We start from the raw sequence: 106,437 nt of genomic DNA on the forward strand, positions 1-106,437 counted from the left end.
TTCGGGGTGCTGCACCACATTTTCCTGAAGCAGCAGCTTGGCCGCTTTGCGTTCGATATTTTGAGTTTCGTTGCGTGAGTTGTTTTCGATAAAAAGGTAGTAGATAAAAAAGTTGACCCCCAGAAGAATCAGAAAGAGCAGGGAGGTCTGAAGGAGAGCGAACCGCAGCTTAAGACTCATCGGGGCCACTTCCTTTAATGAGATAACCGACGCCCCGGATCGTATGGATCAGCTTGCCGGGAAAATTTTTTTCAAGTTTTTGCCGCAAGTAACGGATGTACACGTCCACAATGTTCGTATCGCCTACGAAATCGTAGCCCCATACGTCGGAGATGATATCTTCCCGGGATTTCACTTCCCCTTTGTGCTGGATCAGATACTGGAGCAGATCGAATTCCTTGGGCGTAAGCTCGACGGATTTGCCCGTGCGTGTAACCTCGCGGCTCTTCAGATTCATGACGATGTCATCCGCCTGAAGAATCTGCTCGTTCTCTGGCTGGCTCTGCTGGGTCGTCAGCCGGAGCAGATTGCGGATGCGGGCGAGCAGCTCTTCGATGGCGAACGGCTTCGTCACGTAGTCGTTCGCCCCCTGGTCGAGGCCGCTTACCCGGTCGGGCACCGCGTCCCTGGCCGTCAGGAGGATGACGGGGACCGCGGATTGCTGCCGCAGGCGGCGCAGCACTTCCAGCCCGCTCAGCTCAGGAAGCATGATATCGAGCAGGATGAGATCCCACGGCTCCGCCAGCGCCATATCCAGACCTTCGCGCCCGTCCTCGGCGAGACTGACCTCGTAGCCCTCATGCTGCAGCTCCAGCTGCAGGACGCGTGCAATTTTACTTTCGTCTTCCACCAACAAAATTTTGCTGCTCATCCCGCACCTCCGCTTTTACAGATAGTGTTTGTGGAGGGGGCGGTTTCCATACGGAAGTGAGGAAAATTAAAGGAGAATCCAGCAAATTATTGCAAGAAGAGCCCCGCTTTTAGACAAAAGGGCAAAATTGTATAGCTGTTTTGCTGCCGCGACCCGTTGATTTTGCAAATTAAAGATGATATTGTTTTGACTACAGAACTAAAATAGGATTTTGGTCAAAACGGAGGTGCCGAATGGATCAGCGGCGCGATAACATTCTCGATGCGGCGAAAAAATCGTTTGCTTTGTTCGGATACAAAGGAACGACGGTGGATCAGATCGCCAAAATCGCCAGCGTAGGGAAGGGAACGCTGTACCTGTATTTTGAGACAAAAGAAGATTTGTTAAACGAGATCGTCAAATCCCTGATCGCCGAGATGAGAAAACTGGCCGATGCCAGCATTTCCAAGGGCGGTACAATTATGGAGAAGCTGCATTCCGCTACATACAGCATTCTGGTTTACCGCAAGGAGCACGAACTACTGCTGAAATTGTCGCAGGAAGTGGCCCAGTTCGGTACACCGGCGGCGCAGCATGCTCTCCGTGAGATCGAGGAAGGTGTCATCGGCTATATCAAGCAGCATCTGGAAATTGCCGTCGCGGACGGAAGCATCAAGCCGTGCGATCCCGAAATTACCGCGTTCGTCCTGGTGCGCATGTACCTGGTCCTGCTCGTCGACTGGGAAAGAAAGCATCCGCCTCTTACCAACGAGCAGATTTCGGATCTAATCCAGCTTTATATGATGGACGGAATCGCCCTCTAAGGGCGGTTTGTCCGTTTACACCCTAAATTATGAACTAGAGAAAGCATCCTGGGAGGGAAATGTTAGATGAAGTTTGTTAGACCTGTTGTATACGTAGTGATGGCCGGATTGATCGGCGGGGGAACTTTCCTGCTGTCTTCCAAAGAGGCCCTGAGCAGCACCCAGAACCGTCCGGCGAATTTGCCGACCGCTTATATTGAAGCGAATCAGGTGGCCGCGAGCTTTAAAGCCGGCGGCCGCGTGACCGAAATTCTCGTCAAAGAAGGGGACACCGTGAAGAAAGGCCAGGTGCTGGCCCGGATTCAAAGTCAGGAAATCGAGGCGAAGGTAGCCCAGGCCAAAGCGGCCGTAGCGCTTTCCCAAGGAAAAATCGCCGAAGCGAAGGGCGCGGAAGCGACGGCCCAAGCGAAAAAACAGCAGGGTCAGGAAGCGGTGACGCTGACCGCGGAAACGGCCGCGAAACAAGTGAAACAGGCCGAAGCGGTAGTGAAAGCCGCTCAGACGAAGGTGGACGCGCTCAAGAACGGGGCGAGACCGGAAGAGAAAAAGCAGGCTGAAATTCAGCTGAATGCCACCAAAGAGGTTTTCCAGACAGCGGAAGAAAGCTACAACCGGGTGAAAAAAATGAAGGAAGAGGGTCTTGTCGCCCAGACGGACGTGGATAAAGCGAAAGTCAGCTACGAGGAAGCCAAAGCCAAGTACGAAGTGGCGCAGCAGCAGTACGCGCTTGCCCAGCAGGGACCGCGCGCGGAGGAAATCCAGGCCGCGGAAGCGCAGGTGGAACAGGCCAAAGCGGCCGTCGAACTGGCTAAGGCGAACATGGATCAGGTGAAAATCCGCCAAGGCGACGTGAACGCCGCTCAGGCGTCCATCCAGCAGGCGCAGGGAGCCGTCAAATCCGCCCAGTCCGGACAGCAGCAGGCCCAGGCGGCCCAAAGCGAAGCCGAGACATACTTGAGCTACACCGAGCTGCTTGCTCCTTCGGACGGGATCATCCTTTCCCAATCCGCTCAACTGGGCGAAATGGTAGGCTCCGGCTTCCCGGTGTTCACGATGGAAACTTCCGCGGATACGAAATGGGCGCGTTTCTATCTGCAGGAAACGGACGCGGCCGGTCTGAAAGCGGGCGATACCGTGACCGTAAAAGTGACGGCTAACGGCGCCTCCGTGACCGGCAAAGTCAGCACGGTCGCACCGGCTGCGGACTTCGCCGTGAAGAAAGCGACGCAAAACGCGTCCGATACCGATATCCGCTCGTTCGGCGTGAAAATCGAGCTGCCTCAGCTGCCGGAAACGGTTCTGACGGGAATGACCGTACAATGGGAAGGAAAAGCGGGTGATACCGTTGCCCCTTAAAGTCGGAAGCGTGATCGCCGAGGAATGGCGGCAAATTTTCAAGGACCGCCGCTTGATGGCAATTTTGTTCCTCGTGCCGATTCTTTACACAACCTTATTCGGATCGATTTATATCCAGCATAAAGTAACCGAAATGCAGACCGTCGTCTTCGACGAGGACAACAGTCAACTGAGCCGCCAGATCGTGCAGGCGTTCGACCAGAGCGAAACGTTCCAGGTCGTAAACGCCTACCATTCGGAGGCGGAGGTGACGGAAGCCATCTCCCGCGGAGAAGCGAAGGTCGGGGTCATTATCCCGAAGGAGTTCGAAGCCCGCATCAAGCACGGCGATGTGCAGCCGGTCATGACGCTTATCGACGGTGCCAACATGATGATCTCCAACTCCGCGACGCGCGCGGCCAATGAGATCGTCACGACATACAGCTACGGCGTCAGCGGCAAGAAGCTCCAGCAGCAGGGCCTTCAGGATGAACAGGTCAGCTCGACGTTCTCCGCCGTCCCGTTCCGCTACCGGGTGCTTTACAACCCGACGTTCAACTACAGCGATTTTATGATTTTCGGCCTGGCGGGCGCGATTTTGCAGCAGGTTCTTCTGCTCGGTATCGCCCTGACCATTACCCGCGATAAGGAAAGAGGGCTCTGGAACCGCTTTGCCGAGTGGAAAAAGATGCCTTGGCGGCTCGCCTACGCGAAATCGGTCCCGTATTTTATCATCGGCATGCTGAATGCGGTCGTGGTGTTCACGATCATGCTGTTCGGCTTCGATCTTCCGATGCGCGGACAGATTCTGATGGCTATGCTGCTCTCGGCCTGCTTCAACTTTGCGGTGCTAGGCATCGGGTATTTCATCTCCCTGTTCTCAAGCGCTCAGCTCGGCTCCACCCAGATCGCGATGCTGATTGCGGTGCCGTCGTTCATGCTGTCCGGCTACACATGGCCGTTTGAAGCGATGCCGAAGGCGCTGAGCATCCTCGGACATATGCTGCCGCTCACCTACTTCCTGGAGGGTGTCCGCCATGTGTTCGTCAAAGGCAACGGCTACGACGTGATCGTCAAGGACTGCATCGCGCTCGCTTTAACGGGATTCATCACTTATTTTGCCGCCTTCCTGCTCACCCGGTTCGCGATGTTCCGCAAGCAGACGGATGAGCCGGTTCAGGCCGGGCTGCCCGCTGTCCAGCAGGAGAGCACCTCTCTTACGGTGTAAAAGCCCTATTTTGCGACCGGCACGAATGTCAAACAACGTTTCTCCGGCGCGCGCAAGCTGTTCTTTTATAGTGCAGGCGCGCCGTTTACATAAGTTTCAGTCATCAGCGTTTTCGGTCCCATGTCCCTCAGCCTGCGTTTAGTTCTTATCATACCTTGGAAAAGAAGGGATTTTCGATGAAAAAAATCATAGCTACGCTGACCGCGTCCGCTTTTGTATTCGGCATGATGCCGGCCGCATGGGCGGCGGATACCCATTCGCCCTACTACGAAATCAAAGACGGCAACCTTGTACAGCTTCACGCGACAACCGATAAGCCTCTCAATAAGGACGAGGTACGCCTCCCCGCGCTGGAGAAAGTCAGCAAACTGACCCTCGACAGCGTGCTGGAACGGACGCTTAATAACTCCTACAATATGAAACTGCTCTATCTGAAAACGGCCGCGCTAGGGAACAAAAGCAGCGACCTTAAGGATCAGAGCGCCAACCTGTACGGCGGCAGCTTCGAAGGCTACAAGCTTCCGGCATCCCCGCAGGATTACATGACGCCCGAGGCGATGAAGAAGTATCAGATCGACCCGACCAAAGCGACTCCGGACAGCTTCTTCTGGATCGGTCCGGTTGTCGAAACCAACACGGTGCTGAACAAGGTCATCGAAGGCCAGGGCCAAATGGTTAATGGCATTAACCAGATTTTGCAGGCCCAGCGCGAACAGATGAAAACAACCTCGCATCAGCTCGATACGGATATGTGGAACAACCTGCTCCAGACCGATGAAGCGATTGAGGGCATCAAGCTTCAAGTGACGGCGCAGTACGTGCAGCTTCTCGGCTCCAAGAAGCAGATCGCCCTCATGCATGAGTACAAAGGCGTGGCGGAGAAAGAGATGAGACGCGCCCAGGTGCTGAGCGACGCGGGTCTCGCTTCTCCCGAGGACGTCGAAACCGCCCGCAAAGCGGTGAACAAAATCGGCGACGATATTCAGACGCTGGAGAGCAACTACCGCCTGGGTCTCGTGCAGCTTTGCTTCGATATCGGCGTGGAGTACACCCCGGATCTGCTGCTTGAAGAGCCGGCCGCCGTATCCGGAAACGTGCAGCCGGTTGTGAAGAAAGAAACCGAGACGCTGCTCGCCAATTCTTTTAAGCTGAAAATGGATCACAACGGCATCGACGAAGCCATCTGGCAGCAGCAGAATACCGTGACCAAGAATACGTATGGCGGCCAGTATCAGAGCATCAACACGGGAATCGCTTACCAGAAGCAGGAACAGACGAAAGCCGAGCTGGTCAAAAAGATTTACGCGACTTACAGCGATGCCGATAACGCCTATCAGACCGTGCTGAACGAGGAGCGCAACCTCAAAGACGCGCAGGCCGACGTCGCCAAAATGAAAATCCGCTACGAGAACGGATTTGTCTCCAAGCATGATTACGATAAATTTTCGTTCAAGCTTCAGCAGGCTCAAACTACGCTGGAGGGTGCCCGGCTGAAATACTTCGCGCTGGTGCGTAAAGCCGAAGCGATGGATAGAGGATTTATTTCGTAAAAGGCGCCTATTCAGAAAGTATGCGGCCGAACAGATAGCGGAACTTTATGCAGTTAAATGTATAGGAGCTTTACTATGGCTGCCATGAACGGAAGGGACCGATCCTTGGGATCGGTCTCTTTTTGTATCTATGGAAAGGTTGACCGCCGAAAACCGGATGACACCAACCAAGGTAAGGTGAGGAATCACCGGTATGGGGCGGCTGTATGCATGGCTTCGCATGCGGCCGTACGCCGATACCGGCGAGCGCCCGATCTGGCAGCCCCGCAGCCGAACGCAAAAAAGACGTACAAAATTGTTTCCAATTTTGTACGTCTTTTTCGTATACCCGGCCGATTGCGTATCCGTCCGGGCCTTGAAGGGCAGCGCCGGAGCGGTTTACAGCCCTTCGAAGCTGAAATCGTCGTCGCTAAGCGGCTCGACACGAAGGGCGCGGACGTAGCCGTTGCCTTTTTTCGAGAAAAAGTCATGCTGCTTCGTCTGCGTCCGGATTCCGTTCAGAACGACCGGATGAACCGGTTCTTCCGGGAAATAAGGATCGCGTCCGAGGTTCATCAGCGCTTTGTTGGCGTTGTAACGCACATAGCGCAGCACGTCGTCCTGGAGGCCGAGCGGAGTGTAGAGCTCTTCGGTGTAAAGCTTCTCGATCTCGTACAGCTCCAGGAGCAGCTTGATCTGCTCTTCGGCGGCTTCCTGCTGCTCGGTTTCGCTCAGAGTCGCGAATAGCTCCTGCGCTAGCGTACCGACGTACAGGCCGTGGATGCTTTCGTCGCGCAAAATGAGGTCGATGATCTCGCCGCTGTTCGTCATTTTGCCTTGTCCGGCCAGGTAGAGCGGATAGAAGAAGCCGCTGTAGAACAGGTAGCTTTCGAGATAAACGGAAGCCGTCATCGCCAGATACAGGTCTTTGTCGGACTGGATGCTGTTGTAGTAGCGGTTGATGAGATCCGCTTTCTGCTGCAGGCGTCCGTTCTCTTCGACCCAGCGGAAAATGCCGTCGATCTCCTCGTTGCTCGCCAGCGTCGTGAAAATGCTGCTGTAGGACTTCGCATGAATCTGCTCCATCATGCCCATGAACGACAGCACCGCTTTGCGCTGGAGGCCGTCCATGTGCTCGACGAGTCTCGGCATGCCGACTCCGCCTTGAAGGGTGTCCAGCAGCGTCAGGCCGCCCAGAACCTTCTTGTAGACGTCCTGCTCGTCGGGGTTCATCTCGATCCAGACCATTTTATCGTCGGAAAGGGGAATTTCTTCTTCGGTCCAGAACTGCATCACGTTCTGCTGCCAAAACGACCAGGTGTAATCGTCGTCGGGTTTATTCCAATTGACGGCTTTCATCGTTTTCTCTCCTTTGGATGGGGCGCGCTGCAATCCGGCATCAGTCGTTGCCGTGCATAACCATAGGCAGCTTTATACGGGGCTGACAAGTTCGGGCCCTGCATAAAGCTGCTTATAGGGAAAGCGCCATACGGATGTTTGCGGCCTGCCTGGAGCGTTTTTTACGTTCCTGTCGCGCAGCCGGCTTCTTTGTTAAACGAATCTATTCTTATCCCGGCTCTCGCTTAAACGGAGCAGCTCAGGCATTCTTCCATGGTCAGCCGCTTCGTGCGGGTGTAGTAGAGCGATTTGAGGCCTTTTTTGGCGGCGTACAGGTAGTTGCGGGCAAGCTCGCGGGTCGAGATGTCGCTGTTTACGTGCAGCACCGTTGAAATGCCCTGATCCACATGCTCCTGGATTTCCGCGATAAGATCGATGATCTTGAACGGGTCCATCCGGTAAGCCGACTTGTAGAAGAACATGTTTTCCTTGGACAGATACGGCATCGGATAGTAAGTGGTCGAGTTCGCATACGTACGCGTTTCGATCTGATCGACGATCGGCATGACGCTGGAAGTCGCGTTTTGCACGTACGAGATGCTCTGTGTCGGCGCGATGGCCAGACGGTAAGCATGGTACAGGCCGTGCTTCATGACTTGCTCTTTCAGAGCTTTCCAGTCTTCCGGCGACGGAAGATCCATGCCTTCGAAAAGAGCTTTGATTTTATCGGATTCGGGACGGTAATCTTTCACTTCATACTTGGCAAAATAGGTGCCCTTCGCATATTCGGAGCGTTCGAAATCGGCGAAAGTGACACCGCGGTCGCGTGCGATTTCCATGCTTTTCTCCAGCGAGTAGAAGTTGATGGCCATGAAGAAGGCGCGCGCGAATTCTTTCGCTTCCGGGCTTTCGTAAGCGATCCGGTTTTTGGACAGATAGCCGTGCAGGTTCATCGCGCCGAGACCGACGGAATGAAGCTCCTTGTTCGCTTTCACAACGCCCGGAGCGTTCGCGACCGTCGTGTTGTCGCTGACGGAAGTCAGCGCTTCGATGCCGCTGTGGACGGAGTCGCGGATGCTTTTCGTTTCCATCACGTTCACGATATTAAGCGAAGCGAGGTTGCAGGAAATGTCCCGGCGGATAATATCGCCTTGGCCGTAATCGCCGATCTCCGTCGTTTCCTGGAGCTGGAAAATTTCCGTGCACAGGTTGGACATTTTCACTTTACCGATGTCTTTCAGAGCATGTCCGCGGTTCGCGTTGGAACGGTTCATGATGTACGGATAGCCGGATTCCAGCTGGATAACGGCAATCTTGGTCAGCATGTCTCGGGCGCTCATGACGACTTTCTTCTTCACGTTCGGGTTGGCGAGCAGCTCTTCATACATCTCGTCGATATTCATATCGTCGAGGTGACGGCCGTACTCCTTGTAGACGGAGAACGGGGCGAACACGTGCAGCGGCTTGTTCTGCTCGGCCAGCTCGTAAAACTTCTGCGGCACGATCAGACCGATGGAAAGCGTTTGGATACGGGATTTCTCGTCCGCGTTGATCTTTTTGCAGTCGAGGAATTCGATGATGTCCCAGCCGAACACGGAGTAGTAGACCGCTCCGGAGCCCCGGCGCTGACCCATCTGATCGGCATAGGAGAAGGCATCCTCAAGCAGCTTCATGACGGGCATGATGCCTTTGGCGGCGCCTTCGACGCCTTTGATCGGCTCGCCGCGTCCGCGCAGCTTGGACATGTTCACGGCTACGCCGCCGCCGATTTTGGACAGCTGCATGCAGGTGCCGATGACGTACTGAATGGAATTCAGGGAGTCGTCCATCTCCAGCAGGAAGCAGGAGACCATTTCGCCCCGGCGGCTGCGTCCGGCGTTCAGGAACGTCGGCGTAGCCGGCTGGACGCGCTGCTCGATGATCGCCTTGGCGATCCGCTGGGCTTTGCCGAAGTCGCCTTCACCGAGGTGAAGGGCGACGATGGCGGCGCGGTCCTCGTACGATTCGAGGACTTGCTTTTTATCGTTGGTACGCAGGGCGTAATCTTTATAAAATTTCGAAGCGGCCATGTAGGACTGGAACTTAAAGCCGCTTTTGCGGATCGTTTCGTGGATGGCTTCGATCTGCTCCAGCGTGTACTGCTCGTACACGTTTTCGTAGAAATCCTCGCCGATCAGATAATCGTAGCGTTCTTTGATGCTGCCGAAAGGGACGGTCTGCCCCTGGACTTCTTCAAGGAAGGCGTCCAGCGCTTCGCGGTCTTTCTCCAGGCGGTAAAAACCGTCTTCCCCCGGTATCATGAGTTCGTTGTTCAGTTCAATATGCTTCAAGATGGCGCACCCCTTTATGGAATCGTTCCACGTCGCTAGACGTGCCGGATAGTTCGAATTTGGCAAGCACCGGAACACCGTATGCCGATGAAATGCGGTCGGCGCTCAGGGCAAAAGATTGTCCCCAGTTCTGGTTGCCGCTTGCGGCGACACCGCGCAGAAGGGAAGAGTGATGTTTCAGGAAGTCCAGCACTTTGCCGGGAATTTGACCGAATCCGGTCGTATAGGTAACAAGGACGAACGGCTCCTGGATCGTCAAATCCTCTTCGATCCGTACGGCCTTCAAATTGAGCTTGTTAATGAAACGTTGAACATTTCCCGTACGGGAATCGTAAACTACCAGCATGGAAGCATCTTCCTTTCCACTCTATCAAAAATACGGGGCGCGCCGGCTACGGGAAGTAGTCGGCGCGCCCGGATGAAAGCCGCCCCTTGTGACAAAGAGCGGCTCTGGATTCACAGTCAGCTCCCGGCCTTTTCGCGTGCCTCTGACGGCACGGCGAAAAGGCCGGCTGAAGCCGCGCGTACAAGCCGGCTGCCCGGCTCCCCGCCCGAAGGCGGTGGAGGGACGGCCGTGTGCTATGCGGCTGCAATGTGAAAAACGTCCGGACACCTCCCTATCTCCCGTAGGTTCAGCGGTGTCTTTCAGACAGGCAGGTCTCCTGGCTCCAGGTTCATTGCGCCCCTCCGCGGCCTTCCCGACGGCATTCGTCAGTGGCGGTATGGGTGGGGCGCTCCCCGTTGACAGTGGCGGGACCGCGCCGGATTCGCACCGGACTTCCCTTTTGATTCCCGCCTCCGGGGCGGGAAACCTGTCTAATCCATATATAGTCTATATATAGTGAATATGTAGGTGATAGATATGAATTTACCTCAATATATTGTGGTTTGTCAACTGTGCGTAAGGACTCAACAAGGGGAGAAAAACCGAGATAAAAGGCGAAAAAGGTGTGATAACCTGCCCATAAACGGGCGAGATTTTATTTCCGTTTCTTTTTATTTCGACAAAGTTTGCGGGCGACGGCGGGACGTGCGGCCAAGCGGGTTTTCACGCGCGGAGCGGGGTATTTTTCACGTGAGCCAATTAAAAAAGATCAAGCTCCTTGGATGGAGCTTGATCCCTTTTTACATGTTTACATTCTTTTTGTTGTTCTTTTTATAAAGATTCATTATGCCTGCAAGTATCCATTCAATCACGTGCAGAGCGACAGACAAAGTGAGAGCGGACAAAAGATCCTTGATGTAAACACCGGGAATTAGATGGGCAAAAACATAAATCAGAAGACTGTCTGCGATTATGGTGATGATTTGTCTGCCGTAAACGGAAGGGGGCCTTTTGAGCCCGTAACGGATCATGGCATGGAGGAGGGGATGAATAAAGGTCTCGAAGAACAGAAAGCTCAGCAAGATGACCAGAGAGAAAGTGAAGAGATCCGCTTTGCCGGAAAAACTGATCAGTGTGCTGGTATGCTCAATGCCACGAAAGAAGGTCATATATAAGAAAGCAAAACCGGTTACCGGCCCGATGATGAGCAAGGACAAAACCGGAATCGCCCAAATTTTCGTCTTTAAGGACGGCGCAGGTTCGTGGTCTCGGCGCGCTAAATAATTCAGCAGGATGTTTAAACCGAAAAACAAAAGCAGCAGCATGCCGATAAGCCAAGCGTAACTAACCATATAGGTTTTCCTCCGGGAAAATTTTCGCATCAAACGCGCAGCTCCCCGCGTGATATTTCGCTGCGTGCCGGCGGTCGATCGGTCACATAATAATTAAAACAGTATATGTAACTATTTTGCTTTTTTGAATTTATTTAGTCAAACGATTTTGTGCAGCGAAAGCAGCAGGCTCCCAAACAAAAAAGGCACAGGGAAATTTCCCGGTGCCTTTTTATAACGCCTGAGCGGCTTCTGTACCGCAAGCGGACTTACAAAGGCCCCAGCCCTCTGACCGAGCTTGCGGAAGCGGTATAACAGCCTCTTGAAGCCGCAGCAGCCGAAAGCAAGAGACGGCGTCCTAAACCGTGCCCGCCAGATTGGCGGGAAAATTTATCCGGCCGCCTTACTCGCCGCTGCCCTGCTTAACAAGCTCATCCACGGACCACGCCACGCACCAGGGATACTGGTTTTTCGTTGTTTCCGGAATCCAGTAGCAGCGGTCCGTTTTGTTTTTATCGGGGTAAAACACATACATGAGCAGCTTCACTTCGCTGATATCGTCCGGTTCATCCGTACGAGGATTCGGGTAACGGACCGTACAGCCCATTTGCGATGAAAATTGGGTGGATACGTTCACTTCATACGTGTACATGAAGCTGGACCCTACACCGATGGAAAACACGTCGCCGGGAGCTTTGCCCGCAGGCTTGCATTCGACGGATACGCTGTTGGAGACGGAGGTGACGGTTTTGCTGATTTTAATAAAATTTTCTTCGATTTTCATGGATTCCGACCAGTTGACCGGCATACTGAACGAAAGCTGCCTATCCGTATAATCGGGCAGATCCGTAAACCGCTGCACATAGTTCTCGATACGGTTCGGATCGGGCTGCTTCGGGAACGTGCTCAAGGATTTGCCTTTGCGGGCCTCAATGCTCAGATCCGAGACGGAGAAAAGACTGAGCTGCACGCCCAGGTCCTGGTTTTGCCAATCCGCCAGCTTGTAGGTGTGCCGGGTAATGTTGGGACGGATGTACAAATGCGTAGCCGTTTTTTTTGTGGAGGACGGATACAGCTCAATCGAAAATTCTTTGATGCTCTTAATTTCCGAAGTGACGGACCGCGCCCGCTCATAAGCGATTTTCAGCTCGCCGCCGAGACCTACGACCGGAACTTTGCCGCTAAAGTTGAGAGAAGCGCCGAATTTGTACTTCGCGGATACCGCCGCCTGCTCCTCCTTCGACCACTTGAACCGGAAGGAACAGATGGAATCTTTAAGCTCGGAGCCGTTCAGCACGTGGGGAGGCGGGCTTTCGACAACGCCCAGAAACGTCAGATGGTCATCGTTGGCCCAGTTCGTCAGCGTGTCTGTCAAGATAAGCCGGTCGGAATGGTACCGGCCTATGCCGAGATGTTTTTTCCGGCCGGAGCCGTCGAACGTCTGGGTAAACCAGATTTCGGACCGGATATGACCTTCATCCTCGGGTATAAAAAACTGGAAGGCGTCGACATGGTGTCCGTTAGGCGTCGACATGTGTCCCCAGCCTCGGACGATGGGGGCCGACCAGACTCCCGTGGAGACGGAGTATTCGTATCTTCTCGCTTTGATGTCGCAAGCGGTTTTGCCGCTGACGAACAGCTGCAGGACGCTGCCTGCAGAGCCCTTTTCGATGGAGCCCGGAGCGAGCGCGAAGTGGCTGACACTTTCACCTTCCGCTATGGCGTGCGGCTCATTTACTTTCCGGGGCGGCGCCTGCTCTTCGTGGTGGAGGAGCACCGTTTTCAACGTTTCTTTTTTGCGGGAAACGACCGACTTCGTATCTTGGCTCCGCTGAATATAGCCGACCATGATCCGCACGTCGCCGCCGGGATCCCGGTAGCTGCACGCCGCCGTATGAGTGACGTCCGCGATGCGGATTTCCTCCGCCCTGCCGTCTTTTCCGGGACGCTGTTCACGGGCTTCGGTCCGTTCCCACGTCTGCCCTCCGTTGTCCGTCCAGTTCAGCGCGAGCTTGCCGTTCGCATCGGAGCCGATGAGATACAAGCGGGTTCCGGCCGATACGGCCGCGAACCGGCTGTCCGTCCGCATGCGCATGCGCTCGTCCAAGGTAAGAGCCGCTGACCATTCGGTCCCGTCCTGAGAGGTCATTCCGTGCAGCGTCCCCCTCTGGTCCGCGTAAAACAGATACAGGACGCCCTCATGCACGCACGCCGCCAGAGCGGGTATCCGGCCTCCGCCGACTCCGTCGCCCCCATAGGCCACTTTGGTTAAATATTCGATCCCGAGCGGCCCTTTCTTTTTGTTAGGGCTGTTAACGACTCTCACTTTTTCACGTTTATCGTCGCCGAGGTAAGTTTCCATGCAAATGAGATCCAGCAGATTCCCGTTCGTATAAAAAAGATAAGCTTTATCGTTGAAAAACGTACCGGCAGCCGGTCCGGTATTGGATGCCCTCGTATAAAATTCCTCAAAAGCATCGTGTTTGGTTTTGGCAGACATGGTCTCACTCCAGTAGTTAATAAGATGGGGTAGTTTTCCATGAGTCACTATACCAAACCGGAATTAGGAAGGATATTAACGAAAGTTAATGAAAGATGCAGGAATTCCACTAGACGGAAAAACAAAAAAAGATCTCTTCCCGGAGGAAAAGATCTTTTTAAGGGGATTAATTATTCGCGATGGTTTCAGGCGTCGTCAGCTTGTCGTAGAACTCGACGTATTTGTCCTTGTCCGCGGTGTTCCGGACAGCCATGGCTACGCGCGGATGCTCGTTGAGCGTTCCGGCGATCATGTAAGGAATGATGTAGCCCCACTCCACTTTCTCGCGCATGGCGACCATGTGGCGTTCGATCAGGTCCAGAACGGGACGCACATCGTAACGGGGGTTTTTCAGGTAGCTGACGAGCAGCTCGGTGGTGCAGTTGCCTGCCGCGCGTCCCATACCGAAGACGGAGGTGTCGAGGAACTCGACGCCTTTCTCGGCACCGACGACGGTGTTGGAGAACGCGAGCTGCATATTGTTATGCATATGAAGGCCCAGCTTCTTCTCCGGCAGAAGGCGCTGGAATTTATTGACCATGTAATCGATGTCCTTGTGATTCATGCTGCCGTACGAATCGACGACGTATACCACGTCGACCGGACTTCTGTTGATGAGCTCGAACGCTTCGTTGAGCTCGTTCTCCATCACGTGGGAGAGCGCCATGATGTTCAGCGTCGTTTCGTAGCCCATGTCGTGGAACTTCTGTACGAGCTGAAGACCCTTGTCCACATCCTTGATGTAAGAAGCTACGCGGATCAGATCCAGCTGGCTCTGCTCGCGGGGGAGAATGTCGTTCTCGTCGACGCGGCCGATATCCACGAGCGCGGAAAGCTTCGTATCGTTCTTGGTAGGGATGACCTCACGCAGGAAATCCTCATTCAGAAAACGCCACGGACCCGCATTGTCGCTTTTCAGGAGCTTAGCCGAATTTTTGTAACCGATCTCCATATATTCAACGCCGGCCGCATTCAAGCCGCGATACATATCCTGAACAAATTCCACGCTAAAATCCCAATTGTTGACGAGCCCTCCGTCGCGTATCGTACAATCGAGAATTTTATGCTGATCGTGTTTCATTTTCGGTACCCTCCAAAAGCCGCATACCGGCTCATATTTTGCTATATTATCACGCATCTGATAAGGGATGTCAATCAATCGGCGCAATTGTCGGACAAATGACAGAACTGACAAACGGTCAAATAAAAAAGCGGGTCCCCTTAAGGAATTCCGCCTTTTTGTACGTTCCGGCCCCGCATATCGCCTTTTGTAAGTCCGGATTTACCGGACAAGGACAAACTTACCAATGAGTGGCAGCGGTCTCATTCTGCCGTCATGAGCGTTCCGGATCCCGATAAATGCCAGCGCGAAGACGGAGATGTCCAGGGGAGGCATAAGCAGGTCCTCTACACCCGGAAGCAGCCCGAGCATCAGATGCGCGAAAACGGCGTAGAGCAGGAGCAGCAGCCCCTGGTTCGCATGATACATCGCGAATCTGGAATGTCTGGCAACCATCAGCGGCAGGCAAAAAATGAGATAAGCGGACATGGCGGCAGATTTGTTGCTGTCGATATCAGAGGAATTGTGATTGTGCATACGCGGACACCTCACACTCAGAATCGAAAACATGAAGCCGGATAAATTTCTGCTATACTTCTACTATAGAATATGCATACCCCGTTTGAAAAGGGATAGACGCAGGCTGGACGCGGAAATGGAGGAATTTATTTGGAAAAAGCTTCGATTCATATAAAAAAGGCGGGATACGGCGATTCGGGGGCGATTTTGCAGGATATCGACTTTCGTATTCCGGAGGGGCAGCTGATCGGTCTGATCGGGCCCAACGGCGCCGGGAAGAGCACGACCATCAAAAGCATGCTCGGCCTGCTGAAGGATGTCGAGGGGAGCATCGAGTTTGCCGACGGACGGGCTTCGGTGGCGTATGTGCCGGAGCAGCCGGTTCTGTACGAAGAACTCACGCTGTGGGAGCATATGGAACTCGCGGCGGCGGCCTACGGGCTGGAGCGTCCCGTATTCGAAGAGAGGGCGGCAGCGCTGCTGGCCCAGTTCAGGCTGTCGGATGCCCGGCACCGGCTGCCGGTCGCTTTCTCCAAGGGCATGCAGCAGAAAGTGATGCTTATCATCGGCTTCCTTAACCGGCCTTCGGTGTATATCGTCGACGAGCCGTTCATCGGACTGGACCCGAGGGCGACGAAGGACTTCCTGGAGCTGCTGCGGAAGGAGCGGGAGAGGGGAGCGGGCATTCTGATGAGCACTCACGTGCTCGACACCGCGGAGCGCATCTGCGACTCGTTCCTGCTGCTCAGCGAAGGGCGGATCGTGGCGCAGGGAACGCTGGACGATGTGCGCCGCAAGTCGGGACTGCCGGACGGCACATTATTCGACTGCTTCCATGCGCTGGTCTGAGGCGGAGGAGGGAATGAATATGACACCGGCAAAACTATTCAAGCGGAGGCTGCTCGACGACTGGATCTACCAGTACCGCATTCTGCGTACGGCTGTAGACTGGACGGTGGCCGTCTATCTGATCGTTCCGGCCCTGATCTTCGCCTTCATTTATTATTCGGCGTGGTGGCGGACGCCGCCCGGGTGGTTCGGCTATATCCCGGTATCGCTGGTTGCCGTTCTCCTGTATCTGTTCGCCTGGTCCGGCACCATCCGCTTCTTCATCGAGGAAGCGGACCAGCTCTTCCTCGTCCGCAGCAAAGGCTGGATGCCCGCGATCAAGCGCCGCGGGCTTCTGTACTCGCTCGGGCTGCAGGCACTGACGACGGCCCTGCTGGCCGGCGCTTTGCTGCCCCTGCTGCGGGCGGAAGACCCCACCGGCGGCGCGCTGAAGCTCGCGGCCCTGTTCCTGGCCGTCTACGCGGCCAAGGTGAACCTGGGCCTGCTGCGCCAGCTTGCGGCGCTCGCCTGGTCCGGATGGAAGCGCGTGGCGGCTTCCATCGTGCTGTTCGCGGCGGGCTTTCTCATCTACTGGGCCTGCGTCCAGTTGATTCTCGCGGGTGCCGCCGCAGGGTACCTCGCCGGGCCGCTGCTGCTTGCGGCCGCGGCAGTGCTTGCCCGCCGCCGTCTGCGGGCGGCGGGAGCGTTCTACCCCGACGTGCAGCGGGAGAGGGAGGCGAGGCTGAAGCTCGCCTCCCTGATGCTCCGCGGCATTGTCGAGGGGAAGAAGCCGCGCCAGCGCCGGGCTCCGCTGCTGCTGGGCCGCTCGCAGCGGGTGGTCCGCGGGACGGGCGCTTCGGCGGTTCTGGCCGATTCGCTCGTCAAATCGGTCCTCCGCCGGCCCGGCCAGTGGAAGCTGTACGCCCAGCTGACGGCCGTGCTCGCGTTCGCCGCGTGGCGGCTGCCGGGTCCGATGCACGTCGTCCTGTGGGCCGTCGCCGCTTTCGTGCTGGCCTACTGGATGAAATCGGTCTCGCGGGAAACGCTGGGCGCTTCCTTCTTCCGCATGTTCGCGTGGAGCGAAATCAGCAAGCAGGAGGCGCTCCGCAAAGCGTCGTTCGCTCTGGCGGTGCCCGGACTTGCGCTGGTCGGTCTTGTCGCGGGCGCCAGCATCTCGCTGCCGCTGGGGATCGCCGCTCTTGTTCTCTCTGTGCCCGCCGCGTATGCGGCAGCCTTTCTGGTGACCATCTGGTATTAAACGCCAGGGTTTGGCGAACACTAAGGGCGACCGGCAAGCGTGCGTGCTATGAATACGAAGAGCGCACGGCGGATCTGACAGCACCGGAAAGGATGCCTTATGAGCGATACACCGATATTTTTCCAATTTCCGCAGGAACGGGATATGCGGCTTGCTTATGATACGTTGTTTGAGCTGGGCTACCGGCCGGGCGTTAACGCTTCGGAAGGGCAGCCAACCCTGCATATCCATGTGGAAGGGCAGGACCTCGCTTCCGCCATGCAGATCGCCCAGGCCCATGCGGGAGAACTGATCGACGCGCCCCCGACAGCCGAGGCAAGCTACAGCGAACCGGAAGCTTACGCGGCGGCGTACGATCTCGACACGATCCGGATCCCGGCTCACTTGATCCAGGATCCGGAAGAAGACGCGCCGGAGGGGACTCTGGCCGCTGTTCGCGGCGGGGACGGGCCCGGCAGCATTGCGGACGCTTACTCCGGCACGGCGGGTGCCGGGGCCGGCGGCTCGTACGAGGAGCCGCAGCGGCAGTTTGACCCGTCCGACGACGATCTCGATCGGTTTTCGGCCGGGATTCATTTGTGAGACGGAGCTGCCCGGCGGTTTCTTGTCCGCCGGACAGCCTGCGAGTTCTCGGAGCATGGCAGAGGGAGAGTGCCGCATGGCGTGGGTCAACTACATGATCTACTTGTGTGATCCTCCGCATGGTCACGTCATTCGGCTGTTTTCGGCGCATACCGGCAGGATCAGGCCGAACCGCGGCAGCCTGAACCACCTTCACCCCATCGACAAAAAACCAGCCCTTCCGAAGGAGGAGCTGGTTTTTTTCTCGTTCTCTTTTTTACACAGTCATCTTCGTCCCTTTAGACCCTTGCTTCCTCCGCCCGCATGGCCGCATGCTTGCCGGCCGTATATCCCGTGGCGAAAGCCGCCGTAATGTTGTAGCCGCCCGTGTACCCGTGAATATCGAGAACCTCTCCGCAAAAAAACAGGCCCTCCGTCATCTTGGATTCCATCGTTTTGGGATCGATTTCTTTCAAGTTCACGCCTCCGCCAGTGACGAAGGCCTCCTCGATCGAAAGAGTCCCGTTCACGCGCAGGGGGAAAGCTTTCAGGAGCTTGCTCAGCTCCATCCAGTTCTGCTTGGGCAGGTTCGCATAGGTGAGCGACTCGTCCAGCTCCGCTTTACGGAGCAGCAGGGGAACGAGCCGTTCGGAGACGGCGCCCTTCAGCACGTTCTTGATCGCCCGTTTCGGCTCTGCAGCGGCGAGCGCCAAGGTCTGTTCGTACACTTCCTCCGTACTCTGGTCGGGAAACAAGTCGATGGTCAGCTCCACGCTGTCCTTATGCGACTTGCGGAGTTCCTTGACGACGAACTGGCTGCAGCGCAGCGAGATGGGGCCGGAGATCCCGAAATGCGTAAAAATCATATCGCCTTGATGGGTAATCAGCTTCTTGCCCTTGGCGTTCCATACGGTCAGCGCCGCATTGCGCAGCGACAAGCCCTGGAGCTCCCGGCTTTTGATAAAAGGCTCGGCCGAGGTAAGAGGCACTTCCGTGGGAAACAGCTCGGTAATGGTATGTCCGGCCGCTTCCGCCCATGCGTATCCGTCGCCCGTCGAACCCGTGTGAGGCACGGACTTGCCGCCGGAAGCGACGATCACGCATTTGCCGCGCAGCGTCTCGCCGGATTGCAGCCGCACGCCGGTTGTCCGTCCGTCCTCGTACAGCACGCGGTCTACGGAGCAGTTGGTCCGGATAGACACGCCTTGGCTGCGCACTTGGCGGATCAGCGTGTCTACGACGGTTTTGGCCTTATCGGAGACGGGAAACATGCGCCCGTTGTCTTCCTCTTTCAGCCGGATGCCGAGATTTTCAAAAAAAGCGATAATATCCTGGTTGTTGAAATGCGAGAAGGCGCTGTATAAAAAACGGCCGTTGCCGGGAATGTGCCGGATCAGCTCGTCCATTTCCTTGTTGTTCGTGACATTGCAGCGTCCGCCGCCCGAAATTCCGAGCTTCCGGCCCAATTTGTCGCCTTTGTCCAGCAGAAGCACATTGGCTCCGTCCGCGCTTGCGGCAACCCCGGCCATAAGGCCCGCCGATCCGCCGCCGATTATGATGACATCGTAAATCATGTAGTGTAAACTCCCTGAACCTTCAAATTTTATTCGATCATATCACGGATCGTCCGCTTTTCAAACCGGAAAGGGGCCTCCCTTTTACAGAAAAGTCAGGCCGGTTCACGCGGGGATTTCGGGCTCCGGAACATTTTTTGAACCGCGGAACCCCCAAGCAGCAGCAGAGGAAGGCCGAATCCCCATAAGAACGAGATATAGGTCCAGATTCTCGAAAAGTTGTTCAGCTCGGTAATGTTCGGGTACCACAGGAGCGACAAGGCGCCTGAAATAACGGCCACCGGAAACGTAATGACGCGGTAATCGTGAAGCCTGAGCAGGTAAGAAAGGCCCGTCACCATCGTATAGAGAAGGAACGATACCCGGAAAAAGATCGTAAAAAACCAGATGAAAGCGACGATAACTTCGATGCGGCGCACGAATTGCCCGAATTCGATCATTTTGCCGAGTTCATAGGTCGGAAACACGTAAGCGGCCGTCTGGCCGGGGTTCAGCACAAGCAGGCACATAAAGACGACGAGCACGATAAGCAGGCCGGACACGAGCGATCCTTTACCCAGCTGCAGAGCGAGGGAGGCGCTTCCTTTTACTTTCGCAAAAACCATCATGAACAGGTTGTGCTCCAGAAAAGGAAAGCCGGCCAAAGTCAAGGAGGCGAGCATAACCGGCTGCCATCCGGAGGCGAGCACGGGCTGAATGTTCTCGATATCGGCTTTGGGCGAAACGAACACGATGAGCAGGATGATGAGGAGGAGTACCCAAGGGAAGAAAAGCTCCGCTGTCCGGCTTATCGTGCCGATGCCGAGGCGTACCGCGATGCTGATCACGACAAGCGTAAATAAAATGAGAACTTCGAGGGGCGTGTCCCGGAGGAGGGAAGTGGTCAGAAAATCTCCGATATCCCTCAGGGAAAGCGTGATGATGCCTAACGGGTACGTCAGAAAGAACGCAAACCCCGTGACTTTCCCCAGTATTTTGCCGAGAGCGGATTCGAGAATTTCGCCCAGGTGTTTGCCGGGGTATGTTTTCTCTAGGGCGTAGATCAGGATAAGGGGGAGAAAGCCGATCATCAAACCGAGCAGGCCCGAGATCCATGCGTCGTTTCCGGCCTTATCCGCAAGATACGCCGGTATAACGAGAATGGCGCTTCCTATATAGTACATAGTGGCGAGCACGGTCAGTTGTCTGGGATTCAGCTGGTCCAACAGGCACACCTCCCTCGGTTGTCAGCCGTGCCGCAGGCTGGGTTTTGCAAGAACGATAAGAAGCAGGGTTAGAGCCGTAAAAAAGCGGAGCCGGCTGCCGGGGATCTTAGGAGAACCGGTTATTTGCGTCCGATCAGAAAATTAACCATATCCAGCGGCTTCGGAAAAGGGATGAAGAGGGCCAGCAGGGTGGATAGGATCATTCCCGCCAAGAGGAGGACGGCGAACGCGGTCAAGTCCTTCAGCATCCTGCGCTTCCAAAGAGACGGAATCTGAAACGCCCCGAGAACGATACCCGTCAGCCATATCATCGTAACGGTCAGCATACGTTAATCCTCCAGCCGGTTGATGAACGAATTGTTGGAACGTCCGAGCTGGCGGATATTCACCTGGATATCGTACTCGATCTCAAGCTCCCGGAAGGCCGATGTCCAGTCCCCTTTAACTTTTTTCCAGTAAGCCGGGTATTTCTGATACATCTTTTTGCCGAAGCCGAAAACGTCGCTGCCCAGTTCTTGGGCTTTTTCAATGGATTCCTGCATCCTGCTGCGGATATCTCCCGCAACGGATTTCTCCAGGAACTGAATGTTTTCTCTTTTACCCAGATCCATGACACATCTCATTTCCCCTATATTTTCTTCGGAACGGAGCGAGATCGTGACGAGAGGCTTCCCGTTCTTCATGCCGGCCTTAACGGTGGTCTTGCTGCGGATAAGATCGAGCACGGCGATGCCGCCGTCGGGACAAGCCGCTTGATGGACGGTGCTGTGTATGTTATCTGTTATGTAATTATATCCTTTGCTCTCCGACTCATTCATCCACCCCAGCAGCTTGTCCTTTTTGAACACGCTTAAGCCGGCGTACTGCATGTAGGTTTCGGGTTTGATCTGATCGATATTGCTCCGTTCCTCGCCTTTGTCGGAAGGGCCTTTCAGTATAACGGCCGACAGGACGCTTTCCTTGCCCTTCGCCGTCATGTTGTTGATCAGCATATCCAGGGTAACGACCGACACGGGGGCCCACTTCTTCTCCGCTGTTTCCAGTGAACTGTACAGTTCGTTGGCCGGAATTTTATCCAGTGGGGTGAGGACTTTCAAGACTTCGCTGGCTGAGCTTCCTTTGGATACCAGGGCGATGAAATCGGACCGGTGCTCCCAATCTCTTGTGAAAATGTCGAGAATATCCGAGAGGCCTTCCTTCGCGACCGATTCTCCGATCACAAGCACACGCAGATGGGAGGGATACATCTGGCGGGGACTCTTGGTTGTGATCCTTCTCATGGCTTCCAGGTACGTATCTCCCATCGATTCGTAGACGGTAATGGGGGAGCGGCCTCCGGAGCTCTTCTTGGGCGCCACTTCCCCGGGATCGACGACCTGGAAGGTGACTTTAATCTGCGAGCCGATCTTATCCACACCGATGCCGACCACGATGGCCAGCTCGTTCATTTCTCTTTTGCTCCAGCAGCCGGTAAGGAGCGATAAAGCCAGAATCAGCGCAAGCAAGCCGGCCGGCCGTTTAAGCATAGGAAGCAGCCTCCTTTATTTTCGGGGTGCCGGATTTTTACCGGGAGGCGGCTGCCGCCACGTATTGCGGCTGAGCAGTCTCGGCCGCTTGTTAAGCAGCCACTGCGGCAGCCGGATCAGCGTATCTTTTTGCTCGTTCAGCTGAAAAGGCGCAAACGGGGCCATATAAGGAATTCCGAAGGAGGACATATGGCACAGATGCAGGGCTAGCAGGATGAGTCCCGTCGAAACGCCGAACAGCCCGAAGGTGGCGGCCAGCAGCATGAACAGAAAGCGCAAAATCCGCACCGAAATAGATAAATTGTATGCCGGAATAACGAAGCTTGAGATCGCCGTGATGGAGACCACGATAACCATGGCCGCCGACACAATGCCCGCATCAACGGCAGCCTGGCCGATAACGAGCGTTCCCACGATGGATACGGCCTGCCCGATTGCCCGGGGCATGCGGATACCGGCCTCGCGGATGATCTCAAATGTGATTTCCATTAAATAAGCTTCCAATAGAGCGGGGAACGGCACACCCTCCCGCTGGGAAGCCAGACTGAACAGCAGATCCGTCGGCAGCATTTCCTGATGAAACGTAGTAATGGCAATATAAATGGAGGGGCCCAGCAGGGCGATCAGAAAGCTGACGAACCGCAGCAGCCTCAGCAGCGAGCTGATATCCGCACGGTTATAGTAATCTTCGGGGGAATGAAAAAATTCCCCGAACAGGGCGGGCGCCACCAGCACAAAGGGGGTGCCGTCGACAAATACGGCTACCCGGCCTTCAAGCAGCTGCGCGGCGACCACGTCCGGGCGCTCGCTTGAATACAAGGTAGGAAACGGGCTCCAGGCGGTTTCCTGGATGAATTCCTCCACATACCCGCTTTCGAGAATGGAGTCCGTCTCGATCAGGCTCAGCCGCCGCTTCAGCTCCGCCAGCACATCTTCGTTCACGATCCCGCTGATATAAGCGACGACTACGTTCGTCTTGGTTACATCGCCGATTTTCTGCCCGTCGAAACGCAGGCTCGCGTCGTTGATTCTCCGGCGTACCAGCGACAGGTTCGTCTTGATGGACTCCGTGAAGCCGGCTTTCGGTCCGCGGATGACTCCCTGGCTGGACGGTTCCTCGATGGCGCGTTCCTTCCAGCCGGTAAGATCGACCGCCAGCGCCGTATCTATACCGTCCAGGTACAGAATGGCGCTGCCGCTGTTGAGCAGCTCGATGATAAGTCCCATATTTTCGGCGCGCTGCACGCCGGATGCGGTGATATAGTAATCCTCCAGCAGCGTCATCAGCTCCAGCGTATGGCCCGGTTCGATGTTCATGTTTTTCATCTGCGTCATAATCGGCTGAAGAATGAACTGGTCTACTCCCTGGTTCTCCACAAGCCCTTCCGTATAGAAAAGAGCGGCTTTGACCCCGTTTTCTCCGGCTGCCCCTACCCGGAATTCACGATGCTGGATATCCACGCTGTCTCCGGTAACCTGACGGGTGCGAAGAATGTTGAACGGAAGGCTGCGGCTTAATCTTTCCTGGTACAGCTCCGAATAGCCGGGGCGGGGAAACGGAATGAACGAAGAAACCACGCGGCTTGTCTCCTTTCTTATTAGATGGACGGCTTGGATGAACGGAGCGTGAGATCAAGAGACGGCAGGTGTAAAAAGCAAGGCGCCGGAACCGGCGTTTTCGAAAACGGATCCTTAGCGCAGCCTGTGAACGTAAGAGCCGATCCACGACCGGCTGTAATGTTCCCGGACCCGGATGACCAGCTTGTCGGGATATACCCGTACAAGAAGACTCTCGCTCTTCGGCGGATGTACCTGCTTCTCATCGAAATCAAGCACTTTCCGTATCGAGGAAGAGCCGACGGAGAGAAAGCCGGTCCGGACCGCCTGGCCGCCGAGACTCCAGTCATAATGGGAATGGCCGGAGAAAAGAACGGCCTGCGGATAATCTTCTAAGACCCTGCGGAACGCCTTATAGTCCGTAACCCCCCGTTCCTGCCCGGAGCCTTTCAGCGTATGGACAAGCGGCTGGTGCAGGAAGACGAACACCGGCTTGCCGGGATGCGTCCGGGAAGCTTCGGACAAGCGGCCGGCGAACCAGTTCATCTGCTCGGCTGACAAGTAAGCGTCTTCCCGGGCATCTTTATCGACGTCCCGGTAGCCTTCCCCGCTAAGGAAGATGAACGTGTATCCGGCCGCTTCGGCCTCGTGATAGGGCTTCTCGTAGCCGAAGGAGCGGGTGAACAGCTCCACCGCCTGGCGAGTGGACCAGAACGGATTAAGTTTTGACGTATCGGCAGAGCCGAAAGGCGTGCGCCACATCCGGTAATACTCGTGATTGCCCATCGTCGCATGAAGAGGCGGGTGGGGCATGGCGTTCAGCGCCTTTGCCAGCGCGTCGTAATCCGCCGGATTGCCGCCCGTCAAGTCGCCGTTAAGCACCATCATGCCGCTTTCCGGCGCAATAGCGGCATGATCCAGCAAGGCCGTCCGCAGGAGTTCCTGCGACAGCTTGTCGTGCGCCTCGATATGAATATCGCTCAGCACGGAAAACGTCAGCAGCGGCGGCGTCTCTTCCGGAGCGGACGGACGTCCGCCGTCCGCTCCGGCCTTCTGCCCGGGCCGCTGCGCAGCCGCTGCGGCAGGCAGCGCTTTTGCCGCAGGCGCCTCTTGCCGGCGCTGCGGAGGCAGGCAGACGACTGCGCAGCAGAGCAGAAAAACCGCGGCGGCGTAATGAAAACACTTCACGGAGCAACCCCTCCGTTTCCATCGTCAGGATCATTTGGATTAGTGTTCCTTGCCGCCTGTTTTCTATGCGTAAGCCCCGGGCCGGAGCGCGGTTATCCTCAGGTCTGATACCGGCCCCGACTTAGGTCCAGGACCAAAAACCGCCGCGAGTCCGTTTTGGCGAATGCCGCTGTCGACTAGAATAAAGACATAAGATAACGACAACGAAAGGCGGTGACGCAAAAAGATGAAACGCAATCCTAACATGGGCCTCGCGATCGTGCTGATCGCATTCGGAGCCTGGCTGATTCTCGGCAAACTGGGCATTCACCTGGGGCCGATTATGAGTTACCTGATTCCGATCGGAATGATCGTGGTCGGCTACTTCGGGATTCAAAGAGGCAGCAAGCTGGGCTGGGTAATCGCCCTCCTCGGGATCTTCGCCCTTCTAGGCAAAATGACGACATTGTTCATTATCCTGATCGCTGTCGCCATGATCGCGTTCGGTGTATCGATGCTGAAAGGCACATCCAATTCATAAGGCCAAGACGCTGATAAAAGAAGGTGGTAAAAACAATGAGCATTCTGAAACGAATTCGTGATATAACGGTAGCAACGCTGAACGAGCGGCTGGAGGAAAGCGAAGATCCTATCCGCCTGATCGACCAATATCTCTCGGCCAAGAGAGAACAGCTCATGCAAAGCGAGCGGCTGCATCAGCAGTGTTCGGCACACGCCTCCTCGCTGAGACAACAATACTTAAGTGCACTGGAAACGAAAGAGAAACGCGAGCAGCAGGCCGCACTCGCCCTGAAAGCGGGCGAAGAGAACATGGCCCGCATGATCCTTCACGAGAAGCTTCAAGCCGAAGAGCGCAGCGACCAGTACCGCGGCCTCTACGAGCAGGCGAGACAGTCGGCCGCCGAGCTGGAAGAAGAGCTTCAGGCCATGCGCGCCGATTACCAGGAAGTGCTCGATAAGCGCGGCTACTACATGGCCCGCATGGAGTCGGCAAGGCTGCAGCAGCGGCTGAACGCCCGCCTGGGCTACGGAGACGGTTCCTCGTCGCCCCGCATGTTTTACCGGATGGAAGAGCACGTATCCGATATGGAGATGCAGGCACACGTCCTTCGCGACCTGCGCCGTGCAACCCGGGAAGGCGGCTCCGAGAACCCGAATCCGGCTTTAGAGAAGGAGCTTGAGGCGCTGCGCCGCAAGATTAACCGGGAGGAGTCATAATACATGAGAAAACTATACCGCTCGCGCACCGACAAGAAAGTAACGGGACTTTGCGGCGGACTTGCGGATGTGTTGAACGTCGATGCAACCCTGCTGCGGCTGCTCACAGTCGTCGCGGTATTCATCACCAGCGGTTCGCTGATCCTGCTTTACTTCATCGCCAGCTTTATCGTGCCTAAGGAACCGGGCTTCGACCCACCGCGCGGCCCTTACGGACCGGGCCCGTACGGCGGAGACTCCTACGGTCCTTACGGCAACCCCAACAACAATAACTATGGCGGCTCTTACGGCGGCAACCAGGCTTACAACGGCTGGAACGGCAAAGAAGCCAGAAACGGCAGACAGCAGTCCGCCGCCGGGTCCTCTTTCGGAGCGCCTAAGGCCGATAATATCGATGAAATGATGAAAGATATCGAGAAAAAAGCGATGCAGCGCGAAATCGAGGAGCTCAGAGGCAAACTCGACCGCCTGGAAAAGCACCAAAAACCAACCAATAACGATTCCAAAGGAGATGTATAAACATGGGAGTTTTTTCGAGAATTAAAGATATGACGAAGGCGTCTATTCACGAGGTATTGGATAAGGTCGAAGATCCGGTCGTTATGCTCAACCAGTATATCCGCGACATGGAAGAAGAAATCGCGAAAGCGGAAGTTACCGTGGCGAAGCAAATCGCCAACGAGCGCAAGCTGAAACAGCGCCTGGAAGAAAGCGTACGCCTGTCCGCCGACCGTGAAGGCAGAGCGGCAGCCGCGCTGAAAGACGGCGAAGAGCAAGCGGCACGCCAAGCGCTTGAAGAGAAGTTGTACCACGACGAGAAAATCGCCGAGTATACCGATCTCCACGAAGCTTCCAAAGGTCAAGCTTCCGAGCTGACCCAGCAGCTTCACGACATGAAAGACGAGTATTACAAGCTGCGCAACAAGCGCAACGAGCTGGCGGCCCGCACGCAGCTGGCCAAAGCGAAAAAGCAGATGGCGCAAGTGAGCTACAACGGTGTGATCGAAAGCGGCAATGCCTCCAGAGGCTTCCAGCGCATCGAGGAGAAAATCATCCAGCTGGAAGTGGAAGCGGAAATCGCCCGCAAGCCTTACGTACCGGCATCCGGCTACAGCAGCGCGTCCAGCTACAACCCGTCCGACTCCGCCAAACAGGCTAAAGTCGACGAGCAGCTCCAGCAGCTGAAGAACAAAATCGGCGGCGGAACGAAAGCCGAGAAGTAATCGGCTGAAGCACGCAGCTTTATGGCTGACCGGCGGACCCCGGAATTCAGAGCAGGAATTCCGCGGACCCCGGCCGGTTCAACCCTGCAATAAGCGGTACCTCTTGCACAGCTATACCTGTTCTGGCCTTCGGAGATCGGACTCCGGAGGCTTTTTTTCGTCTTCCCGGTTCCGGTTGATGGACCCGTCGACGACGCGCCGCCGCACGGACGGCAAGAGCGAATTGCACCCGGACGCGGAGCGCATACTACGGAAAAGAAAGGAGATGAACCCCGAATGACTAAATCCAACAATTCCAAAGAGCAGGATATTCACGAAAAAGAAAACAAGCAGCGCAAAAGCACCCCGTCCGAATCCGGCGGTGTCGACAAAAAACTGAGCGGGCCGAATTTTCCCGCGACGTAGCAGCATTCAGGGCCTTGCGGACGCGAGAGATCTTATCCAGCCCCTTTGCTTTCTTTTCCCTCAATTGTATAATGGAATGGAAAAGAAAATGTCCATGACATTGATCACAGGGGAGTGAACCGATTATGGTGATGTCTTTTGACTCATATATGAGAGACATGGTACAACCAATGCGTGAGGATCTGACCCGCATCGGCGTGAAGGAACTTCTGACGCCCGAGCAGGTAGCCGAGACGCTGGAGAATGCGGAAGGAACGCTGCTGCTCGTTATCAACTCCGTTTGCGGCTGTGCGGCGGGCCAATGCCGTCCCGGCGTTGCCAAAGCTCTGCAGAACGAAGTGAAGCCGGATCACCTGTATACCGTTTTCGCCGGTCAGGAGAAAGAAGCGACGGCTAAAGCCCGTGAATATCTGGCGCCTTACCCGCCTTCGTCGCCTTCGATCGCGCTGTTCAAAGACGGCCAGCTGGTGCATTTTATCCAGCGCCACCAAATCGAAGACCGTTCCGCCGACATGATTGCCGGCGATCTGACGGATGCCTTCGAAAAGTACTGCAAATAAGAACGAGGCCGTTAACCGGGTCCGTTCTCGATAAAGCAAGCTCCTGCGGCCGTCTTTTGACGGAAGCGGGGGCTTTTTTCTTGCGGGGAGGGGCGCTTTTCCGGCGAGCTGCGGCTTAAATTAGGCATGTGGCCCTAACACGTTGAGCACATCAGACTATAGCCCATCCCGGAGGAATTGAGTAAAGTTTTAATATAAAGAGAGGTTTCCAAAAGCTGGAGGAAAGGAGCCAAGGCTTTAAGCCGGGCTGCGATTTTTTCCGGTACCGGAAACGTCCGTGGACGTGAGTGTACATTGAACGGCTGAATCCGGAGACGGCATGGGTTTCTCATGCGACCGGAGGAGGTGGTTGTGCGGATAATGATCGGAATGAGCGGCGCGGGGTACAAACGGCGGCAGGATGCTGATTACAAAGCGGTGAACGAAGCAGGCAAAGGAGGTTTTTTGAAAGCGTTTACTATCGGTGAAAAGATTGTCCACTTTAACGAGAAAGAAGGGAAATGAATGAAAAGTAACAAAAAAATAAAAATGACCTGGCTGAGCTTCTTTGCGCTCCTGCTGGCACTGCTTCCTCTGTTCAACACGGGCGCTGGCAGGGTCTCGGCAGCCGAACCGTCCAAAATCGTCGGGTATTTTACTTCCTGGGGAATTTACGGCCGCAATTATCAAGTTAAAGATATCGACGGCTCCAAAATCACTCATTTGAATTATGCCTTTGCGGATATTTGCTGGGGCGGGGTGCACGGCAACAATTCGACCGACAGCCCTAACAAGCAGACGTGGTCTTGTACGGATTCTCACGTGCCTCTTCAGTCTAAATCCGTTCCGAACGGAACCATCGTACTCGGGGAACCGTGGGCGGACGTAAATACGCCGTACGCCGGCTACTCGTACGAGGAGTGCGACCAGAAGGCGCTTTGCGGCAACTTCGCGGGTCTGCGCGACCTTAAGAAAAAGAATCCGTCGCTCAAAACGCTTATCTCCGTGGGCGGCTGGACTTGGTCCAACCGTTTCTCGGAAACGGCTGCGAGTGCGGCGACGCGCGAAACTTTCGCCAATTCCGCGGTCGAATTTATCCGCACGTACGGTTTCGACGGCGTGGATCTGGACTGGGAGTATCCGGTAGCCGGCGGTCTGTCCGGCAACACTTACAGCCCTGCGGATAAGCAGAACTACACGCTTCTGCTCAAGAAGGTCCGCGAGAAACTGGACGCGGCCGGAACCGCGGACGGCAAGAAATATCTCTTGACCATCGCGTCCGGCGCCAGCCAGAAGTATGCGAACAACACAGAGCTTTCCGAGATCGCCAAAACCGTCGACTGGATCAACATCATGACATATGATTTCCACGGCGGCTGGGAGAAGTCGACCAACCATAACGCGGCGCTCTACCCGGACCCGAACGATCCGTCCACGGGCGAAATCAAGAAGTTCAACACAAGTGACGCGATCGACATTTACTTCCAGTCAGGCGTTCCGGCCAACAAGCTGGTGCTCGGTCTTCCTTTCTACGGCAAGGGCTGGAAGGGCTGCCCTCCCGGACCGAACAATGACGGCCAGTACCAGACCTGCGTAGGGGGCTGGGACGGCAACGTTCTGCCGACCGGCACATGGGACGACTGGGCGTCCGGTAACAGCGGTACGTTCGATTACGGCGATATCATGGCCAACTACGTAAACAAGAACGGCTTCACCCGCTACTGGAACGACACGACCAAAACGCCGTATCTGTTCAACCCGACGAGCGGCACGTTCATCTCTTATGAAGACACGCAATCCATTGCCGCCAAAACGGCTTATATCAAAAGCAAGGGCCTGGCCGGAGCGATGTTCTGGGAAACCAGCTCCGATTGCCGTACCAGCCCGAAATTCTCCTGCACCGTCAAGCTGCTCGATAAAGTAGCCGCGGACCTTCAGACTCCGGCAACTCCGGATACTCAGGCACCGACGGCGGTTACGAATCTGATCTCTACCGGCAAAACAGCGACCAGCGTAGCGTTGAGCTGGACGGCCGCAACGGATAACGTCGGCGTAGCCGGTTACGAAGTGTCCTACGGCACGACGAAAGTCAATGCGACGGGAACGACGGCCAATATTACGGGACTGACAGCCGAGACTGCCTATACGTTCACGGTAAAAGCGAAGGACGCGGCGGGCAACGTCTCCGCGCCGGCTTCCGTGACCGTTACGACGGCGAGCGGAACGACAACTCCGGATACTCAGGCGCCGACAGCGGTAACGAATCTTGTCTCTACCGGAAAAACATCCACCAGCGCGGCTCTGAGCTGGACAGCGGCGACGGATAACGTAGGCGTTACGGGCTATGACGTCACTTACGGCACGAAAACCGTCTCCACGACGGCTACAAGCCTCAACGTGACCGACCTTACGCCGAACACGGCTTATACGTTCACGGTAAAAGCGAAGGACGCGGCGGGCAACGTCTCCGCCCCTGCAGCCGTATCCGTTACGACGGACCCTGCGACGAACCCCGGATCTCCGGTTCAGCCGACTTTCACGGTAACGAGCGATTGGGGTACCGGCTACAACTTCAGCTTTTCCATCAAAAATACGGGTACGACCCCGATTACGAACTGGAAGCTGGAATTCGACTACACGGGCAGCATCACATCCGTTTGGGATGCGTCCATCGTCAGCTCCGCCAACAACCATTTCGTAATTAAAGGCGCCGGCTGGAACAACACGCTTCAGCCCGGAGCAACCGTTACTTTCGGAGGCGCCGGACTTGTTAAAGCCCAGCCGACGAACATTGTCGTAACGGGCAGCTAAGACGCTGCGCGGATTTTTGAGTAAGGTAATCTGACATGATAAACCGTCCCGGCCATCCTTTTGGTGGTTGGGGCGGTTTTCTTTGTGGTAATATAAGTTCAAACCTTAGGTGTGGAGAAGGAGGATTTTTTTAATGAGCCTGCAGCAGGAGATTATCCAGGAACTTGGCGTTAAACCGCAGATAGACGTTCAGGAAGAAATCCGTAAACGTGTGGATTTTTTGAAGCAGTATGTAAAAACGGCGGGCGTATCCGGTCTGCTCATCGCCATCAGCGGGGGCATCGACAGCGCGGTAGCCGCCGGTCTGTGTAAAATAGCGACGGACGAGCTGACGCAGGAGAGCGGTAAAGAGTATAAGACGGTCGGCGTTTTCCAGCCGTACGGGACCCAAGAAGATATTCATGACAGCTACGCGACGGCGGATGCTTTTAACCTTAAGTACCGCATGGAAACCAACATCGAAGAAGCGGTGAACGAAATTGCGCTCGAAGTCGAATTCGGCTTGAAAAATGCGGGAGACTCCCGCCATATGAGCAAAGAGGGCAAGGGGAACGTGAAAGCGAGAACACGGATGGTCGTCCAGTACGCCATCGCTTTCGAAATGAACCTGCTCGTCGTCGGTACGGACCATGCTTCCGAGGCGATCACGGGCTTCTTTACGAAGTGGGGCGACGGCGCGGTCGATATCACTCCGCTCAGCTCCCTCAACAAGCGTCAAGTACGCGCGCTGGCGGCCGGGCTGGGCGTTCCGGACAGCGTCCTTCATAAAGCGCCGACTGCCGGACTATGGGAAGGACAGACGGATGAGAAGGAGCTCGGAGTGAGCTACGAGGATAACAGCGACTATCTGGAAGGCAAGGAGATTAATCCCGAAGCCGCGCAGAAGCTTGAGAAGCATTATATGAAGACGAGACATAAGCGCAACAGCATTCCCGGCATCTAGATCAGGATTCGGACAGAGCCTGCGCGGCCGGTGCATATCGGAGCGGAGATAACGTTCTTTTCGGTAAAAAGAGAATGAAGAAGCGGAGGAGCCGGGCTCTTCCGCTTCTTTGGCATATGCACGCGGCTCACAAAGGAACGGAAGAGAGTGATTCCGTTACTCTTTTAGCGGAGGGGAACAAGTTGCGGCGGAGATCGACACAAGCGAAGCCATTGCGGCCTCCCTGCGAGTCCGGGAGCAGCAGCGGGAGCGAATCACTTCTATACCGCGCGAAGCTCCCAGCGTGCGGTGTCCGGCGTCACATGGCGATGGTCAGCATGATGCCGGCCGGACAGCAACGCCGGTTGTCTTGAAAGGCTTTCTCATTCTTGCGCAGGGCAGGACGTCCCGGCTTGACCTTGCGGAATGGCCGTGCCACAATCAGGCAAGGTGAACGAACCGAAATAACGATGAGTGACGGAGGCGTGCGGATGATTATCGGGGTCGGAATGGACATGGTTGACATCGCCCGTGTAGCGGGGCTTCTGCGGGAAGAGAGCGGCGAGCGCTTCATGCGGAGAATTTTAACGGAAGAGGAACAGCGGCTTGCGGCCGGAAAAAGGGGCAGGCTGGCCGAGTTTACGGCAGGGCGTTTTGCCGCGAAAGAGGCTGTGGTGAAGGCGCTGGGGTGCGGAATCGGCCGTCAGGCGGGTTTTCATGACGTCAGCGTCCTTCCGGACGAAGCGGGCAAGCCCCATTGCTTCTTATCCGAGGGGGCCAGGCAGCGTCTGGGGCTCGGACAGGACGTTGTCGTTCATTTGAGCATCACGCACACGGAAACGATGGCGGCGGCTTATGCGGTTGTCGAGCGGATCTAGCCGGGAAGAGGACGAGCTATAGCCGGACGGCTCTCCTGATTGCAGTCCGTGCGCCAAAGCCGGCCGGCTGCGCGCTGTACAAGGGGCGGGGGGCGTGTAACTTTCAGACGCAAAAAAAAGACAGCCCGTTACCGGAAGCTGTCCGTGCTGTGCGCGCTGCCTGAGTCTTTGCCCGGAGGGCTGCATAACATGCGGCTTGCGGCCGCAAACGAGGTGAGCGCCGCACTACGCTCCGTGTTCCTTTCCCCAATGATGAAACACCGGTCTGAGCCGGGCCGGCGGCCAAGCGGAATGCTTGGCACGCGAAGCAGGGCTTACGCGACACACGGTTGCAAGAACCTGCGGCGCTATCCCGTTACAGGTGCCGGCGGCCTTGTCAGGGACCAGGCGCATACAAGCAGGCTGAGCCCGCTCATCCCCTGCAAAATAACGCCCGAGTAGCCCAGATACCAGAGGGCCATCACGATCGTAAGCGCGAAGAGCCACAGGCCGAGCCAGAAGAGACGGCGGTCGGCGGCCGCTCCGAGCAGGACGAATACGACCGAGAGCAGGAACGCTCTCAGCAGAGCGACGAAATAAGGGCCGACAGCCTGCACGTATTCGAGCACGGCCACGGCGCCGATCAGCATAACGGCGGGGAAGGCAAGCATAACCAGAGTGATGGAGCTTTCCCGTGCGGCGCCGGATTTGCGGCGCGTTTTTACCCAAACCGCGATGCTGGCAAGCACGGCCGCCGCGAATACTCCCTGAGCGAGCCAGTCCAAATCGATCCAGTCCTGAAAGAAATCGACCGCCGCCGCGACGACTCCCTGAATGCCCCATACAGCCAGATAAGGCGCGAGCCAGCGGAAACCGGAAGGAATCACGGCCGGTCTGCCGGGTGCCGTTCGGGCTTCTTTCATTTGTACAACCTCCGTTCTCGAATCCAATCATCCGAAAAAGTCCGAATACGACAAGAATACCCAATTCGGCGTGCAAAAACAAGCAAAGGCCGGGCGGTTCCATCCTCCCTTCATTTGCTTTATAATAAAAGGTTGTGGGTGTTCAAAACGTGAGCCCCGGAGAGGAGAGGGAATCCAGGTGGCAGAGCTTGAACGGCAGCAGGAACTCAATGAGCCGGCATCGGCTGAAGAAGGAGGAGTTCCGGTAAAGCCGAAGAAAACGAAAACGGCATCCAAAACGGAAAAAACACCGCCGGTGGAATATCCGATGGAACAAAAACAATTTTTCTCCGCCAATTTGTTGGCGTGGTATTTGATACATCGCCGCGATCTCCCTTGGAGACGCAGCCGCAACCCGTACTATATATGGATTTCGGAAGTGATGCTCCAGCAGACGAGAGTGGATACGGTGATTCCGTATTTTCACCGCTTCGTCGATTTGTTTCCGACGGTAGAGGCATTGGCCGAAGCTCCGGAGGATGAGGTTCTGAAAGCGTGGGAGGGGCTTGGCTACTATTCCCGCGCGAGGAACCTCCAGCAGGCCGTACGCGAGGTCCACGAGCGCTACGGGGGTATCGTGCCGGACACGAAGGAGGACATCTCCTCCCTCAGAGGGGTAGGCCCGTATACGTCGGGCGCGATACTCAGCATCGCGTACAACAAGCCGGAGCCCGCCGTCGACGGCAACGTCATGCGGGTGCTTTCGCGTTACTTCCTCATCGAGGAAGATATCGCGAAGCCTGCCGCAAGAGTGGGGATGGAGCGGCTGGCCCGCGAGCTCATCCCCGAAGGCTCCGCGGGGGACTTCAACCAGGCGCTGATGGAGCTCGGCGCCATGGTTTGCACCCCGCGCTCGCCGCAGTGCCTGACCTGCCCGGTCATGGACCACTGCTCGGGCAGGCTTGCCGGCAGGGAAGAGACCCTGCCGGTGAAGAGCAAGGCCAAGCCGCCTAAGCCGGAGCGGCGGCTTGTGGCCCTGATCGAGGGCGAGGGAGAGAACGCCGGGCGGATTCTTATCCGCCAGCGGCCCCAGGAGGGCCTCCTCGCCTGCATGTGGGAGCTGCCGCACGTAGAGCTGCGGACGCCCGCCCAAGGCGGCGTCCACGGCGCTCTAGCGGCAGCGGAACCTCCCGGCCCCGCTGGCGGGCCGGAGCCGCTTCTCGCTGCGGCGGATGAAGCCGCAGCAGCTTCCGCCGGCGCGGACAGCCCGGCGAAGCGGGGCCGCCGCGGCAAAGCCGCCGCTGCGGGGAGCGAGGCTCCCGCAGCCTGGCCGGGCGACGCGTACAGCATGGAGCAGCTGCGCGCCGCGCTGGCCGAGGAGGAGCACGTGGACGTGCTCCCGCAGGGCTGGATCGCCGATACGAACCACACCTTCAGCCATCTGTACTGGGACATGAAGGTGTACCGGTGCCGGCTCGGCGGCGAGGGAGGCGCTCCCGCGGGACAGCTGCCTTACCGCTACCGCTGGATGTCGCCGGAGGAGCTGGAGCGCTACGCGTTCCCGAACGTGTTCCTGCGCGTCTTGAAGATGTACGCGGAGGAACAGGGCATTTGGGGGAAGTAAACCCGGCCTTTCCGGCCGCTGCCGTCTGAATGCGCATCACAGGGAAGTAAAGCGGGAACAATGGCGCTAACCGTGCCTTCGCAGCTCCTTCGGTGCATCGATCGTTAGCCGTGGCGTCCCGAACGCTTCCGGATCTGTTCGGAAGCGTCACGCCCGACGGCAGCCGGTTCTTCTTTGCACTGCTTGTCCGCTCCGGCTCTGCTGCGCAAGGTGCGAAGAACGCGCCGCCCGGAAAGGCAGACAGCCTTTATGCCTTGCAGGCGAAATTTCATAAACAACATACAGCCGCCTATAAAAAAAGACGCCCTCCCAGGCTTATCGCCTGAGGAGGGCGTCTTGCGTATACCGGAATTATTTCTTAGCTGCTTCGTAACGCTTGTTAACGGCATCCCAGTTAACAACGTTCCAGAAAGCGGAGATGTAGTCCGGACGTTTGTTTTGGTATTTCAGGTAGTAAGCGTGCTCCCATACGTCCAGTCCGAGAAGCGGAGTGTCGCCTTCGAAGAGCGGGCTGTCCTGGTTAGGCAGGCTGTATACTTTCAGCTGGCCGTCTTTGCCCAGAGCAAGCCAAGCCCAGCCGCTGCCGAAACGGGTAGTCGCCGCTTTGGCGAAGTCTTCTTTGAATTTATCAAAACCGCCCAGCTCGCTGTCGATAGCTTGAGCCAAAGCGCCGGTAGGCTGACCGCCGGCGTTAGGAGCGATAGTTTCCCAGAAGAGGGAGTGGTTGGCGTGTCCGCCGCCGTTGTTGCGTACTGCAGTGCGGATCGCTTCCGGAATGCTGTTCAGATCGCTGATCAGGTCTTCCAGGGATTTGTTTTGAAGGTCGGCATGGCCTTCAAGTGCCGCGTTCAGGTTCGTTACGTATGTGTTGTGATGACGGTCGTGGTGAATTTCCATCGTTGTTGCGTCGATGTGCGGTTCCAGTGCGTTATTCGGGTAAGGTAGAGCCGGTAATTGATGTGCCATGATTTAAATACCTCCTAAGCGATATGTTAACACTTACCTGTTTATTATAAGACGATTTTTGATAGTAAATCAACATTTATGTATATTAAGTCGGTTAGACCATACTCTCCCGCCTTCTTTCGATCTCCCGGATGACCTGCGCATGTATAGCCGTACCCTGTGCGTTGAGCCAGGGAGACAGCTCGCTCATCACCGAGTGGTGATAAGATAATTCATCTTCATCCCAGGCGGAAGCGTCCAGTGAACTCAATTCGTGCAGATGCCGTCTTTCCTGCTGTGCCATTTTTTTCACCTCCTTTTATTAAGAATGACCGGAAACCGGAGTTATTATCAGAAATTTTCTGCAAGAAGGGGTCTGGAAGATGTAAAGAAGACATAGGTGTCATATAGAAGAGCCGGTAAGCACAAAGTTTTACATAAAATTTGACTTGTAAGCGCTGTACATTTTTGCTTGTGAAAGCAAATAGGGGATTGACACCCCGCATGAAAGCGTTTATCTTAAAACTATAAAAGTTAAACCCTTTTAATTTTGATGAACAAGCTGACACGGATGACAGAAGATGAATTTGAAGTGGTTTAAGAGGTTTTAGGCTGAAAAATGGGCATAATATCCAGAAATCCGAATCGGTTTATATGGAAATCATGTCTTTTATTTTTAGGCTAAAATTAAAGCGTTTTAACTTTCGAAAGGAAGGATGCCATGAGAACCAAAACGGCAAGGCACCAAACGCTCTGGTTTTACATCTTCATTTCACCTTGGCTGATCGGAGCTGTTCTGTTTGCCCTGTATCCCATCGTATCATCAGCTTATTACAGTTTTACCGAGTACGACATCGTGAATCCTCCGAAATGGGTCGGCTTCCAGAACTACGTCGATTTGTTCCACGATGATATCTTCTGGATTTCCATTTGGGCTACCGTAAGGTATACGCTGCTGAGCGTTCCGATTCAGCTGGGGCTTTCGCTTCTTTTTGCGCTCCTGCTTAATCAGAAAGTCCCGTTCAAAGGTTTTTTCCGGACGGTCATGTATTTCCCGAGCATGATTTCGGGTGTGGCCATGGCTCTGATCTGGATGTGGATTTTCAATCCGCAGAGCGGGCTGCTCAACCAGGGACTCAGCCTGCTGGGGCTGCCCGGACCGCTTTGGCTGTTCGACGAGAAGTGGGCCATCTTCGCCCTCGTGCTCATGTCGCTGTGGACGGTAGGCGGGGGGATGGTCATCTTCCTGGCGGGTCTGCAAAGCGTTCCGCCAAGTCTGTACGAAGCGGCCGAACTGGACGGAGTAACGCGTCTGCGCTCCTTCTGGCACATTACGCTGCCGATGATCTCGCCCGTGTTCCTTTTTCAGCTGATCATGAGTCTGATCGAATCTTTCCAGGTCTTTACCCAAGCGTTCATCATGACCAAGGGCGGACCGAACTATTCGACGATGTTCTATGTGTATTACCTGTATCAGAACGCCTTCAAGAACTTCAAAATGGGCTATGCTTCCGCGATGGCCTGGCTGCTGCTGATCGTCGTCATGGTTCTTGCCCTGCTTATTATGAAAGGCTCTAAACGATTCGTTCATTACGAAGGGGGAGACGGAGTTTGAGCAGCACGGTTCCTACACAGCCCGCGAGGGCCTTTAAACCTTCCAGATTGAAGGCTGGACGCAGAACATGGTTCGACTGGTGCGTCTTCGCCATGCTGATCGTCCTGTCGGTTCTGATGATTTTGCCGTCGGTCCATATGCTGTCCACGGCTTTCAAGACGCGGGCGGAGTCGCTGAGATTCCCGCCCACGATCATACCGGATAAATTCGTAACGGAAAATTTCAAGAAATTGTTCGAGCTCGATTTTCTTAACTGGTATCAGAACAGCCTGCTCATCGGCATTATGACGGTGATCGGCACGGTGCTTTCCTCCGCACTGGTCGCCTACGGCTTTTCGCGGTACCGGGCGAAGGGCAAGGACGCCCTTTTCGCTTTTCTGCTGGCTACGATGATGCTGCCCTACCCGGCCGTCATGATCCCGCAGTTCATCCTGTTCAAGGAACTGGGCTGGATCGATACGTTCCTGCCGCTGATCGTTCCCGCTTTCCTGGGCTCCGCCTATTTTATATTCCTGCTCAGGCAGTTCTATACCTCTCTGAGCAATGAACTTTTCGAAGCGGCCAAGGTCGACGGCTGTTCGGAGCTCCGCCAGTGGTGGAGCATCGCGCTTCCGCTGTCGGGTCCGGCCTTGGCGACCGTCGCCATTTTCTCCTTCATCTGGAGCTGGAACGACCTGCTCGGGCAGGTGCTTTATCTGAACTCGACCGAGAAGTTCACTCTGCCGATCGGCATGGCCGGCATGGTGTCCTCGACCACGCGCCCTCCTTCCTGGAACGTCGTTATGGCCGCATCTTTGCTGGCGCTGGTACCGATTCTGGTTTTGTTCTCCGTCGCGCAGCGCTACTTCGTACAAAGCATCGTGCTGACGGGTGTGAAATAAGAGAGGGAAACTATAAGGAGGTCTACCTGAAATGTGGATGACTAGAAAACCGTATCATATGACACTCGCGGCCATATTGGCGGCGTCGGTAACGCTGGCAGGCTGTTCCGGGGGAGACAAGAAGACCGAGGGAACGGACGGTTCCGGCAAGTCCGGGGAACCCGTAACGATCACCCATTACACCCAGGATGCGCCGGACAAAGCCTACGTGGAGCAGCTCATTCCGGAATTCGAGAAGAAGTTCCCCAATATCAAGGTTAAGGTGGTCAAGGCTCCTTACGAACAGTTCGAGTCGAAGCTGCAGAGCATGGTGGCAGCGGGCAACTCCCCGGACGTGACTTCCCACTGGGGAGATGCGGGCTTCGCCGAATATTACAACAAAGGCTTGGTTCGCGACATCACGGATCTCCTGAAAGAAGACAATTTCAAAGCTTCCGATTATGGGATTTCAGACCATTTGATGGATATCTACAAAGTCAATGGCAAAACTTATGGCATTCCTGTCTATAGTTACGTATCCGTTCTCGTATATAATAAGGATATGTTTGACAAGGCAGGAATTCCGTACCCTCCGTCCGATTATGAAGACAAATCGTGGACGTTCGAGAAGATGCAGGAGAATGCCAAGAAGCTGACTAAAATATCGAAAAACCTGAACGATACCCAGTACGGCATCGATTGGGGATGGTCCGAAAGAGATATGAGACCGCTTTATTTCGGTGCCAGCCCGTATCCGGAAGAAACGTTTACGAAGAACGGGGGCAACCCGGAGGTTTCCAAGTTTAATTCGCCCGAAGTGAAGGAAGCTTACCGCACGATTTTCGACATGATGCACAAAGACAAGAGCATGATCGATCCCGTTACGACCAAAGCTGTCGCGGGCGAAGGCGGAGATCCGTTTGCCGCAGGCAAAGTGGCGATGTCCGTCGGCGGCGCCTGGCTGCTTGCCGGCTCCAACGATTTCGGGTTTAAAGTCGGCGTAGCCGCCGTCCCGGCCGGCAAGAACGAGAAGGCGAGAGACGTGCTGTTCGTCGATCCCCTGTTCATCCTTAAAGACTCCAAGCATCCGAAAGAAGCATTGGAGTGGATCAAATTCCAGCTTTCCAAGGAAACGCAGGAGAAAGCGGTCGAGCTTAGCGGAGGCACGCCGCCGTCGAACTCGCAAGCGGCCGAGAAGTATTTCAGCTATTTCCAGAATATCGATCCGAAGGACCTGAAGAACGTGTACGAGGGCGGTCTGAAGTACGGCGTGGAATCCTGGAATCACATGATCCCGGGTTACGCGGAGCTTAACACGATCATCAAAAACGAGATGGAGCCGATCGAGAACGGCAAAAAATCGGTCGACGAAGTGATGCCGGATCTGGAGAAGCACATTAACGACGTTTTGGCGAAAAGGCAGAAAAAATAACACAGTCGGACTCTTGACCAGCCCCGCTGCATGGTGGGATTCCGACGTTGGGAGTTCGATTGGATGAAAATAAGCATATTTGACGTAGCAAAAAGAGCGGGAGTATCGGTGGTCACCGTCTCCCGCGTTCTGAACGACTCGCCTACGGTGAGGGAAAACAACCGGCAGAAAGTGCGCCAGGCCATCAAGGAGCTCGATTACCGGCCCAATTCGGCCGCAAGGAGCCTCGCCAGAGGGAAGACGGGCGTAATCGGTCTTACGCTTACGACACTGCAGGATTCCCTGTTCGACGGGATCGTCAAGTGCGTGAACGACGCGCTGAAGGAGCACGGCTATTTCCTGGCGCTGTCCATCGGACCGGACACGAGCGAATCCGACTGGGGCGAAGGCAGCAACTTTCTGTATCAGGAAGACAGGGTGGACGGAATTATCGTACTTTCTCCTCTTAAGGAGGAAAACGACGTCCTGGAGTTGAAGAGGAAAAAGATCCCATTTGTTCTGGTGGATAACCAGCAGGAAGACATGAGCGCCTCCGTCGTTAACGTCGATAACTATATGGGCGGACTGGAGGCGACGCGCCACCTGCTGAGTCTCGGACACACCAAAATCGCGCATATCGCGGGTCCCGACCTTTACCGGAGCGCGCGGGAGCGGAAACGGGGCTATATCGATGCCATGGCGGAAGCCGGGCATCCCCCGTTTCTTTTGGTGGATTCGGATTTCGACATCCGAAGCGGTTTCGATATCGCCAAGAGCTGGCTGGCGGAGGGCGGTAGGCCGACGGCCGTATTCGCCGCCGACGATTTCATCGCGCTGGGCGTAATTGAGGCCTTCCGCGACGCGGGACTTCACGTGCCGCGCGATCTTTCCGTCATCGGTTACGATGACCAAGCCTTCTCGTCGGCTATACATCCCAGGCTGACGACAGTCCGTCAGCCGTCCGAGGGGATGGCCCAGGAGGCGGTGAAGCTGCTGCTCAAGATCGTGAACGGCACGCAGAAACGGAATGCTTCGGTGAAGCTGGAGCCGCAATTGATCGTGCGTGAATCCACGGCGTCTCCGGACGGCAGAACAATCGAAATAGATAGATAAAAACAGGAGCTGTGAAATAGAAGAACAATCGCTTGAAACGGGAGATGGAGAACTGTGAACTATTATTTGGGTATGGATGCCGGAGGCAGCAAAACCTATGCGGTTATCGCCGATGAAACCGGCCGGGTGGTCGGTACCGGCAGAAGCGGCATGGGGAATCATCAAATTCATCACGACCGGGCGGCCGCAAGCATCGGCGCCGCCGTGGACGAGGCGCTCCGCGAGGCGGGCCTGACGAAAGCGGATATCGCATTCGCCTACTTCGGTCTGGCGGGGGCGGACCGCGAGATCGACTTCCGCATTCTGCGGAAGCTCCTGGAGCCGATCGGCTTCGCGAACTGGGATCTCGCCTGCGATACTATCGTCGCCATGCGGGCGGGCACGACGAAGCCTTACGGCGTCGTCGCCATCTGCGGCACCGGCGTGAACTGCTCGGGCATGAACCGGCAGGGCGAAGCCTACCAGTGCGGCGGCTTCACCTACATGTACGGCGACTTCGGCGGCGGGGGCGGCCTTGCCGTCGAAGCGTTCCGCTCGGTCGTCCGCGCCTGGGACGGACGGGGAGAGCAGACCCTGCTGACGGGACTGGTTCTGGAGCAGCTCGGCTACGAAACGGTCGGGGACATGTTTCACGATTTTCTCGACCATAACAAGTCCGTTCCGCTGGAGCTCGCGAAACTGCTCTTCACGGCCGCAGGCCAGGGGGATGGGGTGGCCCGCGATATATTGAAGGAGCAGGGCGAGGAAATCGGCCTCTCGGTCAAAGCGATCGTGAACAAGCTCGGCATGGCCGAAGAAGAGTTCGACGTTGTGCTCGCCGGCAGCGTGCTGATGCGCGGAAACGGCGACTACATCGAGAAATACATCGTAGACGCGGCGAAGAAAGCGGCTCCGGCAAGCACGATCCGCCGGCTGGACGCCGAGCCGGTAGTGGGTTCCGTCCTGCTTGCGATGGAGCGCGGCGGCCTGACGGTCAGCGAGGAAGTCAGCGCAAAACTGAAACAGTTAAAGATGTAAATTAAAATCGGGGAGTGAGAGAGATGGACAAAAGCTTGAAAATCGTCGTCATCGGTGGGGGTTCCTCTTATACACCGGAAATCGTGGAAGGATTTATTTTGAATTACGACAAGCTGCCGATTCGCGAAATTTGGCTCGTCGATATCCCGCAAGGCGAATGGAAGCTGAACATCGTGGGCAGCCTGGCAAAGCGCATGGTCGAGAAATCCGGTCTGCCGATCCAGGTTCATCTGACGCTGGACCGCCGGGAAGCTCTGCCGGGCGCAGACTTCGTCTCTACGCAGATGCGTGTCGGCATGCTCGAAGCCCGCGCCTGGGATGAGTCCATCCCGTTGAAATACGGCGTTATCGGCCAGGAAACGACCGGGCCGGGAGGCATGATGAAGGCGTTCCGGACGATACCGGTCCTGCTCGACATCTGCCGCGACATGGAAGAATTGTGCCCAGACGCGTGGCTGCTCAACTTTACGAATCCGGCCGGCATGGTGACGGAGGCAATCTCCAAATACAGCTCCATCAAATCGATCGGCCTCTGCAACGCTCCGATCGGCATGCACAAATGGCTGATGAAAGAATACGACGTCCCGGCGTCGAGCATTTATACCGAGTTCGTCGGCCTCAATCACCTTCACTGGATCACACAGATTACCGTGAACGGGGAATCGAAGCTGGAGGAGCTCGTCGGCAGCGGCAGCAGATATTCCGCCAAAAACGTGCCTCAGATGGAATGGAACGCAAGCTTTATCCGCGGTCTGGGCGCGGTGCCTTCCTACTATCTCAAGTATTTCTACCTGAAGGATGAAATGCTGGAAGAACAAATCGAGGCGTCGAAGAAGGACGGCACGCGCGCCGAGGTCGTCAAGCGGGTCGAAGACGAGCTTTTCGAGCTCTACAAGGACCCGGACCTGGCCGAGAAGCCGAAGCAGCTGGAAAAGCGCGGCGGAGCTTACTATTCCGAAGCTGCGGTTAACCTGATGTGTTCCCTTTATAATGACACAAGGGACATTCAGACCCTGAACGTGCGCAACGACGGCATACTGGACTTCCTTCCGAACGAGTCCAGCATCGAGGTAAACTGTGTGGTAACCCGCCAGGGACCGATCCCGGTTGCGGTAACCCGCGTGCCTGAAGCGATCAAAGGCTTGATCCATGCCGTGAAAACGTACGAAATCCTCGCGATCGAGGCGGCCGTTACGGGAGATAGAAGCATCGCCCTTCAGGCGCTTGCCCATCACCCGCTCATTTCCTCGGTCAATACGGCCGAAAAAATGCTGGACGAAATGCTGGAGCAGAACCGCGCGTATCTGCCCAATTTCTTTCCCGCCGCCGAACATTCGAACGTTTAACTTTTTATGCCCCTAATGATTGCCGGCAAAAAAGAACGATTGAAAATCGAACAGAAAATTCCGCTGATGGAATGATGCGAATGAACCGCCGGGAGAACCCGGCGGTTTTTTTGTGCGCAGGCGGCAGCTATTCTTCGAAAATGCTTCGGGTTGAACGGAAGAAAGAGAGGCCCGATAGGTTCCTCTCAGGTTGAAGGCCCTATGAAACTGCTGGAAGAAGAAGGACTTTTTAGGCGAAAAAAAGCACAAAAACACATGTAAACGCTTCCTATTAAGCGCTTTCAAGAGATTTATTAAGAAAAGCCGGTGTTTTTTGAAAAAAAGGGAGGATTTTCGGCGTTTTTTGTCGTAAAATTATTTTTACACCGAAAAATTGATATTGTGGGAGTGGACCTCATGCGTGTTCGTTCTTTTCGATTGTCTGATTACAGCCTGATCTCCGATCTGCTTCAGGAAGCGCTCAGCGATCCTTGTTACAAGGAAACGATGCAGGCTTTTGCCAAGCAGCTGTCGTGGGACGGCGAATTAGTGTTGGTTGCGGAAGAGCAGGATGAGCTGGTCGGTATGGTAATCGGAACCATCGATGACAACAAAGGATACTATTACCGTCTGGCAGTTGCACCCGGGCATCGCCGCAAGGGAATCGGCAAGGCTTTGATTGAAGGAATGAAGCAGCGTTTTATGCAGCGTAAGGTTAAACGCATTCTTGTCACAGTCGATCATCACAATGAAATGGTGCTGCCTGTTTACGAGTCGGCGGGATACAATCACTCCGATTTTACGAGAACGGCAAACCGGCTCAGCATTGTAAAGAAAGCAAGCATGTAGGGGTCAATTATAGTATAATGAAGGCATATCTTTTTGTCGCTGGCGGACAGGCTCCGCTCCCGGGAGGAAGGTATGCTTTTATTGTAACCACTTCTTTTTTTGCCGGGAAGAACGGGCTCCGTAGGGAGCTTTTTTAGTCGCTGCGTTTAGTTTTTCTACGCGGGTACCGGCAATTCCGTTTCAACCGTTTTTAACCTATTCGAATTTTAACTGACCGACAATTATAATGAATTTATGAGCATAAGCTGCATTCGCCGGATGAGACGGTTTATATAGAGGGGCAATTTTAATGGAATCTTTCGAGCATTTTGTCATTAAGAGCTTTAAGCACGACGGTCACCTGCACCGGATGTGGCTGGAGAACTGGAAAGTGCCCCGGCACGAGCTCCATCCCGAACACCAGAGAGAAAACATGTACGTGTTTATCAACAACCAGACGAAGATCCAGGAAGCGGACGGGAAGGAATGGACAAGCCGGATTCCGGGCGTCTCTTTTTTTATTCCGGGGGAATGGTACAATATCGTCGCTCTTCTTGAGGAAGGGGGCGTGCGCTACTACTGCAACGTGGCCTCCCCGTTTTACCGGGCGGGCAGCGTCATCACCTACATCGATTACGATCTGGATGTGATCCGGATGGCCGGAGGCGACGTTCATGTCGTGGACCGGGAGGAGTACGAACAGCATAAGGCGCTGTACAGGTATACTCCGCTGGTCGAGTCGAAAGTGAAGGCGGGGCTGGACGCCCTGCTGAAGCGGATCGGCAAACAGGACGCACCGTTCGGAGACGAAAGCGTCCGCCGGTACTATCAGCTGTGGAAAGACAGGGAAACGGAGGCTTAAGGTGACGGATTCCGGACGGGAACCGCGGTCTTCTTCCATTCACACGCCGGAGAAGGGCGGGGTGCAAGGAGGCGGGCGGATTACCGGGAAGAGAAACTGGAGCAGGCTGGGTACTTTCGTTGTGATTATACTGGCTGCTGCCGTTATTCAGCGGTACGGATTCAACATTTCCGCCGTACGCGGAATATCGATGGAGCCGACCCTGCATGAAGGGCAGCGGCTTTTTGTGAATAAAACGGTTTCGTGGACCGGAGGTTTCAGCCGGGGAGACGTCGTGGTTCTGAGAGAACCGGATGGGACGGGCACGGAATCAAAACGCCCCTATCTGGTCAAAAGAATCGTGGCTGCGGCCGGTGACAAGCTTGAAATTACGGACGGCAGAGTTTTCGTTAACGGGGAGGAACTGAAGGAGCCTTATACGGATCAAAGGATCGCGGACGGCGATTACGGTCCGTTTACCGTAGGAACCGGTTACTGCTTCGTCATGGGCGATAACCGGCGCAGCGGAGCCAGCCTCGACAGCCGGAGTTTCGGACCCGCAGCCGTTAATTCGCTGGTGGGACGGGCAGAATGGATAATATGGCCTCCAGAAGCCCTGAGAGGTCTTTAGAGAGGCTTTAGGTCCGCGGACGATCTTGGGGAGAATGGGCCCTTGAAGAGCCCGTGAGCGGAAATAGAGACTTTAAACACGCTGCCGGCAGCCGGAGCTGACAATCGGGTACATCTTAGAGCATACGGAAGGAGGGATAGACATGAGGATAACACTCGCAAATGCTTCCGAAAGGGAGCTGCTTCTGCTGAAGCAGGAAATCATCCAGGCGGCGCCGTCGCTCGGAATCGATAAAATCGGATTCGCTTCGGCGGAGCCTTTTCACGATTTGAAGGATATTCTTCTTCAGCACCGCGAGAAGGGCTACGAATCCGGCTTCGAAGAACCGGATATCGATAAACGCGTTAACCCCGAACGCAGTTTCGAAGGCGTCAAATCCATCGTGGCTATCGCGGTTGCCTATCCTTCCAAGCTGGTTAACCCTCCGCGCTCGGAAGCGGGAGCTTACCGGGGCATGCTGGCCCGGGCCGCCTGGGGCGACGATTACCATCTCGTTCTGCGGGACCGGCTGAAGCGGCTCGGAGCGTTTCTGGAAGAACGCGTCGACGGGGTCCGGTTTATGGACATGGTCGATACCGGCGCTCTTGCGGACCGCGCCGTAGCCGAGCGGGCGGGAATCGGCTGGATCGGCAAAAACTGCGCCGTCATCACCCCCGAATGGGGTTCCTGGGTTTACCTCGGCGAATTGCTTACAAATCTTCCTTTCCCCGCCGATACTCCTATTATGGACCAGTGCGGGGAATGCCGGATCTGCATCGACGCCTGCCCGACGGGAGCGCTTGTCGGGCCCGGTCAGCTGAACTCCAGCCGGTGCATCTCCTTCGTCACGCAGACGAAGGGAATGATTCCGGACGAGTTCAAGGAAAAGATCGGCAACCGGCTGTACGGATGCGATACGTGCCAGATCGTCTGCCCGGTTAACAAGGGCAAGAACTGGACGCACCACGAGGATCTCCAGCCGGATCACGACGTCGTGAAGCCCCTGTTGGTCCCGCTGCTCACCATGGGCAACCGGGAATTCAAGGAGCGCTTCGGAAGAAGCTCGGCGGCCTGGAGAGGGCGCAAGCCCATTCAGCGCAATGCGGTGCTGGCGCTGGGCAATTTCAAAGACCGGTCCGCTGTTCCGGTGCTCGCTTCCCTGCTGAGGGACGATCCGCGTCCGGAGCTGCGGGCCACGGCGGCCTGGTCGCTCGGCAAGATCGGAGGCGAGGCCGCGCTGGACGCCGTCCTCCGGGCGCAGCGCGGCGAGCGCGACGAAGCGGTGCTTGCCGAGCTGGACCAGGCGGCGCGGAAGCTCGGCGGGCTTCCGCCAAGCGGCGGCAGTCCGGCGGCGGAAGCGGCCGGAGGGGCCCGGGCGGACGACGCCGGAGAGGCAACGGGGGCGAGATAGCCCCCGCGGGCTGCCGGGAAGTCCGGCTGTGCAGGAGGACGGCATAAGGACAGACCTTCTGTCCGGAGGAGGCGGCTCCGCCTCCGGTATGGCGCCTTCTTGCCGGAGAGTAGTACGGCTTCCCCAGGGGAAGCGGGCAGTAACCCGGAGAAGCGCGGACAGCGTGGAAGCCGTACATGCGGGTGCAACGAAGCGATAAGCGCGGCCGCAACGGTCCCGGCCGAGCTCAGCGGCGTAGGTCCCGGCCGAACTCAGCGGTGCAGCCGGGACGCGGCAGCCGACTAACCGGAAGCGGAGGGATGAGGAATGGACGGTAACGGCAGGAAAACGGTCACTGCGGCAGGGGAACCTGTCCGGATAGAAACCGATACGCTGGATTCGCCGATCGGTCCTCTGCTTCTTGCGAGGACAGAGAAGGGGCTCTGCGCGATCGAATTCGGCAGCGTGCCGGAAGCGGTCCGCAAGCTGGAGCAGTGGAGAGACCGCTGGATACCGGGCGGCATCCTTGTCCCGAATCCCGGAGGACTCCGGGAAATAAGTGAACAGCTTCAACAATATTTCAGCGGACAACGACGCTCCTTCCACCTCGCATTCGATCTGCGGGGCACGGAGTTTCAGCTTCGGGTCTGGACGGCGCTGCTGTCCGTTCCGTACGGAGCCACCGCTTCCTATAAAGACATCGCCGCCGCTATCGGATCGCCTCAGGCGGTCAGGGCGGTCGGCGGGGCCAACAACCGCAACCCGGTCCCGATCGTAATCCCGTGCCACCGCATTATCGGCGCAGGCGGGCAGCTGGTAGGATACGGGGGCGGGCTCCCCGTCAAGACGGCCCTGCTTGAGCATGAGGGCTGGAAGCCGGCGGATGTCCGGCATACATCGAAGAATCGGGAGTGGAAAGCATGAAATATGTTCCAATTGATTCCATAGAACCCGGACAATATCTGGGGAAGACGATCTTTACGGCGTCCGGGGCGGTCATGCTGGCCGAGGGGGTTCAGCTTACCGTTTATATGATTAATACGCTAAGACGTATTGGAGTGTCCATGCTCTATATCCAGGACGCGCTGACGGACGATATTGAGATTCCCGAAGTCGTCAGCGAGGAAACGAAGCGGATTGTCATCCGGCAGATGCTGGACAATTTCGACTCCATCCGGTCCGGCAAAGACTTTAACACCCGCCACATGAGTAAGAACGTGGATACGCTGCTGGATGAAATTTTAAAAAACAAGGATGTTCTGATCCAGCTGACGGATATCCGCACGAAAGACAATGACATGTATCTGCATGCGCTTAACGTCTGCATGATTTCCACGATGATCGGAATCAACATGAATTTAAATGCGCAGCAGTTGAAAGAGCTTGCTATCGGAGCGCTGCTCCATGACGTGGGCAAGCTGGACCGGATTACGGACGACGAGTCCAAGGACGACCGGCTGCATCATACGTGGAGAGGCTTCGAGCTGCTTAAAGCCAAGCGGGAATACAGCCTGCTTATCGCGCATGTCGCGTTCCAGCATCACGAAACGCCCGACGGGCTCGGCAAGCCGCGCCGGCTGCTCGGCGAGCAGATTCATTTATACGCAAAGATCGTCAGTGCGGCCAATACCTACGACAATTTGCTTCACGGCAGCGGCCTGAACACCGGACTGCTTCCCCATGTGGCGATCGAGCATATGATGGCTATGGCGGGCACGAAGCTGGACAGGGACGTCCTGATTCACTTCCTGCGCACCGTATCGGTGTATCCGACGGGTATTTCCGTACGTCTGTCCACCCGTGAAACGGGTGTTGTGGTCGGCCAGCACCGGGGCCTGCCGGGCCGTCCGGTGGTCCGCATCATCAAACAGGACGGCGGCAAAGAGTACGATGTGAAGGAAATGGATCTGGCGAAACACACGACGCTTTTTATCGAACACGTGTTGGCCTGAGATGCTTGGATTTTCGGCTTTATAATGCTATGATGGGTTTGTCTGAAAACAATCTTTGAACGCAGGGGGAAAAGCAGGATGTGGCAAATTATCATTCCGATTCTGACCTTGATCGCGGGACTGGTCGGAGGCTTTTTTATCGGGGTGTTCTATCTCCGTAAACAACTCGAGTCGATGCAGAACAATCCGGAAATGATCCAGAAAATGGCTAAGCAGATGGGCTACAACATGAACAAGCAGCAGATGAACAAAGTGCAGACCATGATGAAGAACCAGAACCTGACCAGCAAAAAGCCGAATAAAAATGCAAGATCCAAATAAAAGATCCGCATGAAGCGGCCGGGAGTCCTGATTTACAGGCTGCTCGGCCCTTTGAGTAGAACGGACCAGTATTATCCAGAGGTGGTTGGCTTATGCCCAGCAACAAAGACAAAATTATCGCTGCTGCCATGGAGCTGTTTCACGAGCAAGGCTTTCAGGCTACGGGCCTGGAAGAAATTCTCTCCCAGTGCGGCGTAGTGAAAAGCAACTTTTATTATCATTTTAAGAGTAAAGAAGAGCTTGGCCGGCAAGTCATTCAGCAGAAGATCGCGCTGATGGAGGAGCAGATATTCGGGCCCTCGCTGGACAACCGGACGCTGGGTCCGCAGGATAGGCTGAGACGAATGTTCCGGCTCATGCAGGCTGCCGCGGAAGAGCATGACTGCCGCAGGGGCTGCTATATCGGTAACCTGGTTCTTGAGCTGGGAGAGCGGTATGAAGAACTGCGCCGCCTGCTGGTGAATTTTCTGGAAGACATAGAGAACAGAATTGAGGCCTGCCTGCAGGAAGGGGCGGCTAATCAAGAGATCAACCTTCATGGCATGAAAGCCAGGGAAACGGCCGTCGCGCTAACCGCACTGCTGCAGGGCGGCATGCTCCTCGGCAAAGCGCACCGCAACAGTTTCGCGCTGCAGTACGGCGGCAAGCTGGTGAACCATATCATAGGAAACGGATCGGAAGGAGAGCAACATGCCGGCTAAAGAATACAAAAACACCAAGGCAGCGGATAACCGCGAACAGATCGAAGGACATATCCGGGAAATCTTGCGCCTGATCGGCGAAGACCCGGAACGCGAGGGGCTGCTGGATACTCCGGCGCGCGTAGCCCGTATGTACGAGGAAATTTTCGCCGGATATGAGGCGGATTTCCACGACGTGCTCGGCGTAACTTTTGATGAGCAGCACGAAGAGCTCGTCATCATCAAGGACATCGTCTATTACAGCCAGTGCGAGCATCATATGGCGCCGTTTTTCGGCAAAATCCACGTAGGCTACATTCCGAGCGGCAAAATCGCGGGCTTAAGCAAATTCGCCCGTCTGGTGGAAGCCATCACCCGCAAATTGCAGGTGCAGGAGCGGATCACTTCCCAGATCGCCAACACGCTGGACGAGGTATTGGAGCCGCATGGCGTCATGGTCGTCGTGGAAGGCGAGCATCTGTGCATGTGCTCACGCGGCGTGAAGAAGCCCGGCAGCAAAACCGTCACGTCGGCCGTACGCGGCTCGTTCCGGACGGATTCGGCCTTACGGGCGGAGTTTTTGTCGCTGATTAAGTAGCTTGGGACAACCTGCGGAGAAAGTCCGGAGGGTAGCCGATCCAGGATACCCAGTGTATTTCGACCCAGGCAAAATAAACCCAAGCAGAACCCAAGCAAAATTGGATCTCCAATCAACTGCAAACGAAAAGGCAGCCGTAAAGGCTGTCTTTTTTTGTTGTGTATATACGAACAAATACCAACTAAAAACAATTAAATAAAATAAAATACACAATCTTTACTTGTATTTAATCGTGAGTTTACAAAACTTCTTTACCATAACAACTGTAAGAGAAACGAATTCAAAAGCAGCTTATCCCATTTTACAAATTCGAGAGGATGAACGACGGTCATGAAAAAAACAGCATCACTTTGCCTGACTCTTCTTATGGCGATTTCCCTTCTGGCGGGCTGCGGAAAAAGCGGCAGCGAAGCGGGCGCCGCGACCAACCCCCCGGAAAAGGCGGGAAGCAAAGAGGGCAGTTCCCAAAACGCCGCCCTGAAAGGCGACCTGACGGTGTACACCGCACTGGAAGACGATCAGATTAAAGCTTACCTCGAATCGTTCAAAAAAACGAATCCGGATGTAAAGGTAAATATTGTCCGGGATTCGACGGGCATCATTACGGCCAAGCTGCTGGCCGAGAAAGATAACCCGCAAGCGGACGTCGTCTGGGGCGTAGCGGCGACCAGCCTGCTTGTGCTCGATCAGAACGGCATGGTGGAGGGTTACTCGCCCAAAGGGATCGAACGTGTCTCCCCGATGTTCAAGAGCACCGGCACACCGGCGAAATGGGTGGGCATCGACGCGTGGGAAACGGCTCTTATCGTCAACACGAAGGAATTGGAGAAAAAGAAGCTCCCGGTTCCGAAGACTTACCAGGATCTGATCAAGCCCGAATATAAAGGCATGATCGTGATGCCTAACCCGGCTTCCTCGGGAACGGGATTTTTCGATGTGACGGGCTGGCAGCAGCTTTACGGCAAAGGGCCGTCCTGGGAGTTCATGGACAAGCTTCATGAAAATATCGCCGTCTACACACACTCCGGTTCCAAACCGGCCAAGATGGCGGCTGCCGGAGAATACCCGATCGGCATCTCGTTCGGTTACCGCGGCATTCAGGAGAAGAAGAAAGGCGCGCCGGTTGAGGTTGTATTCCCTCAGGAAGGCTCCGGCTGGGATGTGGAAGCGAACGCTTTGATGAAGAAAGCGGCGATCAAGCCCGAAGCGAAGGCATTCCTGGACTGGGCGATCAGCGACGAAGCGATGAAAGCCTACAACAAGAACTATGCGATCATCAGTGTGAACGACGGCTCCGGCACGATTCCGGAAGGCTACTCCAAAGATCCGCTCAGCCAGCTCATCAAATACGACCTGAACGATGCGGCGAAGAATAGAGACAGCATTTTGAAAGAGTGGGAAAAACGCTACAACGCCAAGAGCGAGCCCAAATCCTAAAATAAAGCGGCGATCCCGCTTGCGGCAACAAGCCCGAAGCGTCAAGCCGGCAGCCGGAAGGAGAGAAACACATGAATCAGGCACACTTATCGATCCGGGGCATCCGTAAAACTTTCGGTTCGTTCACGGCCTTGGACAGCATTCATCTGGATGTCCGCAAAAACGAATTCGTCTGTCTGCTCGGCCCCAGCGGCTGCGGCAAAACGACGCTGCTCCGCATTATCGCCGGACTGGAAAGCCCGGACTCGGGCACAGTGTCGGCAGGAGGAAAAGACATCACCGCTCTTCCTCCGGCTCAACGGAATTTCGGCATGATGTTCCAGTCGTATGCCCTGTTCCCGAACATGACGGCCGCGCAGAACATCGCCTTCGGTCTGAAGAGCCGGAAGCTGGGCAAACGGGATATCGCCGAGAAGGTGAGAGAATCGCTGGACCTGGTGGACCTCTGGGAGATGCGGGACAAGTACCCGTCCCAGCTCTCGGGAGGCCAGCAGCAGCGGATCGCGCTCGCCCGCGCCGTCGCGCTTTCTCCGGACTTCCTGCTGCTGGACGAGCCGCTGTCGGCGCTGGACGCCAAGGTGCGGCACAAGCTCCGCGGAGAAATCCGCGCGCTGCAGGAGAAGATCGGCGTCACGACCATCATGGTGACGCACGACCAGGAGGAGGCGCTGACGATGGCGGACCGCATTGTGGTGATGAACAATGCGGAGGTCGCACAGATCGGCACGCCGAGAGAGGTTTACGAACGGCCGGCTTCGCCGTTCGTAGCCGATTTCATCGGCGCGATTAACTTCCTGGACGGTGCCGAGCTCCAGGAAAGGGGTGTGCGCGGCTCCGGCATGATGGCGGTCCGGCCCGAGCATATCGGCGCCGAAGAGCCCGGCTCGCGCGGCGGCATACCGGCCGTCGTCCGCGGCATCGAATTCCGCGGACCTTTCTATCACGTCATGCTGGACGTATTGGACAGCGGCGGAGAGCCGCTGGGACGCCCGATGACGATCCACGTGTCCGCCCAGCATTATCAGCAGCTGGGCCTCGAGAAGAATAAGAAGCTGTCGCTCTGCCTGCCGGAAGAAAGACTGATCGCCTTCGAACCCCAGGCCGCAGCGAAGTAAGAGAAAGGAGTCCTTGTCATGATGATCGTACGCAGGGTGCAGGGCGCCGCCAGAGACCTTCGTTCCAGTCTTAAGGGAACGGGAAGGATCAGGCGCCGGCACGGCAAAGAGGAGCGGATACAGCAGGCTCTTATCGCCCTCATGATCGCGGTGCTGGCCGTTACGGTGCTGCTGCCCCTGATCGGGTTGTTTTCCAAAGCGTTTTACGATAAAACGGGACAGTTCGCGGGTCTGGAAAACTTTGTCGTGTATTTCACGACACCGGCCCTTCTCCGTTCCCTGATCCATACCTTGAACGTGTCTTTACTCACTACAGTCATCTCAGTCGGTCTCGCGTTCTTGTATGCGTATGCGCTGACCCGCACGGATATCAAAGGCAGGACGCTTTTCCGCTATATTGCGCTGCTCCCGCTTTTTGCCCCGACAATGATGCACGGGATCGGTCTTATTTATTTGTTCGGCAACCAGGGGCTGGTAACGACAGGTTTGTTCGGTCTTCTGCCGGCGGGGCTGGATATCGGCCTGTACGGCCCGGTCGGAATCGTGCTGGCGGAGGTGGCTTACACTTTTCCCCAGGCGATGATGATTATGCTCGTGTCGCTGGCGGTAACCGACAACCGGCTGTACGAAGCGGCCGAAACGCTTGGAGCGGGGAAGTGGAGAACCTTCCTGAGCGTGACGCTGCCCAGCGTAAAATACGGCGTCATCAGCGCTCTGTTCGTCTGCTTTACGATGAGCTTTACGGATTTCGGCGCCCCGAAAATCGTCGGGGGCAACTACAATGTGCTCGCGACGGATATTTACAAACAGGTGATCGGCCAGCAGAACATGACGATGGGCGCGGCCGTAGGCATTCTGCTTACACTGCCGGCTGTCCTGGCTTTTGCGGTGGACCGCTTCGTGGAACGGAGGCAGAAGGCGCTCGTTTCCTCCAAATCGGTTCCTTACCGGATACAGAAAGGAAGCTGGCGCAACGCCGTCTTTTACGTGATTTGCAGCTCCATCGGGGGCGCCATCCTGCTCCTGCTCGGAGCCGTAGTTTTCGCTTCCGTGATTAAAGTGTGGCCCTATGATTTGTCGTTTACGTGGAATCATTTCGATTTCACATCCGTGGCCGGTGAAGGGCTGGCTCCCTTCTGGAACAGCATGCAGGCGGCTCTCTATACCGCTTTGATCGGTACGGCGGTTACATTCATTTTCGCTTATCTTATTGAAAAAGTGCGCCACTGGCACGCTCTGCGGCAGTTTGCTTATTTCTTGTCCATTCTGCCGCTCGCGCTGCCGGGGATGGTGATCGGCCTGGCCTTTATCTTCTTCTTCAACCGGCCGGACAATCCGCTTAGCGGAATTTACGGCACCATCTGGATCGTCGTACTGGCCAACATCGTGCATTTCTATGCCGTTCCTTTTATTACGGCGACAGCGGCGCTCAAAAAACTCGACAAAGAATTCGAGACGGTATCGGAATCGATGCGGGTTCCGTTCTACCGGACATTCGCACGGGTAACGGTCCCCATGTCCCTGCCGGCTGTTCTGGAAATGTTCGTTTATTACTTTGTGAATTCCATGGTAACCGTGTCGGCAGTCGTGTTTCTTTACTCCGCCGATTTCAAGCTGGCTTCGGTAGCCATTGTCAATATGGACGATGCGGGGGATACCGCCCCGGCCGCCGCCATGTCCGTCCTTATTCTGCTGACCAACATTGCCGTGAGGATCGGCTATGAGCAGCTTACGAAAGTGATGCGGAACCGGGCTTCCGCCTGGCAGCGGAAATAATGTTTTAACGGGTTGAACGTTAACCATCTCTGCTATAAACGTCATTACTTCTTATTTCATCAAAGCGAAAACGGAGCCGGACGTGCGGATGTGCCGCCCCGGTCCGTTAACCAGGAGGAGACTTCACATGATCAAAGCCGTCATTATGGACTGGGCTGGCACGACTGTAGATTACGGCTGCTTTGCTCCCTTGAACGTTTTTATAGAAATTTTCCGCCGCAAAGGCATTGAAATTACACAGCAGGAAGCGCGGGAGCCGATGGGACTCCTAAAGTGGGATCACATTCGTGAAATTACGAAAATGCCCCGCGTTGCCGACCTTTGGGAACAAAAATTCGGCCGCCGCCCCGACGATCGCGATACGGATGCCTTGTATGCGGATTTTGAGCCGCTTCTGTTTGCCTCGCTGCGCAATCACTGCGAGCCGGTTCCGGGTGTGCTGGAACTCATGGAAAGACTGCGCGGACGGGGGATCAAAATCGGGTCCACAACCGGGTATACCGAAGAAATGATGAACATCGTGGTGGAGGAAGCCGGCAAAAAAGGCTACCGTCCCGATGTGCTCGTGACGCCTACGAAGATGCCTGCGGGCCGTCCGTATCCCTGGATGATCTACGAAAACTGCATCCGTCTCGGAGTTTACCCGCTTCATCATGTCGTGAAAGTCGGAGATACCTTGAGCGACATCCGGGAAGGCTTGAACGCGGGAGTCTGGACGGTCGGGATTGTGCTCGGGAGCAGTGAGCTCGGTATGAGCGAAGCGGAGGTATCGGCCTGCCCGCCGGAGGAATTGAAGCGCAGATGCGAGGAAGTGCGCGAGAGGTTTTATGAAGCGGGAGCCCACTATGTGATTGAATCCGTAGGCAAACTGGATGAGGTGCTGGAATTGATTGAAGCGCGCTTGAAGGCCGGCGCAGGCGTATCTGCGGGAGCGGCTGCCTCTGCCGGGCCGGAAGGTGTGCGTCATGCGTAAGGAGGAAGCGGAAATGGTACAGACGGACACCATGTACTCGGCGATGCCGGACAACGAATACCTGCTGCTGACGCCGGGACCGCTTACGACCACGAAGCGGGTCAAGGCGGCCATGCTGCGGGACTGGTGCACCTGGGACCGCGATTACAACGGACTGGTCCAGGATATCCGCTCCCGCCTTGTCGCTTTGGGCGCGGGAGGTGCGGAAGGCTACACCTGCGTGCTGATGCAGGGCAGCGGAACGTTCTGCGTGGAGTCCGTTATCGGCTCCGTTATTCCGCAGGGAGGCAAGCTGGCGGTGCTGACGAACGGGGCTTACGGAGACCGTATCGCCCAGATGGCGCAGGTGCTCGGCATTGAGACGGCCGTTCTCGATTCGGGGGAGCTCAGCCCGGTCAGTCCCGCTGCCCTGGAGGAGCTGCTCCGGCAGGATGAGGCGGTCACCCATGTGGCGGTCGTTCATTCGGAAACGACGACGGGCATGCTTAATCCTATAGCCGAAGTCGGAGCGGCCGCAAAGAAATACGGCAAAACTTTTATCGTGGATGCGATGAGCTCGTTCGGCGGCATTGAAATGAACATGAGCGAGCTGAACATCGATTATCTGATCAGCAGCGCGAACAAGTGCATTCAGGGAGTTCCGGGCTTCGGCTTCGTACTGGCCCGCACGGAAGAACTCAAGCGCTGCGAAGGACAGGCAAGGTCTCTGTCTCTGGATCTGTATGACCAGTGGAACACGATGGAGCGCCAATCGGGCAAGTGGAGGTTCACTTCTCCCACGCACGTGGTGAGAGCTTTTCACGAGGCGCTGAAGGAGCTGGAGGACGAGGGCGGCATCGGAGCCCGTCACCTGCGTTACACCGAGAACCAGCGTGTGCTTGCCGAAGGAATGAAGGCAGTCGGCTTCCGTCCGCTGCTGGACTCGTCCGTGCAGTCTCCTTTCATTACGTCCTTTTATTATCCGGACATGCCCGGTTTCACGTTCCAGGCTTTTTACGAGGAATTAAAGAAGAACGGGTTCGTCATTTATCCGGGCAAAATATCCGCCGCCCAGACTTTCCGCATCGGCTCGATCGGCGATATTCATCCGGCCGATATGCGGCGTCTTGTCGGCACGATAGCGGGTGTCATCGAAGATACTTTTGAATCGGCGTCAGCAAGGAACTAAAGGAAGGGCGCGACTAGCCTTACCAAGCGGAAGGACCATTTGCCGGAGAGGGGTGCATCATGAAAGTATTTTGTCTGGGCGGGGCGGGCCGGATTTGCAGGGAAGCGATACTGGATCTTGTCCGGTATTCCGCTTTTGAGCAAATTACGGTTGCCGATTTCAACGAAGAAGAAGGGCGCAAGGTCGTGCGGGAACTAGACGATCCGCGCGTGGATTTCATAAAAGTGAACGTATATGACAAAGAAGCGACCGTCGCGCAGATGCGGGGCTACGATATCGTCATGGACGGCACGGCGATCGCGCTTAACGGATTGTCTACGGCGTGCATTGCGGAAGCAGGCTGCCACGGGATTAATCTGAACGGCTTCGGGGACGAGGATGCTTCGGCGTCTCTGTTTGAGCGGCACGGCAAAACATGCGTACCCGGCTTCGGCATGACCCCGGGCGTGACCCAGATGATGGCGATGCATGCCGCCTCGCAGCTCGATACGGTCGATACTGTCCGTGTCAGTCACGGCTCCTACCGGCCGATCGCCTTTTCCAGGTCCATCACGGAAACGACGACCTACGAGTACGATCCGAACCTTCCGGGCCGTGTCGTGTACGAAAACGGGGAGTTCATTCAGGTCCAGCCGTTTGCCCGTCCCCGTGAAGTCCGGCTTCCCGAGCCTTACGGAACGTCACTCCAATACATTATCCCGCATGCCGAAACGAAGACGCTGGCGAAAGCTCTGGCCGGCAAAGGCGTGCGTCTGATCGAAGTCCGCGGTACGTGGCCGCAGCCGAATATGAGACTCGTCCAGGCGCTCTATGAGTACGGATTTATGCGCAACGACAAGATCCGGATCAACGGGACGGAGATCGGCATTATGGACTGCGTCAGCGAATACCTGTACCACTCCCGCGAAGGCTCGGAGACGCAGCTGTATGGCTATGCGCTGCATATCGAAGTCACCGGCGTCCGGAACGGAGTGCCTATGCGCCTCACGCTTACGCATACCCATCCGGCCTCCGACGGCTCCGTACCGGGCTGGCAAGGGCTTCGCGCCTACACCCGCAACGTGGGAATTCCTATGGCCATTGCGGCTGTCATGATCGCCGAAGGCCGTGTCCACAAGGCGGGCATTCTGACGCCGGAAGAAGCTTTCGAGCCGCAGGCGGTATTCGCCGAGCTGGAGAAGCGGGGCATCCGCATCCACCAGGATACCGAGGTTTTGAAGGAACGGGAACCGGCGGAGGTGTGAAACGCGCCGGGTGCCTCTTAACGCAGATTGCGCCAGCTGCTGCCTAGTTCTTTTTATACACGGCATAGAAAGAATGAAAGATACAAAATCGTAACGTCCGATAATTTAAGCGGCTAAACCGTCTCTGTTTACCGCCGTTCGGGTCCTTGCCCGGGCGCCCTATCCACAAAAGGCTGTCCCCCTGACGCAAGGTTGGGTATAATGAATCCGGAAACTACCAAAGAACCGAAAGAACGGAGGCGGGCATGTGTCTCTAGTAGGGGAAGAACGCAAGGAACACATCCTCCACTTGCTGAATCTTCACAATAAAGTCCGGACACACGAACTCGTGGAGCATTTCGAAGTTTCCTCGGAGACGATCCGGCGCTACCTGGAGGAGCTGGAGCAGGAAAACAAGCTCAAGCGCGTGTACGGCGGAGCGGTCAAGTTTGACCTGATGAGGGAAGAGCCCTCCCCCTTTAACCGGGAGGTCACGAAAGCGGAGGAGAAGAAGAGGATCGGCCGGGCGGCCGCCGCCATGGTCCGGGATAACGACGTGATCGTTATCGACGACGGAACGACGACTCTTCAGATGATCAATTACTTGGCGAATACACGGAATCTGACCGTTCTGACACCGTCGGTGCCCGCCTTGTCGCTGCTTATCGAATACAAGAACAAAGACATGTTCTCCGGAGAAATTTATTTTATCGGGGGCAAAATCAACGCGAAGCATTACCGCGCATCGGGCTCGGTAGCCGAGAGTATGATGGAATCGTTCTACGTGGACAAAGCGTTCGTTGCCGTCGACGGGCTGCACCCGCAAAGCGGATTAACGAGCTACGACGCCGAACGGGGGCTTCTCGTCCGCAAGTTTATGGAGCATGCGGCGCAGACTGTCGCGCTGATGGATCACACGAAGAACGGCAAGACGCACTTCTACAAAATTTCGGATTTGAAGGAAGTCCACGCGGTTATTTGCGATACGGAGCATCCGTCCGAGTGGAGCCCGCATTTCGAGGCGATAGATACGAAGTGGATTGTGGCGGAATAACCCGTCACGGAAGCGTGCGGTGTACGGCTCCGTATGACGGTAGCCGACCGCAGGCGGATAGAAGGGACCTGCTCTTTTAGCCATACCCTTCCTGAGGAAGATGGTGTCTCAAAATCGTGCGCATGGCAGGACCGTATAGGAAACTGGGAAGCAAAAAGATCTCAAACCCACCTTTAGGTGGAGATGAGATCTTTTTTTATAGCATCGTTGATTTGAAGCGGGGCCTATAAAATCAAAATGGCTCCGGCAGCAGCCCCTTTGCCGCTTAATAAGGAAGCCAGGTGAGCTTGCTGGCGGGTTCGAATCGTTCGTTGACATGATCCCAGTTGACGACTTTCCACCAGTCTTCGATGTATTTGGGGCGGTTGCTTTTATGTTTGAGGTAATAAGCGTGTTCCCACACGTCGAGCACCAGCAAGGGAATGACGTCCCATTGGGACAAGTTCTGGTGTTTTTCGGCCTGCAAAATTTCAAGCCGGTGGCTGCGCGGGCTCCAGACCAGAATGGCCCAGCCTCCGCCCTCCACTTTCTTGGCGGCTTCGGTGAACTGCTTCTTGAACCGGTCGAAGCTGCCGAACGATTTGTTGATCTCGGCGGCAATCGGACCGTAAGCCTTCCCTCCGCCGTTCGGCTTCATGATGTTCCAGAAAATCGTGTGCAGGTAATGGCCCGCACCGTTGAACGCCAGCTCCCGCTCCCAGTGCTTGACGAGGTCGAAGTCGCCGCTGTCGCGGGCTTTCGCGAGCATCTGCTCGGCCTTGTTGAGATCATCGACATAGGTTTTGTGATGCTTGTCGTGATGCTCGCGCATGGTCGCCTCGTCGATATGAGGCTCCAGAGCATTGTAGGCGTACGGCAGGGGAGGCAGCTTATGCCCGCCTATCGGCACGGGCTTGTAGGGCGACAGAGCCGGAGCGGTCTGCCCTTGACCGGCCGTGTGCGCCGGAGGAGGCGCTGCGCCGCTTTGCGCCGCCATATCGCTCATGGGCGGACGGTCACCCTCCGTGCGGATGTCCCAGGGGCCATCCGGCCCGACGGGCCCGATCCCCGCGCCGGGATAGGCGGACGGTCCCGGCGTGTAGCTCGCCGGAGGTCCGGGCACCCCGACGCCGAAGCCGGGAGGCACGCTTGTGCCGGGCCATGTGCCCTTCTGCGGGGCGGAGAAGCCCGAGCTGCCGGAGGAATGGCCCTGCCCGCCGGAGGAATAACCCGGCAGTCCTCCGGGTACGGGTGCGGGACCGTCCGAATCGTGACCGGGTACGGGGACACTGTAGAGCCCGTACTGTCCCGGCCCGGTCCCTCCGCCGCCGGCTTGCACCGGCGTGCTGACGCCATTCAGCGAGCTGCCGGCTCCGCTGATGGACGTGCTTGGCGAGCCTGGATTGAAGGCTGGCCCGCCGCTGAAGCCCGGCCCGCCTCCCGGACCTGCTCCGGGCGGGACTACTACGCCGCCCGGCCCGTAATAGCCGGGCGAGCCCCAGCTTCCCGGGGCTCCGGGAAGTCCCGGACTGCCGGGCGCTCCGAAAGCTCCCGGCCCGTCACCGGCTTGGCCCGCGTAGCCGCCGAGGCCGGGAGGTCCGCCGGGCGGCCATTGGCCGGGAACGCCGAAGCCCCAGCTGCCCGGCCCGTACGGGCTGCCTTTCTGGGCGGTCTCGAGCCCTTTGAGCGTGCCGAGGAAATACTCCGACTCGCGGATAATGTGCTCGATGACGATTTTGATAACGGGATTCGAGCTGACGGGCTTGCTCTCTTTTTCAATGATTTGCAAAAATTCGATGAATTGAACCGACTGCTTGGTGGAGACGTCGATCAGCTGCCGCAGCTGCTGCTGAAGGAAGGGATCGGTGGGATTTTGCGTACGGATCGCCCATTCTACCCATTGAACGGCAGCGGCCTCCGTCTTGGCGAAAACTTCCTCCCAATCCTTGAGCGCCTGCACATAGACAGGCTCCAGTGTGGGGACAAGTTCACGGATAACGACGGTGTGTTCCTTCTCCTGGGTTTTCCAGAAACGGATTTCTTCTAAAATCCTAAGCGGCATCAAGCTGCCGTAGACCGAAAGCATCAGGACTAACCTCCCCGGAATCAGCGTTATTCCTATTCTTATTCAAGGGAGGGATTGGCCTATTCTACTTACATTTCCACGAAACCGGATTCCGAAAGCTGGGGACGGGAGATGGTTTTCAGAAACCCGAAGGTACGGGTGATATATTCGTCGGGTTTTGCGGAGTAGATCAGCTCATGCTTGCCCGTAGGGAGCATCCAGTAGTTGGTGAACACATTTTGCTGATTTTTATAAACCCCTTCGGCAATTTCGTGCGGAGCCCGTTCGTCTTCATCGCCATGAATGAAGTAAATCGGCATCGGATATTCATGGGTCGTGACGGCCTGATACGGAATCTGGTTCATGTTAACCCCGTTCAGAAGCGGGAAAAATACACGGACGAGAGGAAGCGACGGGAATTTAGGAATATTTACATACTGTTTCATATTATGATAAAGCGTATCGGGATTGAGCAGGAAAGTGCTGTCCAGAATCATGCCGTCGATATCCTTGGTCTGCAGGGCGGCCTGGAGGGCGGTGCCCGCTCCCATGGAGAAGCCCCATACATAAACGCGCTCGGAGCCTTTATTTTTAATATAATTAACGGCGCCCAGAAGCTCTTTGGATTCCTGGATTCCCGCCGTTACGATGCGGTCGTTCTCGGGATGGACATAGCCGTAATCGAACATCAGGACGTTGTATCCGCTGTCATGAAGTTTTTTGGCAAGAGAATAGATGGGAACCCACAGTTCTTCGCGGTTGCCGCCGTACCCGTGCGAGAAAATAACCGTCTGGGAGGAAGCTTGGTCGGTCGGAATGTACCAGCCGCTTAAAGTGCTGCTGCCGTTCGAGCTGGGAAAAGTCACATTCTGATAAGGCAGACCGGCCGCTTTCGCAGGGTTCGAGCTTAACGGCGCAATGGTAGGCCGGGCCAGGGTCCAAGCGATAAAACCGTGGAAGCCGAGGATCAGACTGGAACAGAGCACAAAGAAGCAGAGAACGGAAAGCAGGACAACCTTCTTGCGTCGCGAAATCGATTTAACCGGAATATGATCCAGCGGTGCGGGTTGAAGGGGAGTCGAGTTAACGGGATTCATGCTCATATAGGTTCCCTCCTTTGGAGAATGGGTCTTTGTAGGAGAATTTAGTTAGTAGGAACCTGAATATTAGAAGGTTTATAATTAACTAAATATTCTGAAAAGGACCTCGTGGTACTCTTATATTATGTCAACTTACATGCTTCGTCAATATGTGCAACACAATGTTAATTGTCTTGTAATCTCGCTGTAATACAAGGCTTCCGGGCGGTTTTTTCCTTTGCCTTTCGGGGGTTCATCAAGTATAATAAAAGAAACAGAGTTTCACTATGTGAAACAAAAATAGGCGGTGGTGAAACCCGATGGAGGAAGCAAAATCGACTGTCCGCGCCGTGGAACGGGCACTGGATGTACTCCTGTGTTATACCGACGCAACCGAACTGACGTTAACGGAGATTTCATCCAAAGTCTCTTTGCATAAAAGCACGGTTTACCGTCTCCTTGCGTCTCTTGAGGCGAAGGGATTCCTTGTGCGGGAATCCGACGGAGACAAATACAGGCTCGGCTTCAGCATCTGGGAACTTGCCGCGCACATGTCCCAGAGCGACGATCCCGGCATGATCCTGCTGCCGGAGATGGAACGCCTGCGCGATCAGGTGAACGAGACGATCTCGCTGTACGTGCGCGACGGCCGGGAGCGGGTGCGCGTCCAGGCCGTGCAGAGCAACCACGCGATCCGGCGGGTCGCGCCGGTCGGCGCAAGAATGCCCCTGTTCGTCGGGGCATCGAGCAAGGTCCTTCTCGCCTTCGGCGAGGCGGAGGTGCAGGAACAGGCGATGCTGGAGGCCGAGCTTGCGGGCATCCCGCGGGAACCGTTCCTGCAGCAGCTTCATGAGACGCGGAAGGCGGGCTACGCCACCAGCGTCGAGGAGCGCGAACCGGGAGCGGCGGCGCTCGCCGCTCCGGTGTTCAACCGCGCGGGCAAGCTTGTGGCCGCGCTGGCGGTGTCGGGGCCGTCCAACCGGCTCACGCTGGAGGCCATGCTGGAGCAGGCTCCGGTCGTGATGGAGGCGGCCCGGCGGATGGGCACCATGCTGAGATAGCGGCATGGCGGTTGTGCGGGCATACGAGGCAATCCGAGGCAGGATGGCCGGGAGTACCGGAGAAGCACCAGAGATGATTGCCGGAGATCAGCGGGAGACGGCTGGAGAAGAGCCGAAACATCCGAAATGGCTGTAGAACAGCCAGAACAGCCAGAACAGCCAGAACAGCCAGAACAGCCAGAACAGCCAGAACAGCCAAGGCAACTGAAAACGAGCTGTAGAACAACCGTAGAACAACCCTGTACTGACTGCCGCAGCGTTCTTCAGCCGAAAGGCCGCTGAACGAGAGCGGAATCGGATTCGGATTGGGCTCTCGTGCTGCCCGCTGTTTCAAACCCGCCGCGGCGGCGTAACAAATACATAAGGCCAGCTGAGCCCGTGTCAGCTGGCCTTCGCTTGCCCTTGCGGTTCTTTTTTCATCTATTCCATAGAGGGAAACGCATGCAGGCATTTTATCCCACCGCGGGGGCAATACTAGATGGGAACAAACGGAAGGGGACGGGTTGATGGAACAGCGCAAGTCGATGGTTGCGATCTGGATCAGCCTGATTAGCAATGTCATCCTAACGGGTATCAAGCTGGCCGTCGGCTGGTTATTCGGCAGCCAGGTTCTGATTGCAGACGGAATACATAATGCCGGGGACGTGATTGCCACGGCCACAGCATACAGCTCCATGCGGATTTCCAACCGCCCGGCCGACCACGACCATCCTTACGGGCACGGCAAAGCGGAGGTGCTCGGCTCGGGGGCCGTCGCGCTTCTGCTGGGCGCCGCGGCAATCTACATGGGGTATCATGCGGTTATGGCGCTTTTCGAGCCGCCGGGCGAAGCCCATATCCTTGCACTGATCGCGGCGGTGATTTCCCTGGTCTGGAAGCAGTGGCTGTACGTGTATACGATGAGACTGGGCCGAGCCGCAAACAGTAAAGGCCTTATTGCGACGGCTTACGATCATCTGGCTGACGTATATGCTTCCATTGCGGCTTCCGCAGGAATCGCCCTGGCCTTGGCGGGGGACTATTTTGATATTCCTTTCTTGGCCTACGGTGATCCGGCAGCCGGAATTATCGTCTCTTTCCTCGTCATCAAGCTTGCTTATACGATGGGGACGGAAGCCGTCAATATTTTGATGGAAACGAATGTCGAGGACGCCAAGCTGCGGCAGTACAAGGAGATCATTGAGTCGTTCCCCGACGTCAAGCGCATCGACCGGCTGCGTGCCCGCGAACACGGCCATTACATACTCGTGGATGCACGGATCGGTATTATGGGAACGCTGACCATTCAGCAGGGGCATGATATCGGGCGCAGTATTAAAGAAGCGATCCGGGCCAAGCATCCCGAAGTGGATGAGGTGCTTGTGCATCTGAATCCCTGGTATCCGGATGAAGCCGTAAATAATAAGGATACCCACTCTTAGGAGAGGTTTTCTACTCCATGGTCCTAACCGGAAGCGCGGCAGCCGGACGGGTACGCGAGTTTACGGGTTTTCATTTTGACGATTTAAAAAGCGAACAAAGACGGCATTCCTGCGGAAGGAAAAGCCGTTTTTTTATGCCGCATAAAGCGGGTTTTGCAAGCGGAAAAGCCTGAATTTTAAAATTTAAGTTTTATCCGGACATTTACTAACATTTATAGGACCACAACTCTCGAAAAGCTTTAGAAGATGCCTGTATGGGGCGGCTTTTATTTTATACACTGAAGTCAGATCATCGCATCGAGATCGAATTTCGCGTCTAAAGGGGATAGGGATATGGGTCTTGCCATGAAAACGGATTGTCAAATTTGCGGGCACACGCTGGACGCCCGGTCGGAAGCTTACATTTGCATTCATGAGTGCACATTCTGTAAAACATGCACCGAAGAGAGGAAACATGTCTGTCCCAATTGTTCGGGGGAACTGGTACGGAGACCGCGGGCACCGTTAACCGCCGCAGCCGCTTGTCCGCTGGGTTAGAGTGAACAAGAAGGGAAGCGTGAGAGGCAGGTAAGGGTAATTGATTATTAAGCACGTTTCAGGAGATAAGTAAGTGTAAGAAGTAAATACGTAAGAAGTACAAAATAAGAGTAAGAGTCGCAGCGGGGCCTTCTTTTTAGTTCCATACGAGCCATATAGGATAAGGACCCGCATTAATGACGCCGAGCCTTATAGGAAAAGAATCAGCATTTTAAACAGAAAAAAAGAGAGCCCTGAGGGGCTCTCTTTTATTACATGCTTCTATTAAGCGTTGTACATCATTTGACGAAGTACGGTTTGCAGGATACCGCCGTTACGGTAGTAATCCACGTCCACCATGCTGTCCAGACGGACAATAGCTTTGAATTCGAACGACGTGCCGTCTTCGCGGGTAGCCGTTACGGTTACTTGCTCGCCTGGCTGTACATCGTTGGACAAGCCGGTAATTTCGATCGTTTCGCGGCCGGTCAGACCAAGCGTTTTCCAGCCTTGACCTTCAAGGAATTGCAGCGGAAGTACGCCCATACCTACCAGGTTGCTGCGGTGAATACGTTCGAAGCTTTCCGCGATAACGGCTTTGACGCCGAGCAGAAGCGTACCTTTAGCCGCCCAGTCACGGGAGCTTCCGGTTCCGTACTCTTTACCCGCGATAACAACGAGGGAAGTATTTTTATCCTGATAGTTCATCGAAGCGTCGTAGATAGACATGACTTCGCCTGTCGGCAGGTAAGTCGTTACGCCGCCCTCGGTGCCTGGAGCCACTTGGTTACGGATGCGGATGTTCGCGAACGTACCGCGCATCATGACTTCGTGGTTACCACGGCGGGAACCGTAGGAGTTAAAGTCTTTTTTGTCCACGCCATGCTCGATCAGGTATTTGCCCGCAGGGCTGTCTGCCTTGATGTTACCGGCAGGAGAGATATGGTCCGTCGTAACGGAGTCGGCAAGAAGCGCAAGGGTTTTGGCGCCGCGGACGTCTTTGATATCGTCCAGGGACTGGCCAAGGTTTTGGAAGAACGGTGGCTCTTGAATGTAAGTGGAGTTTTTGTCCCACTCGTACAGTTCGCCTTCCGGTACCGCGATTTGGTTCCAGCGCTCGTTGGCACGGAACACGTCTTTATATTTCTCGCGGAAAGCTTCGGCCGTAACGGCTGTCGCAACAGCTTCCTCGATTTCTTTGTTGCTCGGCCAGATGTCTTTCAGGTAGACAGGCTCGTTGTTCGTGCCATAGCCGATCGGATCTTTCGTCAGGTCGATGTTCACGTTGCCTGCCAGCGCGTAAGCGACAACCAGCGGCGGGGAAGCGAGATAGTTCGCTTTAACCTGTGCGTGAACGCGGCCTTCGAAGTTACGGTTACCGGACAGAACGGCAGCGACCGTCATGTCGTTGTCGGCAACGGCTTGGCTCACTTCGTCCGGAAGCGGACCGGAGTTACCGATACAAGTCGCACAGCCGTAACCCGCTACGAAGAAACCGAGATCTTCAAGCGGTTTAAGCAGGCCTGCTTTCTCCAGATAGTCGGTAACGACCAGGGAACCCGGAGTCAGGGAAGTTTTCACGTAAGCCGGCGTTTTCAGGCCGCGCTCTACGGCTTTCTTCGCAAGAAGTCCCGCGCCGAGCATTACGTTCGGGTTGGACGTGTTTGTACAGCTCGTAATCGCTGCAATAACAACGGCGCCCGTGCTCATTTTGGCTGTTCTGCCGTCCGCGTATTTCACTTCGACTTCTTCTGCGATCTTCTCGTCGGACAGTCCGTATCCGCCTTTGTCTACCGGCGTGCGCAGAATGTCGTTGAAGGATTCTTTCATCGCCGTCAGCTCGACGCGGTCTTGAGGACGCTTAGGACCTGCAAGGCTCGGTACGACGGTGGACAGGTCGATTTCGATGACATCGGAGTAGATCGGATCTTCCGAGTCTTTCGTGCGGAACATGCCTTGCGCTTTATAGTAAGCTTCAACGAGAGCGATCTGCTCTTCGCTGCGGCCTGTGTTTCTCAGGTATTCCAGCGTGCTGTCGTCAACCGGGAAGAAACCTACGGTCGCGCCGTACTCGGGAGCCATGTTGGCAACCGTCGCACGGTCGGACAGGACGAGTTCGTCAAGGCCGGGACCGAAGAACTCGACGAATTTGCCGACAACGCCTTTCTTACGAAGCGTTTGGGTAACGGTGAGGGCAAGGTCGGTCGCCGTTGCGCCTTCCGCAAGCTTGCCGGTCAGCTTGAAGCCGATAACTTCAGGAGTTACGAAGTAAAGCGGCTGTCCGAGCATGCCGGCTTCGGCTTCGATACCGCCTACGCCCCAGCCAACGATACCGAGACCGTTGATCATCGTGGTGTGGGAGTCGGTACCTACCAGGGAGTCCGGATATACGGTCGTTTCGCCGTCTACCGTTTTGGTAGCCGCGACGGAAGCGAGATACTCCAGGTTTACCTGGTGAACGATACCGGTAGCCGGCGGTACCGCACGGAAGTTGTCGAATGCGGTTTGCGCCCAGCGCAGGAAGCGGTAGCGCTCTTCATTACGCTCGAATTCGAGTTCCATGTTGGTTTCAAGCGCCATGCCGTTACCGAAAGCGTCGACCATAACGGAGTGGTCGATTACAAGGTCAACCGGTACGAGCGGGTTGATGCGTTTAGGGTCTCCGCCTGCGCGTGCAACGGTGTCTCTCATTGCCGCGAGGTCAACTACGACCGGTACGCCGGTAAAGTCCTGCAGGACGATACGGGCAGGAATGAAAGGAATTTCTTTATTGTGGTCGGCGTTCTCGTCGCCCCAAGTCGCGATTTGCTTTACGTGTTCGTCCGTGATGGCGCGGCCGTCGTATTGGCGGATCGCGGCTTCAAGGAGAACTTTAATGGAGAAAGGCAGTTTGGAAATTCCGGCGAACTGCTGCTGAAGATCCTGCAGGCTGTAATAGTGGTACGATTTACCGCCTACCGTCAGCTGCTTGCGTACGTTAAAAGCGTCTTTTTGCGGCATTGCAAAGCCTCCCTTGTGATCTTTGAAATGGCGAATTTGAAATTTGTCCGGGTCTTACGTTTGGATGGTTGTTGGTGTTTCATCTGATGAAACTCAATTTCATATTTCGCTATATCCTTAGTATACCGTGTTCCCCCTGCCGCGTAAAGAATAAAATGACTCATTTTTATTTGAAATTTTTCATATATTTAAGCGAATATCCATGCGTATGAACGATGCGTATAAAGCCGGTCCCCGCAACGGACCGTAGGCTCTCGGGAGGTAAAGGCATGTCCTGGAAAACAGCGCTGTACGATTATCTGCACGCACGCAATACGGCGGAAACGGAAGCGTCGGCCGGAGTGCTGGCAAACGTTGTGGAAGACGAAGAGTTCAGCCGTGAAACCGACGCCCGGTACAACCGGCTGACCGAAAGCCGCAAGGAACGAGGGATTAAGGCGCTGCGGGGAGAGATGCGGCTCAAGCTTCAGCACGTGCATGAACACGAGGAAGGCGTTACCGCGGATGTTGAATGCCAGCGGCAGTTTTTTTACGAACAAGGGGGCAGGGAACGAAACGAAGGCATCGTCATCCGGGAGCGGGTAGGCTTGATCCGAAGGGGAACGCGCTGGAAGATTGCGCGGATTTCCGCCCGGGAGAGCGAGCGGGAAAAAACGAGACAGCCGTACTCCTGGCTGGCGGAGGAAGGAATTTACACGCCCGAAGGTGAAATCTCTTCGTCGCAGCCCTACCTGAATTATAGTATACTGAACCATGTCGGAACTTACCCCGAAACCCGGAAGAAGCTTTATGACCGCGGCAAAGCCGTCAAGTATGCGGACACCTGGTGGAACCGGTACAATCCGGCTTTTATTGAATTCGAAGTGGACTGCACAAGCTACGTCTCCCAATGTCTCTTTGCAGGGGGGACACCGATGAACTATACTGGGAAAAGAGGCGCCGGCTGGTGGTACGCCGGCAAGCAGGGCAGCCGTGAGCTCTGGAGTTACAGCTGGGCGGTCGCCCAGGCTCTTCAGCTTCATGTGCCCGCTTCCCGCAGAGGACTGAGCGGAACGCTCGTTTCCTCGGCCGCCGAACTAAGGCCGGGCGATTTTATCAGCTATGACTGGGACGGCGACGGACGGTTTCAGCACAATACCTTCGTAACCGCACTGGATGCGAGCGGCATGCCGCTCGTTAACGCGCATACCGTCAGCAGCAAGCACCGCTACTGGGATTATAAGGACTCGTACGCGTGGACGGATAAAACCCGGTATGCCTTTGTCCGTGTTTCGGATGAAATGGATGGATAAATACAGATTATGGAATCAGGCGGAGGGGAAACATGAGCCGGAAATTGCGGATAGGACTGATCTATGGCGGTAAATCCGGGGAGCATGAGGTATCTTTGCAAACCGCGCATGCCGTCATTGGAGCATTGGATGTATCGAAGTATGAAATTACGCCTTTCTATATTACAAAGCAGGGGGAATGGCGCCGGGGAGCGGCTCTGAACGGCCGGGTCGAGCGCAAGGAGCTGCTCGCGTTCGACGCTTCGGAAGGTGAAGCGGCAGGTACGGCCCTGGCTCCTTTCTTCTCCGGTCTTACGAGCCAGGCGGGCGGCGTTCTGTCCGAAGTGGCCGCTGCGGGCGAAGCCGCCGGTGCGGACGCTGTCGATGTCGTGCTGCCCCTGCTGCACGGTACCTTCGGAGAGGACGGTACCATCCAGGGGCTGCTGGAGATGGCGAACATTCCGTATGTGGGAGCGGGCGTGCTCGCTTCGGCCGTCGGAATGGACAAAGTCGCCATGAAGAAAATGTTCGCGCAGGAGGGGCTTCCTCAATGCGTGTACCGGCACTTCACCCGCTCCCAATGGGAGAAGGACCAGCCGTTCTTCCTGATGGAAACCGAGATTTCCATCGGCTACCCGTGCTTCATCAAGCCGGCCAACCTGGGTTCGAGCGTAGGAATTTCCAAAGCCCGCAACCGGCAGGAGCTGATCGAAGCGGTAGAATACGCCTTCCAGTTTGACCGGAAGGTGATTGTGGAAGAATTCGTGGACGCCCGGGAGATTGAAGTTGCCATTCTCGGCAATGAAGAGCCTCTGGCCTCCGTTCCGGGCGAGATCGTGTCTTCCAGCGAGTTCTACGACTACAAGGCTAAATACGTCGACGGCAAATCGACGATGGTCATTCCGGCGGACCTGCCGGAAGAAACCGCCGCGCAGATTCAGGAACTCGCCATACAGGCGTTCCAGTCCATCGACGGATCGGGCTTGTCGCGCGTCGATTTCTTCCTGACCCGCACGGACGGGAAGATCTATATCAATGAGATCAACACCATGCCGGGCTTTACCCCGTTCAGCATGTATCCCCTTCTCTGGAAGGAATCCGGCAAACCTTACGCGGAGCTGCTGGACGATCTCATCCGGCTTGCCATTGAACGCCACGCGGCCAAACAGCAAATCAAGTATACGGCGGAGTAACGGCATTGCCGGACACCGATCAGCGCATGGCGGGGGAGCAGGCTGCCGTCCGCGGGTACAACCCCGCGGACCGGGAGGCTAATCCGGGCCGGCGAGGACGTGAGAGCGGCTTTCCTCCATGCGTTTTGTTTTGTAGAAATGACTACTATTCCGATCAGCCGGGAGGGCGCTATGGGCTTTCAGACCGAATTTAATTCCGTATGCAAATTCAAATCCGAGCAGGAACTGTACGAGCTGTTGGAATATGGGCGCTGCAAAATGCGCAAAAGCGGGTTCCGCGTGTATCCGACCGGCCAGAAAGTAATCGCCTATTCACCCGCCAACGAGGCGGTGGCTATCGTAAAGATCAGCGCTTCCATTGCGGAGATCACTTTCCAGGGGGATGAAGTGACCCTTGTGGAGATGGATCTGGTACGCAAGCTGACCGAGGAAGAGGCGCGCGTGCAGACGGCGCTGGCCCACGAGATGTTTTTCGGCGAACAGGGAAGCAAATAAAAAGGCGGGCGGTTTTCGGACAATGCGTTAGGGAACGGAGAAAACGTCCGAGGGGAATGCGCCCTAGAGCCCTATTCCCTGCCCGTTTCATCCACTTATACCGTGAATATGGAAAGCAGCTTTGATCTCGGCCCCGGTTGAGAAAACGGCTGCTTTTTTATTTTGGGCCGCTGAAATTTCAGATCGTTAAAATTTTGCATTCATAAATATAGGAGCCTTTTATTCTGGGCATCTTATCAGTAAAGACCAATCAGGAGCAAGGATGTGACCAACGGCCATGATCGTACGCTTGGGGTATGTGGCGATGTCCACGGAAGTGAAGAATGCGTCCCCGTCCAAGACGATGACGGCAACACTGTTCAGCCAGTTGAATGACCGGGAGGCGGCTGTGCGCAAGCTGGAGCGAATAGGAGCCGAGAACCTGCACAATACGCTCCGGCTTCTCAGGCATAACCGCGCTTACGATATCAAGGTTTACCGCTATTCGTCCAAACTGATTCCCCTGCTGGGTCATGAAATGCTGGGAGACTGGGACCCTATTCCGGCTCTTGCCGAAGAATTTAAAGAGGTAGGGGAGTACGCCAAGCTGCACGGAATGCGGACGAGCTTCCATCCCGATCACTTTACGGTGCTCAGTACACCGCGCAAAGATGTCCTGCTCAAGTCTTATGCGGACCTGGAACGTCATGCGGCCATGTTGGAGGCGATGGGACTGGGAGAAGACGCCAAGCTCAATATCCACGTAGGCGGAACTTACGGAGACAAACCGAAAGCGGCCAAGCGGTTTCTGGCTCATTTTGCCGATTTGAACGAAAAAGCCCGCCGCCGTCTTACTTTGGAGAACGACGACAAGACGTTCACCGCCCGGGAAACGCTGGAAATCTGCGAGAAGGTCGGCGTGCCTATGGTGCTCGATGTCCATCATCATCAAGTGAACAACGAGGGGGAGGACATTCTGGAGCTGTGGCCCCGGATACAGGCGACGTGGGAAGGTCAGCTATGCGTCTCTCTCCCGGATAGCGCGGACCAGCCGCTGCCGCCCAAAATCCATGTGTCGAGCCCCAAGAACGATAAAGACATCCGCAGCCATGCGGATTATGTGGAAGCCGGGCCTTTGCTGGAATTTTTCAGGGGCATTGCCGGAATCACTCCGCGGCTCGACGTTATGATTGAAGCCAAGATGAAGGATGCCGCCCTTTTTCGTCTGATGAAGGATTTGGAGCGGGAAAAAGACGTGGAAGTGCTCACGGAGGCTTCCGTGCAAATAAACGTTACGTAGGGATCGCGCCAAGAGCTGTGCCAAGAGCTGCGAGGGCAAGGGAAGCGGACTCTGCGAGATTATGGCCCACATAGGCTGTGTTTTTCGGGTTAAACCCGCAATAATCTCCGGAATATCCCCGTTATCAGGCAAAGCCGCATGTTTTTGCCCTGTTCTTCTTGTCTTTGCGGGTCAAATGGGGTACCTTGTTAAAGTGAAGGATTGTCCAATTTCGAACCGAGAGGAGATTGTCGAATGACGACATCGGGTTTATTGAACGGCAAGAACATTCTGGTTATGGGGGTTGCCAACGACCGCAGCATCGCCTGGGCGATTGCGCAATCTTTGGCGGCTCAAGGCGCGCGCCTCGCATTTACTTATGAGAGCGAGCGTGTAGAAGAGCGTGTACGCAAATTGGCCGGTAATATTCCGGATTCGCTTATTTTGCCCTGCAACGTAACGGTTGACGAGGATCTTGTACGCCTGGCTGATACGCTCAAAGGCGAGTTCGGCGTTCTGCACGGAGTGGTACACAGCATCGCGTTCGCACGCACGGAAGAGCTGGAAGGCATGTTCGTGGATACGTCCCGCGACGGCTACGCTCTGGCACAGGACATCAGCGCATTCTCGCTGGTTGCCGTATCGAAGCATATGTATCCGCTTATGACGGAGGGCGGCAGCATCATGACGATGACCTACCTTGGCGCGGAACGCGTAATGCGCAACTACAACGTGATGGGCGTGGCCAAAGCTGCGCTGGAAGCAAGCGTACGTTACCTGGCGGCCGATCTTGGCCAGCACGGTATCCGCGTGAACGGCATTTCGGCCGGTCCGATCCGTACCCTCGCCGCGAAAGGCATTAAAGATTTCAACTCCATCCTGCATCAGGTGGAAGAAAAAGCGCCGCTGCGCAAAACGACGGAAACGGCGGAAGTGGGCGATACGGCCATGTTCCTGATGAGCCATCTGTCCCGCGGCATTACCGGCGAAATTATTCACGTAGACGGCGGTTACAACATCGTAGGCGCGTAAAACCGCGCGGCCTGCAAGGAATAGTCCTTCCGAAATGGCAACTTTATACATACATGAAAACCCCTTCGGGCGGTTGCACCTTGAGAAAATGGAAAGGTGTGCGCCGCCTCCGGGGTTTTTGTGCTTTTTGTTGTTGTGAAGCGGTCCGATATCAGGTAAAATTTATGAAAATCAAGCTTATTTTGCAAAAAGAGAGGGCCTTCCATGACACGTTTTTTGACCCGGATCGGAAATGAGCGGATCGGCATTGAAACGGATTCTCCGGTGCTCGGCGAGTGGTTGAGAGAATCATTTGACAGAAGCTTCGGAGACGACGGGGAAGAACCGCGTCTGCGGCTGAATATAAAGGGCGGCTACGGCGTGCCGTTCGTTGATTTCGACGTTGCCGCGGAGAAGCGCGGCGGCAGGGTTATTTATACACGGGCCGATTACCGGATCGAAGCGGACGAGGACCTTAAGTCGGCTTCCGTGGAGGTGCAGGACGAGTTCGCGCTGAAGCATGCGCTGATGAACGTCTACAGCGCTTTCCTCATCCGCAACGGGCTGGGCCTGCTCATGCATTCTTCGTGCGCCGTTCAGGACGGCAGGGGCTATTTGTTCGCCGGGCCGTCGGGAGCGGGCAAATCAACGGCCGCGCTGCTGTCCAGGCCGCGTGTCCTGCTCAGCGACGAAGCGACGGTGATCGGGCTCCCCGAAGCGGGACCGGGCGGCAGAGCGGAAGCGCTGGCGTACAACTCGCCTTTCCGCAGCGATTCGCGTTGGGATATCGGCGAGGGCATTCCGGCCGCTCCGCTGGAGGGGATGTACGTGCTCAGACAGTCGGAGGAAGTTCGGACGGAGCCGATGAAAGCATCGGATGCCCTGCCGATCGTCATGAGCCAGGTTTTCTTCTGGACGACGGGGGCCGAGGAGACACGCGCGGTGATGCAGCTGTGCACGCGCTTCCTGGAGCGGGTGCCGGTCCGCGAGCTTTTCTTCCAGAAGAACGACCTCTTCTGGAATGTCATCGCTCCCCGGAAGGCCGGCGTCTGATGGACCGGGGAGCGTACAGGCGCAGCGGAAGCGGAGGGCTCGGAGCGGAGGCGCTTGTCGTGCGGCGCGCTCTGGAGCTTAAAGGACGCGTGGAGATTCCTTCGCGCGGCACGAGCATGCTTCCGCTGATCCGCGAGGGCAGTGTCTGCACGTTCGTGCCGGTGGCGGCCGCGGATCTCCGGAGGGGCGATATCGTCCTCTTCGAAGGAGAAGAGGGCGGGCTTATCGCCCACCGCCTGATCCGGCGGGGAGGAGCAGGGGCGCAGGCCCCGCTGCTCTGCAAAGGAGACGCGAACATCGGCTTCGATCCGCCTGTGCCCGCGGCCAAAGTGCTGGCCCGGCTGGAGACGGTAAACCGGGACGGCCGCGTATCGTCGAGGCTGTCGCCGGGCTTCCGGATCTGGGGCCGGATCATGACGGCTTTTCCGGCACTGTCACGGGCGTTCCGTCTGGCATCGCGTTATGCGAGAAGGCTCCGCGGGCAGGGAAATTGACCGGTGGATGAATGCGCCGCGCCTGCGGCTTTATTTTTTTGGCAGATCCTACGAGGAAATTTGGGTGAAACGATGTGGCACGGAATTCGTTTCATTTACTATACTAGAACTATACTAGATTGCGAGAGAAAAGAGTGATATCCAATGACGACTGTAAATCAGGAACCTTACCGTGTCGGCGGCAAAAGCTTTACGGCCGTCGCTATCAATACCGCCGCGAAGGCGGGCGAATGGATTAAGAGCCGGGTAGGAGAAATCCGCCGGGTCGATGTGAAGTATTCCTCCCACGATCTTGTAACGGAAGTGGACAAGGGATCGGAGAAAATGATCCGTAATCTGATTATGACGCATTTTCCTCATCACGCGTTTCTCGGCGAGGAAGGCGTGGAGCCGGGACCCGAAGCGTCGGCGGCCGCCCTGGAAAACGTAAGCGATGCCGAATACTTATGGATCGTCGATCCTATCGACGGTACGACGAACTTTATACATGGATTTCCGTTCTTCAGCGTGTCCATTGCGCTTGCTTACAAAGGCGAAGTGATTGTGGGCGTGGTCTACGATCCCATGCGCGACGAGCTGTTTGTGGCGGAAAAAGGCAAGGGCGCTTACCTGAAGGCCGCCAAGCTTGGCGTGTCCGGTGAAGCGGCGCTGTCCGAAAGCCTGCTCGGAACGGGTTTCCCGGCCGACCGCGAAGGCGCTCTGCCGGTCAACCTGGCCGGTATCAACGCTCTCATGCCGAAGGTGCGGAATTTCCGCAATGCGGGTTCGGCGGCGCTGCATCTGGCTTACGTGGCGGCGGGCCGTCTGTCGGGCTTTTACGAAATCGGGCTGAATGCCTGGGATATAGCGGCGGGCGCGCTGCTCGTCCGGGAATCGGGCGGCCGGGTCACCGATACGGCGGGACAGCCTTATACGCTTGGCGTACGCAATGTGATGGCGACAAACGGTCTCATTCACGACGAGCTGCAAAACGAGCTTCAGCAGGCCGGCGCTACGGGGTTATAGGCTTTTCGGACTTGTTGAATGGAGGTGCCGCGGGACCTGTTTAGGTACCGGGACGCAAGGAAATGCCAAGGCTTAGGCCCGAGGCCCCGAAGGTTACTTCGGGGTTTGTTTTTTTTGCGTGGAGGAAGTAACATGGACAAAGAGAGAAACGGAGGGAAACGGATGAAAAGAAAAAAATGGCTGATCGGGCTCATTTTGTTGTGTCTGGCTGCCGGGATATATGCGGTGATCCGTTTCAACATAGATCCGACGCTGGCGCCCGAGGACATTAAGCTCCGGGCGCGGGTCGTGCCTGCGGCGGAGAAGCCTGCCGAGGTGCCTTCCCAGGCATCTGCAGCCGCGGCCTATGCCACCGTGGTCGAGGTAGAGCTGGAGAGCACCGGGGGTAAAGCGCTGAATCAGGAAGGATACAGCTACAAGGTGTATCCTTACGTGCAGAACGGCACCGTGGCCGCTTGGGAGCCCGCGCCCGATTCGCTCGCCAAAGGCCAGAAGACGGAGAGCTACGCCTTCGGCGCCGATAACGTGACGATGCCGCGTGCGCTGGAAATGATCGAGCGGCTGACGGGCGCGTCGACGAACGAAGACGAAGCGAAGAAAGCGGGCATGTCCGGCGGATTCGTCTACACCGGCGAGACTTTCCCGGCGAAGGTGCGCTACTACGCCAAGGATGCGGAAGCGGCGACCGGAGCCGGTTCGGGAACCGATCCGAAGGACGGCCGCACCTATATTCTTTTCTCCTATCACGAGAAAAAATGGGGTAAAGACGTCAGCTGGGTCAAAGCGGTGAAAGTCGCTCCTTAACCTGCCGCCGAGCCGTTCGGGGAAGGCGAGCGGGTCTACGCCGCGCAGGAGCGGGGTGGAGTGAGCGGCTTGCCGTGTATCCGCAGGAGCATGATACATGAGGCTCCGATGTGGAGCGCGGCTTTTGATGCGTTGCTTGGAGATGCCGCAGAAACATACAAAATGCCGTTTCGGCGCAGCAGGAAAACAGCCCTTGTCCGGGAGAGGACAAGGGCTGTTTTTGTTTGGCGGCCGTTTCGGGCGGTACGGCGCTGCGCGGTAGATGCAGACGAAGCGGTCATACCTACAAGACACCCCCGTCCGGCTTCAAAGCGCAGCAGCCTGTTTCCGCGTCTCAAGTCACGCCGTGCTCCTGAGGCGTCTCCAGGCTGCCGAGCTTGCCGTCGCGGTATTCGCGGGGAGAGAGGCCCATCCGCGCCCGGAAGGTCCGGTGGAAGTAGGAGTAGCTGTGGAAGCCGCAGGACTCCGCAGCCTGCTCCAGCGTCATCGCACCGAAGCGGATGCGCTCGCATGCCATCGAGATCCGCACTTCGATGGCGTAATCCATGACGGACTGGCCGAACGTTTCGCGGAACAGGTGACCCGCGCGCGAGGTGCTTAGTCCGACGTGGTCGGCCAGATCCTGCAGCGTGAAAGCTTCCGAGGCGTTCTGCTCGATGTACGTTTTCATCCGCTGGACCATATAAGAGAAGCGCGGCTTCTGGGGAAACGACCCCAGATCCGTAAGATCGCCGATGACGCGGTCCAGCGACAGGCAGAGCACGCGAACGAGATAGTCGCCGATCTCTTGCAGATTATCGTGCAGCCGGCGGCGTTCGCGGAAAATTTCCCGCCAGACGTTCAGCCAGCTGTCGTCGAGGCCGACCCGGATGATGCCGGGTCTTTTAAACCGCTCCCACCAGGCATCCATCCAGCTTCCGCTGCACATCAGATAATAATCGCCGCTGTACACGGTACCGGCCTCCGGCGGCGAAGTTTCATGCTGGCTGCCGATGCGAAGCTCATAGGCGTCTCCGGGGCGGTACAGCAGAAGATCGCCCGGCTCTGCGGTTACGTAGCGGCCTTCCTGCCAAACTTGACAGGTGCCTTCCGTCTGAAGACGCAGCAGATAGTATTGGATTCCGTCCCGCTGATTGGAGACGAAAGGCTTGCGGTGCACCGAATAACCGGCGGACAAAATATGGACCTCATCTTTTACGGCTGACGCCGGGTCCTGAATTCCTGTCACGAGGCATCGTTCCTTTTTGATAATTTAGCAAAATAGTTCATGTTCCGCGTAGATCATTCATTCTCATTATAAACGAGGTATGGTATCAATAGAAGGAGAGGTTTTTTAAACGGAGGGAAGCATTTCCCTTCCGGCATTTCCATAACCCAGGACAGAGGAAAGGTGATCGAAGATGACAAAGATCGGAATTGGCGTGCAGTTATACACCCTGCGTTCGGAAACGGAGAAGGACTTCAGAGGCTCCTTGCGGAAAGTGGCGGAGCTCGGGTATGAAGGGGTAGAATTTGCCGGTTACGGAGGGCTTGCTCCCCGTGAATTGAGTGAACTTCTGAAAGAACTGAACCTGACTTCGGTCGGCAGTCATGTGGGCATTCACCGTCTTCAGGAAAACCTGGATGAAGAAATCGAAATGAACGTGGCCATCGGCAGCAAGTATGTCGCCTGCCCGGGCTGGTTCCCGCCTGAGCGCACCGAGGAAGGCTTCCGTGAGATCGTGGAGATTCTCAAGGAGAGCAGCCGCCGTTTCGCGGAACACGGAATCGCCTTCGGATATCACAATCATTCGTTCGAGTTTGAAGAAAAAATCGGCGGTCAGACCATGTTTGACGCATTTTTTTCCGCTCTTCCCGAGAATGAGTTGTTCGTGGAGCTGGACGTGTGCTGGGCTCATAACGCCGGCTTCGATCCGATAGAGGTTATGAAGCAGTATGCGGGAAGAACGCCGCTTCTTCACGTGAAGGACCTGCGCCGGGAAGACGGCAAGCTGCTCACGGTAGAGCTGGGTACAGGCGAAGTCGACCTGAAGCCGGTTCTGGCCGCCGCCGGAGAAATCGGCACGAAGTGGTTCATCGTGGAGCAGGACGAGTGCCAGAATCCGCCGTTTGAAAGTATTGCCGCAAGCCGGGAGTGGCTGCGCCAAAACTACCGTTAAGCCGTTAACCCGCCGTCCGCCCGGCGGTGCAGGAAGAGCATTTCCCCGAATGGGAAATGCTCTTTTTTTGTATGTAATGACAGAGAAGGATTTGCCGGTACGAACACCTGAGCAGGAAATAGCTTTCCGCGCGGGAGAAATCCTGTTACAATGAAAATGATTGTAAACCTTTATTTTATTTATAAGGTTAACAATTAGCGGCAAGCTGAATTTACAAACCGAAAATTCGGATATTTATTCAACTTTTCTTTTGGCAGGAAAGGACGTGCTGAGCATGCATACGGAACAACAAACGGCCGGGGGAACAGGAACCTTGTCCAGATGGGAGCACTACGCGGACAAGGCGCTTCGGGGTGACAAGCTGGAGACGGAAGAGGCGCTGACCATACTCCGGGCCGACGACGATGAGCTGCTGCCCCTTATGCAGGCGGCTTTCCGTGTACGCAAGCATTATTACGGACGCAAGGTGAAGCTCAATCTCATCATTAATGCGAAAAGCGGACTGTGCCCGGAGGACTGCGGTTACTGCTCCCAATCCATCGTGTCGAAGGCTCCGATTACGAAGTACCCGCTTCTGGAGAAGAACGTTCTGATCGAGGGAGCGCGGAAAGCGCTGGAGATGAAAGTGGGCACCTACTGCATCGTGGCCAGCGGCAAAGGACCGACTAACCGCGAGCTGGATCAGGTGATTGAAGCTGTACAGACGATCAAAGGGGAAATGCCCCTGAAAATTTGCGCCTGTCTGGGCATTTTATCGGATGAGCAGGCCGTACGCCTGAAAGAAGCAGGGGTGGACCGCTATAACCACAATCTCAACACGAGCGCTTCCCATTTCGCAAAAATTACGTCCACGCATACATACGAGGACCGGGTCAGGACGGTAGAGCAGGCGAAGCAGGCGGGAATGTCGCCCTGTTCCGGAATTATTGCGGGAATGGGCGAGTCGGACGAGGAACTGGCGGAGATGGCCTTCGCGCTGCGCGAACTGGATGCGGACTCCATTCCCGTCAACTTCCTGAACCCGATTCCCGGCACACCGCTGGCGGACCGACGGAGCCTGAATCCGCGTCAGTGCCTCAAAATTCTCGCGCTCATGCGGCTGGTTTGCCCGGCAAAGGAAATCCGCATTGCCGGCGGCCGGGAAGTAAACCTGAAATCGCTGCAGCCTCTGGGTCTGTATGCGGCCAACTCCATTTTCCTGGGGGATTATCTGACCACGGAAGGCCAGGAAGCCGGCGAAGACCACCGGATGCTGGAAGATCTCGGCTTCGAAATTGAAGTCTGCGCCTTGTAGGCCGGCCTCTTTAAGCCGATTAGCCGCATCGGAAAACAGAAAAAAAGCAGAAGGTCGGAAGACCCTCTGCTTTTTTTGCATTTTTATACGAAATAGGCTTAATTGCATTGAATAGTATTAATTTTCGTTGATCCGGCAAATGGGCGGACAAAGCGAAAGCGGATACAATTAGTCTATCGGCTAAGGCCGGAAAGGGGGGAGACAATGGCACAAGTTGCAGTAGAAACCAGCGTAAGCAAAGAGGCGAAAAGCCCGTCGATATGGAAGCGTTTTTTCAAACAGTGGGATATTCAGCTCATGGTAATTCCAGGGATTGTGTTTCTTCTTATCTTCCATTACATTCCGATGTACGGAGTGTTGACCGCATTTAAAGATTATGATCTTTTCAACGGGTTTTTCGGAAGTCCTTGGGTAGGACTCAAGCATTTCAAAATGTTTTTCGAGTCTCCGGATTTTCCGAGGGTTATGAGGAACACAATCATGATCAGCTTGTTCAAGCTTTTGATCGCATTCCCGGCGCCTATCATCCTGGCCCTCATGCTGAACGAGGTCCGGAACAAACTTTTCAAAAACGTCGTACAAACGGTCACGTACCTGCCTCACTTCTTGTCCTGGGTTGTCGTAGCGGGCTTCGTGATGTCCTTCCTGTCCACGGATAACGGAAGTTTGAACATCGCTCTGCAGAAGCTGAGCATGATCGACGAACCGATCAATTTCCTGGCGATTCCGGAATATTTCTGGACGATCCTGATCTCCACGGGGATATGGAAAGATATCGGTTTCGGCTCGATCGTATACTTGGCGGCTATCGCGGGAATCGATCCCGCTTTATACGAATCCGCCTCGATCGACGGAGCATCGCGTTTTAAACAAATCTATCTGATTACACTGCCTTGCATTTTCCCGGTCATTATGATTTTCCTCATTCTGCAGATCGGAAGTCTGATGAACGCGGGTGCCAACGGCGGCTACGAAGATATTCTCCTGCTCAGTGCGAATCCGGTTCTCAGGGAATACTCGGATGTCCTCGATACGTTCGTTTACCGGACCGGTATTCAGAACCAGTTGTTCTCATACGCGACGGCAGTCGGATTGTTTAAAGCGGTAATCAGTATTGTTCTGCTGAGCGGCGCCAACCTTCTTGCCCGCAGAACGGGGCAAAGTCTATGGTAGCTGGAGAAAGAAAGGCGGAAACAACATGTTGAGAGCAAACTTCGGGGACCGGTTCATGACGGTCGTCATCTATACACTGCTGATATTTCTGGCCTTCATTACGCTGTATCCGTTCTGGAATTCGGTCGTCATTTCGTTCAACAGCGGCAAAGACACGATGATGGGCGGAATCACCTTCTGGCCTCGCGAGTTTACATTGGAAAACTACAACGTCGTTTTCGAAGACAAGAGGATCATTCAAGGCTTTCTGATCACGATCAGCCGTACCGTGGTAGGAACCGTTGTAGGCATTCTGGCGACTTCTCTCTTTGCCTACGGGTTGTCCAGACGAGGGCTTATCTTCCGCAAGTATTATATGGTGATGGCCGTGGTCACGATGTATTTCACCGGCGGTCTGATTCCGAACTTCCTGTTAATCCGCGGACTTGGCCTGATGGATACGTTCTGGGTCATGATCCTGCCGGTTATGATCAACGTCTGGAACATGATTATCTTCATGACGTTCTTCCGGAGTATTCCGGCAGGGCTTGAAGAAGCGGCTAAACTGGACGGCTGCGGAACCTGGTCGGTATTTTTCCGGATCGTGCTTCCTTTGTCCGGCCCCGTTATCGCCACATTGGGACTGTTCACGGCGGTTCAGCACTGGAACGAGTGGTTCCTGCCCAGCATCTATTTGAACAATACCGATTTGTATCCCGTACAAACGCTGCTGAGACAAATTTTGAACTCCAATATTATGTCGGAACAGCTTTCCAATCTGGACTCTGCGGCATTGACCCAACTGTCCAAGATGCAGTCGATTACGACGAAATCGTTGTCGATGGCGACGATGGTCGTTTCTACCCTGCCAGTTATGCTCATCTATCCGTTTGTTCAGAAATATTTCTCCAAAGGCGTTATGATCGGCTCCCTCAAGGAGTAGATCTTCGCTTTTCGAACAGAATGTAAGCGCAACCACGTGCAACACGATTGACCACATAGATTATAATATCGATTAAAGGGAGTGTCACAAATGGCAAAATGGAAAAAAGGGGTCTCGCTCACGCTCATTACCGTGCTGTCTTCCATCGCGGTGCTTAGCGGCTGCAGCAGCGACAAGCCGGCTGCTTCGGATACCGGCAAACCAGGTACCACTCAATCGACCGGGGTCAAGTTCGGCGAGCAGCAGCTCGACGTAAGCTTCTACGGCAACTATGACTGGTTTACAATGCCGGTATGGGGCCAGGATCTCGCTACAAAATGGGTAAAAGAAAACAAGAAAGTCAACGTAACGGGCGTACCTAACGGCGGCAACGCCGAGCAGAAGTTCAATACGCTGATGGCTTCCAAAGAACTGCCCGATGTCATCTGGCTGGAGCGCGGAGCCCAGGTAGAGAAGCTGCGTGCGGCAGGCATGCTGGTGTCTTTCGACGAATACCTCGACAAATATCCTAACCTGAAGAAGTGGGCGGGAGAAGCGACCCTCAACATGCTGCGCTCCAGCGACGGCAAGCTCTATCAGTTCCCGAACTGGTATACGCAGCGTCCTGCAGGCAACGCGGGTTATATGATCAACCTGAAAATTTACAAAGAACTGGGCGAGCCGAAGCTCGAAACGTTCGATGATCTGTATGCTTACCTGAAACAAGTGAAAGCGAAATATCCGGACGTGATTCCGTTCGATTCCGGCGTGCAGGCTCAGAACGTTGAGATTATGTACCCTGGCTTCGCCAACGATCATCCGGTTACGAACATCTCCATGCGTGCCGTTCCGGAAGGCAACGAGCTGAAATCGATCTTTGCGGATCCGGTTTACCGGGAGTCTCTGACTTACGCAAGCAAGCTTTTCCGTGAAAAATTGATTTCTCAAGACGTATTGACTCAAACGAAAGACCAGATCGACGAGAAAGTGAACAACGGTAAAGTTGCCGTTATGGCCGCTTCCAGCGTGACGGAATTCGGTTCCAAAGGTACGACGGCTCTTCAAACCAAAGATCCGAACCACCCTGGCTACCAAATGATCTGGCCGGTTCATAAAGAAGGCGTAGACAAAACCAAAGTATTCCCTGGACACTACGCGACACTCGGCTGGAACGTAAACGTCATTACGAAGAGCGCGAAAAATCCGGAAGCGATCTTTGCCTTCCTCGATTGGATGACCGGAGAAGAAGGTCAGCGCGTTATGTTCTGGGGTCCTGAAGGCGAATACTGGAAGGGCGTAGACGACAAAGGCACGCCTAAATTCACGGACAAATACTACAGTGACGCAACCGGACGCGCCAAGCTGATGGATTCTCTCGTCAACCTGCAATGGGTCGGCAACACGACCTACATCGATACGGCCAAGACCGATATCGAGCTGAAGCTTCCTCCTGAAAAGCAAAGCTGGGAAACACGCAACCAGACTCAAGTGGCATGGAAAACCGTATTCAACCGTACGGAATTCGTAAACCTTGACCCGGCTGCGAACACGGAAGAAGGTATGGTTCAACAGCGCGTCAGAGATATTTTCATCGAATCCCGTGCAAAAGCTCTCTTCGCGAAAAGCGATGCCGAAGTAACATCCATCTTGGATAAAGCGGAAAAAGACGCTCAAGCTGCCGGATACGCCAAACTGCTGAAATACCAAACGGAACGCTGGCAGGAAAACAAGAAGAAAATCGGCAAATAAGAAGATCATTGGAAATTTAATGCCGCCTAGGCGGGCAGAAGAGGTATACTTGGGGTATACCTCTTTTGCTATTCGCCGGGAAAGGAGAACAACATGTATAACGTGCTGCTGGCAGATGATGAAATATTGGACCTGGAGGGCATGCAGACTTTTATCCCTTGGGAGCGTCTCGGTCTTCATGTGGTCGGGGCAGTCAATAACGGCTTCGATGCCGTAAGGGTTATGGAACAGGAGAAGGTCGATATCCTTGTAACCGACGTAAGGATGCCGAGCATGACCGGTCTGGAGCTGGCCCGTAAGGCGCTGGAGCGGCATACGGGACTGCGGGTTATTTTCGTTAGCGGGCATCAGGATTTCGGCTATGTTAAGGAAGCGCTTTCTCTAAAAGCTTGCAGCTATGTGCTGAAGCCCATGGACGATAACGAGCTGATCCAATCGCTCGAAACGATAATCGGAGATCTCAACCGCGAACAAAAGCGCCGCAAAACGGAACGGGCCTTCGAGCAGATGAGACCGATCGTGCACAATGAATATGTGTTTCGTTTGCTGGAAGGCACGGCAGGCCGGCAGGAGCTCGATGACTTGCTGACCGAGGAAGGTCTGGAACCGATCCGCTATCCCATCCGGGCCGCGGTTTTGGAAACCGACGATCTGTCGTGGAAGCTGAATCCGTATACGGCCAAGGAACGCCAGGATATGCTTAACGATTTCGGCGGACAAATCATGGATTTGTGCCGGCCGCGCGGAATTACCCATATGTGCCGGATTACGAAGCAGCGCCTGGGCCTGCTGGTTACGGCCGATGAGAAGGGGAACAAAGAGCTTCAGGAAGTGATCGCTTACGTCAAGGAGCATTTTCCTTTCACGATTACGATCGGGCTCGGCAACCCGGCCGGCGATCCGGCGTCTCTGCAGGAGTCTTACCGCGAGGCGCTCGCCGCTCTCGACGCCAAGATGTTCTACGGCAAAGCGAAGATTATCGAGACCCGTGAAATTCCGAAGGAAGAAATCGCCGACGCCAAGCAATTGGAATTCCGGCTCGACGCTTTGTTCAACGCGATGGTCAAATATGACCTGGTCGGCATTCATGATGAAATCGACCGGCTGTTTAACGTGGCGGTTTGTCTGCGGTCGCGTTTTACGATCCATAACTTCGCCACGTACCTGATCGTCAAGCTGGACGGCTATCTCCAGACGAGAAACGAGCAGTTGTTTACGCTGCTGGGGATGGAGCTGCAAAACCTTGATATTTTGCTGCAATTTGAAACCATTGAGGACATACGCAGCTGGATGCGCCGCATGCTTTTTGAAATTTCGGAGAAGTTGAACATGGGAAATCAGAGCAAAAACCGCAAGCTGATCCGCGATATGATGGAGTATATCAAGGAACGGCTGCAGGAGAATGTGACGCTTCGCGACGTGGCGGACCGCTTTTCTTTTTCCCCGAACTATTTAGGCCATGTGTTTAAAGAAGAAACCGGCCAAAATTTCAGCGATTACGTGATTGCGCTGCGGATGGAAAAGGCGAAGGAGCTTCTGGGCGATCCGACGCTTAAAATCTATGAGGTGGCGGACCGGATCGGCTACAGGTATCTGCCTTATTTCAGCCGGCAGTTCAAGGAAACGTTCGGCATGACCCCCATGCAGTTCAGAAGAAACCACTAACAGCGGAATGCACCCCGGGTGCAGGAAAGGGGCCGGAACGGATGAAACCGGAAGAGCGCCGGCGGTTCGTTCCGTTCGGTTATAAGCTCATGCTCTCGTACGCGCTCTGTATTCTCGTGCCGGTGATCATTGTAGGCTCGTTCGCGGTTTCTACTTTGGTGAAGTCGGTGCGTGAGCAGGCGGAGAGTAGCGTGCAGGGCACGATGAGACAGATCAGGGACAATATCCAGTACAAAATCGAGGATACGAGACGTCTGACAAATATGATTTACGGAGATACGACGCTGGCCAAGCATCTGAAGCATTATGAGGAAGGCTGGGTAAGCTACGACGCGACGACGACTTACCTGCTTCCCAAAATGATGCAGACCATTCAATCGAGCAGCCTCAGGCTGTGGCTTTCCGTCTATCTGCACAATGAAACTCTGCCGGAAGTGTACTACAATCATGAAAATATCGATCCTCTTATGACGGTGGGAAAGCTTTACGAGCTCTACCATATGAACCGGATCATGGACGCAGACTGGTACAAAAGCTTCCCGCCCGAGCGCTACGGAACGACGATGCAGTGGCGGCAGATCGAGGACGACGCGAAGTTCGGCCGGCTTTCCCTGCTGCGCAGAATCGTGGATACGACGAACGGGGTGGAGCTGAGGGAGATCGGCTTCATCCGCGTAACCGCCCATCTGCAGGATCTTTTTGAAAGCGTGGATTATACGAAAGTCGGGGAAGGCAGCGCCATCTATATCGTCGGTCCCCAGGGAGACATCCTCTACTCGTCGGCGGCCGATACGAACATGACGGGCAAGACATGGGATGAATCGTGGGCCCAAAATCATCTCGTGCTGCGCCAGCCCCTCGAAGGACTGGACTGGAGCGTTGTTTCGCTCGTTCCGACCGCGATCATGGAACAGGATGCGGACAAGGTGCGGATGCTGACGGCGATCGTGTGTCTGATTTCCGTTCTGGTTATTTTTTTCGTGGGCTGGATGTTTTCGCGGTTTTTCTCCAAAAGGGTGACCAAAATCGTCTCCGTCCTGCACGCGTTCAGGGAGGGAGAATTCCGTAAGCGGATGGCGTACGAAGGGCGGGACGAATTCGCCCAGATCGCGGCTGCGCTGAACGATATGGGGCAGCACACGGAAGGGCTCATCCGGGAAGTCTATCTCACGAACCTCCAGAAGAAAGAGGCCGAACTGGAATCGCTGCAGGCGCAGATCAACCCGCATTTTCTGTATAATACCTTATCGTCAATCAGCCGTCTGGCCCGGTTCGGCGATATCGACAAGCTTCACCGGATGGTGATCGGGCTGGCGAAATTTTACCGGCTGACCTTGAACGACGGACGCACCTTCATCCCGCTGAGTAAGGAGCTGGAGCAGGCGCAGGCTTACGTGGACATTCAATCGATCAAGTACGGCGACCGGATGGAGGTACTCTTCGATATCCAGCCGGAAGTGAACCGGTACGATACGGTGAAGCTCATCGTGCAGCCTTTTATCGAAAATGCGCTCCAGCACGCCTGGTGCGGCGATCATATTCATATCCGGATCAGCGGGGAAGTCATCGGCGGCGATATTCATCTGAAAATCATCGATGACGGCAACGGCATTCCGCAGGACCGGTTCCGCAAGCTTTTCGATCCGCTGGCCGAGGTGGAATCGGGTTACGGGATCCGCAATGTGGACCAGCGGATCAAGCTTCATTTCGGCAAAAAATACGGCGTCTCGCTTGCAAGCCGGCCGGGAATCGGCACCGCCGTACTGCTGCGCATACCGACCTACAAGCACAAGAAGAACCGAGAATAAACATGCTAAAAAGCTCCCGTTCTGCATAAGCAGAGCGGGAGCTTTTGGTATGGGGAGGTGCGGCAGGCGAAGCGGTCTCTGTGTACGACAGGGGCCGGCTTCGCACGCCGGCACATATGTCCGTATATATCAAGGCGGACAGAGACCGGGCATCCCGTTGCGGGCCGCTCCAGCAAGGCTAAGGCGCCGCTGACGGTACGATGGAAGGGCCGCCGGTTGAGCGATGGCTAGCTGCTCCATCGTACGCGGGGATAAAGCCCTCGCCTGCGCCGGGATTACGAATACGGCGGACGAGAGGCTGGAGCCGGGCTGACGGGAAGAGCCGGCCGTATGACTCGCCCCGGGCGTCAGCCCAGCAGGCGGAAGGACTCGTCGGCCGCCTGCAGCGTGCGGGCCACGTCTTCGTCGGTGTGCGCGGTGGTCAAGAACCACGCCTCGTACTTCGACGGCGCGAGGTTGATGCCGCGCTCCAGCATGAGCCGGAAGAAGCGGCCGAACCGCTCGCCGTCCGTATCCTGCGCCTCGTCGTAGTTCGTGACCGGATGGTCGCAGAAATGCGTCGAGATCGCGCCGGCGATGCGGTTCACGGTCAGCGCGACGCCGTGGCGGGAGGCCGATTCGCGGAGGCCGTCCGCCAGCTTCGCGCCGAGCTGATCGAGGCGCTCGTACGTGCCGGGCTGCCTCAGCACCTCGAGGCAGGCGATGCCGGCGGAGATGGAGGCGGGGTTGCCCGCCATCGTGCCGGCCTGGTATGCAGGTCCGAGCGGAGCGACCTGCTCCATCACTTCCTTGCGGCCGCCGTAAGCGCCGATCGGCAGTCCGCCGCCGATGATTTTGCCGAGCGCCGTAAGGTCGGGCTCGATCTCCTCGGGCCGGCTGTTCAGGCCCGCGTAGGTTTGCGTCGTTCCGTAATGGAAACGGAACGCGGTAATCACCTCGTCGTAGATGACGAGGGAGCCGTTCGCGCGCGCGGCGGCGCAGAGCCCTTCGAGGAAGCCGGGCTTCGGCATGACCATGCCGAAGTTGCCGACGATGGGCTCGACCATCACCGCGGCGATGTCGCCGCCCCAGCGCGCCAGGGCTTCTTCCAGTGCCGGGATATCGTTGAACGGCACGGTGATGACCTCCTGCGCGATGGAAGCGGGCACGCCGGCGCTGTCGGGCGTGCCCAGCGTGGACGGGCCGGAACCGGCCGCGACGAGCACGAGATCGGAATGGCCGTGGTAGCAGCCGGCGAATTTGATGATCTTCGTGCGGCCGGTGTAAGCTCTCGCCACACGGATGGTCGTCATGACGGCTTCGGTGCCGGAATTGACGAAGCGGACTTTGTCCAGCGACGGAACGGCTTCCTTCAGCATCCGGGCGAAGGTAATTTCAAGCTCCGTCGGAGTGCCGTAGAGCGTGCCGCTGCGGGCGGCGCGGATGATCGCTTCGGTGACATGCGGATGGGCGTGGCCCGTAATAATCGGTCCGTAAGCGGCGAGATAGTCGATGTATCGGTTATCGTCCTCGTCCCAGAAGTAGGCGCCTTCCGCACGCTTCATAAATACGGGAGCGCCGCCTCCGACCGCTTTGAACGAGCGGGAAGGGCTGTTGACTCCGCCGACAATGTGCTGGAGTGCTTCTTCGTGGAGCTTTTCGGAACGTGTATGATTCATGGCTATGTAACTCCTTTATGTAGGTAGTGGGGTCGTGTCTTCTCTATAGCCTAACACCGAATGGCGGAGGCCGGGAAGAAAAATAACGTGCCGTCTCCCTGGAGGAGACAGTCACGTTAGAATGCTTTACTGCCTGGAGTTCTTGGCGGCGCCGGAGTTTCCGGAAGTCGGGCTTCCCGAGCTGCCGCCGGATGAGCTGCTGTCCGAGCTCGAGCCGGTACCCGTGCCGGTTCCACTGCCCGTGCCTGCTCCGGGAACGTCCGCCATGCCCTCGAACACATCGTCCAGATAGCGTTTAAGCTTCGTTTTATCGACGGACAGGACCTGGGCGCCGCCGATTCTCCGCTCGATGAGCAGATTCTCGGGAGGAAGCTGGATGCTCTGGATTCCTTTGGCCCTGGCGTCGAAAGCAAGCGAGCCGAGCTTGAGCATATCGCCGACGGACAGGTTCGTATGAATGTAAGGCTCCATTTTGTTCAAAATAGAAGGCAGCTTGAGAATAGACTGCGTAGTCTGCATTTTATCGGCTACGGCGGTCAAAAATTTGCGCTGGCGTTCCGTGCGGGCGTAGTCGGACTGGGCGTCGTGACGGAACCGCACGTACTGCAGAGCGGTCTGGCCGTCGAGATGCTGCATGCCCTTTTTCAAATTAATATCGAATACGTGCCCGTCCGCGGCGTCCGTGTACTTCATGTCCTTCTCGACTTCGAGATCGATTCCGCCGATGGCGTCGACGAGAGCGATAAAGCCTTTGAAATCCGTGTACAGGTAGTACTGGATCGGAATCCCGGTCAGCTCGCTGACGGTTTTCATCGCCAGATTCGGCCCCCCGATCGTAAAGGCCGAGTTGATGCGGCCTTCCTCGTTGCCGGGGATTTTGACCCAGGTGTCCCGGAGGATCGACATCAGGGAGGCTTTTTTGGTCACGGGATCGATGGAGGCGATCATAAGCGTATCGGAACGCGGAGGCTCCCCGTTCTCCACACCTCTGGAATCCGCGCCGAGCAGCAGCACGTTCACACGCCCGGTTCCCTCCCAGACGGGCGGTTTGTAGTCGTCTCCCTGGTAAATCGGATCGAAGTTACCGATCTCGTCTTTGTTGTTAATGTTATCGGCGAAGCTGTATATGCTGTAAGCAAAATAGCCCGCGGTGCAGATCAGGGCGAAAACAATCGCGACAATCAGCATCCGCCACGGTCTTACCCGTCTTTTTTTAGGCTTCGGCATGTGAGTTCATTCCCTTTCCATCTAAAAAATAGGCGTTGTCTGTACATGATTAACTGGATATCCGGCCGCTGAAACAAGGCTTCCGTATTTCCGCGATTTGTACCGGAGGCGCCCCCGGGTGTTTTTACAAAAAGCTCTTTTGTTGTATGATGAGGGGTGGGAATGGCGAACTCATGTATTTCATTATAGGGGCAACTTCTTCTCTGCCGCAAGTTACATATGAATTCACAGGGCTTTCAAACTTTCCCAGTCCAATTAAACAGCAGGAGGAAAACATGCCAGCTATCGAAGTGAGAGATCTCCGTAAAGAGTTCCGCGTGCAGAAAAGCAGAAGCGGGCTCAAAGGAGCGTTCCGCGATCTGTTCGACCGTGAATATAATCAGGTTACGGCCGTTAAAGATATCAGTTTTGAAATTCCCGAGGGAGAGATTTGCGGGTACATCGGTGAGAACGGCGCTGGCAAATCGACGACGATCAAAATGCTTACGGGCATTCTCGTTCCCACCTCGGGCCATCTTCAGGTGAACGGCTACATTCCTTACAAGGAACGCGAAGCTTTCGTCAAAGGCATCGGGGTCGTTTTCGGTCAGAGGAGCCAGCTGTGGTGGGACATCGGCGTCATTGAATCGTTTCAGCTGCTCAAGAAGGTATATCGGGTGCCGGAAAACGATTTTAAAGAGCGGCTGGATGAGCTGTCCGACCGGCTTCAACTGGGCGAGCTGCTGAGCAGACCGGTCCGGAAGCTGAGCCTCGGTCAGCGGATGCGCTGCGAGCTTGCGGCTTCCCTGCTGCACAACCCCGCGATCGTTTTCCTGGATGAGCCTACGATCGGGCTCGACATCGTGGTGAAAACCGAGATCCGCGAGTTCCTGAAATCGCTGAACCAGCGCTACGGAACGACCATCCTGCTGACCACGCACGATCTTCAGGACATCGAGGCTCTTTGCTCGCGGGTCATTATGCTGGACGACGGACGCATCATTTACGACGGCGGTCTCGATCAGTTGAAGGAGACGTGGGGAAAAGGCAAGGAAGTGGTGCTTCAGTTCAACGACCCGGTGCCGCTTGAAAGCCTGAAGCTGCTCACGGAAGGCCTGGACGTAACCTGGGAGCAGGACAGCCCGCTGGACGCCCGTGTGTTTATCCCGCAGCGGAGCGCGAACGTGTCCGATGTTCTGGCGCGGATCGTCGGTGTCGTCCAGATTGCGGATATCCGCATCCTGGAGACGAATACCGACGATATCGTCCGCGAGATTTATAAATCCGGTTCGGCGGAAGTCCGGAAGCCGTCCGCTCCGGAAGCGGGGGAGCCGGGCAGCGGGGCCGAAGAGGACAAAGGAGCGGTGCCGCATGTATAAGGCTTATGTGGAGCTGATCCGCATCCGGTTCATAACCATGCTCGCCTACCGGGTTAATTATTACAGCGGCATTCTGGTGTACGCGCTCAACATCGGTTCCTACTATTTCCTGTGGAAAGCGATTTACGGCAGTCAGGAGACGCTCGGCGGACAGACGCTGGGACAGATGACGACGTATATTGTTGTGTCCTGGATGAGCCGCGCTTTTTACTTCAATAATCTGGACCGGGAAATCGCGAATGAGATCCGGGACGGAAGCGTCGCGATCCAGTTTATCCGTCCTTACAATTATGTCGTGTACAAAATGATGCAGGGCCTCGGAGAAGGCTTGTTCCGTCTGCTTCTTTTTACGACGCCGGGTCTCGTTATCGTTTCTCTCTTGTTCCCGGTCGAGCTGCCGACGGATCTATCCTTGTGGCTCGTTTATCTGCTGATGCTGCTTTTCGCTTTCTTAATCAATTCCCAGATTAACATTATGACGGGATTGTCCGCGTTTTTCCTGGAAAACAGCGAGGGCATGATGCGGATGAAGCGGGTGGCGGTCGATCTGTTCTCGGGACTGATCCTGCCGATCACGATGTTTCCCGGCTGGACGGCGAAGCTGCTGGAATGGCTGCCGTTCCAGGCCATCACGTATTTGCCCGGTTCGGTGATTACCGGCAAATTGACCGGAAACGCCGTATGGCAGGCGGTTTCGATCCAAGTCATCTGGTTCGTCGTGCTTCTTGTGCCGATTGCCTTCATGTGGCATAAAGCAAGAACCCGGCTGTTCGTGCAGGGGGGTTAATGGATGTTTTACTTATCGCTTATTCTTGACTATCTCAAAAATTATTTGAAAACCCGGCTGACCTATCGTTCGGATTTCTGGATCGAGGTCGTTTCGGATTTGCTGTTCAACGGGCTGAACCTCGTGTTTATTCTCGTCGTCTTCCAGCAGACCGCGCTTCTCGGCGACTGGAACCGCGACCAGATTTTGTTCATCTACGGCTTCTTTATGATCCCGTACGGATTGTTCTCGACGATATTCAATTTGTGGAATTTCAGCGAGCGCTACATCGTCAAAGGCGAAATGGACCGCATCCTGACCCGCCCGGCCCACAGTCTGTGGCAGCTTATGCTGGAGAACATGGACCCGGCCTCCTTGTTCAGCGCTCTGGCCGGACTGGCCGTGATGATCTACTCATGGGGCCAGCTCGGTCTACCGGTCCACTGGAGCGATCCGCTCATAATGCTGATGATGGTCGTGTCCGGCGTGCTGATTTACGGCGGCATTTACGTCTCGCTGAGCGCGCTTGCGTTCTTTTCCGACTCGCCGACGGGCATTATGCCGCTGATCTGGAACATCCAGAACTACGGACGGTATCCGGTCACGATTTACAACAAGCTGCTGCGCGGGATTCTGACGTGGATTCTGCCGTTCGCTTTCGTCGGCTTCTATCCGGCGGCTTATTTCCTGGATCCGCTCAATTGGAAGGGCTTTGCCCTGCTGACACCGGTCATGGGGATTATTTTCATTACGATCGGCCTTAGCGTCTGGAACATCGGGGTCAAGCGCTACCGGGGTGCGGGGTCCTAATCCGGCGGGCGCAGCGGAAGCTGCCACAATATTCAGGCTGCTTTCAGCAAAGTTTTAGGTACCGCTAAGCTTGGCGTAAAAGTTTCGTCATAATTTCTGCCTATACTTGGGATGTAGCATAAACAAGCCCCCCATTTGAAAGGTGGAAATATGAATGAATAAAACACGCAGCAAACTGATGGTATCCACATTGGCCGCAGCACTTTTGCTCGGCGGAGGAGCCGCTGTTTCCAGCCAGGTATTCGCAGCCGACAGCACCGACTCGGGCCAAACGTCAACCCAGCAATCGGCTCCGTTCAAGCATGGCGGCAAGGACCGCAAGCCTTTTGGACAATTCGGCGGTCCGGGATCTTATCTGAAAGACGCGGCATCCGTGCTCGGTCTGGAAGAAAACGCCTTGATTACCGAGCTGAAAGCGGGCAAATCCTTGGCCCAGCTCGCCGAAGCCAAAGGCATCAGCCAGGCGGACCTGGTGAAGAAGCTGGTGGAAGCCTCCACGAAAGAAATTGATGCCAAAGTAACCGAAGGCAAAATCGACAGCACGAAGGCGGCCGAACTGAAAGCGGATCTTCAAACGCGCATCGAGAAGGCCGTTACGATTACCGGCTTGAAAGACTTCAAAGGCGGCAAGCACGGCCGCGGCGGCGGCTTTGTAGATCCGGAGAAGCTGGCGGCTATCCTCGGCATTACCAAAGACGAGCTGAAAACGCAGCAGGAGGCGGGTAAAACCGTCGCCGAGATTGCGGAAGCCAAAGGGATCACAAGAGAGCAGCTTCTTGAGAAGCTGAAAACGGAGCTGACGCCTTCGCTGGAGAAATATATCGACGCGAAGAAGGGCGACAAGCCTCAGAAGAAAGATCAGAAGCAAGCCCAGGCGCAGCAGGCCGAGTAAGAAGGCCTACAGCATACTGCGGCAGGCAGAGAATTCAAAAAAAGACCGGCAGCGAACAACGCTGCCGGTCTTTTTTTGCGTGCAAGGCTCAGCCTGATTTCCCTTGCATCCGCAAGGTGAGTATAATGGTAACTAATGCAAAAAACGATGAACCGAAGGGGGTTCCCGAAGATGAGTATGAGCATGGGGCAGCAGGCACCGGAATTCGAACTGCCGGCCAACAACGGCCAGCACGTGAAATTGTCCGATTTCAAAGGAAAAAAAGTAGTCCTGTATTTCTATCCGAAAGACATGACGCCGGGATGCACGACCCAGGCGTGTGATTTCAGGGACAAGCACACGGAATTTGAATCTTTAAACGCCGTCATTCTCGGCGTCAGCACGGATTCTTTGAAACGGCACGAGAAATTTATCGACAAGTACAGTCTGCCTTTTCTCCTGCTTGCCGATGAAGACCACGCGGTATGCGAGATCTACGGGGTCTGGAAAGAGAAGAGCATGTACGGCAAAACGTTTATGGGAATCGAGCGCTCGACATTTCTCATCGACGAGGCTGGCATCCTTGCCAAAGAGTGGCGCAAGGTTAAAGTCAAAGGCCATATCGAAGAAGCGCTGGCTTATCTGAAGGAAAACTAGGATGTTTGGAAGAAATCCGTTGACGAAACTTACGAGTGACGAAACGAAACTTACACGTCTACCCACCGCTGGCTCTCATGGCTTTGCAGAACCGCTTCGACGATTCTCATTACACCGCAAGCCTGGTTGAAGGTAGCGAACTTCGATCTCGTTTCATCCGTCTGGCGCGCTCTGCGCTTGCCGATGAGAGAGTAGTAGTCGAGCAGCAGGTTTTTGAGCGCATCGGGCCAGCCCTCTTCATGACCGCCGGGATAATGGGTGATGGAGGCGGCCTGGGAGCTCATCAGGCTCGCATCGCGCATCTGGATCTGATTGGGAACATCCCGGGAGCCGATCCACAGCCGGTTCGCTTCCTCCTGGTCCCAGCGCAGGGCGCCTTTTTCGGCGGAAATTTCGAAATACAGCTTGTTTTTGCGGCCGGGACTGACCTGGGAGATGCAGAAGACGCCTTTGGTGCCGTCCTCGAACCGGACCAGAATGGACCCGAAATCCTCGGTGTCTACCTCGACGCGTTCGCAATCCTCGGGCTTGGGCGCCGCATTCGTGAACGTGGCCTGCTCGTCCGTGGGCTTATACCGCACGGGGTGCACGATACCAAGGTCCGCGAATACGGACACGATCCGCGTGCCTAGCACGTACTGGACGGTGTCGCACCAATGGGAACCGATGTCCGCCATCGCCCGGGAAGGCCCGTTCAGGCGCGAATCCATGCGCCAGTTATAATCCGTCTCGTACAGCAGCCAGTCCTGGAGGTAGCCGCCCAGCACATAGTGCGGCCTGCCGTATGTCCGGGAAGCGATCTGCTGCTTGATTTCCTCGACGAGGGGATAGTGGCGGTAAATAAACGCCACGCCGGCGACGAGACCTTTTTCACGCGCAAGCTTCTGCAGTTCATCCGACTCCTCGACGGTAACGGAGAGCGGCTTTTCGGACAAGACATGTTTGTCGGCAAGCAGAGCCGCCTTATTGAACGTATAGTGCAGATGATTGGGCGTGCAGTTGTGTACGACGTCGATATCCGGGTCCTGGATAAGCTCCATGGCATCTGAGTAATACATGGGAATCCGGTAGCGGGCCGCCGCTTCCTCCGCATGCGACAGCCTGGAAGAAGCGATCGCGACGACTTGAACCGATGGCACCCGCTGAAGGGCTTCGATGTGGGCCATGGCCGAGAATCCGGTCCCGATCACGCCGACTTTAATATCTCCCATTCGTTTCACCTCTTTAATTAGTCTGGTTTGCGGTTAACTGTGCTAATGTTCAACTCCCTGGAACAGGCAGAAGGTTAAAGATGCAACTTTTAATCTACTTTTACCCCAAAAAGCGCCGGATTGATTGAAGAACTGAAAAATTTCGGAAACCGGAGGGCTTTTATGGAAGCGGTCATACGTGAAAAATTAAAGGAAATCGAAGAGAACGAGCAGGTCAAAGTCTTGTTTGCTGTAGAATCCGGAAGCCGCGCCTGGGGATTTCCTTCCACAGACAGCGACTACGACGTCCGGTTTGTTTATGTCCGCAGACCGGAGTGGTACCTTTCCATCGATGACAAAAGAGACGTGATCGAAGTACCGATCAACGAGATGCTTGATATAAACGGCTGGGACATCCGCAAGGCGCTGAAGCTGTTCCGCAAATCGAATCCGCCTCTTATGGAATGGCTGATTTCGGATATCGTTTATCAGGAAGCTTACGGCTTTAAGGAAGAGATGCTCCGCCTCCGCGGCGAGGTGTTCTCGCCCAAGGCGTCTCTTCATCATTATCTGAGCATGGCGAAGGGCAATTTCCGCGAATACCTCCAGAGGGACCAGGTCCGGATCAAAAAATATTTTTACGTGCTCCGTCCGATTCTGGCCTGCAAATGGATCGAGGAAAACGACACGAACCCGCCTATTCTTTTTCAGGAGCTGGTTGACAGGCTTCTGCCCGAATCCGGATTGAGAGATGAGATCAATGAGCTTTTAAGGAGAAAAATAGCCGGGGAAGAGCTGGATCTCGAAGCAAAAGTCGAGGTGATTCACGCATTCATCGGCAAAGAGATCGAACATCTGACGGAGGTGGCCGCGGCAAGCAAGACGGAGCTGGCGGACCCGACGCCTCTGCTTGACGATCTATACCGCCGCTATTTAACTCTCGTCTGGAAATAAAATGCTAGATTTACGAACCGCATACCGCTTGTTTACGGGAGCCTGGCGTCAGCCGGGCTCTTTTTTACGCGCAAAAGCATACCTCCCGCAACTCTCTCATATACTCTATCAGCAGCCAAATGATTGAATAATGCGGAGGGATTGTCATGCTGAGAACGAAATTGTCCCATTTTCGCTTTACCCGGATCGCTCTTATTCTTCTACTTATTTTCGTTGCATTCCCCTCTATACAGCCTGTGCAAAAAGTTTATGGAGCCGAAGCGGACGCCGAACCGGCAGGAAATATTTATGAAGCGGTTAAAAGCGGAAGTAAGGTCGCCTCGGACCAAACCTACGCGGTTCCAGACAAACCGACGGTCTATTTGACGTTCGATGACGGGCCGAGTAAATATACGCCGGAAGTGCTGGATATTTTGGGAAAAGAAGGCGTCCCCGCTTCCTTTTTTGTCGTCGGTGAGCATGTGGAGGATCATCCTGGGCTGGTCAAGCGGATCGTCTCCGAAGGCCATGCGCTCGGCAATCACAGCTACGATCATACCTACAAGAAGCTTTATTCGGATTACAAAGGCTTCTGGAAACAGGTCGAGCAGACCGACCGGGCTATCGAGAAAGCGGCCGGTTTCCGGACCGGTTTGATGCGGGCTCCGGGAGGGACCGCCGAAAATTTCGATGCCTTCTACTTTTACTACATGAAGGAAGCGGGTTATACGCTGTACGACTGGGATATCGACAGCGAGGATTCTAAGCGTACGGGCGTCCCTGCGGCGGAAATTATCCGTTCGGTCCGTAAAGCTCCGCTTAAGCACGAGCTGACGGTTTTGTTTCATGACGGCACCGGGCACAAGGAAACGGTAAAAGCGCTCCCGGAAGTCATCCGCTATTTCAGGGACAAGGGCTACGCGTTCGCGAAGCTGGACGACCGGGTGAAGCCCGCGCAGTTCCCCGTCCGCGAAGCCCGGCGGTGGCAGCGCAGCACCCCCGGCGAAGCGGACTTCGCCCGGACAGCCGCGGCGATGAGAGAGTGGGCCGCCGCCGTTTCCGGAGGGCGCCCGCCTGTCCTTTCCGGCGAAGAAGCGGCCGTGGGAGCGGGCTCTGTCCGGCCCCGGCAGGCGGAGCCCCGGCTTCCCCTGACGCTGACCGTAGACGGAAGAAGAACGGTGCTTCCGCCCGAACAGGCTCTTTTCCGGGAAGAGCGGCTGGAGGTGCTTCTGCGGGTGCTTGCACAGCAGTTGGGGGCCAAGGTCGACTGGAACCAGGCGGCCTCCACGGCGAGCATTGACTACGGATTCACCCGGCTGGACTACAATCTGCGCGACTATACCTTGTCGGTACGCCTATGGGCCGGGGTGACGGCCGTCTATCATCTGCCGAACATGCGCCTTCTAGACGGGAGTCTCTATGTTCCTCTCAGGAAGACGGTAGAGCTACTGGGCGGCGGTATACTGGACTATCACGCGGATGGAAGCGGGAGAGAAGTGACGATATCCGGGGGAACCGCTCTTTTTTCTAGCAAACTGTAAGTCTATTTCCATAGAGAACGGGGAACACTGGGAATATATCATTTCACTAGGAGGCTTTCCCCGTGATTTCCAATCGGACGTTCTTATTTGACCAGCCCCATACTCTTCTGCAAAAAGTAGTCGATCAAGTCGCCAAAGTCATCTTCGGCAAACGGGATACCATCGAGAAAAGCGTCATTGCCATGCTGTGCGGAGGCCATGTTCTTCTGGAGGATGTGCCCGGCGTAGGCAAAACGCTGCTGGTCCGCAGTCTGGCGGCCACGGTGGGCTGCGGGTATAAAAGAATTCAGTGCACGCCGGATTTAATGCCGTCGGATATAACCGGAGTTTCCGTGTTCCAGCCGCAAACCGCCGCCTTCGAATTCAGGCCGGGACCGATTATGAATCCGGTCGTTCTGGCCGATGAGCTGAACCGTGCGCTGCCCAGGACACAGGCGGCCTTCCTGGAAGCGATGGAGGAGCGCAGCGTAACCGTGGACGGTGTCACTTACGAGCTTCCGAAGCCTTTTCTGCTCCTCGCCACGCAAAACCCGCTCGATCATGAAGGGACTTACCCCATTCCCGAAGCGCAGCTGGACCGCTTCATGATGAAGCTGTCGCTCGGCTATCCGGAGCACGGGGACGAAGTCGGCATGCTGGAACAGCAGCTTCAAAGACGGTCGCCGGACAACCTGAGGCCCGTTCTTCTGCAGGAGGAATGGGTGCAGCTGCAAAACGAGGCAGCCACCGTCAACGTCGACGAGTCTCTGTGCGAATATATCGTAAGCCTTGCCGCGGCCACGAGGAGACATCCCGATCTGCGGCTTGGAGCCAGTCCCCGCGCATCGGCGGCCTTGATGCGGGCCGCCCAGGCCAGGGCGCTGATGCAGGGCCGCCGCTACGTCGTGCCCGATGACATCAAATTTTTGGCGGTGCCCGTATTCGCCCACCGGCTGCTGCCCTCGACCGACGCGCTTATCGGCGGCAGGAGCCCGCGCGCCGCGGTAGAAGCGGCCATTGCATCCGTGCCGATTCCCGTGCTGCGCTTTGCGGCTGTCCGCTAGGAGAACGCCATGATGAAATCTTGGCTGAATCTGGCGGGGAGTGTTGCGGGAGCGGCGGGGGCGCACGCCTTTTACCTCGTATTCGGGGGATTGGCTCCCCTGATCATCGAGTGCCTGCTGTGGGCGAATGCGGTCTCCGGCGCTTCCGTCCTGTTCTTCACGCTTAACGGGGCGGAGGTTTCACGCAGTCTCGGGGCGCCCCGGCTTTTTGCCGGTCAGAAGGCGGAAGTTAAGCTTGTCGTGGCTCAGCGTTCTCTGCTGCCCGTATGCTGGATGGTTGTCCGCGAACACTGGGTGCATGAGGGGCGGGAAGAGACCAGCAGCAAGTCGCTGCTTTGTTTTCCCTGGATCTCGCCTGTTGTTTCGCTTTCATACAGCATGGACGCCGTAGAGAGGGGAAAGTATGTTTTGGAGCGGACAGAGCTGCTTTGCGGGGATCTGTTCGGACTGTTCACCAAAAGGCGCGTCGTGAAAACGGAGGCCGCCTTCACGGTCTATCCGGTGCCCGATTCATTCGGGCTGCGCGGAGCGGCGGGTGCGGAAAGCGATAGCCGCGGGAAGCTTTCCCGGCACCTTACGAGCGGCACATCGGCTGGCGTCCGCGCCTACACCGCGGGAGATCCCATGTCATGGATCGATTGGAAAGCGACTGCCCGCAGGGGCTCGCTGCAGACGCAGGTGCGCACCGGAGCCGTTAAGCCGTCCCGGATCATCGTGCTCGACACGGATCCGGGCTGCGGGGGAGCGGACACCGGGTGCGGCTGCACGCTTTCGCCGGGCAAGGGCGGGAAAGGCCGGAAAGGCGGAAGAGGCCAGAACAGCATAACCGATATGGCCGGTATGATCGGTATAAGGGGCATAAACGGCATGACCGGAGCGGGCGGCTTCGGCGGCAAGCGCGGAGAATCCGCTGAGAGCGGCAAGAACAGTCCGATCGGGAAACCGGATACCGCTCCGGGAGATTGGAGTGATCCGGGTAGAACGGATAAACAGCCGCAAGCAAACCGCCGGCCCGGTTTCGGCAGAAGCAATTCCACCCGTGGCAATTACCCGGCATCCGGCCCTTGCCCTCGCGGACAGGCCATGCTGGAAAAGCGGATCCGGATCGCCGCCTATGCCGTCCTTGAACCGGAAACGGGAACCGGCGGGATCGTTACAGGAACCTCTTTCCGGGACAAAGCCGTACTTGCTCAAACGGACCAGCCGTATAGTTATCCGCGTTACCAGGGCGCATCCCCGCTCAATCCGGAAAACGGTGCCCCGGCTCCATTTGCAAACGCATCGCTGGAACTGTTGGCGGCCGTCCGTGGCGAGACAGGCAAAGGGGTTTTACATGCTGCGCAAAGAACATGCTTCCAGAGCCCCGGGCGTTACGCTGCTCTATCTGACTTCACGATTGGATGAAGCCTTAATAGTCTGTGCAATGGAACTGCTTGCCGCAAGACGGCCTCTGCAGATTGTGTACGTTTCACAATCGCCCGAGCTTACGCCTCCGGAGCAAAGAAGACTCTCCGTGCTGCGTGAAGCCGGGGTGGAGGCGGCCTGCTTTGCCGCCGCGGAAGATGACAGGGCCGCCGAAACGCCTGTTGCGGGACGCAGACTAGGCGCAAACAAATCCGGCCCGGCCGTGAGCAAACGAACATTTTTCACGAAAAAAGAAAAAGCGAAACAGTCAAATATTTCTGATACGGCGGCCGATAGTTCCACGGTTGCTCAGGGAATAGAGAGATCCGGCAGTGACGCTTATCCATGGGCGGCATCCGGGTCGTCCGGCAGCGCTGATTTTTTCAATGAGTCTTCGTCTGTCCCTCGCAGCTTCGCGGAAAATAAAGAGAAGCCTAAAGAAGGGGGGACGGAAGATGCGATCGGCTAAAAATATTTCATCCTATGGAGCTGCGGGTTCCGGGATTTCGTCTGAAAAGCATAAAGCTCCCGGACGCCTCGTTGAGAACGGGAAGCGGGAAGAGACCACATGGGTACGGGACGCTGCGCTAACGGTGATTTGGTACATGCTTCTGCTCGAATGGCTGAATCCGCTTGCTCTCGGAGCCGGCGGATTCCAGCCTTTCGGCATCCAGCCTTATGCGGTCATGTTCGGCTATTTCCTGCTGCTCTCGGCCGGCGTACGTTCTTTTGCGCTCTTGTGGATTCTTAATCTGGCGGGGATGGCGGCCGTTTCCGGGTATCAGTTTCAGAAAGAACTTTTCCCTTTCGGCGCTTGGCCGCTTCGGCTTTGGGACCAGTTATCGATGGACCTCGGCTATGCGGCGTCCGGCCAGCTCGGCGCACTTAGCGGGTTGACCGAATCCCTGCTGTTTCTGTTGGGTGCGGCCGCTTTTATTTCGGCATCCCATCAACTGCTGCTGCACCGGCAAAACGGGGCCTGGTTTGCAGCCGCAACCGGCGGTTATTTAATGCTCCTCCAAATCGGCCTCGGCATCGACACAACGCCCGGCTTGATCCGCACGGGGGCGCTTGGACTGCTTCTGCTTGCAGGCCTGACGGTTCCCCGTCTGCGGAGACAATTCGGCATCACCGTAACCGGCCGCGGGGGGTCTTTGCCGTGGACGGGCATCAGTTTGTTGGCTGCGGCGGTTTTCTATGCGGCGGGAAACTGGGCAGCGGGCGAAGGCGGATCGGCTGAAAAAATGAAACCCCTGAGCTTGTCCGCCGCCGCAGACAAGTGGGCTTCGCTTATGCGCGGGCATACGGCCACGGGTCCGGGTGCCGGACAAACCAACGGCTCGTCCCTGAGAATTTCAGGATATGGAGCCGATGATTCCGTGCTGGGCGGCGCTCTGATTTCAGACAACCGGGTTGTGTTTACCGCCCGGACGCCGGTTCGCACGTATTGGCGCGGGGAGGCCAAAAGCGTCTATGACGGGCGCGGCTGGTCCCAGCCTTCCGGCACGCTCCGTCCGGCATTCCCGACTTTGTCGGGGCAGACGGAGTCGGCGGGGAGGGATGGGACGGTATCTGTGGACGGCGGCGTGTCACTCGAAGGAATTGAAGCGGGAGCGGCCGGAGCCGGAGACGGGGACGGGCAGCCGGCAACGGGAAGCACTGCGGCTTCGTCGTTTGTGGAATCCTATGCCCCTGATGCCTTAAATGCCTCAGATGCCGCCGTTATCGCAGCCTCTCCAAAAATCCCTTTTACTCAGGAGATCACGGGGCTCTCGGGGCAATTGGGGATGCAGTTGTTTGCCGGAGGCAAAATGTTGAAGCTCGAAGAAGCAAGAAATACATCCGGCGAACCCGTGGAGCCGGGGGCCTTCTGGCTGAATGACGAAAGCGGCAAAGTCGCCCTCCCCGTCACGGATGAACCGCTGCAATCCTACCGTGTGACGGTTACGCGGTTTGCATTCGGCAGGGACTGGTCCATGCCCGATCCGGGCCCGCAAGCGTCGTCTTTTACGCCGGTGAGCGATGCCGAGATCAGAAGCGGACTGCGCAGCAGTGCGGGTGGCACGGAGAATGGCGGGGATGGCAGAAGGGATCGGGCCGTGGGCGATAATGCCGGCGGTACGGGGGCCGCAGTAGGTGGCTCCGGTCCAGGTAACAGTAGGGGAAACCCCAATGGTACGGGAACCACAGGTGAAAACTCTAGCCCAGCAGCGAATAAAAGCCGAGGAGCCGGCGGCACAAACGTCAGCGGCGGCCTTCGTGAAACTGTAGACGCCGAAGCCGGAAGTCCCGAACGGGGCACGCATGCTTCGGCTTCCCCCACCGGGCTCTCCGCTTATCTTCAGCTCCCGGACCGGCTGCCGCAGCGCGTCCGCGACCTTGCGGAGCGTGTGACTGCCGCCGGCGGGCAAGACCCTCTCGCGGCGGCGCTTGCGCTGGAGCGGTACCTCCGCACGGAGTACCGCTACAGCATGGACAAGCCGACGCTTCCCGCCGCCGGCGAAGACTTTGTCGACCACTTCCTGTTCGTCGACAAGCTGGGGTACTGCGACCATTTCTCGTCGGCTATGGTCGTCATGCTGCGCGCGGCGGGCATTCCCGCCCGCTGGGTCAAAGGCTTCGCCCCCGGCGAAGCGGGCGAGCGCGGCACGGACGGCAGCCTAGCGGTAACCGTCCGCAGCCGCGACGCCCACTCGTGGGCCGAAGCGTACATCCCGGGCGCCGGCTGGCTCGCGTTCGAGCCGACGCCCGGCTTCGCGGCTCCGTTCGGCACCGGAGCCGAGGCCGTGCCCGCAGCCGTTTCCTCACCGGAAGAGGAAACAGCCGCCGCGGACACGGCAAGCCCTTGGGCAGCGCAGCTGCTGCCCGCACTTGCCCGGGCGGCCGATTCGCCGGCCGCCCTCGGTTCGGCCGCGCTGCTCATGCTGCTGGGCGCGGCCTGGCTGCTGCGGCGCTTCCGTCCGCGCCGCGCATCCTATGCGCCGCTGCGCAGGAGCGCGGGGCTCCGCCGCGGCACGGGCAGCACGGCGCTGATGGAGCGGCTGTGGCTGAAAGTGTTCCGCAGCCACGGCCGCCCGGCGCCGCAGCAGACTCTCCGCGAGTACGTCGCGGGGCTCGCGGAGCTTGATCCCGGCCGCCGCCGGGCGCTGGAGGAATTTGCCGCTTTGTACGAGGAAGTCCGCTACGACCGCAGCGGTGCCGGGATTATCGGCAAAGGGCGTATTTTAGATCTTTGGAAGCGGATCAAAGGCGGGGGTATGCCTTGATTCATCCGCCTTTGTTATATATAATGATCAAGATTATACTAGGAGGCGGACCATGGATATCCAAAAAACACACGAATTAATTGTCGTTTTAGACTTCGGCGGGCAGTACAATCAGCTGATCGCCAGACGCATTCGCGACCTTGGCGTTTACAGCGAATTGCTCCCTTACAATACTTCAGCGGACAAAATCCGCGAACTGAACCCGAAAGGGATCGTTTTCTCGGGCGGACCGGTCAGCGTATACGGAGAAGGTTCTCCGGTTGTAGACCCTGGTGTGTATGATCTCGGCATTCCGATCATGGGCATTTGCTACGGCATGCAGATGATCGCGCACCAGTTGAACGGTAAAGTAGAGCGCGCCGTTACGCGCGAATACGGCAAATCGGAAGTTGAATTCCAGTCTCACAGCCGTCTTGCGAAAAATCTGGATTCCAAGCAAGTCGTTTGGATGAGCCACGGGGACCATGTCTGCGATCTGCCGGAAGGCTTCGTTCTTGACGCAAGCACGGAAACATGTCCGATCGCGGCGATGAGCCATCCGGACAAAAATATCGTGGCCGTACAGTTCCACCCGGAAGTCCGTCACTCGGCGCAGGGCAACGAAATGATCCGCAACTTCATTTTCGATATTTGCGGCTGCACAGGTGACTGGAGCATGGAAAGCTTCATCGAAGACACGATCCGCGATATCCGCGAACAAGTCGGCGACCGTAAAGTGCTGTGCGCACTCAGCGGCGGCGTAGATTCCTCCGTTGTAGCCATTTTGATCCATAAAGCGATCGGAGATCAACTGACCTGCATGTTTATCGATCACGGCCTGCTCCGTAAGGACGAAGCCGAAAGCGTAATGGAGACTTTTGTAGGCAAATTCGATATGCATGTTGTCAAAATCGACGCTCGCGACCGTTTCCTCGGCAAACTGGCCGGAGTAAGCGATCCGGAGCAGAAGCGTAAAATCATCGGCAACGAGTTTATCCGCGTCTTCGAAGAAGAATCCGCACAGCTGGGCGACTTCGCTTTCCTCGCTCAAGGTACGCTGTATACGGATATTGTCGAGAGCGGCACGGCAACGGCTCACACAATCAAATCTCACCACAACGTAGGCGGACTTCCCGAAGACATGAAGTTCCAGCTTGTCGAGCCTCTTAAGGCGCTCTTCAAGGACGAAGTGCGCAAAGTGGGCGAAGAATGCGGACTTCCGGGCGCCATCGTATGGCGTCAGCCGTTCCCGGGTCCGGGTCTTGCGATCCGTGTTCTAGGCGAAGTGACGGAAGAGAAGCTGAAAATCGTCCGCGATTCCGACGCGATCCTCCGCGAAGAAATTGCCAAAGCCGGTCTCGACCGTGAGATCTGGCAGTACTTCACGGCTCTTCCTAACATGAAGAGTGTGGGTGTTATGGGCGATGCCCGGACATACTCTTACACAGTAGGTATCCGTGCCGTTACATCTATTGATGGTATGACAGCCGACTGGGCGCGCATTCCTTGGGATGTCCTGGAGAAAATCTCCGTGCGGATCGTCAACGAAGTGGACAACGTCAACCGTATTGTCTACGACGTAACGTCGAAACCGCCAGCAACGATCGAGTGGGAATAGTATA

General features: G+C 56.0%; 97 protein-coding genes, 1 pseudogene and 1 riboswitch (1 of these 99 running past the window's edge). Of the genes and pseudogenes, 72 read left to right on the top strand and 26 right to left on the bottom strand.

Features of this window, described 5'->3' with window-relative positions; all coding sequences use genetic code 11:
- Nucleotides 1-180, bottom strand: partial view of a HAMP domain-containing sensor histidine kinase gene (locus C4S74_RS16705; protein ID WP_103996435.1) — the start only. 1,188 nt of this gene lie to the left of the window's left edge; the window shows 180 of its 1,368 coding nt (coding positions 1-180); its start codon is at nt 178-180; its stop codon lies beyond the left edge, outside the window.
- Nucleotides 170-871, bottom strand: coding sequence for a response regulator transcription factor (locus C4S74_RS16710; protein ID WP_103996436.1), 702 nt, complete (start codon nt 869-871; stop codon nt 170-172). Before C4S74_RS16710 ends, C4S74_RS16705 begins: the two co-directional genes overlap by 11 nt.
- A gap of 233 nt (nt 872-1,104) precedes the next feature.
- On the opposite strand from C4S74_RS16710, the gene C4S74_RS16715 reads away from it, so the two are divergent.
- The 4 genes from C4S74_RS16715 to C4S74_RS16730 all read left to right on the top strand — a co-directional run bounded on the left by C4S74_RS16715 (nt 1,105) and on the right by C4S74_RS16730 (nt 5,787).
- Nucleotides 1,105-1,674: a TetR/AcrR family transcriptional regulator gene (locus C4S74_RS16715; RefSeq protein WP_103996437.1), complete on the top strand. Its 570-nt coding sequence runs from the start codon at nt 1,105-1,107 to the stop codon at nt 1,672-1,674.
- 66 nt (nt 1,675-1,740) lie between these two features.
- Nucleotides 1,741-3,030: an HlyD family secretion protein gene (locus C4S74_RS16720; RefSeq protein WP_103996438.1), complete on the top strand. Its 1,290-nt coding sequence runs from the start codon at nt 1,741-1,743 to the stop codon at nt 3,028-3,030.
- Nucleotides 3,011-4,237 (top strand): ABC transporter permease, encoded by a 1,227-nt coding sequence (locus C4S74_RS16725; protein WP_103996439.1) that lies wholly within the window; start codon nt 3,011-3,013, stop codon nt 4,235-4,237. The genes C4S74_RS16720 and C4S74_RS16725 overlap by 20 nt, the downstream gene beginning before the upstream one ends.
- A 176-nt stretch (nt 4,238-4,413) precedes the next feature.
- Nucleotides 4,414-5,787 carry a TolC family protein gene (locus C4S74_RS16730; RefSeq protein WP_103996440.1) on the top strand — a complete coding sequence of 458 codons (1,374 nt, stop codon included), beginning with the start codon at nt 4,414-4,416 and terminating at the stop codon, nt 5,785-5,787.
- A gap of 378 nt (nt 5,788-6,165) precedes the next feature.
- Here the strand turns inward: C4S74_RS16730 and nrdF are convergent, their stop codons facing one another.
- The 7 genes from nrdF to C4S74_RS16770 all read right to left on the bottom strand — a co-directional run bounded on the left by nrdF (nt 6,166) and on the right by C4S74_RS16770 (nt 15,226).
- Entirely contained in the window at nt 6,166-7,125 is a 960-nt protein-coding gene (gene nrdF, locus C4S74_RS16735) for a class 1b ribonucleoside-diphosphate reductase subunit beta (RefSeq protein WP_103996441.1), read from the bottom strand.
- A gap of 224 nt (nt 7,126-7,349) precedes the next feature.
- Nucleotides 7,350-9,434, bottom strand: coding sequence for a class 1b ribonucleoside-diphosphate reductase subunit alpha (gene nrdE / locus C4S74_RS16740; RefSeq protein ID WP_103996442.1), 2,085 nt, complete (start codon nt 9,432-9,434; stop codon nt 7,350-7,352).
- Entirely contained in the window at nt 9,421-9,780 is a 360-nt protein-coding gene (nrdI, locus tag C4S74_RS16745) for a class Ib ribonucleoside-diphosphate reductase assembly flavoprotein NrdI (RefSeq protein ID WP_009676335.1), read from the bottom strand. The genes nrdE and nrdI overlap by 14 nt, the downstream gene beginning before the upstream one ends.
- A 288-nt stretch (nt 9,781-10,068) precedes the next feature.
- Nucleotides 10,069-10,265: riboswitch (cobalamin riboswitch) on the bottom strand.
- A gap of 294 nt (nt 10,266-10,559) precedes the next feature.
- Entirely contained in the window at nt 10,560-11,111 is a 552-nt protein-coding gene (locus tag C4S74_RS16755; protein WP_103996444.1) for a hypothetical protein, read from the bottom strand.
- A 382-nt stretch (nt 11,112-11,493) separates the two neighbouring features.
- A complete protein-coding gene (locus C4S74_RS16760) occupies nt 11,494-13,590 on the bottom strand; it encodes a hypothetical protein (protein WP_103996445.1) in 2,097 nt (698 codons plus the stop codon).
- Nucleotides 13,591-13,756: 166 nt separating this feature from the next.
- On the bottom strand, nt 13,757-14,710 hold the full coding sequence (locus C4S74_RS16765) for an aldolase catalytic domain-containing protein (RefSeq protein ID WP_103996446.1): 954 nt from the start codon (nt 14,708-14,710) through the stop codon (nt 13,757-13,759).
- Nucleotides 14,711-14,911: 201 nt separating this feature from the next.
- Nucleotides 14,912-15,226, bottom strand: a complete 315-nt coding sequence (locus C4S74_RS16770; RefSeq protein ID WP_103996447.1) for a hypothetical protein — start codon at nt 15,224-15,226, stop codon at nt 14,912-14,914.
- A gap of 132 nt (nt 15,227-15,358) precedes the next feature.
- Between C4S74_RS16770 and C4S74_RS16775 the strand changes: the two genes are divergently transcribed.
- The 3 genes from C4S74_RS16775 (at nt 15,359) to C4S74_RS16785 (ending at nt 17,876) form a co-directional block, all read left to right on the top strand.
- The gene (locus tag C4S74_RS16775; protein ID WP_103996448.1) at nt 15,359-16,057 is read left to right on the top strand and encodes an ABC transporter ATP-binding protein; all 699 of its coding nucleotides are present in this window, start codon (nt 15,359-15,361) and stop codon (nt 16,055-16,057) included.
- A gap of 19 nt (nt 16,058-16,076) precedes the next feature.
- Nucleotides 16,077-17,294, top strand: coding sequence for an ABC transporter permease (locus C4S74_RS16780; RefSeq protein WP_258042508.1), 1,218 nt, complete (start codon nt 16,077-16,079; stop codon nt 17,292-17,294).
- A gap of 99 nt (nt 17,295-17,393) precedes the next feature.
- Entirely contained in the window at nt 17,394-17,876 is a 483-nt protein-coding gene (locus C4S74_RS16785; RefSeq protein WP_103996450.1) for a hypothetical protein, read from the top strand.
- Nucleotides 17,877-18,154: 278 nt separating this feature from the next.
- On the opposite strand, the gene C4S74_RS16790 is transcribed toward C4S74_RS16785, so the two are convergent.
- The 6 genes from C4S74_RS16790 to C4S74_RS16815 all read right to left on the bottom strand — a co-directional run bounded on the left by C4S74_RS16790 (nt 18,155) and on the right by C4S74_RS16815 (nt 24,905).
- Entirely contained in the window at nt 18,155-19,429 is a 1,275-nt protein-coding gene (locus tag C4S74_RS16790; RefSeq protein WP_103996451.1) for an NAD(P)/FAD-dependent oxidoreductase, read from the bottom strand.
- Between the two features lie 95 nt (nt 19,430-19,524).
- Nucleotides 19,525-20,634, bottom strand: coding sequence for an endospore germination permease (locus C4S74_RS16795; protein ID WP_103996452.1), 1,110 nt, complete (start codon nt 20,632-20,634; stop codon nt 19,525-19,527).
- Between the two features lie 119 nt (nt 20,635-20,753).
- Complete coding sequence (locus C4S74_RS16800; protein ID WP_103996453.1) at nt 20,754-20,960, bottom strand: hypothetical protein; 207 nt, start codon at nt 20,958-20,960, stop codon at nt 20,754-20,756.
- Between the two features lie 3 nt (nt 20,961-20,963).
- Nucleotides 20,964-22,160 (bottom strand): Ger(x)C family spore germination protein, encoded by a 1,197-nt coding sequence (locus C4S74_RS16805; RefSeq protein ID WP_103996454.1) that lies wholly within the window; start codon nt 22,158-22,160, stop codon nt 20,964-20,966.
- 15 nt (nt 22,161-22,175) lie between these two features.
- Nucleotides 22,176-23,738: a spore germination protein gene (locus C4S74_RS16810; protein ID WP_258042509.1), complete on the bottom strand. Its 1,563-nt coding sequence runs from the start codon at nt 23,736-23,738 to the stop codon at nt 22,176-22,178.
- 114 nt (nt 23,739-23,852) lie between these two features.
- Entirely contained in the window at nt 23,853-24,905 is a 1,053-nt protein-coding gene (locus tag C4S74_RS16815; protein WP_103996455.1) for a metallophosphoesterase, read from the bottom strand.
- A 226-nt stretch (nt 24,906-25,131) separates the two neighbouring features.
- Between C4S74_RS16815 and C4S74_RS16820 the strand changes: the two genes are divergently transcribed.
- The 11 genes and pseudogenes from C4S74_RS16820 (at nt 25,132) to acpS (ending at nt 32,901) form a co-directional block, all read left to right on the top strand.
- Entirely contained in the window at nt 25,132-25,425 is a 294-nt protein-coding gene (locus C4S74_RS16820; RefSeq protein WP_009676300.1) for a hypothetical protein, read from the top strand.
- A gap of 35 nt (nt 25,426-25,460) precedes the next feature.
- Entirely contained in the window at nt 25,461-26,123 is a 663-nt protein-coding gene (locus C4S74_RS16825; protein ID WP_103996456.1) for a PspA/IM30 family protein, read from the top strand.
- Nucleotides 26,124-26,126: 3 nt separating this feature from the next.
- Nucleotides 26,127-26,642: a PspC domain-containing protein gene (locus C4S74_RS16830; RefSeq protein WP_103996457.1), complete on the top strand. Its 516-nt coding sequence runs from the start codon at nt 26,127-26,129 to the stop codon at nt 26,640-26,642.
- Between the two features lie 2 nt (nt 26,643-26,644).
- Complete coding sequence (locus tag C4S74_RS16835) at nt 26,645-27,346, top strand: PspA/IM30 family protein (RefSeq protein WP_103996458.1); 702 nt, start codon at nt 26,645-26,647, stop codon at nt 27,344-27,346.
- 276 nt (nt 27,347-27,622) lie between these two features.
- Nucleotides 27,623-27,751, top strand: coding sequence for a hypothetical protein (locus C4S74_RS27050; RefSeq protein WP_258042510.1), 129 nt, complete (start codon nt 27,623-27,625; stop codon nt 27,749-27,751).
- A 125-nt stretch (nt 27,752-27,876) separates the two neighbouring features.
- A complete protein-coding gene (locus C4S74_RS16840) occupies nt 27,877-28,311 on the top strand; it encodes a BrxA/BrxB family bacilliredoxin (RefSeq protein WP_103996459.1) in 435 nt (144 codons plus the stop codon).
- A 351-nt stretch (nt 28,312-28,662) separates the two neighbouring features.
- Nucleotides 28,663-28,815 (top strand): hypothetical protein, encoded by a 153-nt coding sequence (locus tag C4S74_RS26620; protein ID WP_181024451.1) that lies wholly within the window; start codon nt 28,663-28,665, stop codon nt 28,813-28,815.
- 24 nt (nt 28,816-28,839) lie between these two features.
- Nucleotides 28,840-30,477, top strand: a pseudogene (locus C4S74_RS16845) (glycosyl hydrolase family 18 protein); the annotation flags it as partial.
- Nucleotides 30,478-30,489: 12 nt separating this feature from the next.
- Nucleotides 30,490-31,101, top strand: a complete 612-nt coding sequence (locus tag C4S74_RS27260; RefSeq protein ID WP_374755406.1) for a cellulose binding domain-containing protein — start codon at nt 30,490-30,492, stop codon at nt 31,099-31,101.
- 133 nt (nt 31,102-31,234) lie between these two features.
- Nucleotides 31,235-32,044, top strand: a complete 810-nt coding sequence (gene nadE, locus C4S74_RS16850) for an ammonia-dependent NAD(+) synthetase (RefSeq protein WP_103996461.1) — start codon at nt 31,235-31,237, stop codon at nt 32,042-32,044.
- Nucleotides 32,045-32,514: 470 nt separating this feature from the next.
- A complete protein-coding gene (gene acpS / locus C4S74_RS16855) occupies nt 32,515-32,901 on the top strand; it encodes a holo-ACP synthase (protein ID WP_103996462.1) in 387 nt (128 codons plus the stop codon).
- A gap of 347 nt (nt 32,902-33,248) precedes the next feature.
- On the opposite strand, the gene C4S74_RS16860 is transcribed toward acpS, so the two are convergent.
- Nucleotides 33,249-33,803, bottom strand: a complete 555-nt coding sequence (locus C4S74_RS16860) for a hypothetical protein (RefSeq protein ID WP_103996463.1) — start codon at nt 33,801-33,803, stop codon at nt 33,249-33,251.
- A gap of 307 nt (nt 33,804-34,110) precedes the next feature.
- On the opposite strand from C4S74_RS16860, the gene mutY reads away from it, so the two are divergent.
- Nucleotides 34,111-35,406 carry an A/G-specific adenine glycosylase gene (gene mutY / locus C4S74_RS16865; protein WP_103996523.1) on the top strand — a complete coding sequence of 432 codons (1,296 nt, stop codon included), beginning with the start codon at nt 34,111-34,113 and terminating at the stop codon, nt 35,404-35,406.
- 104 nt (nt 35,407-35,510) lie between these two features.
- Here the strand turns inward: mutY and C4S74_RS26625 are convergent, their stop codons facing one another.
- The 3 genes from C4S74_RS26625 to C4S74_RS16875 all read right to left on the bottom strand — a co-directional run bounded on the left by C4S74_RS26625 (nt 35,511) and on the right by C4S74_RS16875 (nt 36,655).
- Complete coding sequence (locus C4S74_RS26625; protein ID WP_181024452.1) at nt 35,511-35,678, bottom strand: hypothetical protein; 168 nt, start codon at nt 35,676-35,678, stop codon at nt 35,511-35,513.
- A gap of 79 nt (nt 35,679-35,757) precedes the next feature.
- Complete coding sequence (locus tag C4S74_RS16870) at nt 35,758-36,372, bottom strand: superoxide dismutase (RefSeq protein WP_009676925.1); 615 nt, start codon at nt 36,370-36,372, stop codon at nt 35,758-35,760.
- A 94-nt stretch (nt 36,373-36,466) separates the two neighbouring features.
- On the bottom strand, nt 36,467-36,655 hold the full coding sequence (locus C4S74_RS16875; protein WP_103996464.1) for a hypothetical protein: 189 nt from the start codon (nt 36,653-36,655) through the stop codon (nt 36,467-36,469).
- A gap of 417 nt (nt 36,656-37,072) precedes the next feature.
- On the opposite strand from C4S74_RS16875, the gene C4S74_RS16880 reads away from it, so the two are divergent.
- The 22 genes from C4S74_RS16880 to C4S74_RS16990 all read left to right on the top strand — a co-directional run bounded on the left by C4S74_RS16880 (nt 37,073) and on the right by C4S74_RS16990 (nt 59,658).
- Nucleotides 37,073-37,966, top strand: a complete 894-nt coding sequence (locus C4S74_RS16880) for a carbohydrate ABC transporter permease (protein WP_103996465.1) — start codon at nt 37,073-37,075, stop codon at nt 37,964-37,966.
- Complete coding sequence (locus C4S74_RS16885; RefSeq protein WP_103996466.1) at nt 37,963-38,847, top strand: carbohydrate ABC transporter permease; 885 nt, start codon at nt 37,963-37,965, stop codon at nt 38,845-38,847. Before C4S74_RS16880 ends, C4S74_RS16885 begins: the two co-directional genes overlap by 4 nt.
- A 31-nt stretch (nt 38,848-38,878) precedes the next feature.
- Nucleotides 38,879-40,258, top strand: coding sequence for an ABC transporter substrate-binding protein (locus C4S74_RS16890; RefSeq protein WP_103996467.1), 1,380 nt, complete (start codon nt 38,879-38,881; stop codon nt 40,256-40,258).
- A 63-nt stretch (nt 40,259-40,321) separates the two neighbouring features.
- Nucleotides 40,322-41,350: a LacI family DNA-binding transcriptional regulator gene (locus C4S74_RS16895; RefSeq protein ID WP_103996468.1), complete on the top strand. Its 1,029-nt coding sequence runs from the start codon at nt 40,322-40,324 to the stop codon at nt 41,348-41,350.
- A 54-nt stretch (nt 41,351-41,404) separates the two neighbouring features.
- Nucleotides 41,405-42,367 (top strand): N-acetylglucosamine kinase, encoded by a 963-nt coding sequence (locus C4S74_RS16900; RefSeq protein WP_103996469.1) that lies wholly within the window; start codon nt 41,405-41,407, stop codon nt 42,365-42,367.
- A gap of 23 nt (nt 42,368-42,390) precedes the next feature.
- Nucleotides 42,391-43,713 (top strand): 6-phospho-beta-glucosidase, encoded by a 1,323-nt coding sequence (locus C4S74_RS16905; protein ID WP_103996470.1) that lies wholly within the window; start codon nt 42,391-42,393, stop codon nt 43,711-43,713.
- 396 nt (nt 43,714-44,109) lie between these two features.
- Complete coding sequence (locus C4S74_RS16915; protein WP_103996524.1) at nt 44,110-44,541, top strand: GNAT family N-acetyltransferase; 432 nt, start codon at nt 44,110-44,112, stop codon at nt 44,539-44,541.
- A gap of 289 nt (nt 44,542-44,830) precedes the next feature.
- The gene (locus tag C4S74_RS16920) at nt 44,831-45,382 is read left to right on the top strand and encodes a DUF402 domain-containing protein (RefSeq protein WP_103996472.1); all 552 of its coding nucleotides are present in this window, start codon (nt 44,831-44,833) and stop codon (nt 45,380-45,382) included.
- Between the two features lies 1 nt (nt 45,383).
- Nucleotides 45,384-45,992 (top strand): signal peptidase I, encoded by a 609-nt coding sequence (lepB, locus tag C4S74_RS16925; protein ID WP_103996473.1) that lies wholly within the window; start codon nt 45,384-45,386, stop codon nt 45,990-45,992.
- Between the two features lie 142 nt (nt 45,993-46,134).
- Entirely contained in the window at nt 46,135-47,382 is a 1,248-nt protein-coding gene (gene queG / locus C4S74_RS16930) for a tRNA epoxyqueuosine(34) reductase QueG (RefSeq protein WP_103996474.1), read from the top strand.
- 306 nt (nt 47,383-47,688) lie between these two features.
- Complete coding sequence (locus C4S74_RS16935) at nt 47,689-48,285, top strand: methylated-DNA--[protein]-cysteine S-methyltransferase (protein WP_103996475.1); 597 nt, start codon at nt 47,689-47,691, stop codon at nt 48,283-48,285.
- Nucleotides 48,282-49,313 carry an HD-GYP domain-containing protein gene (locus tag C4S74_RS16940; RefSeq protein ID WP_103996476.1) on the top strand — a complete coding sequence of 344 codons (1,032 nt, stop codon included), beginning with the start codon at nt 48,282-48,284 and terminating at the stop codon, nt 49,311-49,313. The genes C4S74_RS16935 and C4S74_RS16940 overlap by 4 nt, the downstream gene beginning before the upstream one ends.
- A gap of 78 nt (nt 49,314-49,391) precedes the next feature.
- Nucleotides 49,392-49,634 (top strand): YneF family protein, encoded by a 243-nt coding sequence (locus C4S74_RS16945; RefSeq protein WP_009676878.1) that lies wholly within the window; start codon nt 49,392-49,394, stop codon nt 49,632-49,634.
- Nucleotides 49,635-49,726: 92 nt separating this feature from the next.
- Nucleotides 49,727-50,335, top strand: a complete 609-nt coding sequence (locus C4S74_RS16950) for a TetR/AcrR family transcriptional regulator (protein WP_103996477.1) — start codon at nt 49,727-49,729, stop codon at nt 50,333-50,335.
- Entirely contained in the window at nt 50,325-50,912 is a 588-nt protein-coding gene (gene folE / locus C4S74_RS16955; RefSeq protein ID WP_103996478.1) for a GTP cyclohydrolase I FolE, read from the top strand. Before C4S74_RS16950 ends, folE begins: the two co-directional genes overlap by 11 nt.
- A gap of 330 nt (nt 50,913-51,242) precedes the next feature.
- Nucleotides 51,243-52,349, top strand: a complete 1,107-nt coding sequence (locus C4S74_RS16960) for a putative 2-aminoethylphosphonate ABC transporter substrate-binding protein (RefSeq protein ID WP_103996479.1) — start codon at nt 51,243-51,245, stop codon at nt 52,347-52,349.
- A 71-nt stretch (nt 52,350-52,420) separates the two neighbouring features.
- Nucleotides 52,421-53,464: a putative 2-aminoethylphosphonate ABC transporter ATP-binding protein gene (locus C4S74_RS16965; protein WP_103996480.1), complete on the top strand. Its 1,044-nt coding sequence runs from the start codon at nt 52,421-52,423 to the stop codon at nt 53,462-53,464.
- An 18-nt stretch (nt 53,465-53,482) separates the two neighbouring features.
- A complete protein-coding gene (locus C4S74_RS16970; RefSeq protein WP_103996481.1) occupies nt 53,483-55,240 on the top strand; it encodes a putative 2-aminoethylphosphonate ABC transporter permease subunit in 1,758 nt (585 codons plus the stop codon).
- Nucleotides 55,241-55,367: 127 nt separating this feature from the next.
- Nucleotides 55,368-56,213, top strand: coding sequence for a phosphonoacetaldehyde hydrolase (gene phnX, locus C4S74_RS16975; RefSeq protein WP_103996482.1), 846 nt, complete (start codon nt 55,368-55,370; stop codon nt 56,211-56,213).
- A gap of 13 nt (nt 56,214-56,226) precedes the next feature.
- Nucleotides 56,227-57,381, top strand: a complete 1,155-nt coding sequence (phnW, locus tag C4S74_RS16980; protein ID WP_258042511.1) for a 2-aminoethylphosphonate--pyruvate transaminase — start codon at nt 56,227-56,229, stop codon at nt 57,379-57,381.
- A 59-nt stretch (nt 57,382-57,440) separates the two neighbouring features.
- The gene (locus C4S74_RS16985; RefSeq protein ID WP_103996484.1) at nt 57,441-58,625 is read left to right on the top strand and encodes a saccharopine dehydrogenase family protein; all 1,185 of its coding nucleotides are present in this window, start codon (nt 57,441-57,443) and stop codon (nt 58,623-58,625) included.
- 247 nt (nt 58,626-58,872) lie between these two features.
- Nucleotides 58,873-59,658: a DeoR/GlpR family DNA-binding transcription regulator gene (locus tag C4S74_RS16990; RefSeq protein ID WP_103996485.1), complete on the top strand. Its 786-nt coding sequence runs from the start codon at nt 58,873-58,875 to the stop codon at nt 59,656-59,658.
- 265 nt (nt 59,659-59,923) lie between these two features.
- Here C4S74_RS16990 and C4S74_RS16995 read toward each other — a convergent pair whose 3' ends face one another.
- Both C4S74_RS16995 and C4S74_RS17000 read right to left on the bottom strand, forming a co-directional pair.
- Nucleotides 59,924-61,723, bottom strand: a complete 1,800-nt coding sequence (locus C4S74_RS16995; protein ID WP_103996486.1) for a Fe-Mn family superoxide dismutase — start codon at nt 61,721-61,723, stop codon at nt 59,924-59,926.
- Nucleotides 61,724-61,791: 68 nt separating this feature from the next.
- Nucleotides 61,792-62,805 (bottom strand): alpha/beta hydrolase, encoded by a 1,014-nt coding sequence (locus C4S74_RS17000; RefSeq protein ID WP_103996487.1) that lies wholly within the window; start codon nt 62,803-62,805, stop codon nt 61,792-61,794.
- Between the two features lie 296 nt (nt 62,806-63,101).
- Here C4S74_RS17000 and C4S74_RS17005 point away from each other — a divergent pair, with 296 nt between their 5' ends.
- The 3 genes from C4S74_RS17005 to C4S74_RS17015 all read left to right on the top strand — a co-directional run bounded on the left by C4S74_RS17005 (nt 63,102) and on the right by C4S74_RS17015 (nt 65,800).
- Complete coding sequence (locus C4S74_RS17005; RefSeq protein ID WP_103996488.1) at nt 63,102-63,842, top strand: IclR family transcriptional regulator; 741 nt, start codon at nt 63,102-63,104, stop codon at nt 63,840-63,842.
- A 506-nt stretch (nt 63,843-64,348) separates the two neighbouring features.
- Nucleotides 64,349-65,263, top strand: a complete 915-nt coding sequence (locus C4S74_RS17010) for a cation diffusion facilitator family transporter (RefSeq protein WP_103996489.1) — start codon at nt 64,349-64,351, stop codon at nt 65,261-65,263.
- A 333-nt stretch (nt 65,264-65,596) separates the two neighbouring features.
- The gene (locus C4S74_RS17015; protein ID WP_103996490.1) at nt 65,597-65,800 is read left to right on the top strand and encodes a DUF1272 domain-containing protein; all 204 of its coding nucleotides are present in this window, start codon (nt 65,597-65,599) and stop codon (nt 65,798-65,800) included.
- A 264-nt stretch (nt 65,801-66,064) separates the two neighbouring features.
- Here the strand turns inward: C4S74_RS17015 and acnA are convergent, their stop codons facing one another.
- A complete protein-coding gene (gene acnA / locus C4S74_RS17020) occupies nt 66,065-68,779 on the bottom strand; it encodes an aconitate hydratase AcnA (protein ID WP_103996491.1) in 2,715 nt (904 codons plus the stop codon).
- A 269-nt stretch (nt 68,780-69,048) separates the two neighbouring features.
- Here acnA and C4S74_RS17025 point away from each other — a divergent pair, with 269 nt between their 5' ends.
- The 9 genes from C4S74_RS17025 to C4S74_RS17065 all read left to right on the top strand — a co-directional run bounded on the left by C4S74_RS17025 (nt 69,049) and on the right by C4S74_RS17065 (nt 77,363).
- Complete coding sequence (locus C4S74_RS17025) at nt 69,049-70,071, top strand: amidase domain-containing protein (protein WP_103996492.1); 1,023 nt, start codon at nt 69,049-69,051, stop codon at nt 70,069-70,071.
- 32 nt (nt 70,072-70,103) lie between these two features.
- Nucleotides 70,104-71,243, top strand: coding sequence for a D-alanine--D-alanine ligase (locus C4S74_RS17030; protein ID WP_103996493.1), 1,140 nt, complete (start codon nt 70,104-70,106; stop codon nt 71,241-71,243).
- Between the two features lie 171 nt (nt 71,244-71,414).
- A complete protein-coding gene (locus tag C4S74_RS17035) occupies nt 71,415-71,738 on the top strand; it encodes a hypothetical protein (protein ID WP_103996494.1) in 324 nt (107 codons plus the stop codon).
- A 277-nt stretch (nt 71,739-72,015) separates the two neighbouring features.
- Nucleotides 72,016-73,017 (top strand): UV DNA damage repair endonuclease UvsE, encoded by a 1,002-nt coding sequence (gene uvsE, locus C4S74_RS17040; protein ID WP_103996495.1) that lies wholly within the window; start codon nt 72,016-72,018, stop codon nt 73,015-73,017.
- Nucleotides 73,018-73,251: 234 nt separating this feature from the next.
- Entirely contained in the window at nt 73,252-74,028 is a 777-nt protein-coding gene (gene fabI, locus C4S74_RS17045) for an enoyl-ACP reductase FabI (RefSeq protein ID WP_009676877.1), read from the top strand.
- Nucleotides 74,029-74,232: 204 nt separating this feature from the next.
- Nucleotides 74,233-75,060, top strand: coding sequence for a hypothetical protein (locus C4S74_RS17050; protein WP_103996496.1), 828 nt, complete (start codon nt 74,233-74,235; stop codon nt 75,058-75,060).
- The gene (locus C4S74_RS17055; protein WP_103996497.1) at nt 75,060-75,554 is read left to right on the top strand and encodes a peptidase S24; all 495 of its coding nucleotides are present in this window, start codon (nt 75,060-75,062) and stop codon (nt 75,552-75,554) included. The genes C4S74_RS17050 and C4S74_RS17055 overlap by 1 nt, the downstream gene beginning before the upstream one ends.
- 144 nt (nt 75,555-75,698) lie before the next feature.
- On the top strand, nt 75,699-76,559 hold the full coding sequence (locus tag C4S74_RS17060) for an inositol monophosphatase family protein (protein ID WP_103996498.1): 861 nt from the start codon (nt 75,699-75,701) through the stop codon (nt 76,557-76,559).
- A 162-nt stretch (nt 76,560-76,721) separates the two neighbouring features.
- Complete coding sequence (locus C4S74_RS17065) at nt 76,722-77,363, top strand: hypothetical protein (RefSeq protein WP_258042512.1); 642 nt, start codon at nt 76,722-76,724, stop codon at nt 77,361-77,363.
- Between the two features lie 334 nt (nt 77,364-77,697).
- On the opposite strand, the gene C4S74_RS17070 is transcribed toward C4S74_RS17065, so the two are convergent.
- Nucleotides 77,698-78,591 carry an AraC family transcriptional regulator gene (locus tag C4S74_RS17070; RefSeq protein ID WP_103996500.1) on the bottom strand — a complete coding sequence of 298 codons (894 nt, stop codon included), beginning with the start codon at nt 78,589-78,591 and terminating at the stop codon, nt 77,698-77,700.
- A gap of 172 nt (nt 78,592-78,763) precedes the next feature.
- Between C4S74_RS17070 and C4S74_RS17075 the strand changes: the two genes are divergently transcribed.
- From C4S74_RS17075 to C4S74_RS17105, 7 genes are all read left to right on the top strand, one after another.
- Nucleotides 78,764-79,522 (top strand): sugar phosphate isomerase/epimerase, encoded by a 759-nt coding sequence (locus C4S74_RS17075; RefSeq protein WP_103996501.1) that lies wholly within the window; start codon nt 78,764-78,766, stop codon nt 79,520-79,522.
- A gap of 274 nt (nt 79,523-79,796) precedes the next feature.
- Nucleotides 79,797-80,816, top strand: coding sequence for a biotin synthase BioB (gene bioB, locus C4S74_RS17080; RefSeq protein ID WP_103996502.1), 1,020 nt, complete (start codon nt 79,797-79,799; stop codon nt 80,814-80,816).
- 204 nt (nt 80,817-81,020) lie between these two features.
- The gene (locus tag C4S74_RS17085; protein ID WP_103996503.1) at nt 81,021-81,989 is read left to right on the top strand and encodes a sugar ABC transporter permease; all 969 of its coding nucleotides are present in this window, start codon (nt 81,021-81,023) and stop codon (nt 81,987-81,989) included.
- A gap of 25 nt (nt 81,990-82,014) precedes the next feature.
- On the top strand, nt 82,015-82,911 hold the full coding sequence (locus tag C4S74_RS17090; RefSeq protein ID WP_103996504.1) for a carbohydrate ABC transporter permease: 897 nt from the start codon (nt 82,015-82,017) through the stop codon (nt 82,909-82,911).
- Between the two features lie 90 nt (nt 82,912-83,001).
- Nucleotides 83,002-84,639 (top strand): extracellular solute-binding protein, encoded by a 1,638-nt coding sequence (locus C4S74_RS17095; RefSeq protein WP_103996505.1) that lies wholly within the window; start codon nt 83,002-83,004, stop codon nt 84,637-84,639.
- 93 nt (nt 84,640-84,732) lie between these two features.
- The gene (locus C4S74_RS17100) at nt 84,733-86,304 is read left to right on the top strand and encodes a response regulator (RefSeq protein ID WP_103996506.1); all 1,572 of its coding nucleotides are present in this window, start codon (nt 84,733-84,735) and stop codon (nt 86,302-86,304) included.
- A 41-nt stretch (nt 86,305-86,345) separates the two neighbouring features.
- The gene (locus C4S74_RS17105; RefSeq protein ID WP_103996507.1) at nt 86,346-88,112 is read left to right on the top strand and encodes a sensor histidine kinase; all 1,767 of its coding nucleotides are present in this window, start codon (nt 86,346-86,348) and stop codon (nt 88,110-88,112) included.
- Between the two features lie 347 nt (nt 88,113-88,459).
- Here the strand turns inward: C4S74_RS17105 and C4S74_RS17110 are convergent, their stop codons facing one another.
- Nucleotides 88,460-89,770 (bottom strand): glutamate-1-semialdehyde 2,1-aminomutase, encoded by a 1,311-nt coding sequence (locus tag C4S74_RS17110; protein ID WP_103996508.1) that lies wholly within the window; start codon nt 89,768-89,770, stop codon nt 88,460-88,462.
- 126 nt (nt 89,771-89,896) lie between these two features.
- On the bottom strand, nt 89,897-90,997 hold the full coding sequence (locus C4S74_RS17115; protein WP_258042513.1) for an LCP family protein: 1,101 nt from the start codon (nt 90,995-90,997) through the stop codon (nt 89,897-89,899).
- Between the two features lie 275 nt (nt 90,998-91,272).
- Between C4S74_RS17115 and C4S74_RS17120 the strand changes: the two genes are divergently transcribed.
- From C4S74_RS17120 to bcp, 5 genes are all read left to right on the top strand, one after another.
- Nucleotides 91,273-92,355: an ATP-binding cassette domain-containing protein gene (locus C4S74_RS17120; RefSeq protein WP_103996509.1), complete on the top strand. Its 1,083-nt coding sequence runs from the start codon at nt 91,273-91,275 to the stop codon at nt 92,353-92,355.
- Complete coding sequence (locus C4S74_RS17125; protein WP_103996510.1) at nt 92,348-93,142, top strand: ABC-2 family transporter protein; 795 nt, start codon at nt 92,348-92,350, stop codon at nt 93,140-93,142. The genes C4S74_RS17120 and C4S74_RS17125 overlap by 8 nt, the downstream gene beginning before the upstream one ends.
- 3 nt (nt 93,143-93,145) lie before the next feature.
- Nucleotides 93,146-93,931, top strand: a complete 786-nt coding sequence (locus C4S74_RS17130; protein WP_103996511.1) for an ABC transporter permease — start codon at nt 93,146-93,148, stop codon at nt 93,929-93,931.
- A 154-nt stretch (nt 93,932-94,085) separates the two neighbouring features.
- A complete protein-coding gene (locus C4S74_RS17135) occupies nt 94,086-94,823 on the top strand; it encodes a hypothetical protein (RefSeq protein WP_103996512.1) in 738 nt (245 codons plus the stop codon).
- Nucleotides 94,824-94,994: 171 nt separating this feature from the next.
- Entirely contained in the window at nt 94,995-95,459 is a 465-nt protein-coding gene (gene bcp / locus C4S74_RS17140) for a thioredoxin-dependent thiol peroxidase (RefSeq protein ID WP_103996513.1), read from the top strand.
- 50 nt (nt 95,460-95,509) lie between these two features.
- Here bcp and C4S74_RS17145 read toward each other — a convergent pair whose 3' ends face one another.
- Entirely contained in the window at nt 95,510-96,670 is a 1,161-nt protein-coding gene (locus tag C4S74_RS17145) for a Gfo/Idh/MocA family protein (RefSeq protein WP_103996514.1), read from the bottom strand.
- 162 nt (nt 96,671-96,832) lie between these two features.
- Here C4S74_RS17145 and C4S74_RS17150 point away from each other — a divergent pair, with 162 nt between their 5' ends.
- The 7 genes from C4S74_RS17150 (at nt 96,833) to guaA (ending at nt 106,433) form a co-directional block, all read left to right on the top strand.
- Nucleotides 96,833-97,603 carry a nucleotidyltransferase domain-containing protein gene (locus C4S74_RS17150; protein ID WP_103996515.1) on the top strand — a complete coding sequence of 257 codons (771 nt, stop codon included), beginning with the start codon at nt 96,833-96,835 and terminating at the stop codon, nt 97,601-97,603.
- A gap of 146 nt (nt 97,604-97,749) precedes the next feature.
- Nucleotides 97,750-99,123: a polysaccharide deacetylase gene (locus tag C4S74_RS17155; protein WP_103996516.1), complete on the top strand. Its 1,374-nt coding sequence runs from the start codon at nt 97,750-97,752 to the stop codon at nt 99,121-99,123.
- A gap of 62 nt (nt 99,124-99,185) precedes the next feature.
- The gene (locus C4S74_RS17160; protein ID WP_103996517.1) at nt 99,186-100,166 is read left to right on the top strand and encodes a MoxR family ATPase; all 981 of its coding nucleotides are present in this window, start codon (nt 99,186-99,188) and stop codon (nt 100,164-100,166) included.
- A gap of 9 nt (nt 100,167-100,175) precedes the next feature.
- A complete protein-coding gene (locus C4S74_RS17165; RefSeq protein WP_258042514.1) occupies nt 100,176-101,570 on the top strand; it encodes a DUF58 domain-containing protein in 1,395 nt (464 codons plus the stop codon).
- Entirely contained in the window at nt 101,500-102,039 is a 540-nt protein-coding gene (locus tag C4S74_RS27055) for a hypothetical protein (RefSeq protein ID WP_258042515.1), read from the top strand. The genes C4S74_RS17165 and C4S74_RS27055 overlap by 71 nt, the downstream gene beginning before the upstream one ends.
- Nucleotides 102,026-104,836: a transglutaminase domain-containing protein gene (locus C4S74_RS17170; RefSeq protein WP_103996518.1), complete on the top strand. Its 2,811-nt coding sequence runs from the start codon at nt 102,026-102,028 to the stop codon at nt 104,834-104,836. The genes C4S74_RS27055 and C4S74_RS17170 overlap by 14 nt, the downstream gene beginning before the upstream one ends.
- A gap of 52 nt (nt 104,837-104,888) precedes the next feature.
- Nucleotides 104,889-106,433, top strand: coding sequence for a glutamine-hydrolyzing GMP synthase (gene guaA, locus C4S74_RS17175; RefSeq protein WP_374755404.1), 1,545 nt, complete (start codon nt 104,889-104,891; stop codon nt 106,431-106,433).
- The last annotated feature ends 4 nt before the right edge of the window (nt 106,434-106,437 follow it).

The sequence above is a fragment of the Paenibacillus sp. UNC499MF genome (assembly GCF_900107975.1).
Lineage (GTDB): Bacteria > Bacillota > Bacilli > Paenibacillales > NBRC-103111 > Paenibacillus_F.

Bases quoted from the DNA above. Each gene is read 5' to 3' on its own strand.
- C4S74_RS16710 (WP_103996436.1), bottom strand. From the start codon at position 871: ATGAGCAGCAAAATTTTGTTGGTGGAAGACGAAAGTAAAATTGCACGC.
- C4S74_RS16715 (WP_103996437.1), top strand. From the start codon at position 1,105: ATGGATCAGCGGCGCGATAACATTCTCGATGCGGCGAAAAAATCGTTT.
- C4S74_RS16720 (WP_103996438.1), top strand. From the start codon at position 1,741: ATGAAGTTTGTTAGACCTGTTGTATACGTAGTGATGGCCGGATTGATC.
- C4S74_RS16730 (WP_103996440.1), top strand. From the start codon at position 4,414: ATGAAAAAAATCATAGCTACGCTGACCGCGTCCGCTTTTGTATTCGGC.
- nrdF (WP_103996441.1), bottom strand. From the start codon at position 7,125: ATGAAAGCCGTCAATTGGAATAAACCCGACGACGATTACACCTGGTCG.
- nrdI (WP_009676335.1), bottom strand. From the start codon at position 9,780: ATGCTGGTAGTTTACGATTCCCGTACGGGAAATGTTCAACGTTTCATT.
- C4S74_RS16755 (WP_103996444.1), bottom strand. From the start codon at position 11,111: ATGGTTAGTTACGCTTGGCTTATCGGCATGCTGCTGCTTTTGTTTTTC.
- C4S74_RS16760 (WP_103996445.1), bottom strand. From the start codon at position 13,590: ATGTCTGCCAAAACCAAACACGATGCTTTTGAGGAATTTTATACGAGG.
- C4S74_RS16765 (WP_103996446.1), bottom strand. From the start codon at position 14,710: ATGAAACACGATCAGCATAAAATTCTCGATTGTACGATACGCGACGGA.
- C4S74_RS16770 (WP_103996447.1), bottom strand. From the start codon at position 15,226: ATGCACAATCACAATTCCTCTGATATCGACAGCAACAAATCTGCCGCC.
- C4S74_RS16780 (WP_258042508.1), top strand. From the start codon at position 16,077: ATGACACCGGCAAAACTATTCAAGCGGAGGCTGCTCGACGACTGGATC.
- C4S74_RS16785 (WP_103996450.1), top strand. From the start codon at position 17,394: ATGAGCGATACACCGATATTTTTCCAATTTCCGCAGGAACGGGATATG.
- C4S74_RS16790 (WP_103996451.1), bottom strand. From the start codon at position 19,429: ATGATTTACGATGTCATCATAATCGGCGGCGGATCGGCGGGCCTTATG.
- C4S74_RS16800 (WP_103996453.1), bottom strand. From the start codon at position 20,960: ATGCTGACCGTTACGATGATATGGCTGACGGGTATCGTTCTCGGGGCG.
- C4S74_RS16805 (WP_103996454.1), bottom strand. From the start codon at position 22,160: ATGCTTAAACGGCCGGCCGGCTTGCTTGCGCTGATTCTGGCTTTATCG.
- C4S74_RS16820 (WP_009676300.1), top strand. From the start codon at position 25,132: ATGAAACGCAATCCTAACATGGGCCTCGCGATCGTGCTGATCGCATTC.
- C4S74_RS16825 (WP_103996456.1), top strand. From the start codon at position 25,461: ATGAGCATTCTGAAACGAATTCGTGATATAACGGTAGCAACGCTGAAC.
- C4S74_RS16830 (WP_103996457.1), top strand. From the start codon at position 26,127: ATGAGAAAACTATACCGCTCGCGCACCGACAAGAAAGTAACGGGACTT.
- C4S74_RS16835 (WP_103996458.1), top strand. From the start codon at position 26,645: ATGGGAGTTTTTTCGAGAATTAAAGATATGACGAAGGCGTCTATTCAC.
- C4S74_RS27050 (WP_258042510.1), top strand. From the start codon at position 27,623: ATGACTAAATCCAACAATTCCAAAGAGCAGGATATTCACGAAAAAGAA.
- C4S74_RS16840 (WP_103996459.1), top strand. From the start codon at position 27,877: ATGGTGATGTCTTTTGACTCATATATGAGAGACATGGTACAACCAATG.
- nadE (WP_103996461.1), top strand. From the start codon at position 31,235: ATGAGCCTGCAGCAGGAGATTATCCAGGAACTTGGCGTTAAACCGCAG.
- acpS (WP_103996462.1), top strand. From the start codon at position 32,515: ATGATTATCGGGGTCGGAATGGACATGGTTGACATCGCCCGTGTAGCG.
- C4S74_RS16860 (WP_103996463.1), bottom strand. From the start codon at position 33,803: ATGAAAGAAGCCCGAACGGCACCCGGCAGACCGGCCGTGATTCCTTCC.
- mutY (WP_103996523.1), top strand. From the start codon at position 34,111: ATGGAACAAAAACAATTTTTCTCCGCCAATTTGTTGGCGTGGTATTTG.
- C4S74_RS26625 (WP_181024452.1), bottom strand. From the start codon at position 35,678: ATGAAATTTCGCCTGCAAGGCATAAAGGCTGTCTGCCTTTCCGGGCGG.
- C4S74_RS16870 (WP_009676925.1), bottom strand. From the start codon at position 36,372: ATGGCACATCAATTACCGGCTCTACCTTACCCGAATAACGCACTGGAA.
- C4S74_RS16875 (WP_103996464.1), bottom strand. From the start codon at position 36,655: ATGGCACAGCAGGAAAGACGGCATCTGCACGAATTGAGTTCACTGGAC.
- C4S74_RS16880 (WP_103996465.1), top strand. From the start codon at position 37,073: ATGAGAACCAAAACGGCAAGGCACCAAACGCTCTGGTTTTACATCTTC.
- C4S74_RS16890 (WP_103996467.1), top strand. From the start codon at position 38,879: ATGTGGATGACTAGAAAACCGTATCATATGACACTCGCGGCCATATTG.
- C4S74_RS16895 (WP_103996468.1), top strand. From the start codon at position 40,322: ATGAAAATAAGCATATTTGACGTAGCAAAAAGAGCGGGAGTATCGGTG.
- C4S74_RS16905 (WP_103996470.1), top strand. From the start codon at position 42,391: ATGGACAAAAGCTTGAAAATCGTCGTCATCGGTGGGGGTTCCTCTTAT.
- C4S74_RS16915 (WP_103996524.1), top strand. From the start codon at position 44,110: ATGCGTGTTCGTTCTTTTCGATTGTCTGATTACAGCCTGATCTCCGAT.
- C4S74_RS16920 (WP_103996472.1), top strand. From the start codon at position 44,831: ATGGAATCTTTCGAGCATTTTGTCATTAAGAGCTTTAAGCACGACGGT.
- queG (WP_103996474.1), top strand. From the start codon at position 46,135: ATGAGGATAACACTCGCAAATGCTTCCGAAAGGGAGCTGCTTCTGCTG.
- C4S74_RS16935 (WP_103996475.1), top strand. From the start codon at position 47,689: ATGGACGGTAACGGCAGGAAAACGGTCACTGCGGCAGGGGAACCTGTC.
- C4S74_RS16940 (WP_103996476.1), top strand. From the start codon at position 48,282: ATGAAATATGTTCCAATTGATTCCATAGAACCCGGACAATATCTGGGG.
- C4S74_RS16945 (WP_009676878.1), top strand. From the start codon at position 49,392: ATGTGGCAAATTATCATTCCGATTCTGACCTTGATCGCGGGACTGGTC.
- C4S74_RS16950 (WP_103996477.1), top strand. From the start codon at position 49,727: ATGCCCAGCAACAAAGACAAAATTATCGCTGCTGCCATGGAGCTGTTT.
- folE (WP_103996478.1), top strand. From the start codon at position 50,325: ATGCCGGCTAAAGAATACAAAAACACCAAGGCAGCGGATAACCGCGAA.
- C4S74_RS16960 (WP_103996479.1), top strand. From the start codon at position 51,243: ATGAAAAAAACAGCATCACTTTGCCTGACTCTTCTTATGGCGATTTCC.
- C4S74_RS16965 (WP_103996480.1), top strand. From the start codon at position 52,421: ATGAATCAGGCACACTTATCGATCCGGGGCATCCGTAAAACTTTCGGT.
- C4S74_RS16970 (WP_103996481.1), top strand. From the start codon at position 53,483: ATGATGATCGTACGCAGGGTGCAGGGCGCCGCCAGAGACCTTCGTTCC.
- phnX (WP_103996482.1), top strand. From the start codon at position 55,368: ATGATCAAAGCCGTCATTATGGACTGGGCTGGCACGACTGTAGATTAC.
- phnW (WP_258042511.1), top strand. From the start codon at position 56,227: ATGGTACAGACGGACACCATGTACTCGGCGATGCCGGACAACGAATAC.
- C4S74_RS16985 (WP_103996484.1), top strand. From the start codon at position 57,441: ATGAAAGTATTTTGTCTGGGCGGGGCGGGCCGGATTTGCAGGGAAGCG.
- C4S74_RS16995 (WP_103996486.1), bottom strand. From the start codon at position 61,723: ATGCTTTCGGTCTACGGCAGCTTGATGCCGCTTAGGATTTTAGAAGAA.
- C4S74_RS17000 (WP_103996487.1), bottom strand. From the start codon at position 62,805: ATGAGCATGAATCCCGTTAACTCGACTCCCCTTCAACCCGCACCGCTG.
- C4S74_RS17005 (WP_103996488.1), top strand. From the start codon at position 63,102: ATGGAGGAAGCAAAATCGACTGTCCGCGCCGTGGAACGGGCACTGGAT.
- C4S74_RS17010 (WP_103996489.1), top strand. From the start codon at position 64,349: ATGGAACAGCGCAAGTCGATGGTTGCGATCTGGATCAGCCTGATTAGC.
- C4S74_RS17015 (WP_103996490.1), top strand. From the start codon at position 65,597: ATGGGTCTTGCCATGAAAACGGATTGTCAAATTTGCGGGCACACGCTG.
- acnA (WP_103996491.1), bottom strand. From the start codon at position 68,779: ATGCCGCAAAAAGACGCTTTTAACGTACGCAAGCAGCTGACGGTAGGC.
- C4S74_RS17025 (WP_103996492.1), top strand. From the start codon at position 69,049: ATGTCCTGGAAAACAGCGCTGTACGATTATCTGCACGCACGCAATACG.
- C4S74_RS17030 (WP_103996493.1), top strand. From the start codon at position 70,104: ATGAGCCGGAAATTGCGGATAGGACTGATCTATGGCGGTAAATCCGGG.
- C4S74_RS17035 (WP_103996494.1), top strand. From the start codon at position 71,415: ATGGGCTTTCAGACCGAATTTAATTCCGTATGCAAATTCAAATCCGAG.
- uvsE (WP_103996495.1), top strand. From the start codon at position 72,016: ATGATCGTACGCTTGGGGTATGTGGCGATGTCCACGGAAGTGAAGAAT.
- fabI (WP_009676877.1), top strand. From the start codon at position 73,252: ATGACGACATCGGGTTTATTGAACGGCAAGAACATTCTGGTTATGGGG.
- C4S74_RS17050 (WP_103996496.1), top strand. From the start codon at position 74,233: ATGACACGTTTTTTGACCCGGATCGGAAATGAGCGGATCGGCATTGAA.
- C4S74_RS17055 (WP_103996497.1), top strand. From the start codon at position 75,060: ATGGACCGGGGAGCGTACAGGCGCAGCGGAAGCGGAGGGCTCGGAGCG.
- C4S74_RS17060 (WP_103996498.1), top strand. From the start codon at position 75,699: ATGACGACTGTAAATCAGGAACCTTACCGTGTCGGCGGCAAAAGCTTT.
- C4S74_RS17065 (WP_258042512.1), top strand. From the start codon at position 76,722: ATGAAAAGAAAAAAATGGCTGATCGGGCTCATTTTGTTGTGTCTGGCT.
- C4S74_RS17075 (WP_103996501.1), top strand. From the start codon at position 78,764: ATGACAAAGATCGGAATTGGCGTGCAGTTATACACCCTGCGTTCGGAA.
- bioB (WP_103996502.1), top strand. From the start codon at position 79,797: ATGCATACGGAACAACAAACGGCCGGGGGAACAGGAACCTTGTCCAGA.
- C4S74_RS17085 (WP_103996503.1), top strand. From the start codon at position 81,021: ATGGCACAAGTTGCAGTAGAAACCAGCGTAAGCAAAGAGGCGAAAAGC.
- C4S74_RS17090 (WP_103996504.1), top strand. From the start codon at position 82,015: ATGTTGAGAGCAAACTTCGGGGACCGGTTCATGACGGTCGTCATCTAT.
- C4S74_RS17095 (WP_103996505.1), top strand. From the start codon at position 83,002: ATGGCAAAATGGAAAAAAGGGGTCTCGCTCACGCTCATTACCGTGCTG.
- C4S74_RS17100 (WP_103996506.1), top strand. From the start codon at position 84,733: ATGTATAACGTGCTGCTGGCAGATGATGAAATATTGGACCTGGAGGGC.
- C4S74_RS17105 (WP_103996507.1), top strand. From the start codon at position 86,346: ATGAAACCGGAAGAGCGCCGGCGGTTCGTTCCGTTCGGTTATAAGCTC.
- C4S74_RS17110 (WP_103996508.1), bottom strand. From the start codon at position 89,770: ATGAATCATACACGTTCCGAAAAGCTCCACGAAGAAGCACTCCAGCAC.
- C4S74_RS17115 (WP_258042513.1), bottom strand. From the start codon at position 90,997: ATGCCGAAGCCTAAAAAAAGACGGGTAAGACCGTGGCGGATGCTGATT.
- C4S74_RS17120 (WP_103996509.1), top strand. From the start codon at position 91,273: ATGCCAGCTATCGAAGTGAGAGATCTCCGTAAAGAGTTCCGCGTGCAG.
- C4S74_RS17125 (WP_103996510.1), top strand. From the start codon at position 92,348: ATGTATAAGGCTTATGTGGAGCTGATCCGCATCCGGTTCATAACCATG.
- C4S74_RS17130 (WP_103996511.1), top strand. From the start codon at position 93,146: ATGTTTTACTTATCGCTTATTCTTGACTATCTCAAAAATTATTTGAAA.
- C4S74_RS17135 (WP_103996512.1), top strand. From the start codon at position 94,086: ATGAATAAAACACGCAGCAAACTGATGGTATCCACATTGGCCGCAGCA.
- bcp (WP_103996513.1), top strand. From the start codon at position 94,995: ATGAGTATGAGCATGGGGCAGCAGGCACCGGAATTCGAACTGCCGGCC.
- C4S74_RS17145 (WP_103996514.1), bottom strand. From the start codon at position 96,670: ATGGGAGATATTAAAGTCGGCGTGATCGGGACCGGATTCTCGGCCATG.
- C4S74_RS17150 (WP_103996515.1), top strand. From the start codon at position 96,833: ATGGAAGCGGTCATACGTGAAAAATTAAAGGAAATCGAAGAGAACGAG.
- C4S74_RS17155 (WP_103996516.1), top strand. From the start codon at position 97,750: ATGCTGAGAACGAAATTGTCCCATTTTCGCTTTACCCGGATCGCTCTT.
- C4S74_RS17165 (WP_258042514.1), top strand. From the start codon at position 100,176: ATGATGAAATCTTGGCTGAATCTGGCGGGGAGTGTTGCGGGAGCGGCG.
- C4S74_RS27055 (WP_258042515.1), top strand. From the start codon at position 101,500: ATGCTGCGCAAAGAACATGCTTCCAGAGCCCCGGGCGTTACGCTGCTC.
- C4S74_RS17170 (WP_103996518.1), top strand. From the start codon at position 102,026: ATGCGATCGGCTAAAAATATTTCATCCTATGGAGCTGCGGGTTCCGGG.
- guaA (WP_374755404.1), top strand. From the start codon at position 104,889: ATGGATATCCAAAAAACACACGAATTAATTGTCGTTTTAGACTTCGGC.